Source organism: Rhizobium sp. FKY42 (genome assembly GCF_005222835.1).
Taxonomy (GTDB): domain Bacteria; phylum Pseudomonadota; class Alphaproteobacteria; order Rhizobiales; family Rhizobiaceae; genus Neorhizobium.
In genome coordinates this window covers 1-111,260 of sequence record NZ_STGA01000005.1, presented here as the reverse complement: position 1 = coordinate 111,260, position 111,260 = coordinate 1, and the positions used below count along the sequence as shown (strand labels likewise).

The 111,260-nt window shown below is 56.1% G+C and carries 102 protein-coding genes; 43 read left to right on the top strand and 59 right to left on the bottom strand.

Annotation, left to right across the window (positions count from 1 at the left end; genetic code table 11):
* Window positions 1–118: 118 nt before the first annotated feature.
* Window positions 119–928, bottom strand: a complete 810-nt coding sequence (locus E8M78_RS03220) for a lytic transglycosylase domain-containing protein (RefSeq protein ID WP_062557226.1) — start codon at window positions 926–928, stop codon at window positions 119–121.
* Between the two features lie 187 nt (window positions 929–1,115).
* Window positions 1,116–2,150: an aspartate-semialdehyde dehydrogenase gene (locus E8M78_RS03215; RefSeq protein WP_137133688.1), complete on the bottom strand. Its 1,035-nt coding sequence runs from the start codon at window positions 2,148–2,150 to the stop codon at window positions 1,116–1,118.
* Window positions 2,151–2,620: 470 nt separating this feature from the next.
* On the opposite strand from E8M78_RS03215, the gene E8M78_RS03205 reads away from it, so the two are divergent.
* From E8M78_RS03205 to E8M78_RS03195, 3 genes are all read left to right on the top strand, one after another.
* Window positions 2,621–3,694: a glycosyl transferase family 4 gene (locus E8M78_RS03205; RefSeq protein ID WP_137133687.1), complete on the top strand. Its 1,074-nt coding sequence runs from the start codon at window positions 2,621–2,623 to the stop codon at window positions 3,692–3,694.
* Window positions 3,691–4,623 carry an NAD-dependent epimerase/dehydratase family protein gene (locus tag E8M78_RS03200; RefSeq protein ID WP_137133686.1) on the top strand — a complete coding sequence of 311 codons (933 nt, stop codon included), beginning with the start codon at window positions 3,691–3,693 and terminating at the stop codon, window positions 4,621–4,623. The genes E8M78_RS03205 and E8M78_RS03200 overlap by 4 nt, the downstream gene beginning before the upstream one ends.
* Before the next feature lie 68 nt (window positions 4,624–4,691).
* Complete coding sequence (locus E8M78_RS03195) at window positions 4,692–6,587, top strand: nucleoside-diphosphate sugar epimerase/dehydratase (protein ID WP_137133685.1); 1,896 nt, start codon at window positions 4,692–4,694, stop codon at window positions 6,585–6,587.
* A gap of 14 nt (window positions 6,588–6,601) precedes the next feature.
* Here the strand turns inward: E8M78_RS03195 and E8M78_RS03190 are convergent, their stop codons facing one another.
* The 4 genes from E8M78_RS03190 to E8M78_RS03175 form a co-directional block, all read right to left on the bottom strand.
* Window positions 6,602–7,348, bottom strand: a complete 747-nt coding sequence (locus tag E8M78_RS03190; protein WP_137133684.1) for a phosphatase PAP2 family protein — start codon at window positions 7,346–7,348, stop codon at window positions 6,602–6,604.
* Window positions 7,349–7,581: 233 nt separating this feature from the next.
* On the bottom strand, window positions 7,582–8,694 hold the full coding sequence (gene leuB, locus E8M78_RS03185) for a 3-isopropylmalate dehydrogenase (RefSeq protein WP_170973305.1): 1,113 nt from the start codon (window positions 8,692–8,694) through the stop codon (window positions 7,582–7,584).
* A 140-nt stretch (window positions 8,695–8,834) separates the two neighbouring features.
* Window positions 8,835–9,440 carry a 3-isopropylmalate dehydratase small subunit gene (gene leuD, locus E8M78_RS03180; protein ID WP_062557233.1) on the bottom strand — a complete coding sequence of 202 codons (606 nt, stop codon included), beginning with the start codon at window positions 9,438–9,440 and terminating at the stop codon, window positions 8,835–8,837.
* 215 nt (window positions 9,441–9,655) lie between these two features.
* Entirely contained in the window at window positions 9,656–9,889 is a 234-nt protein-coding gene (locus tag E8M78_RS03175; protein ID WP_137133682.1) for a hypothetical protein, read from the bottom strand.
* Window positions 9,890–10,002: 113 nt separating this feature from the next.
* Here E8M78_RS03175 and E8M78_RS03170 point away from each other — a divergent pair, with 113 nt between their 5' ends.
* From E8M78_RS03170 to E8M78_RS03160, 3 genes are read left to right on the top strand one after another with little or no spacing between them, the layout of a single operon-like run.
* On the top strand, window positions 10,003–10,902 hold the full coding sequence (locus tag E8M78_RS03170) for a CoA ester lyase (protein ID WP_137133681.1): 900 nt from the start codon (window positions 10,003–10,005) through the stop codon (window positions 10,900–10,902).
* On the top strand, window positions 10,899–11,105 hold the full coding sequence (locus E8M78_RS03165; RefSeq protein ID WP_137133680.1) for a DUF1737 domain-containing protein: 207 nt from the start codon (window positions 10,899–10,901) through the stop codon (window positions 11,103–11,105). The genes E8M78_RS03170 and E8M78_RS03165 overlap by 4 nt, the downstream gene beginning before the upstream one ends.
* A 20-nt stretch (window positions 11,106–11,125) precedes the next feature.
* Complete coding sequence (locus tag E8M78_RS03160) at window positions 11,126–11,758, top strand: LysE family translocator (protein WP_137133679.1); 633 nt, start codon at window positions 11,126–11,128, stop codon at window positions 11,756–11,758.
* A gap of 18 nt (window positions 11,759–11,776) precedes the next feature.
* Here E8M78_RS03160 and E8M78_RS03155 read toward each other — a convergent pair whose 3' ends face one another.
* Window positions 11,777–12,220: a metallopeptidase family protein gene (locus tag E8M78_RS03155; RefSeq protein WP_062557238.1), complete on the bottom strand. Its 444-nt coding sequence runs from the start codon at window positions 12,218–12,220 to the stop codon at window positions 11,777–11,779.
* A 204-nt stretch (window positions 12,221–12,424) separates the two neighbouring features.
* Between E8M78_RS03155 and E8M78_RS23735 the strand changes: the two genes are divergently transcribed.
* The 5 genes from E8M78_RS23735 (at window position 12,425) to bfr (ending at window position 19,105) form a co-directional block, all read left to right on the top strand.
* A complete protein-coding gene (locus tag E8M78_RS23735) occupies window positions 12,425–13,342 on the top strand; it encodes a hypothetical protein (protein ID WP_246658208.1) in 918 nt (305 codons plus the stop codon).
* Complete coding sequence (locus E8M78_RS03145) at window positions 13,224–14,813, top strand: DNA polymerase Y family protein (protein ID WP_281405049.1); 1,590 nt, start codon at window positions 13,224–13,226, stop codon at window positions 14,811–14,813. Before E8M78_RS23735 ends, E8M78_RS03145 begins: the two co-directional genes overlap by 119 nt.
* Window positions 14,810–18,211 (top strand): error-prone DNA polymerase, encoded by a 3,402-nt coding sequence (locus E8M78_RS03140; RefSeq protein WP_137133677.1) that lies wholly within the window; start codon window positions 14,810–14,812, stop codon window positions 18,209–18,211. The genes E8M78_RS03145 and E8M78_RS03140 overlap by 4 nt, the downstream gene beginning before the upstream one ends.
* A 131-nt stretch (window positions 18,212–18,342) precedes the next feature.
* Window positions 18,343–18,654, top strand: coding sequence for a (2Fe-2S)-binding protein (locus E8M78_RS03135; protein WP_137133676.1), 312 nt, complete (start codon window positions 18,343–18,345; stop codon window positions 18,652–18,654).
* A complete protein-coding gene (gene bfr / locus E8M78_RS03130) occupies window positions 18,620–19,105 on the top strand; it encodes a bacterioferritin (protein WP_062557243.1) in 486 nt (161 codons plus the stop codon). Before E8M78_RS03135 ends, bfr begins: the two co-directional genes overlap by 35 nt.
* Before the next feature lie 475 nt (window positions 19,106–19,580).
* Here the strand turns inward: bfr and E8M78_RS03125 are convergent, their stop codons facing one another.
* The 15 genes from E8M78_RS03125 to E8M78_RS03055 all read right to left on the bottom strand — a co-directional run bounded on the left by E8M78_RS03125 (window position 19,581) and on the right by E8M78_RS03055 (window position 32,412).
* Window positions 19,581–20,108 carry an RNA pyrophosphohydrolase gene (locus tag E8M78_RS03125; RefSeq protein ID WP_170973304.1) on the bottom strand — a complete coding sequence of 176 codons (528 nt, stop codon included), beginning with the start codon at window positions 20,106–20,108 and terminating at the stop codon, window positions 19,581–19,583.
* 12 nt (window positions 20,109–20,120) lie between these two features.
* Window positions 20,121–21,296 carry a divergent polysaccharide deacetylase family protein gene (locus E8M78_RS03120; RefSeq protein ID WP_170973303.1) on the bottom strand — a complete coding sequence of 392 codons (1,176 nt, stop codon included), beginning with the start codon at window positions 21,294–21,296 and terminating at the stop codon, window positions 20,121–20,123.
* 75 nt (window positions 21,297–21,371) lie between these two features.
* Window positions 21,372–22,751 (bottom strand): S41 family peptidase, encoded by a 1,380-nt coding sequence (locus E8M78_RS03115; protein ID WP_137133675.1) that lies wholly within the window; start codon window positions 22,749–22,751, stop codon window positions 21,372–21,374.
* A complete protein-coding gene (locus E8M78_RS03110; RefSeq protein ID WP_246658209.1) occupies window positions 22,741–24,078 on the bottom strand; it encodes a murein hydrolase activator EnvC in 1,338 nt (445 codons plus the stop codon). The genes E8M78_RS03115 and E8M78_RS03110 overlap by 11 nt, the downstream gene beginning before the upstream one ends.
* A 138-nt stretch (window positions 24,079–24,216) precedes the next feature.
* On the bottom strand, window positions 24,217–24,699 hold the full coding sequence (gene rlmH, locus E8M78_RS03105) for a 23S rRNA (pseudouridine(1915)-N(3))-methyltransferase RlmH (RefSeq protein WP_137133673.1): 483 nt from the start codon (window positions 24,697–24,699) through the stop codon (window positions 24,217–24,219).
* Window positions 24,700–24,803: 104 nt separating this feature from the next.
* Window positions 24,804–25,247 carry a ribosome silencing factor gene (gene rsfS / locus E8M78_RS03100; protein ID WP_137133672.1) on the bottom strand — a complete coding sequence of 148 codons (444 nt, stop codon included), beginning with the start codon at window positions 25,245–25,247 and terminating at the stop codon, window positions 24,804–24,806.
* Between the two features lie 68 nt (window positions 25,248–25,315).
* The gene (locus E8M78_RS03095) at window positions 25,316–25,906 is read right to left on the bottom strand and encodes a nicotinate-nucleotide adenylyltransferase (protein ID WP_137133692.1); all 591 of its coding nucleotides are present in this window, start codon (window positions 25,904–25,906) and stop codon (window positions 25,316–25,318) included.
* Window positions 25,907–25,946: 40 nt separating this feature from the next.
* Window positions 25,947–27,227 (bottom strand): glutamate-5-semialdehyde dehydrogenase, encoded by a 1,281-nt coding sequence (locus E8M78_RS03090; protein ID WP_170973302.1) that lies wholly within the window; start codon window positions 27,225–27,227, stop codon window positions 25,947–25,949.
* Entirely contained in the window at window positions 27,220–28,392 is a 1,173-nt protein-coding gene (gene proB, locus E8M78_RS03085) for a glutamate 5-kinase (RefSeq protein WP_137133671.1), read from the bottom strand. The genes E8M78_RS03090 and proB overlap by 8 nt, the downstream gene beginning before the upstream one ends.
* Before the next feature lies 1 nt (window position 28,393).
* Entirely contained in the window at window positions 28,394–29,455 is a 1,062-nt protein-coding gene (obgE, locus tag E8M78_RS03080) for a GTPase ObgE (protein WP_137133670.1), read from the bottom strand.
* A gap of 160 nt (window positions 29,456–29,615) precedes the next feature.
* Window positions 29,616–30,188: a GNAT family N-acetyltransferase gene (locus E8M78_RS03075; RefSeq protein ID WP_137133669.1), complete on the bottom strand. Its 573-nt coding sequence runs from the start codon at window positions 30,186–30,188 to the stop codon at window positions 29,616–29,618.
* Window positions 30,185–30,820, bottom strand: coding sequence for a GNAT family protein (locus tag E8M78_RS03070; protein ID WP_137133668.1), 636 nt, complete (start codon window positions 30,818–30,820; stop codon window positions 30,185–30,187). The genes E8M78_RS03075 and E8M78_RS03070 overlap by 4 nt, the downstream gene beginning before the upstream one ends.
* Before the next feature lie 137 nt (window positions 30,821–30,957).
* Window positions 30,958–31,227, bottom strand: coding sequence for a 50S ribosomal protein L27 (rpmA, locus tag E8M78_RS03065; RefSeq protein WP_062557256.1), 270 nt, complete (start codon window positions 31,225–31,227; stop codon window positions 30,958–30,960).
* A 40-nt stretch (window positions 31,228–31,267) separates the two neighbouring features.
* Complete coding sequence (rplU, locus tag E8M78_RS03060) at window positions 31,268–31,579, bottom strand: 50S ribosomal protein L21 (RefSeq protein ID WP_062557257.1); 312 nt, start codon at window positions 31,577–31,579, stop codon at window positions 31,268–31,270.
* 401 nt (window positions 31,580–31,980) lie between these two features.
* Window positions 31,981–32,412, bottom strand: a complete 432-nt coding sequence (locus E8M78_RS03055; protein ID WP_137133667.1) for a hypothetical protein — start codon at window positions 32,410–32,412, stop codon at window positions 31,981–31,983.
* A 219-nt stretch (window positions 32,413–32,631) separates the two neighbouring features.
* Here E8M78_RS03055 and E8M78_RS03050 point away from each other — a divergent pair, with 219 nt between their 5' ends.
* Together E8M78_RS03050 and E8M78_RS03045 are read left to right on the top strand one after the other, a co-directional pair.
* Window positions 32,632–34,254, top strand: coding sequence for an ABC-F family ATP-binding cassette domain-containing protein (locus tag E8M78_RS03050; protein WP_137133666.1), 1,623 nt, complete (start codon window positions 32,632–32,634; stop codon window positions 34,252–34,254).
* A 135-nt stretch (window positions 34,255–34,389) separates the two neighbouring features.
* Window positions 34,390–34,776: a thermonuclease family protein gene (locus tag E8M78_RS03045; protein WP_246658206.1), complete on the top strand. Its 387-nt coding sequence runs from the start codon at window positions 34,390–34,392 to the stop codon at window positions 34,774–34,776.
* 51 nt (window positions 34,777–34,827) lie between these two features.
* On the opposite strand, the gene acs is transcribed toward E8M78_RS03045, so the two are convergent.
* Window positions 34,828–36,789 carry an acetate--CoA ligase gene (acs, locus tag E8M78_RS03040; protein WP_137133664.1) on the bottom strand — a complete coding sequence of 654 codons (1,962 nt, stop codon included), beginning with the start codon at window positions 36,787–36,789 and terminating at the stop codon, window positions 34,828–34,830.
* Window positions 36,790–37,013: 224 nt separating this feature from the next.
* Between acs and E8M78_RS03035 the strand changes: the two genes are divergently transcribed.
* The gene (locus E8M78_RS03035; RefSeq protein WP_137133663.1) at window positions 37,014–37,718 is read left to right on the top strand and encodes a DUF1013 domain-containing protein; all 705 of its coding nucleotides are present in this window, start codon (window positions 37,014–37,016) and stop codon (window positions 37,716–37,718) included.
* A gap of 79 nt (window positions 37,719–37,797) precedes the next feature.
* Here E8M78_RS03035 and E8M78_RS03030 read toward each other — a convergent pair whose 3' ends face one another.
* Both E8M78_RS03030 and E8M78_RS03025 read right to left on the bottom strand, forming a co-directional pair.
* Window positions 37,798–39,735, bottom strand: coding sequence for a propionyl-CoA synthetase (locus tag E8M78_RS03030; protein WP_137133662.1), 1,938 nt, complete (start codon window positions 39,733–39,735; stop codon window positions 37,798–37,800).
* A 101-nt stretch (window positions 39,736–39,836) separates the two neighbouring features.
* Window positions 39,837–40,496: a YggS family pyridoxal phosphate-dependent enzyme gene (locus tag E8M78_RS03025; RefSeq protein WP_137133661.1), complete on the bottom strand. Its 660-nt coding sequence runs from the start codon at window positions 40,494–40,496 to the stop codon at window positions 39,837–39,839.
* A 163-nt stretch (window positions 40,497–40,659) separates the two neighbouring features.
* Here E8M78_RS03025 and leuS point away from each other — a divergent pair, with 163 nt between their 5' ends.
* Genes leuS through holA form a run of 3 tightly spaced genes read left to right on the top strand, consistent with a single transcriptional unit; the run spans window position 40,660 to window position 44,896 of the window.
* The gene (gene leuS / locus E8M78_RS03020) at window positions 40,660–43,338 is read left to right on the top strand and encodes a leucine--tRNA ligase (protein WP_137133660.1); all 2,679 of its coding nucleotides are present in this window, start codon (window positions 40,660–40,662) and stop codon (window positions 43,336–43,338) included.
* Complete coding sequence (locus E8M78_RS03015; protein WP_246658205.1) at window positions 43,328–43,849, top strand: LPS assembly lipoprotein LptE; 522 nt, start codon at window positions 43,328–43,330, stop codon at window positions 43,847–43,849. The genes leuS and E8M78_RS03015 overlap by 11 nt, the downstream gene beginning before the upstream one ends.
* Window positions 43,850–43,852: 3 nt before the next feature.
* Window positions 43,853–44,896 carry a DNA polymerase III subunit delta gene (gene holA / locus E8M78_RS03010; protein ID WP_137133658.1) on the top strand — a complete coding sequence of 348 codons (1,044 nt, stop codon included), beginning with the start codon at window positions 43,853–43,855 and terminating at the stop codon, window positions 44,894–44,896.
* Between the two features lie 93 nt (window positions 44,897–44,989).
* On the opposite strand, the gene E8M78_RS03005 is transcribed toward holA, so the two are convergent.
* The 8 genes from E8M78_RS03005 to hemE form a co-directional block, all read right to left on the bottom strand.
* Window positions 44,990–45,871: a ParB/RepB/Spo0J family partition protein gene (locus tag E8M78_RS03005; protein WP_137133657.1), complete on the bottom strand. Its 882-nt coding sequence runs from the start codon at window positions 45,869–45,871 to the stop codon at window positions 44,990–44,992.
* A gap of 37 nt (window positions 45,872–45,908) precedes the next feature.
* Window positions 45,909–46,700, bottom strand: a complete 792-nt coding sequence (locus E8M78_RS03000) for a ParA family protein (RefSeq protein ID WP_137133656.1) — start codon at window positions 46,698–46,700, stop codon at window positions 45,909–45,911.
* An 18-nt stretch (window positions 46,701–46,718) separates the two neighbouring features.
* The gene (gene rsmG / locus E8M78_RS02995) at window positions 46,719–47,339 is read right to left on the bottom strand and encodes a 16S rRNA (guanine(527)-N(7))-methyltransferase RsmG (protein WP_137133655.1); all 621 of its coding nucleotides are present in this window, start codon (window positions 47,337–47,339) and stop codon (window positions 46,719–46,721) included.
* 1 nt (window position 47,340) lies between these two features.
* Window positions 47,341–49,218 (bottom strand): tRNA uridine-5-carboxymethylaminomethyl(34) synthesis enzyme MnmG, encoded by a 1,878-nt coding sequence (gene mnmG / locus E8M78_RS02990; RefSeq protein WP_137133654.1) that lies wholly within the window; start codon window positions 49,216–49,218, stop codon window positions 47,341–47,343.
* A 36-nt stretch (window positions 49,219–49,254) separates the two neighbouring features.
* Window positions 49,255–50,559 carry a tRNA uridine-5-carboxymethylaminomethyl(34) synthesis GTPase MnmE gene (gene mnmE, locus E8M78_RS02985; RefSeq protein WP_137133653.1) on the bottom strand — a complete coding sequence of 435 codons (1,305 nt, stop codon included), beginning with the start codon at window positions 50,557–50,559 and terminating at the stop codon, window positions 49,255–49,257.
* 46 nt (window positions 50,560–50,605) lie between these two features.
* Window positions 50,606–51,871 (bottom strand): transcription termination factor Rho, encoded by a 1,266-nt coding sequence (gene rho, locus E8M78_RS02980; RefSeq protein WP_137133652.1) that lies wholly within the window; start codon window positions 51,869–51,871, stop codon window positions 50,606–50,608.
* A gap of 160 nt (window positions 51,872–52,031) precedes the next feature.
* A complete protein-coding gene (gene hemJ / locus E8M78_RS02975) occupies window positions 52,032–52,577 on the bottom strand; it encodes a protoporphyrinogen oxidase HemJ (protein ID WP_137133651.1) in 546 nt (181 codons plus the stop codon).
* Window positions 52,570–53,607, bottom strand: coding sequence for a uroporphyrinogen decarboxylase (gene hemE, locus E8M78_RS02970; protein WP_137133650.1), 1,038 nt, complete (start codon window positions 53,605–53,607; stop codon window positions 52,570–52,572). Before hemE ends, hemJ begins: the two co-directional genes overlap by 8 nt.
* Before the next feature lie 401 nt (window positions 53,608–54,008).
* Here hemE and E8M78_RS02965 point away from each other — a divergent pair, with 401 nt between their 5' ends.
* Genes E8M78_RS02965 through dnaQ form a run of 5 tightly spaced genes read left to right on the top strand, consistent with a single transcriptional unit; the run spans window position 54,009 to window position 57,602 of the window.
* Window positions 54,009–54,830 carry a pyruvate, water dikinase regulatory protein gene (locus E8M78_RS02965; protein WP_137133649.1) on the top strand — a complete coding sequence of 274 codons (822 nt, stop codon included), beginning with the start codon at window positions 54,009–54,011 and terminating at the stop codon, window positions 54,828–54,830.
* A 29-nt stretch (window positions 54,831–54,859) separates the two neighbouring features.
* Window positions 54,860–55,459, top strand: a complete 600-nt coding sequence (locus E8M78_RS02960; protein ID WP_137133648.1) for a Maf-like protein — start codon at window positions 54,860–54,862, stop codon at window positions 55,457–55,459.
* Window positions 55,452–56,303 (top strand): shikimate dehydrogenase, encoded by an 852-nt coding sequence (locus E8M78_RS02955; RefSeq protein ID WP_137133647.1) that lies wholly within the window; start codon window positions 55,452–55,454, stop codon window positions 56,301–56,303. Before E8M78_RS02960 ends, E8M78_RS02955 begins: the two co-directional genes overlap by 8 nt.
* Entirely contained in the window at window positions 56,300–56,911 is a 612-nt protein-coding gene (gene coaE / locus E8M78_RS02950) for a dephospho-CoA kinase (RefSeq protein ID WP_137133646.1), read from the top strand. Before E8M78_RS02955 ends, coaE begins: the two co-directional genes overlap by 4 nt.
* Window positions 56,904–57,602 (top strand): DNA polymerase III subunit epsilon, encoded by a 699-nt coding sequence (gene dnaQ / locus E8M78_RS02945; RefSeq protein ID WP_137133645.1) that lies wholly within the window; start codon window positions 56,904–56,906, stop codon window positions 57,600–57,602. Before coaE ends, dnaQ begins: the two co-directional genes overlap by 8 nt.
* A 148-nt stretch (window positions 57,603–57,750) precedes the next feature.
* Here dnaQ and secB read toward each other — a convergent pair whose 3' ends face one another.
* Together secB and E8M78_RS02935 are read right to left on the bottom strand one after the other, a co-directional pair.
* Complete coding sequence (secB, locus tag E8M78_RS02940; RefSeq protein WP_062557277.1) at window positions 57,751–58,212, bottom strand: protein-export chaperone SecB; 462 nt, start codon at window positions 58,210–58,212, stop codon at window positions 57,751–57,753.
* Between the two features lie 83 nt (window positions 58,213–58,295).
* Window positions 58,296–58,808 carry an FxsA family protein gene (locus E8M78_RS02935; protein WP_137133644.1) on the bottom strand — a complete coding sequence of 171 codons (513 nt, stop codon included), beginning with the start codon at window positions 58,806–58,808 and terminating at the stop codon, window positions 58,296–58,298.
* Between the two features lie 117 nt (window positions 58,809–58,925).
* Between E8M78_RS02935 and E8M78_RS02930 the strand changes: the two genes are divergently transcribed.
* The 13 genes from E8M78_RS02930 to E8M78_RS02870 all read left to right on the top strand — a co-directional run bounded on the left by E8M78_RS02930 (window position 58,926) and on the right by E8M78_RS02870 (window position 72,327).
* Window positions 58,926–59,624, top strand: a complete 699-nt coding sequence (locus E8M78_RS02930) for a Tim44/TimA family putative adaptor protein (protein WP_137133643.1) — start codon at window positions 58,926–58,928, stop codon at window positions 59,622–59,624.
* A complete protein-coding gene (locus E8M78_RS02925; RefSeq protein WP_137133642.1) occupies window positions 59,621–60,739 on the top strand; it encodes a murein transglycosylase A in 1,119 nt (372 codons plus the stop codon). The genes E8M78_RS02930 and E8M78_RS02925 overlap by 4 nt, the downstream gene beginning before the upstream one ends.
* On the top strand, window positions 60,736–61,290 hold the full coding sequence (locus tag E8M78_RS02920) for a Smr/MutS family protein (protein WP_137133641.1): 555 nt from the start codon (window positions 60,736–60,738) through the stop codon (window positions 61,288–61,290). The genes E8M78_RS02925 and E8M78_RS02920 overlap by 4 nt, the downstream gene beginning before the upstream one ends.
* Window positions 61,287–61,652, top strand: a complete 366-nt coding sequence (locus E8M78_RS02915) for a helix-turn-helix transcriptional regulator (protein ID WP_137133640.1) — start codon at window positions 61,287–61,289, stop codon at window positions 61,650–61,652. Before E8M78_RS02920 ends, E8M78_RS02915 begins: the two co-directional genes overlap by 4 nt.
* 131 nt (window positions 61,653–61,783) lie before the next feature.
* Window positions 61,784–64,210 carry a DNA topoisomerase (ATP-hydrolyzing) subunit B gene (gene gyrB, locus E8M78_RS02910; protein ID WP_137133639.1) on the top strand — a complete coding sequence of 809 codons (2,427 nt, stop codon included), beginning with the start codon at window positions 61,784–61,786 and terminating at the stop codon, window positions 64,208–64,210.
* 295 nt (window positions 64,211–64,505) lie between these two features.
* Window positions 64,506–65,786 carry a polyhydroxyalkanoate depolymerase gene (locus E8M78_RS02905; RefSeq protein WP_137133638.1) on the top strand — a complete coding sequence of 427 codons (1,281 nt, stop codon included), beginning with the start codon at window positions 64,506–64,508 and terminating at the stop codon, window positions 65,784–65,786.
* 155 nt (window positions 65,787–65,941) lie between these two features.
* Window positions 65,942–66,361: a DUF2852 domain-containing protein gene (locus E8M78_RS02900; RefSeq protein WP_137133637.1), complete on the top strand. Its 420-nt coding sequence runs from the start codon at window positions 65,942–65,944 to the stop codon at window positions 66,359–66,361.
* 100 nt (window positions 66,362–66,461) lie between these two features.
* On the top strand, window positions 66,462–67,232 hold the full coding sequence (locus tag E8M78_RS02895) for a SprT family zinc-dependent metalloprotease (protein ID WP_137133636.1): 771 nt from the start codon (window positions 66,462–66,464) through the stop codon (window positions 67,230–67,232).
* Window positions 67,233–67,288: 56 nt separating this feature from the next.
* Complete coding sequence (locus E8M78_RS02890) at window positions 67,289–67,960, top strand: phosphoribosylanthranilate isomerase (protein WP_137133635.1); 672 nt, start codon at window positions 67,289–67,291, stop codon at window positions 67,958–67,960.
* Window positions 67,957–69,177, top strand: coding sequence for a tryptophan synthase subunit beta (gene trpB / locus E8M78_RS02885; RefSeq protein WP_137133634.1), 1,221 nt, complete (start codon window positions 67,957–67,959; stop codon window positions 69,175–69,177). Before E8M78_RS02890 ends, trpB begins: the two co-directional genes overlap by 4 nt.
* Window positions 69,178–69,179: 2 nt before the next feature.
* The gene (gene trpA / locus E8M78_RS02880) at window positions 69,180–70,019 is read left to right on the top strand and encodes a tryptophan synthase subunit alpha (protein ID WP_137133633.1); all 840 of its coding nucleotides are present in this window, start codon (window positions 69,180–69,182) and stop codon (window positions 70,017–70,019) included.
* Window positions 70,020–70,058: 39 nt separating this feature from the next.
* Window positions 70,059–70,943, top strand: coding sequence for an acetyl-CoA carboxylase, carboxyltransferase subunit beta (gene accD, locus E8M78_RS02875; protein ID WP_137133632.1), 885 nt, complete (start codon window positions 70,059–70,061; stop codon window positions 70,941–70,943).
* 40 nt (window positions 70,944–70,983) lie between these two features.
* Window positions 70,984–72,327, top strand: a complete 1,344-nt coding sequence (locus E8M78_RS02870; RefSeq protein ID WP_137133631.1) for a folylpolyglutamate synthase/dihydrofolate synthase family protein — start codon at window positions 70,984–70,986, stop codon at window positions 72,325–72,327.
* Window positions 72,328–72,405: 78 nt separating this feature from the next.
* Here E8M78_RS02870 and trxA read toward each other — a convergent pair whose 3' ends face one another.
* The 12 genes from trxA to E8M78_RS02810 form a co-directional block, all read right to left on the bottom strand.
* Window positions 72,406–72,726, bottom strand: coding sequence for a thioredoxin (trxA, locus tag E8M78_RS02865; RefSeq protein ID WP_137133630.1), 321 nt, complete (start codon window positions 72,724–72,726; stop codon window positions 72,406–72,408).
* Window positions 72,727–72,798: 72 nt separating this feature from the next.
* The gene (gene addA / locus E8M78_RS02860; RefSeq protein ID WP_137133629.1) at window positions 72,799–76,356 is read right to left on the bottom strand and encodes a double-strand break repair helicase AddA; all 3,558 of its coding nucleotides are present in this window, start codon (window positions 76,354–76,356) and stop codon (window positions 72,799–72,801) included.
* Window positions 76,349–79,549, bottom strand: coding sequence for a double-strand break repair protein AddB (gene addB, locus E8M78_RS02855; RefSeq protein ID WP_137133628.1), 3,201 nt, complete (start codon window positions 79,547–79,549; stop codon window positions 76,349–76,351). Before addB ends, addA begins: the two co-directional genes overlap by 8 nt.
* Window positions 79,550–79,552: 3 nt before the next feature.
* Complete coding sequence (locus E8M78_RS02850) at window positions 79,553–80,296, bottom strand: nucleotidyltransferase family protein (protein WP_137133627.1); 744 nt, start codon at window positions 80,294–80,296, stop codon at window positions 79,553–79,555.
* A gap of 5 nt (window positions 80,297–80,301) precedes the next feature.
* A complete protein-coding gene (gene tsaE, locus E8M78_RS02845) occupies window positions 80,302–81,822 on the bottom strand; it encodes a tRNA (adenosine(37)-N6)-threonylcarbamoyltransferase complex ATPase subunit type 1 TsaE (RefSeq protein WP_137133626.1) in 1,521 nt (506 codons plus the stop codon).
* Window positions 81,819–84,278 carry a PAS domain-containing sensor histidine kinase gene (locus E8M78_RS02840; protein WP_246658204.1) on the bottom strand — a complete coding sequence of 820 codons (2,460 nt, stop codon included), beginning with the start codon at window positions 84,276–84,278 and terminating at the stop codon, window positions 81,819–81,821. The genes tsaE and E8M78_RS02840 overlap by 4 nt, the downstream gene beginning before the upstream one ends.
* A gap of 311 nt (window positions 84,279–84,589) precedes the next feature.
* Entirely contained in the window at window positions 84,590–85,990 is a 1,401-nt protein-coding gene (gene ahcY / locus E8M78_RS02835) for an adenosylhomocysteinase (RefSeq protein ID WP_137133624.1), read from the bottom strand.
* A gap of 146 nt (window positions 85,991–86,136) precedes the next feature.
* A complete protein-coding gene (locus E8M78_RS02830; RefSeq protein WP_137133623.1) occupies window positions 86,137–86,412 on the bottom strand; it encodes an HPr family phosphocarrier protein in 276 nt (91 codons plus the stop codon).
* Between the two features lie 8 nt (window positions 86,413–86,420).
* Window positions 86,421–86,822, bottom strand: coding sequence for a PTS sugar transporter subunit IIA (locus E8M78_RS02825; protein WP_062557298.1), 402 nt, complete (start codon window positions 86,820–86,822; stop codon window positions 86,421–86,423).
* Window positions 86,823–86,930: 108 nt separating this feature from the next.
* Window positions 86,931–87,422 (bottom strand): HPr kinase/phosphorylase, encoded by a 492-nt coding sequence (locus E8M78_RS02820; protein ID WP_137133622.1) that lies wholly within the window; start codon window positions 87,420–87,422, stop codon window positions 86,931–86,933.
* Window positions 87,419–89,227 carry a sensor histidine kinase gene (locus tag E8M78_RS02815; protein ID WP_137133621.1) on the bottom strand — a complete coding sequence of 603 codons (1,809 nt, stop codon included), beginning with the start codon at window positions 89,225–89,227 and terminating at the stop codon, window positions 87,419–87,421. The genes E8M78_RS02820 and E8M78_RS02815 overlap by 4 nt, the downstream gene beginning before the upstream one ends.
* Window positions 89,228–89,324: 97 nt before the next feature.
* Complete coding sequence (locus tag E8M78_RS02810) at window positions 89,325–90,050, bottom strand: response regulator transcription factor (protein ID WP_137133620.1); 726 nt, start codon at window positions 90,048–90,050, stop codon at window positions 89,325–89,327.
* Between the two features lie 327 nt (window positions 90,051–90,377).
* Between E8M78_RS02810 and E8M78_RS02805 the strand changes: the two genes are divergently transcribed.
* Window positions 90,378–91,988 carry a phosphoenolpyruvate carboxykinase gene (locus E8M78_RS02805; protein WP_137133619.1) on the top strand — a complete coding sequence of 537 codons (1,611 nt, stop codon included), beginning with the start codon at window positions 90,378–90,380 and terminating at the stop codon, window positions 91,986–91,988.
* Window positions 91,989–92,119: 131 nt separating this feature from the next.
* On the top strand, window positions 92,120–92,554 hold the full coding sequence (gene arfB, locus E8M78_RS02800; protein WP_137133618.1) for an alternative ribosome rescue aminoacyl-tRNA hydrolase ArfB: 435 nt from the start codon (window positions 92,120–92,122) through the stop codon (window positions 92,552–92,554).
* 62 nt (window positions 92,555–92,616) lie between these two features.
* Here arfB and coaA read toward each other — a convergent pair whose 3' ends face one another.
* From coaA to hisB, 7 genes are read right to left on the bottom strand one after another with little or no spacing between them, the layout of a single operon-like run.
* The gene (gene coaA, locus E8M78_RS02795; protein ID WP_137133617.1) at window positions 92,617–93,609 is read right to left on the bottom strand and encodes a type I pantothenate kinase; all 993 of its coding nucleotides are present in this window, start codon (window positions 93,607–93,609) and stop codon (window positions 92,617–92,619) included.
* Entirely contained in the window at window positions 93,606–93,929 is a 324-nt protein-coding gene (locus E8M78_RS02790) for a phosphoribosyl-ATP diphosphatase (protein ID WP_137133616.1), read from the bottom strand. Before E8M78_RS02790 ends, coaA begins: the two co-directional genes overlap by 4 nt.
* 18 nt (window positions 93,930–93,947) lie before the next feature.
* On the bottom strand, window positions 93,948–94,724 hold the full coding sequence (gene hisF, locus E8M78_RS02785) for an imidazole glycerol phosphate synthase subunit HisF (RefSeq protein ID WP_137133615.1): 777 nt from the start codon (window positions 94,722–94,724) through the stop codon (window positions 93,948–93,950).
* A complete protein-coding gene (gene hisA / locus E8M78_RS02780) occupies window positions 94,721–95,464 on the bottom strand; it encodes a 1-(5-phosphoribosyl)-5-[(5-phosphoribosylamino)methylideneamino]imidazole-4-carboxamide isomerase (protein ID WP_137133614.1) in 744 nt (247 codons plus the stop codon). The genes hisF and hisA overlap by 4 nt, the downstream gene beginning before the upstream one ends.
* A 2-nt stretch (window positions 95,465–95,466) precedes the next feature.
* Complete coding sequence (hisH, locus tag E8M78_RS02775; RefSeq protein ID WP_137133613.1) at window positions 95,467–96,117, bottom strand: imidazole glycerol phosphate synthase subunit HisH; 651 nt, start codon at window positions 96,115–96,117, stop codon at window positions 95,467–95,469.
* Window positions 96,117–96,599, bottom strand: a complete 483-nt coding sequence (locus tag E8M78_RS02770) for a DUF2628 domain-containing protein (protein ID WP_137133612.1) — start codon at window positions 96,597–96,599, stop codon at window positions 96,117–96,119. Before E8M78_RS02770 ends, hisH begins: the two co-directional genes overlap by 1 nt.
* Window positions 96,600–96,616: 17 nt before the next feature.
* The gene (hisB, locus tag E8M78_RS02765; RefSeq protein WP_137133611.1) at window positions 96,617–97,213 is read right to left on the bottom strand and encodes an imidazoleglycerol-phosphate dehydratase HisB; all 597 of its coding nucleotides are present in this window, start codon (window positions 97,211–97,213) and stop codon (window positions 96,617–96,619) included.
* A 191-nt stretch (window positions 97,214–97,404) separates the two neighbouring features.
* On the opposite strand from hisB, the gene hslV reads away from it, so the two are divergent.
* The 5 genes from hslV (at window position 97,405) to E8M78_RS02740 (ending at window position 104,170) form a co-directional block, all read left to right on the top strand.
* Window positions 97,405–97,932 carry an ATP-dependent protease subunit HslV gene (gene hslV, locus E8M78_RS02760; RefSeq protein ID WP_137133610.1) on the top strand — a complete coding sequence of 176 codons (528 nt, stop codon included), beginning with the start codon at window positions 97,405–97,407 and terminating at the stop codon, window positions 97,930–97,932.
* Between the two features lie 67 nt (window positions 97,933–97,999).
* Window positions 98,000–99,307, top strand: coding sequence for an ATP-dependent protease ATPase subunit HslU (gene hslU, locus E8M78_RS02755; protein ID WP_137133609.1), 1,308 nt, complete (start codon window positions 98,000–98,002; stop codon window positions 99,305–99,307).
* A 237-nt stretch (window positions 99,308–99,544) separates the two neighbouring features.
* Window positions 99,545–100,465, top strand: a complete 921-nt coding sequence (locus E8M78_RS02750) for a DUF1402 family protein (RefSeq protein ID WP_137133690.1) — start codon at window positions 99,545–99,547, stop codon at window positions 100,463–100,465.
* 44 nt (window positions 100,466–100,509) lie between these two features.
* Complete coding sequence (locus tag E8M78_RS02745; RefSeq protein WP_137133608.1) at window positions 100,510–101,916, top strand: cytochrome P450; 1,407 nt, start codon at window positions 100,510–100,512, stop codon at window positions 101,914–101,916.
* Between the two features lie 88 nt (window positions 101,917–102,004).
* On the top strand, window positions 102,005–104,170 hold the full coding sequence (locus E8M78_RS02740; protein ID WP_137133607.1) for a malate synthase G: 2,166 nt from the start codon (window positions 102,005–102,007) through the stop codon (window positions 104,168–104,170).
* Between the two features lie 98 nt (window positions 104,171–104,268).
* Here the strand turns inward: E8M78_RS02740 and E8M78_RS02735 are convergent, their stop codons facing one another.
* Window positions 104,269–104,937 (bottom strand): L,D-transpeptidase, encoded by a 669-nt coding sequence (locus E8M78_RS02735; RefSeq protein ID WP_137133606.1) that lies wholly within the window; start codon window positions 104,935–104,937, stop codon window positions 104,269–104,271.
* 275 nt (window positions 104,938–105,212) lie between these two features.
* Here E8M78_RS02735 and E8M78_RS02730 point away from each other — a divergent pair, with 275 nt between their 5' ends.
* Window positions 105,213–105,716, top strand: a complete 504-nt coding sequence (locus E8M78_RS02730) for an MmcB family DNA repair protein (RefSeq protein ID WP_137133605.1) — start codon at window positions 105,213–105,215, stop codon at window positions 105,714–105,716.
* Here E8M78_RS02730 and E8M78_RS02725 read toward each other — a convergent pair whose 3' ends face one another.
* The 4 genes from E8M78_RS02725 to E8M78_RS02710 all read right to left on the bottom strand — a co-directional run bounded on the left by E8M78_RS02725 (window position 105,717) and on the right by E8M78_RS02710 (window position 111,098).
* Window positions 105,717–106,283: an ActR/PrrA/RegA family redox response regulator transcription factor gene (locus E8M78_RS02725; protein WP_137133689.1), complete on the bottom strand. Its 567-nt coding sequence runs from the start codon at window positions 106,281–106,283 to the stop codon at window positions 105,717–105,719.
* 73 nt (window positions 106,284–106,356) lie between these two features.
* Window positions 106,357–107,673 carry an ActS/PrrB/RegB family redox-sensitive histidine kinase gene (locus E8M78_RS02720; RefSeq protein ID WP_137133604.1) on the bottom strand — a complete coding sequence of 439 codons (1,317 nt, stop codon included), beginning with the start codon at window positions 107,671–107,673 and terminating at the stop codon, window positions 106,357–106,359.
* A 3-nt stretch (window positions 107,674–107,676) separates the two neighbouring features.
* A complete protein-coding gene (hrpB, locus tag E8M78_RS02715; protein ID WP_137133603.1) occupies window positions 107,677–110,145 on the bottom strand; it encodes an ATP-dependent helicase HrpB in 2,469 nt (822 codons plus the stop codon).
* Window positions 110,142–111,098, bottom strand: coding sequence for an ornithine cyclodeaminase family protein (locus E8M78_RS02710; RefSeq protein WP_137133602.1), 957 nt, complete (start codon window positions 111,096–111,098; stop codon window positions 110,142–110,144). Before E8M78_RS02710 ends, hrpB begins: the two co-directional genes overlap by 4 nt.
* Window positions 111,099–111,260: the final 162 nt, after the last annotated feature.

Sequence of the window (111,260 nt, the reverse complement as noted above, 5' to 3'; positions counted from 1 at the left end):
GTCTCTCCACTACGATGTAGAACTCGTCCAGTCCTCCACCGTAGGTGGAGGTTTACTTTGATTGCAAGAAAAAGCGCCCCTTTGGGAGGGACGCTTTCCGACCGTGATGAACGGCATATCAGCCGTCGATCTGCGCGCCGATATAGGCGATAGCCTGCTGGTACACTGTCGCTGCATTCCAGCCCTGGATAGCCTTGAAGTTCGGCTGTCCCTGCTGATAGCCAGCGCCGCGCTGCCAACCATGACCGACGAGGAAATTCGCTGTCGACGCCAAGGCGTCTGCGCGCGAACGCACCATGTCGACGTGACCGTCACCGTCGCCATCCGCACCATAACGAATGACGTTCAGCGGCAGGAACTGCGTTTGGCCGATCTCGCCATGGGCAGCACCCTTTGCCGTGGTGGAAAGATCCCCGCGGGCAACAAGCTGAAGAGCTGCATAGAGTTGTTCCGTGAAGTAGTCCGAGCGGCGGCAATCATAGGCCAGCGTGGCTACGGCAGAAAGCGTATGCTGATCGCCGAGGAAGGAACCAAAGCCGGTTTCCATGCCCCAGATTGCAAGCAAAGGACCAGCCGGAACACCGTAGCGGCGTTCGATATTGGCAAACAGCGCTGCATTGGCAGACTTCATGCTTTTGCCACGCGAGATTATCGCCTGTCCACCGCGCTTCTTCATGAACTCGTCAAACGAAAGCTTGAAGCTTTTCTGGCCGCGGTCAGCCCGGATGGTCGGCCGGTTATACTGCACATTTGCAAAAGCCGTCTCGAGCACGGATGGGGAAATTCCCTTGGATGGGGCAACCCGCTTGAAATTATCCACCCAGGCATTGAAACCCGAGGCATCATTTCCGCAGGATGCAGCCTGAGCCGCACTGACGCTGAGGAGCATTGCGAGGGCGGCAACACCGCCAGCGATTGATTTCAACATTCGTTGATCCCATCCGTTGCAGAACCGCGGCTCTTCGCACCACCAGGGTTCCAGTTTCTGTCGAGGTTATGGCGAGAGGCTTCGTCGCGCACAACTCAACCACTTATGAAATGATCGTGAACTGTCCAGAGAAAAGCCCCGCTCGTGAGAGCGAGGCTTACAGAAACATGGTTACGAAACGGTAAGTTTATGCCGCCTTGCTGCGCGGCTTGATAAGACCACGATTGACAAGAAGCTCTGCAATCTGAACGGCATTCAGTGCTGCACCCTTGCGCAGGTTGTCTGAAACGACCCACATGTTGAGGCCGTTTTCAACGGTAGCGTCTTCGCGGATACGGGAAATATAGGTTGCATCTTCACCCGCGCATTCGACAGGCGTGATGTAACCACCGTTTTCATGCTTGTCGATGACAAGGCAACCAGGAGCTTCGCGCAGAATATCACGCGCCTGATCGGCAGTGATTTCGTTCTCGAACTCGATATTGACGGATTCTGAGTGACCGATGAAGACCGGCACGCGAACCGCGGTGCAGGTAACCTTGATCTTCGGATCCAGCATCTTCTTGGTTTCGGCCAGAACCTTCCATTCTTCCTTGGTGTAGCCGTCTTCCATGAACACGTCGATATGGGGAATGACGTTGAAGGCGATGCGCTTGGTGAACTTCTTGGATTCAACCGGGTCTGCTACGAAGACGGCACGCGTCTGGGTAAAGAGTTCGTCCATGCCTTCCTTGCCCGCACCGGAGACAGACTGGTAGGTCGAAACGACGACACGCTTGATCTTCGCGACATCGTGCAAAGGCTTCAGGGCAACGACAAGCTGCGCCGTCGAGCAGTTGGGGTTTGCAATGATGTTCTTCTTTGTGAAGCCGGCAATCGCATCCGGGTTCACTTCCGGTACAATCAGCGGCACTTCCGAATCATAGCGCCAGGCGGATGAGTTATCGATGACGACGCAGCCCTGTGCGCCGATCTTCGGCGACCACTTCTGCGAAATCGTGCCGCCAGCGGACATCAGGCAGATGTCCGTGTCGGAGAAATCGTAATGGTCGAGATTGGAGACCTTCAGCGTCTTGTCGCCGAAGGAAACCTCCGTGCCCTGACTGCGGGCGGAAGCCAGCGCGACAACTTCTGATGCTGGAAAACCGCGTTCGGAGAGGATGTTCAACATCTCCCGACCGACATTGCCGGTCGCGCCGACGATTGCAATCTTGAAACCCATGTTACTGCTCTCTTTCTCTTCTCTCCTCGGATGTCGGAGGGGGGAACCACGGAAACGCGCCGTGTATCCCTTATCCCCGGCCAGACCGGGGAGAGAGCGGTGGGCCAGAGACGTCAGACGGTTTTCGTCGTCGTTTTGGCCGTGGTTTTTTCGGATGCGGGTGCAACGGGAAGCGATCCGGCTGGTCGAGCCGGTTGGCAGAAGGCAGCGATGTGATTGTCGCAGCGATACATTCTTGCTTCCTTTCGACTGAACTCATTAGAAGATTTCGTGATGAAGTCAAGACCTCGCTGGGCCGTTGCCGGACTTCGACTGGACAAGTCAAGCCACACCTTCTAGAGCAGGTCCAGTAAAAGTGCATCAGCGGTTTTACGTCCGGACTGCGTAAAAACAAAGAGATAGAGCATTGCAGGTGATCCCGTTTTCACCGGAAATGCTCTAGAGCAGGCGCCATCGGGGAGAGAACACGCATGCTGGCCAACATTGCCATTCTCATCGGCTGCTTCGCCGTCAGCGCAACCTGCGTCTATGTCATCATCCGCAACGCAGCGGCGCTTGGCCTCATCCAGATCCCGCTTGCAAGGTCGTCTCACGTGAAACCAACTCCGGCAGGGGGCGGGGTTGGCATCGTTATCGCTGCCTGCAGTGCGGCAGTTCTGTTACCAGGAGGAGGCCTCAACGATCTGGCGCTCCTGGCGCTTGCGCTGGTTGTCGCGATCGTTGGCTTCATTGACGACCGTCATCCGCTTCCGGCACGACTGAGGCTCATTGTCCAGGCAACGGCCGTCATCGGGGCCATGCTCCTCACTCAACCGCTTGGGATACTGAGCGGCGGTTCAAGCCTCCTTCTTATGGCTGCAATCGCTCTACTTCTCCTTATCAGCGGAGTCTGGTGGATCAATCTTTTCAATTTCATGGACGGAATCGATGGAATTGCAGGGCAGCAGGCCGTGACGATGATGGTGTCTGCGATGACACTTTCCTTCCTGCAGGATCCCGCAGCCTTCGATCAATGGCCCTGGTGGATGATGGCAATCGTCACGGTTGCCACACTCGGTTTCCTGGTATTCAATTGGCCTCCTGCAAAGATCTTCATGGGTGACGCAGGCAGCACTTTTCTAGGATTCATCATCGTGGCACTGGCGTTCCAGACCTTGGTGCAGGACTGGATGACACTGCCACAGTGGCTGTTGCTCGCCCTTCTGTTTGCAACTGATGCCACAACGACACTGATTGTCCGGTTTCTGGGCGCCGACAGGCTTTCACAGGCTCATCGTGCACATGCCTATCAGCGCCTTTCCCGGCGCTTCGGAGGCGCGCGGCCTGTCTCCACAGCAGCGTTTTTCATCAATCTTCTGATCCTTCTGCCGCTGGCGATGATCGTGCCGCAGGGTATCACGGGATGGTGCATCGCCCTCGTCGCCTACGGCCTCGCGATTTTGGTTGTGCTGGCGGCGGGGTGCGGGCTGGCTGACGACGTATCGTCATCACTACAGGCCTATCGCGCTCGATGTGTTCGGCTGAACGGCAGGAAGCCGACATGATGCTTGTTACCGGCGCCAATGGATTTGTGGGTCGTCATCTGTGCGATGAACTGCATTACCGGAATATTCCGTTCCGGCCAGTCACACGCAATGGCGCAAACGCGACGACAGCGATTGGCGATATCAGCCGGACTACGGACTGGTCGACGGCTCTGCAAGGGATCGAGACTGTCGTGCATCTTGCGGCCCGCGTGCATGTCATGTCCGAAACGGAAGCGGACCCACTGGCTGCCTTCCGCGCGTTGAACGTGGAGGCCACGGTCAATCTGGCACGGAAGGCACAGGCCGCAGGGGTGCGCCGCTTCGTTTTCGTCAGCTCCGTCAAGGTGAATGGCGAACGAACAAGTCCGGGAATGGCATTTAAGGCAAGCGATCATCCGGCACCGGAGGATGCCTATGGTCAATCGAAGGCTGAAGCAGAAGCACAATTGCGGAGACTTGCTGACGAGACAGGGCTTGAGGTCGTCATTATCAGGCCTCCACTGGTCTACGGGCCGGGCGTGGGCGCCAATTTCAGGCTGCTGATGCGATGGGCAGCAAGCGGCCTACCCTCCCCCTTCGGCCTCTGCCAGAACAAGCGCTCGCTGATCTATGTCGGAAATCTGGTTGATCTCCTCATCAGGGCGGCAAAAGCAGAGATGCCGAACGAGAGAGTGTTTATGGCAAGTGACAGAGAGGATTTGTCGACGGCAGACCTTTTCTCCAGGTTGGCACGCCTACAAGGCCGAAATGGATTGAATCTTCCAGTACCCCCAGCCCTTTTGCACGCGATGGCTGTCGCCCTCGGGAAACGCTCCTATAGCGACCGCTTGCTTAGCAATCTCCAGGTCGATATAGGCAAGACGGTCGAAAGCCTGGGATGGTCACCACCATTCAAGGTCGACGACGCCTTGAAGAAGACCGTTCTGGGATTACCCTCGCGAGAATGACATTTCGTTGATGCGGAGTTTGCGCCGCTTGATATGCCCACAATAACAGGGTTCCCGCCGGATAGACGATGCTTCACTTTTTGCGCCATATCATCGAAAGCATGCCGCGCTTCTGGAAGCGAGTGATCCTGATCGGTTACGACTGTGCTGCGCTGATCATGGCGATCTGGGCAAGCTATGCCCTGCGCTATGCTGTCTGGGATCCGGTGTGGACAGACGAGCGCATCTTCCTCGCACTGGCAGCACCCATCATTGCCATACCAATCTTCATACGGCTGGGCCTCTATCGCGCTGTGCTGCGCTATTTGCCCGATACGGCCATCTGGACAATCCTCCAGGCCATGGCGGCAGCCACCATGCTCTGGATCCTTGTCGTCTTCATGCTGGAGATGTCCGGGCGCGGCGTCGTTCCACGCTCGGTCCCGTTCTTCTATTTCGCGATCGGCACGACACTCGTCGGCGGCTTTCGGTTTGCCGTGAAGCTCATACTGAACCAGGGTACCGGCATGCGCCGGGACGAGCATCCAATTTTCATCTACGGCGCAAGCGCGTCCTCGGTACAGCTCGCAACCGCGTTGCGCGGCAATGGCAATCGATATGTCGTCGGGTTGCTGGATGAGGATCCGAACCATCATGGTCGCGATCTTGGTGGATATCGCGTCTACAATCCGGCCAATCTACCAAAGCTGATCGATCAATATGGCGTCGAGGAAATCATCCTCTCGCTGTCGTCGCTCTCGGCAGATCGGCGCAAGAGCGTGATCAGCAGCATCAGCGGTCTCGGCGTCAAGATCCGGACAGTGCCAGACATTACCGACCTCGTGGATGGACGCTATCTCGCCAATCAGATCCGTGAGATCGAGATTGACGAATTGCTTGGTCGCTCCTTCGTGCCGCCGGATCCGAAACTGCTCGGCAGGATCCTTGAAAATCGTACAGTGATGGTGACAGGGGCGGGCGGATCGATCGGATCGGAACTCTGCCGCCTCATCGTTCAATGGAAGCCCAAGGCCCTCATTCTTTTCGAAGCCAATGAGTATGCGCTCTATATGATCGACCAGGAACTGCAGGCAACAGGGCGCTGCCCCGTCATTCCGGTTCTGGGATCCATCACCCATGAAGCGCGCGTGCGCGATGCCATTTGCCAGCACAAGGTGGATATTCTTTACCACGCGGCAGCGCACAAGCATGTGCCGCTGGTCGAAGCCAATGCCATCGAGGGCATAGAGAACAACATTTTCGGGACGGCAACCGTTGCGAAGGTTGCCTTCGAGGAAAACATCGCAGACTTCGTTCTCATCTCGTCCGACAAGGCGGTTCGCCCAACCAATGTCATGGGTGCCACCAAGCGCTGGGCCGAACTTATTGTACGCCAAATGGCGCTGAAGGCGCGGGAACTGGGTCGCGAGCAGAATTTCTGTGCGGTTCGCTTCGGGAACGTTCTGGGCTCGAACGGCTCCGTGGTGCCGCTATTCAAGAAGCAGATCGCCAATGGCGGACCTGTGACGGTGACCAATCCGGACATGCGTCGTTACTTCATGTCGATTCAGGAAGCGGCCGAACTGATTGTTCAGGCCAGCGCATTGTCACAAGGGGGCGATATATTCCTGCTGGAAATGGGTGAACCGGTCCGCATCGGCGATCTGGCGGAGAACATGATCCGACTTGCAGGGTTTGCGGTCAGGGACGCCAAGAACCCGGTTGGCGGGATCGAGGTCAAGGTGACAGGCAGTCGCCCCGGCGAAAAGCTTTTCGAAGAATTGTTCTACGATATGGCAAACGCCATGAAGACCGAACATCCCAAGATCCTGCGTGCAGATTCCAGCGCCATTGCCAAACTGCCGCTCAAAGAAGCACTGGACGACCTTTGCAACGCGGCCCGGCGTCGGGACGAAGACAAGGCCCGCGACATCCTGTTTTCCTTTATCGGCATGGATCCGGAAAACGACCCGGCAAAAGCCTGATCCACATCCTCTGCTTATTTTAGTGCGATAGAGCCTGCTCCACCGGTCAGGCGCAAGCCGCTGCGCGGGCGAGGGAAATTCCGCTCCATCTTCCTGAACAGCAATCCGTATCGCGCAAAAACGCTGGCAAACAACAGAGCGAACCAGGCGCCAAGAGCCAAGCCGGCAATGACGTCGCTTGGATAATGCGCCCCGACCATGACGCGAGAAAAGCCAAGCCAAAGCGCCAGAATAAGAGCAGGCAGGCGCAAGACCGGAGCCAGAAGATAAAGGCTCATCATGATGGCGCCGATGGTTGTGGCATGACCGGACGGGAAACTTGCATAAAGATGGCCGCCCTCGAACGGCGCAAACGTAAACGTGCTTTCAAGCGCCGGTCGGGTTCGCCCGATCAGCCATTTCAAGAGATTGGCAGTCAGGCCCGAGATGGCGACCGTCAGAATGACGTAGCTCGCCACCTGCATGATGAGTGAGGCATTGTAGCGAATGCTACGGCAATCGGCGGCTCGTAGATGTTTAAGCGCCTGCAGAAGCAGGACGCCAGCCACGGCAAAGATCCATCCGGAATTACCGACTTCGGTAATGACTGTCCCGAAGGATTTGAGCTCCGAGTGCGTAGAGCGAAAAAAGCGGGCGACAGGTTCGTCGAAAACAAAAGCGGACAGAAGCGCGATATTTCCGCCGAGGATCAGCCACTCAGGATGATAATCGATCGGACTATGACGATGTCTGTTAGAACGCCGGACGATGGACTTGAGCATCGGGCCACCTCATCGCTGAAAATGGCCTTGGATACACGAGCTACGTAACAGCAGTTTGATGCCCGTGTCCCTACAGCGCGGCGTATTCGATCGAACGCGTGAACGACGCTGTAAGACTTTGACTTGATGCATGTCGCGCTCAATCGAATCCGATTGAGCGCGACATGCATTAGGTTCAAATGCAAACGCCCTGCAGATGCAGGGCGTTGCAATCGTCATGAATGAAAATTGGCTCAGGCAGCGAGAGATTTGAATTCTGCCAGAATGGCATCGCCCATTTCGGCGGTGCCAACACGTGTTGCACCTTCAGCCATAATATCGCCGGTACGGATGCCCTTGTCGAGAACGTTGGCGATCGCCTTTTCGAGGCGATCGGCTTCCGCAACCATGTTGAACGAATAGCGCAGGCACATGGCGAAGGAAGCAATCATGGCGATTGGGTTTGCAATGCCCTGACCTGCAATATCCGGTGCCGAGCCATGCACAGGCTCATAAAGCGCTTTCCGCTTGCCGGTCTTTGCATCCGGTGCGCCGAGCGAAGCAGACGGCAGCATGCCGAGAGAGCCGGTCAGCATGGCGGCCACGTCGGACAACATGTCGCCGAAGAGGTTGTCGGTTACGATCACGTCAAACTGCTTCGGCGCACGAACGAGCTGCATACCGCCGGCATCCGCCAGCATATGGTCCAGCTTCACATCGGAGAACTTCGCCTTGTGGGTCTCGGTCACAACCTGGTTCCACAGCACGCCAGACTTCATGACGTTACGCTTTTCCATGGAGCAGACGGCGTTCTTGCGCGTGCGTGCGAGCTCGAATGCCACCGACGAAATACGCTCGATTTCATAGGTATCGTAAACCTGCGTATCGATTGCGCGCTTCTGGCCATTGCCGAGATCGGTGATTGTCTTCGGCTCTCCGAAGTAAACGCCGCCCGTCAGCTCGCGAACGATCAGGATATCGAGGCCTTCAACCAGTTCAGGCTTCAGGGAGGAAGCATTGGCAAGTGCCGGATAGCAGATAGCCGGACGCAGGTTTGCAAACAGTTCCAGATCCTTGCGCAGACGAAGCAGACCGGCTTCCGGACGCACTTCGTAAGGCACGGCATCCCACTTGGGGCCACCCACCGCACCAAACAGAACAGCATCGGCCGCCATGGCCTTTGCCATGTCGTCTTCGGAAATGGCCGAGCCATGCGCATCATAGGCACAACCGCCAACCAGGCCTTCTTCAGTTTCGAAGCCTGTATTCATGGCTTCATTCATATAGGCGATGATCTTGCGAACTTCGGCCATGGCTTCCGGGCCGATACCGTCACCGGGAAGAAGGAAAAGCTTGTGAGACATCAATCATATCCTTGGCAAAAGCAGGCTCAACTCTGCGCTGCCGTCAGCCAGCGCTCCTCTCCTCACCTCGCTCGAGCCTGCCGCAGAACGAGAGCAAAAGAAAACCCGGTTCCGTGGAGAGCCGGGTTCATTTTCCATCCATTTCAGAGCCAGGGGCGTTCGGCCTGTACCTTGCTCTCAAAGCTTGCGATTGCGGAATCGCTCTTCAGCGTGGTGGCAATGTCGTCAAGGCCTTCCAGCATGATGTGCTTGCGCGCGGGGTCGATGTCAAAGGTGATCTTGCCGCCGTCCGGACCAGAGATTTCCTGCGCTTCCAGATCAACAGTCAAGACTGCGTTGGAGCCACGCGAGGCATCATCCATCAGCTTGTCGAGATCATCCTGCGAAACAACAATCGGCAGAATACCGTTCTTGAAGCAATTGTTGTAGAAAATGTCTGCGAAGGACGTGGAGATCACGCAGCGGATGCCAAAATCCAGAAGCGCCCACGGAGCATGCTCACGCGAAGAGCCACAGCCGAAGTTATCACCGGCCACCAGAATCTTGGCATTTTCGTACTGGGGCTTGTTAAGAACGAAGTCAGGGTTCAGCGAACCATCGTCCTTGTAGCGAGCTTCAGCAAAAAGACCCTTGCCGAGACCCGTGCGCTTGATCGTCTTCAGGTAATCCTTCGGGATGATCATGTCCGTGTCGATATTGACGACGGGAAGCGGCGCAGCAACGCCGGTAAGCTTGACAAATTTTTCCATGATCTGCCTCCGCGAGACTTATAATTCGGAAGCTGCCATAGACCAAATTGCAGGGGATTTGAAGACCGGATTAACGTCAAACAGTACTAAAGCGAGGCCAATCAGGCATATCGCATGAAAGTACAAGGCAGTTTCACCCATACTTCAGACCCATGGGAAGAAATGCTCTCGAGAGGCACTCCACTCAAGCGCCTCATCAAAAACCCGTCCAGGGATTAGAGATCGATGATTGTGCCTCGGCCATCGTTCCAGACGCGCATCTCGGACTGGGACGATTTCGCCTTGGCGCGCACGGGTGCAGGTTTAAGGCGGGGCGTCATGGCTTTCACAACGGTAAAGACGGCCAACATTCCGGCAAAGGCGAGCGTGAGAGACGCTGTCAGCACAACAAGTGTACCGATCGCAGCAATACCGACCAGACCATAGAGGAGTGCACGAATGTTCTGCATGATAATCAAAGCCTTTCTTCTGTGGGAAATGTGGGCCTTAATCTTGAGTCTTGCAAGGGCTTTTGCATTTCTGCGCTATTGCATCGCATCACAAAGGTTGTCACAAAGTTGCGATGACTGAACGTGCTTCTTCTCTTCCCGTTCTGCAACGATCTCTCCTCAGCGTTCCTGCATCGAATCAGCGGGCGCTGGAAAAGGTTCGTATGCTCGAATGTGATGGTGTGATCCTCGATCTGGAGGATTCCGTGGCAGTCGAGAAAAAAGCCGAAGCCCGCGACAATCTGCGTCAGTTCTTTTCGACAGGACGGATTGCTGATTGCCTCACCATCATTCGCGTCAATCCGCTAGCTTCGGAGTTTGGAGCCGAAGATATAGCCCTCGCGCGAGAATTGGTGCCGGATGCGGTTCTCATTCCCAAGCTGGAAACTCTCGCAGAGCTCGAGGCCTGTGAGACGCAACTTGCCGGCACTTCGCCCTCACTGGCAATATGGGGCATGATCGAGACGCCGAAGGGCATCCTGAATGCTGGGATGCTGGCTGCCGCCCGCCGTGAAATTGCGCCAAGACTTCAAGGCTTCGTGGTGGGGCTGAATGATCTGCGCAAGGAAACCCGCGTTCTGCCGAAGCCCGACCGGGCCTACCTTGTTCCGTGGCTCATGCAGGTCGTGCTGGCAGCCAGGGCTCACGATCTCACCGTCATCGACAGCGTATTCAACGATTTTCGTGATGGCGAAAACTTCGAGAACGAGTGCCAGCAAGGCCGTGAAATGGGGTTCGATGGCAAGATGCTGATTCATCCTGCCCAGATCGAACCGGCAAACCGGCATTTCGGCCCTTCCGAGCAGGAGGCTGCAGAAGCAAGGGCCATTCTCGAAGCCTTCTCAAAACCGGAAGCGTCTCAACTCAATGTCATCAATCTCGACGGACGAATGATCGAGCGGCTGCATCTTGAACAGGCAGAGCGATTGATCGAACAATTGCACATCATTGAACGAAGAAAGACGAGAATATGAAAGTCTACCGCTTCCTCACTGGACCAGATGATTCCAGCTTTTGTCATCGTGTAACGGACGCCCTTAACAAGGGCTGGGAACTTTATGGCTCGCCATCCCACACGTTCAACGCAGCAGAAAACAAGCTTTACTGCGGTCAGGCAGTTGTAAAAACGGTAGATGGCAAGGAATACGATCCAAGCATGAAGCTGGGTGAGCAGTAATTTTATAATAAGGAGTGCGAATGCCTGATATTCTGACGCTATCTACATTCGCCCTCCTTGCTCTGGGCATGGTTTTGACGCCAGGGCCGAATATGGTCTACCTGATTTCGCGTTCCATTTGTCAGGGGCCGAAAGCGGGCCTGATATCACTCGGCGGTGTCGCGCTCGGTTTTGTATTTTATATGATGTGCGCCGCCTTCGGCATCACGGCCATCGTCATGGCTGTGCCTTACACCTATGATGCGCTGCGGATTGGTGGAGCGGTCTACCTGCTTTATCTGGCATGGCAGGCGGTAAAACCCGGTGGAAGATCGCCTTTTCAGGTGAAGGATCTGCCGCAGGACACCACTCGCAAACTGTTTGCCGTGGGCTTTGTGACCAATCTTCTTAATCCGAAGATTGCCGTCATGTATCTTTCCCTGCTGCCGCAATTCGTCCAGCCTGATCACGGTAGTGTCCTGGCACAATCGCTGGCACTAGGCACGACGCAGATCATCATCAGCGTTACAGTGAATGCTATGATTGCACTGGCAGCAGGATCCATCGCGGGCTTTCTATCCAGCCGCCCAAGCTGGATCATGGTTCAGCGCTGGCTGATGGGAACTGTTCTTGCCGGTCTTGCCATCCGTATGGCAACGGAAGCGCGACGCTGAGACGAAAGAGGCGGTGGATCAGCCCGTGCGATCCGCCGCTTCGTCAGCGCTTTCCTCAATGCGTTCCATGTCATCGTCACTGAGGCCAAAGTGATGGCCGATTTCATGAATGAGAACATGGGTGATGATATCGCCCAGCGTCTCGTCATTTTCAGCCCAGTAGTCGAGTATAGGGCGTCGATATAGGCGGATGCGGTTGGGAAGCTCACCCGTTTCCATGGTGAAACGTTCGGAAATTCCACGCCCTTCGAAGAGACCCAGAAGATCGAAAGGCGTTTCCAGCGCCATGTCCTCAAACACTTCATCATCGGGAAAATCTTCGATCTCGATGATCAGGTTCGTCGTCAGCGCACGAAATTCTTCCGGAAGATTGCCATAGGCCTCGATTGCCAGCGACTCGAAAGTGCTGATGGTTGGGGCGTGGCGATCCCGCCAATCATCTGTCTGGTCAACACGGGCCATAACTGCTCCTTTTCTTGACCCCATATAAGGTTTTCTCAGAAAATTTTCGAGTGCGGATTCAATCACCGCCTCCATGAGTCGGTAAAACTGGTTACCAGCCCCGTTGACTCTTGTCGCAACCTCTGGAATCCATAAGAACATAACATGAACATATGATCTCTTCAGGCGTTATGCCGAGGAGACCCAAGCGATGGAGCTGACGTCATGGCGAAGAACGCCTTGGCGCAGGAGACTGTTTTTGCCCTGCGCGAAACGATTGCCCGGTTGGAAGGCAAATCCCTTCCGGCACTGGCCGCCGCCCAGGCAAGCCAAGCCGGACATCCGGCAGGTGGCGACGAGGCCCGGATCAGGACGGGAGTGGATTTCCTGGATGAAGCTTTGGACGGCGGCCTGCCTTGTGGCGGGATCACCGAACTACGCAGTGACGGTCTACGTCATGCAGGCGCTCTGTCCGGCTTTGCCATGGCGCTTGGATGCCTGTTCCAGAGGGCCGAAAATCGCCCGCTGCTGTGGATTTCAGATCGCATGACCGCCAGTGACGCCGGTCTGCCCTACCCGATCGGGTTGAAGCGCTTTGGCCTGTCCATCCACCGGTTCCTGCATGCGGCACCGAACCGGCTGGAAGACGCCCTGTGGCTTGCAGAAGCCGCGCTTTCAAGCGGCATCTTTGCCGCAACCTTTTTTGAAGTGCGCGGAAACCCTGCCCACTTCGGCTTGACCGAAAGCCGACGATTGAGCTTGCGGGCAAAGGCGGCAGGACGTCCGCTTCTGATCTTGCGACATGGGGGAGAGGAAGAGGCATCCAGCGCTCTTTTTCGTTTCCATGTCGAACCTTCCCTCGCCTCCCCTCGTCGCCTGCCAGATGGATCGATGCTTGGCGGCAGCATCGGTTCATCCGTCTTCCATCTAACTTTGGAAAAGAGCCGCAATGCGGCCCCGCTTTCCCTGCATCTGGAGTGGAACCATCATGACCGCCGTCTCATCGCCCTCGACCCGACAGAACGTGCTTTTTCGTTCGAACGGCCGACAGCGCTTTCTGGCGCTTCACTTCCCAAGGCTCTCGACAGACAGGATCCTGCGCCGCCGCTGGGGGCTGTCCTGGCGTTCGACCGGGCGTCCTGAAGACATCATTTTCGTCTGCGCCGGCCGACGGGAAAACGCTATGCGTCTGACCGCACTGGACTCGCATGCTGAAAACATGGGGCTGAAGCGAGGACAGGGACTGGCGGAAGCGCGTGCCATCCATCCTGCTCTTGTCATGGTGGAAGAAGATGAGGCAGCGGACAAGCGCTTTCTGGAAGCCCTCGCGGACTGGTGTGACCGCTACACACCTTTGGTCGCTCTGGAAGGCAGAGATGGCCTGTTCCTGAACATCACCGGCTGCGCCCATCTCTTCGGTGGCGAAGAGGCCATGCTGCGGGAAATCCTGCTGCGACTGGAGCAGATGGGACTGGAGGTCAAAGGCGCAATTTCGTCCGCCCCAGGTCTTTCGTCGGCTGTGGCCCGTTTCGATGCAAGCCAAATTATCGGGGAGGATGAGCATGAACGCGTACTGGCGCCCTTGCCGCTCGCAGCTCTTCGAATCGATGATGCAACGGTGCAAGGGCTCGCCAAGCTTGGCCTGAAGCAGGTTGGCGATCTCCTGGAAGCACCGCGCGCACCCCTGGCACGACGTTTCGGGACACAGCTTCTTCTGCGTCTCGATCAGGCCTTGGGTCTGGATGACGAATCCATATCCCCTCGCCGACCCGTTGCACATCTTTCCGCTGAGAGACGTCTCGCAGAGCCCGTTCAGGCGGAGGACGATATTCTGGAGCTCACCTCACAGGTCGCACAAAGCCTGAAACCCGGACTGGAAGCTCGGGGTGCTGGCGGGCGCGTCTTCGAACTTGTTCTGTTTCGCGTCGATGGCAAGGTCTTTCGGCTGAAGGCGGGTGCCTCTCGGCCCTTGAGGGATGCTGCTCGTATTGCCAAACTCTTTGCAGAGCGGCTCAAGGACGTTCACGATGATCTGGATGCGGGCTTCGGTTTTGAGATCCTGCGGCTGAACGTGCTGCGTCACGAGGCCTTCGACCATGCCCAGAAGGACTTCGAAGGCGAGGATGAAAGGCATTTATCGCTTGCAGATTTCGTGGATCAGGTATCAGCACGGTTTGGCCCCGAGTGTCTTACGACCTACCAATTGCGAGAAAGCCATATGCCGGAACGCGCCATTCTCAGCGTGCCGGCTCTTGGCCATATCTTCAAGCCGGTGCCAATGCCCGAAGCAGCACCGTTGGTAGAAAATGCTCTTTCCGGCAAAGAGCGTCCCTTACGCCTGTTCCGCCATCCAGAGCCACTGGAGGCCTATGCCGTGGATGTGCCGGATGGCCCGCCCATCCGTTTTCGCTGGCGCAGGCTGACCCACAAGGTTTGCCATGCGGAAGGGCCTGAACGCATTGCCGCAGAATGGTGGCTGGACGGTGAGGATGCACCCACTCGGGATTACTTCCGGCTGGAATGCGAGACAGGCCAGCGCTTCTGGGTCTATCGTCAGGGGCTCTACGACCAGATCGCTAATCCAAGCTGGTATATGCACGGCATCTTCGCATGAAACCGCCTGCCCCTGCTTTTTACGAAATCGGCGCTCGCACCAATTTTTCCTTTCTGGAGGGAGCATCCCATACAGAGGAAATGGTTCAGGCTGCGGCGGAGCTTGCAAAGCGAGGAGAGCTTGCAGGCATCGGCATTGCCGACCGCAATTCTGTGGCAGGCGTTGTGCGTGCCCATGCGCAACTACGGGATCTGCCAGAGGATACGGAATTGAAGGTACAGCCGGGTTCGCGGCTTGTCTTCAGCGATGAAACGCCCGATATGCTGGCTTTCCCCATGAACCGGAAAGGATGGGGCAATCTTTGCCGCCTGCTGAGTGCAGGAAATTTGCGTACGGAAAAAGGACGCTGCCTGATCTATCTCGACGATCTTCTGGAATGGGGCGACGAGATGATGCTGGCCATTGTGCCGGATCGCGCCCTATTGGAGGATGCACAAAAAGCCTCTACCTTCCCTGTCCTTCTGGATCGTCTTAAAACCCGCTTCGGCGGTCGGCTCTATATGGCGCTTGCTCCGGATTATGACGGACGGGATGCATTCGCCTTTGCCAGTTTCGCGCAATGGGCAGAGACTGCCCGCATTCCCCTGATCGCCACAAACCAGCCGCTTTACCATCATCCAAAGCGTAGACCGCTATCGGATGTCGTAACAGCCATCCGCGAACATGTCACGGTTCAGGAAGCGGGATTTCGCTTTGCAGCCAATGCAGAACGCTATCTGAAGACCGCGCGTCAACTGGCTGCTGTCTTCCGGCACTATCCGCAGGCAATTTCCAATAGCGTGCGATTTTTTTCACAGCTCACATTTTCACTGCGGGAGTTGAAGCACAACTACCCGGAGGAGAGGATCGATGGCGAGACACCTTGGGAGACATTGCAACGCCTGACCTATGAAGGTGCTCGCGAACGCTTTGGCGGCACCATCCCGCCCAAGGTTGAAAGACAGATACAGGAAGAACTGGCACTGATTCTGGAGAAGAAATATGCGCCCTATTTCCTGACGGTGCGCAATATCATGGAATTCGCCCGCTCTCAGAACATCCTCTGTCAGGGTCGCGGTTCCGCCGCCAATTCCACTGTCTGCTATTGTCTGCGCATTACCGATGTCGACCCAGACCGGAACAAGCTGCTGTTTGCTCGTTTTCTCTCCACCGAACGCGATGAACCGCCGGATATCGATGTGGACTTCGAACATACACGGCGTGAGGAAGTGATCCAGCACATATACAGAACCTATGGCAAGGAGCATGCGGGGCTTGCCGCAGCCGTTACCAGTTACAGGACCAGATCCTCGGGCCGCGAGGTTGCCAAGGCATTTGGCCTTTCGGAGGACGTGCAATCTGCCCTTTCCAGCACCGTCTGGGGCTGGTCGACAGAAGGCCTCTCGGAGCGGGATGCCAAAAACGCAGGGCTTGATGCACAGGATCCCGTGACCAGGCGCGTGCTGGATTACGCCCGGCAACTGATGGATTTCCCTCGTCACCTCACACAGCATGTCGGCGGCTTCGTAATCACCCGCGACCGTCTGGATGAAGTGGTGCCCATCATGCCGACAGCCATGCCGGATCGTTACATGATCGAGTGGAACAAGGACGATCTCGACACACTCGGCATTTTGAAGGTTGATGTTCTGGCGCTCGGCATGCTGACCTGTCTCGCCAAGGCATTTCGACTGCTCAAGAGCCATTACGGGGATCAGCAATCTCTGGCCGATATCCTGAAGATTGAACGCGACGAAGTCTACGACATGATCTGCCGGGCCGACACGCTCGGCGTCTTCCAGATAGAAAGTCGGGCACAGATGAGCATGCTGCCACGCCTGCAACCTCGCAAGTTCTATGATCTTGTGATCGAGGTTGCCATCGTTCGTCCGGGACCAATCCAGGGAGACATGGTTCACCCTTACCTCAAACGGCGGGAAGATGAACGCCACGGACGTGAGATTGAGTATCCGAGCGCTGAATTGAAGGATGTTCTGGAGCGCACTTTGGGTGTGCCACTGTTTCAGGAACAGGCGATGCAGATTGCCATCGTCGCAGCAGAGTTCTCCCCCAGCGAAGCAGACAAACTGCGCCGTGCCATGGCCACCTTCCGCCGCACGGGAACCATTCATCACTTCCGTGACAAGATGGTCAGCAAGATGATCGAGCGTGGCTATGATCCAGGCTTTGCGGAGCGCTGCTTCAGCCAGATCGAAGGCTTTGGCGAATATGGCTTTCCCGAAAGCCATGCCGCGTCCTTTGCGCTTCTGGTGTATACCTCCTGCTGGTTCAAGGCCTTTTATCCGGACGTATTCCTGACCGCCATTCTGAACTCACAGCCCATGGGTTTCTACGCGCCTGCCCAACTGGTGCGCGATGCCCGGGAGCATGGCATTACCGTTCTACCGGTCGATGTCAATTTTTCCGATTGGGACAGCCTTCTGGAAGACGGCAAAGGCTATGACAGGCGCATGCTGAGCCCCCATCACGCAGATATGCGACAGGTCATTCGTTCGAAATACAGCGTCAGGCTAGGTTTTCGGCTGATCAAGGGGCTCCCCGAAAAGGAAATCGTGGAGAAGCTGATGCCGAACCGAGGGTCTGGTTATCGCTCGATCCGGGATCTCTGGCTGCGATCCGGCATGAATCGCGCCAGTATCGAGCGCCTTGCCGAGGCGGATGCATTTCGGTCCATGGGGCTGGATCGCCGCCAGGCTCTCTGGGAAGTTCGCGCACTGGATGCTCGCAATGCCAGCGAAAGTCTGCCACTCTTCGAACATGCCATTCGTGGGGGAACCCTTGAGCGGGATGACCTTCAGCAGGAACCGGAGTTCGAATTGCCGGAAATGCCGCCGGGCGAACAGGTCATTGAGGATTACCGGAGCCTGACCCTCTCCCTGAAAGCGCACCCCCTCACCTTTCTACGAAACGAACTCGTCAAGCGACGCATCATCCACATGCGTGACCTGCTGACAGCACCGAAAAATAGGCGTGCAGAAATCGCAGGGCTGGTCCTCGTCCGGCAAAGACCCGGAACAGCCAAAGTCATATTCATGACTCTGGAAGACGAAACGGGTGTAGCAAATGCCATTATTCGCCCGAAGATTTTCTTACGCTTCCGTTCCGTTGTCATGGCAGCGCGTCTCGTGCGTATTCGAGGCATGCTGCAACGAGAGAGCGGGGTCATTCACGTGATCGCCGATGAGATCGAAGACATGACGCATATGTTAGGTCTGCTGCAGGCAGAGAAGCGACGTTTTGGTCTTTGCGAGCGTGTCGATGAGGTCTTACGCCCAACGGCGGACCATCGTGACCGGCCACGCAGACCCATGCCCGAGGCTCTTTCAACGGTCAAAGGAGAAGCTTCCCCTCAACATCCCAATGCCGAGGTCCTGCCCAAAGGACGCAATTTTCATTGAAGTCGAGCCGCAGACAGCAATCCAGTCTCCCAAGAAAGAGAGCAAATGCCTCTCCAGCTATTTTTTCTTGACATTGAACATCCGCTTTATAAAAGAGGATATCGAATGTCATGTTTGATGGCTGAAACATCATGCTCGTCTGCAGTTGCAATTACATCACCGATCGGGAAATAAGGGACGTGATCAACGCTCTCCTCGATGAGGACTGTTGGCAGCTTATCGTTCCTGCAAAGGTCTATCATGCCATGCAGAAGCGCGGCCGGTGCTGCGGATGTTTTCCTAACGTTGTTGATTTGATTATCCGCACAACCGAAGAATATCATGCTGCTCGCCACTCGACGGAAGCAGAGGTGATCGATTATATGTCTCGCTTGAAACAATTCCACGAGGAAAACAGGAGAGCGGACATTGAAAGGCGACAAAAGAGTCATCGAGCGGCTTAATGAGGCCCTCTTTCTAGAACTAGGCGCTGTAAATCAGTATTGGCTACATTATCGCCTCTTGGAAGACTGGGGCTATACAAAACTCGCCAAGAAAGAACGCGCTGAGTCGATTGAAGAAATGCAGCACGCTGACAAGCTGGTTGCTCGCATTATCTTCCTTGAGGGTCATCCGAATCTGCAAACACTTGCTCCGCTTCGTATTGGCCAGAACGTTCGCGAAGTTCTGGAGGCAGATCTTGCCGGTGAATACGATGCGCGTACCGCCTACAAGGCATCGCGCGATATCTGTCACGAAGCTGGCGACTATGTTTCCATGAAGCTTTTCGAGGAACTGCTGATTGATGAGGAAGGTCATATCGACTTCCTCGAAACGCAGCTTGAGCTTCTCGGCAAGATTGGCGAAGAAAAGTATGGTCTGCTGAACGCAGAGTCTGCGGACGCTGCCGAATAATATTGTGTAGCTTCACGATTTTCAGAAAGCCGGGCGTGAACAAACGTCCGGCTTTTAATATCCTAGTCCCAAAACTGCCGCGCCCGTAATCACTCCCGCTTCCAGATCACGATGCGCTGCTACTGCATCCATAAGGTCCTAAAGCGCGGCGCACCTTATTGGATTCAGTAGAGCCGCGCTTTCGATCTTTTCTTGCCGCATGTACGTTCGGGACAGCGTATTCAGCATTCCCGCTTCAATCTTTTCCAACACCGCCATGACGGCTCGTGGGTAAACCGCCTCATCAGCAGTAAAAGCCATGACACTCGGTCGTGAAAACGCGTTAGATCGAAGCGCACTGAGCGGAACAGCAGGCATCGCACCGGCGACTTGGCCAATACGTAAAGGCTTGGCTCGTTATGCATAACGGTCTTAAAAATTCAGGTCCCGTAGGGCTGTTGTTGACCATTTGCGGTAGTCTGTCGGTTGAAGATTATCAACCTTTTCTTCCTGCCAAATCACTAAACGCTGCGACGACTTGCACATAGGCCGCCCGCTTGAAGGGCACGATCAGATCGGGCAGCTCATTCATAGGCTTCCAGTCCCAGGCATCGAACTCCTGATGCTGCCCCTCAGGTGGATGCTCAATGTTGATTTCGGATTCATTGCCTTCGAAGCGGAATGCAAACCACTTCTGCTTCTGACCGCGAAATTTCCCCTTGAGCCCTATCCCGATCAGATGAGCGGGAAGGTCATAGTAGATCCAATCCTGCGCCTCTTTCAGCAGGGAGACCGAACGGATCCCGGTTTCTTCGAAAAGTTCACGATAGGCAGCTTTCAGATGGTCCTCGCCCTTATCAATACCCCCTTGCGGCATCTGCCAGAGCTGTGGCGAACCGTCGGACTCGCTATTGTCTTCAGACAACCTGCGGCCAACCCACACAAGCCCCTCACGATTCAGCACCATGACACCGACGCAGGGCCGGTACGGAAGCTCGTCCGGTGACACTTGCTTCTTGCTCATAAGAGCTCCTTCTTATTCGGACTTATTTGACACGAGGGAGGCAACGCCCACGATCTCGATACCACGCCCTTGTGCCTCTTTGGCCCATTCCGCCACCGCATCGATTGTCTCATCGAAAGCGGAGCCCATACCGATGGCTGTCCCCTTCCGTTGAGCGACGCGCTCCAGTTCATCCAGTTTCCGGAGAATGGCTTGCCGATCCAACTGCCCGTCAATGGTGATGTCGGCAAAGGCATACGGGGCGTCCAAGGGTTTGGCCACCTTTTCCGTAACGGTCCGGGCGGAAGACCCGTCATCCAGAAATAGAAGGCCTCTCTTTGCCGTGTCGCGCAAAACCGGCTCCACGGCAGAAGGGTTGGAGAGATAGCCTGCGCCCAGATAATTGACGATCCCAGTGTAATTCGTGATCTTGCCCATGGCTTCGTGGAGCCTGTTGAGATTGGCTTTGATGCCGTCCGCCGTGACGAGGGTCAGAGGACCGGGATCATTAGCCGGGTAATCAATGGGCTCCATGGGAATTTGTATCAGAAGCTCATGCCCTTTGCGGCGCGCCTCCTGCATCCAGCGCTGCAGACTATTGCCGGAAGCTGCGAATGCAAAGGTTATCTCACCAGGCAGATCTTCAATGGCTCGCTGTGTCCCTGTCTGACTGAGCCCGAGCCCACCGATCACGATCGCAATCCGCGTGCCCCGCGCACCGGACCATGGCCGGGCATATTGCTCCATCGGACGAAGACCATCGTGGCCCTTGACGGGCAGTTTTCCGAACGGACTATCCTCGAGCAAATCCTCATTCGGCAAGGTCGCCATCCGAGGATCCTGACCGAAGCGCTGGGCATTGATAATGAGAGGCCCCTCACCCGGCCTCGAACGAGGCGTGATCTTGGTGACGATCGAACCGTCATCCATAAGATTACGTTCAATGTTGGCGCCCGCTTGCCCGTTTGCCTGAAGCTGTTTTTGATCAGGCCGCTGCGCCGGGGGGGGCGGCTCGACAGGAGGAACCGCGACAGTCACCTCCGTGGCCGGAGCCTGCTCCAACTTTTGCGCTCGCATGGCATAAAAAGATAGACCAAGGAGGCCGCTTCCGAACACGACCGCAACAAACACTCCCGTCAGGCCGCCGGATCTGGAACGGCCAGGCTTCTTTTTGTTCTGCCCGAGAGGAGCGCGAAGTTCTGTCCCCACCGGATCGTTCCGCCTTGACACTATGCTTGGAAGAAAGAGCCACCCTCCAGCATGCCTGAGGGTGGCTTGATGTGATTAAGGCTTGGCCGGAGCCGGTGCCGGCTTGGTTTCTGCGGGTTTTGCATCCGCAGGCTTCGCCTGAGCAGCCTTCTGCTGCTGCGGTGGGAAGGATGGGTCCGACTTGTTCCCTCGCAAAAGATCGAGCGCATAGGTCAGTTGCACGTCATCCTTGGCTTCTGGCGGAACGTAAGCCGCCGAACCGGAGCCCTCGTCAGTCTCGTTCTGACCCTGGATATGGCCCGGCAGGCTCGATTCACCCTCTGTGCGCAACTTGCCCTGCAGTTCCGCAGGCAGAGGCTGATCGACCTTGATGTCCGGCTGAATGCCCGTACCCTGAATCGACTTGCCCGAGGGCGTGTAATAGAGCGCCGTCGTCAAACGAAGTGCACCGGCTTCACCCATCGGGATGATCGTCTGGACAGAGCCCTTGCCGAAGGACCGGGTACCGACCACCGTCGCCCGTTTCAGATCCTGAAGAGCACCGGCCACGATTTCGGACGCTGAGGCAGAACCGCCATTGACGAGCACGATAACCGGCTTGCCATCTGTCAGATCGCCCGGACCAGCATTGAAGCGGCGGGTTTCCTCGGGATTGCGCCCGCGCGTGGAAACCACTTCGCCACGCTCCAGGAAGGCATCGGAGACATTGATCGCCTGATCGAGGAGACCGCCAGGATTCAAGCGAAGGTCAAGCACGTAGCCCTTAAGCTGATCGGCAGGAACCTGCGCCTTGATCTTCTTGATGGCCTTCTCGAGATCGTCATAGGTCTTTTCGGTAAAGGAGATCACACGCAGATATCCGACATTACCACCTTCGATGCGCGACTTGACAGCCTGTACGGCGATGATGTCACGAACGACAGTCAGTTCAATCGGCTTGTCCGCGCCCTTGCGCAGGATCGTCAGCTTGATCGGCGTGTTAACCGGACCGCGCATCTTCTGCACGGCATCTTCCAGCTTCAGGCCGCGAACAGGCTTTCCGTCAATTTCGGAAATGAAGTCACCGGCGAGAACGCCGGCCTTTGCGGCAGGCGTGTCATCGATAGGCGTGATCACCTTGACCAGCTCATTTTCCATGGTGACTTCGATACCCAAGCCACCGAATTCGCCCTTGGTCTGGACGCGCATATCAGCCGCATCCTTGGCATTCATGTAGCTGGAATGCGGATCGAGCGACGACAACATCCCGTTGATCGCATTCTCCACCAGCTTCTGCTCGTCCGGCGGCGTCACATACTGAGCACGCACGCGCTCGAAAACATCGCCAAAAATAGATAGCTCACGATAGGTCGAAGACCCTGCGGCCTGGGCAGGCACGCCAGCAGAGTAGACGACGCTCATGGCCGTGGCGCCGAGCAGCGCCCCGACGATGACAAGTGAAGCCCTACGAATCATTTCGTGCCCTTCCAGTTTCTTTAACGGCCCACCACGGCTTCGAATCGATCGGGTTGCCGTCCTTTCGGAATTCAATGTAAAGCGTCGGTCGATCCGTTTCCAGCGCCAACGCAGTTGCGCTTGCCACTCTTTTCTCACCCATTGTGGCAATGGGCTCACCAGAGAATACGAACATTCCTGGTTGAACGTTCACTTTGTCCATTCCAGTCATGACGAGGTGGTAGCCCTCGCCCGCATTCAGGATAATCATCTGACCATAACTGCGGAAGGCTCCGGCGAAAACCACCGTTCCATCGGCTGGGGCTGTTACCACAGCACCGGCGCTGGAGGCGAGTGTCAATCCACGGGCTGGATGGCCCGTACCATCGGGGTCACCAAACGACCGGAGCAGATCACCCTCAACCGGATAAGCAAGTTTCGCCTTGAGGCTGGCGAAGGGATATGCCGGGGCAATGCGGTTTTTGTCGGGCACGCCGTTTTCAGCGAGCTGACGTGCCCTCTCGCGTTCTTCCGCCGTCAGTTGCTTCTGCCGCTCTTCCTCACGCCGCGCGCGTTCCATGGCAAGGCGAACCGATGAGATTTCGCTCTCGAGCGACTGGATAAGCCCCTCGAGATTGGTCGCTTTTCCCGCAAGTTCCTGGGCTTTACGTCTTTCCTCGGCAAGGCTGGCAGATTTGACAGCATTCTGCTTGGCATTCTCCTCTAGCAGCAACGATATCCGTCGATCCTCCTCAAGGCCAGCCTGAATGGCAGCACTGGCCTTGCCACGCTCATTCGCCACGTCACGTTGAACATCGGCCAGGCCTTGCAAATCGGCCATAAGCTTTTCCGCCTGAACCCGCATGCCAGGCACTACCGCGCCCAGAAGAATAGCGCTGCGCACCGAGCCGAGAGCATCTTCGGGAGAAACGAGCAGAGCAGGGGGCGGATTGCGTCCCATGCGCTCGAGCGCACCTAAAACTTCAGCGAGCACGCTACGTCGCTCTCTCAGCGATGAGCGAATGGTCTCCTGCTTTATCTTGAGGTCGGTAAGCCTCTTTTCGCTGGTCTGAACCTTTGCCTCATACTCTTTGCGACGCGCCGCAGCGTCGATAAGAGCCTGCCGGAGGGATGCACTCGTCTTGTCCAGATCGGCAATCGCAGCTTCGATCGATCGAGCCGTATCTGTCGACACTGACATGGTCTTCGACAGGGCCTCCAGCTCGGAACGAGTCTGATCGCGCTTCGACTGCAGGACATCGATTGGCGAGGGCGAAGCAGCAGGCACGACGGACGGAGAAGGAGAAGCCTGCTGGGCAACGGCAACGCCCGCATTGCCACAGGCCATCAGAATGGCCGTGCCCAGCGAGATTGTCACTCGAGATGTCGCTTGCCTCGCCAGCATCTGTACCCGTCAAAAGATCAATCCGCCAAAACTAGACTGATTTGGTAAATAGAACCAGAAACAAGATCGTGTTCTTGTTGGTCAGACGCGGTGATAGGGATGGCCGGAAAGAATGGTCACGGCACGATAAAGCTGTTCCGCCACCAGGATGCGCACCAATTGATGCGGCCACGTCATCGTACCGAGATTGATGATCGCATCTGCACGATCGTAGAGAGCAGGGTCCAGTCCATCCGCCCCACCGATCGCCAACAGCATTTCGCGTTTTCCCTGATCCCGAAACTTCCCGAGAAGGTTCGCGAAAGTGGGACTGTCGAGCGATTTCCCCCGCTCATCGAGAAGGACAAGCACCACGCCTTCGCTCAGGCTCTTTTCAAGAAGCCCAGCCTCTTCCCGTTTACGGGTTTCCGCGCCAGATGCGCGGCTCTCGTTGACCTCTATCACACGACCGAGTTCCAGGCTGACCCCGGGACCAGCCTTGGCAAAACGGTCGAGATATCGCGCCGCAAGTTCCTTTTCAGGGCCAGACTTCAGTCGCCCGACCGCAAAGAGGCCAATCTTCATGGATTCTATCCGTTCAACGCCGACCAATGTTCCACCTTTCACGCCTGGAGACGCGACAACGGGATCACTTCATCGGCAGCGACCGGATCTCAATCCATTGTCGCTTAGTGGAGTGTTTCTTCCTCGTCCGGAGCAGCCCACATCTTTTCGATGTTGTAGAACTCCCGGATTTCAGGCCGGAACACATGGACGATCACATCGCCGGTGTCAATCAACACCCAATCGCCTGCCTCAAGCCCTTCGACACGCGCGGGGCCAAAGCCCTCGTCCTTCAGGTCGCGGAGCAAGTGGTCGGCGATTGCCGAGACATGCCGGTTCGATCGCCCGGTGACGACGACCATGTAGTCGCCAAGCGCAGACTTTCCAGCAATGTTGATGGAGACGATATCTTCGGCTTTGGAGTCCTCAACGCTGGTGAGGACCAGTTCAAGAGCGCGGGCGGCAGCATCGGCGCCACGTTCCAGGCTCTTCGGAGGAACGCGAGACGTTCTTCCCTTAGCATGTACTGTTGTCAGGGTTTTTCCTTTCCTCAATGACAGAACAGGCACATCCGCGAATCCGTTTCGACGGGATCCGCACTATGAAGGTGGCACTGAATGGTTAATCTTTCAAGGCATCAGTTTCCTGGCGTACCTTGACGGATAGCTGTCGAACTGAGGCTTGATCGAGGCCCATGGATAAAGGTCCAGCGGGGCGGCGTTCTGCGTGCCAGAATCCCTGCGTCTGATTCATCGATACGCGAGTGGCTGAGTGCCCTGGCAGCGGGCGACGACAGAAAAGACAAGGTAGCGCCCGGCCGGTCTATGACAGCGATCGGCAGACTTGCAGCAATGTGCCGCCACCTCTGCCATCGATGGAACGTCTTGAGACTATCTGCCCCCATGATCCAGACGAAGTGAACCCCCGGATTGCGCGACAGAACGTACTCGATGGTTTGAGCCGTGAAACCGGTTTTAAGACGTTCCTCGAAGGCGGTCACGCGTATGCGGTGGTTTCGCGTCAGCTCCTCGCTGAGACGGATCCGCTCCCCGAGAGGTAGGAGGATCGAACGGCTCTTCAGGGGGTTGCCCGGCGTTACCATCCACCACAGCTGATCGAGCCGCAATTGCTTCAGGGCAATTTCCGCAACAAGCCTGTGACCCTCATGCGCAGGGTTGAAAGAACCTCCAAACAGCCCGACCACCATGCCGCGCTCCACGTGCGGCATGGCGAGATAGGGCGTGAGGTGGGGGGACTCGACCACCAGATCAGGGCCGTGTCTGACCGGTGCCGTGCACGCGATATTTGAAGGAAGTCAGTTGCTCCACGCCTACTGGGCCGCGGGCATGCATCTTGCCTGTGGCGATGCCGATCTCGCCGCCCATGCCGAATTCACCACCATCAGCGAACTGCGTCGAGGCATTGTGCAATAGGATGGCCGAATCAATCTCGTTGAAGAAGCGCGCAACAACCTGCGGATCTTCAGCAATCACAGCTTCCGTATGGTTGGACGAATAAGAGTTGATGTGCTCGATTGCGCCATCGATTCCGTCCACCAGCTTCACGGATATGATGGCTTCGAGATACTCAGTCCGCCAGTCTTCCTCCGTGGCAGCCTTCAGTCCCTCAACCCGAGCGCGCACTTCCTCCGAACCGCGTATCTCGCAGCCCTTTTCAGCAAGAGCCGCAAGGATCGGCTGGAGATGGGTCAATGCGACCGCACGGTCGATCAACAGGGTTTCAGCCGCACCACAAATGCCGGTGCGACGCATCTTGGCATTCACCACCACATTGACGGCCATGGAGAGGTCGGCGGAGGCATCCACATAGATATGGCAGAGACCTTCGAGATGCGCAAAAACTGGCACGCGCGCTTCCGACTGCACACGCGCCACCAGGCTTTTACCGCCGCGCGGTACGATCACATCCACGGCACCGTTCAAGCCAGAGAGCAATGCACCAACAGCAGAACGATCCGCAACCGCGACCAGTTGAATGGCGTCTTCAGGCAGACCCGCTTCCTGCAGACCTTTCAAAAGACAGCGATGGATCGCCAACGATGAATTCAGCGAATCGGACCCGCCTCGCAGGATCACGGCATTGCCTGCCTTGAGACATAACGCACCGGCATCGGCTGTCACATTCGGACGGCTTTCATAGATGACGCCGATCACACCAAGCGGTGTGCGCACACGCTCGATCTTCAGACCGTTCGGACGCTCCCATGCTGCAATAATGCTACCGACCGGATCAGGCAAAGCCGCGATGGCGCGTAAGGCTTCCGCCATATCTGCTATGCGCCTTTCGGTAAGTGTCAGGCGGTCGATGAACGAGGGCTGCAAGCCCTTGTCAGCAACCGAGGCCAGATCTTTGGCATTCGCGTCCAATATCACTTCAGTCGACGCGCTGATGGCATCAGCAGCAGCGTTCAGGGCTTTGTTCTTCTGGTCGGTGGAGGCGACGGCCAGTTTACGGGCAGCCTGTTTCGCCCGCTCGCCCATTGCCAGCATCAGCGCCTCGATCTCGCTCGATTGCACCTTATCAAGCATTGGCAACATCCTCCCGTACGGCTTCATTCTCATTGGCAATCATGCCGGTGATAACGAGATCATCCCGGTGCACCATGGCTGCACGACCGGCATAGCCCAGGATCTCTTCGATCTCTCCGGACTTGCGGCCGGCAATCTGGCGCGCCTCATCAGCATCATAACTCACCAGGCCACGCGCAATTTCGCGACCCGAAGCGCCGATCACCGCCACCGTATCGCCACGACTGAATTGACCACCGACGGACCGGACCCCGGCAGGCAGCAGGCTCTTGCCGGATGCGAGCGCCTTTTCAGCGCCGGCATCCACCGTCAATTCGCCAGCTGGCTGAAGCTGCCCCGCGATCCAGGTCTTGCGGGCCGTAACCGGCGTTCCAGACGGCGCAAAAAACGACGAGCGAGCGCCATCTTCAATGGCTTTCAAGGGATGCTCCGCCTTGCCGGACGCGATAATCATGCCGCACCCCGCACCTGTCGCAATCTTGCCCGCATCGATCTTCGTACGCATTCCACCGCGTGACAGTTCCGAAGCTGCACCACCGGCCATAGCCTCGATTTCTGCGGTGATAGCCGGAATGACGGGGAGGAACTGAGCATTAGGGTCGAGATGTGGCGGCGCCGTGTAGAGGCCATCGATATCAGAAAGAAGAATTAACAGGTCTGCGCCCGTCATGGTCGCCACGCGCGCCGCAAGGCGGTCATTATCGCCATAGCGGATCTCGGAAGTCGCAACCGTATCGTTCTCATTGATGATCGGCACCGAACCCAGCTTTAACAGCTGATTGATTGTCGCACGCGCATTGAGGTAGCGGCGGCGCTCTTCCGTGTCACCGAGCGTAAGCAGGATTTGGCCGGCGATGATCTCATCTCGCGACAGGCTTTCCGACCAGGCGCGCGCCAGCGCAATCTGGCCCACGGCGGCAGCCGCTTGGCTTTCCTCAAGCTTCAGCGCACCGGAGGGCAGCTTCAACACTGTACGCCCCAGCGCAATAGCGCCGGAAGAAACGACGAGAACATCGATATTCTGTGCCCGGAGGGCTGCGATATCGGCGCAAACCGAATCCAGCCATTCCTTCTTGAGCCCCGTTTTGCGGTCAACAAGCAAAGCAGAGCCGATCTTGATGACGATGCGGCGATGTTTTCCAATCGGTTTACGCTGCAGGCTCATCTCAAGCCTCATCTTCATCTGCATCGAAATCATCGGAAGCTTGCTGGCTACGATCTGGAAGAGCTGTCTCCCCTGCCGATTCAACGATCACATCCCGCAGCGCGCGCAGCGCTTCTGTAATGCCCATATGCGCGGCGGCAGAAAGAAGAAGCGGAGGCTTGCCACAAGCTTTCTGCAATTCCTTCGCCTTCTTCTTCACCTCGGCCTGATCCAGCACGTCGATCTGCGAGAGGGCTACGATTTCCGGCTTGTCCTCCAGGCCACCGCCATAGGCGTTCAACTCGTGCTTCACGGTTTTGTAGGCCTGACCGACATTTTCTTCCTGCGCCGACACCAGATGCAGAAGAACGCGCGTCCGCTCCACATGGCCGAGGAAGCGATCACCAAGACCGACGCCTTCATGGGCGCCATCGATCAAACCGGGAATGTCGGCAAGGATAAACTCGCGTCCATCAATGGTCGCGACGCCGAGGTTGGGGTGAAGCGTCGTGAAAGGATAGTTGGCAATCTTTGGCCGTGCACGAGTGACCGTCGCCAGAAACGTAGACTTGCCCGCATTGGGCAGCCCGACCAGACCGGCATCAGCAATCAGCTTGAGGCGGAGCCATACTGTCTTTTCTTGACCGGGCAGACCGGGATTTGCCCAATCCGGTGCCTGATTGGTTGAGGATTTGAAATAAGCGTTGCCGAAACCGCCATTCCCGCCTGCGGCAAGGCGGAAGCGCTGCCCCTCCGTGACCATATCGATGATCAGGGTTTCATTGTCTTCCTCGAAGATCTGCGTTCCGACCGGGACCTTCAAAGTAACACTGGCGCCATTGGCGCCGGTCCGGTTGCGGCCCATGCCGTGAATGCCGGTTCCTGCCTTGTAGTGCTGCTGGAAACGGTAATCGATCAGCGTGTTGAGGCCGTTGACCGCCTCGACCCATACGTCTCCACCGCGACCGCCATCACCGCCGTCCGGGCCACCAAACTCGACGAACTTCTCACGCCGGAAGGAAACTGCACCTGCGCCACCATCGCCGGAGCGGATAAAGACTTTTGCTTCGTCGAGGAACTTCATGATGTTTTGAGCCGTCTTCTCGGAGTTGAATGGGTATGCAGGAAAATGTGCTGTTTTCGTTATCGCCGCTTGGCGGTCAGGTCAAAGCCTATCGCGCCTTAAGCCGGAATTGCACCCGGCGAGATACCTATTTTGTCTCGCCGGGTCGATTTATCGCTGATCACGGTCGATGGAAGTCTTCCATCCGCAGCCGTGTTTCCAGATGCGGGGCCATGGCATTTCGCGCCATGCTAAAAAGATCGGAGCATCCGAGGATGGAAAAGCCCATCCGCTCCTGAATGCGAAGCGAACCGGCATTATCGGCAAAGGCCCCCGAATAGAGGTCAATGCCCGGCATACGCCGGAAAAAGCGTTCCAGCACCGCCGAAACCGCCTCCGTCATCAGACCCTGGCCCCAGTAGAACCGGTTGAGCCAGTAGCCCAGATGCCACCGCCCATGCCTGAGTTCTATGCTGACGCAACCAATATGGACACCATCACCTTCCGTGATCGCAAAATGCCAGTCAGTGGTACCGCGCACCATGTTCAGCCAGTCCAACGCATCACCACGGCTGTAGGGTGCGGGGACGCGGGACAACATGCGCGTGACTTGCCAGTCATCCAGCGACTGAGCAATCGCATCCACATCGCTTGCCTGATGCGGACGTAAGACCAGTCGTCTGGTCTCGATGATGGGGCAGGGACCAAGCTTTGGCGGAACCGTGCGAGGGCGTTCGAGGATAGCGGCGCTCATCGCATTTCCCCCCAGCTCTTCAGCGACATCCAGGTCTTGCGATCCAGCCGGAACCATTCGACCGGCACCATACCGCCCATTGCAAGAGAACCCACCATGCCGGAACCCTGAAACTGGAAACCGCACTTCTGGATCACTCTGCGAGATGCGATGTTGGTGACCCGGCACCGGGCATCGATATGGTCTATATCCCGCGTACGGAACGCCATGTCGATCAAGGCATGCGCCGCTTCGGTGGCATAGCCCTGGTTCCAGTAGGGTTCACCCAGCCAGTAGCCAAGTTCGACGGTCTGCGGATCGCCCGGATGGGGCTCAAGACCGCAGCAACCGAGAAACGCTCCATTGTCTCCTCGCGTGATGGCATAGACGCACTTGCCGATCTCGCCGAGTTTCGCGCGTCGCACGAAGTCTGCAGCGTCTTTTGCCGTATACGGGTGAGGCATACGGGCCACCATGGTGGCGATGTTAGCGTTGTTGGCGAGATGGGAAAGGGCGTCGATGTCTTCTTCGTGTGGGGCGCGGAGAACAAGTCTCTGCGACAATAAGACAGGGCAATCGCTTCTTAACCGTTGCGGTCTCAACCGCTCTTCGGGCGACCGGCTTTGGCCGCTCCGTAACAATTCCGCTTGCATGGTTCAGTCCTCCTTGTGGGAAAAGAAAAAGGGAAGATGGGGCTTGGCGTCCCATCTTCCCTTTTTTCTGGTCTGAACCTTTTGCGGGTATCAGCCGGGTCGATGTGACGCCGGCTGTTTTAACGCGCTACCGGCTATTATTCCGCTGCTTCCGCTTTCGGCATCACAGACACGTACACGCGGCCATTGGCCTTCGTACGGTAGTTCACATTGCCTGCCGTAAGCGCAAAAATGGTGTGGTCCTTGCCGAGGCCAACATTGGCGCCCGGATGCCACTGCGTACCGCGCTGACGCACGATGATGTTACCAGCGAGCACAGCTTCGCCGCCGAACTTCTTTACGCCAAGGCGCTTGGATTCTGAATCGCGACCGTTACGCGATGAACCGCCAGCTTTTTTATGTGCCATTGGAGTTCTCCTTTAAACCTTCGAAAATCCTACCGAACGATCAGGCGTTGATCGCGGTGATGCGAACAACCGTGTGATGCTGGCGATGACCGCGAATACGCTTGGAATTCTGACGGCGACGCTTCTTGAAGGACAGAACCTTCGCACCACGGTTATGCTCGACCACTTCAGCCTTGACCACAGCGCCAGCCACGAAAGGCGCGCCGATCTTGGCATCAGCGCCTTCGCCGATAACCAGGACTTCGTTGAATTCGACAACTTCGCCAGCGGCGACGTCCAGCTTTTCAATTGTAACGACATCGTTTGCCGCTACGCGGTACTGCTTACCGCCGGTCTTGATGACTGCGAACATTTTTTATCCTTTCATGTTCGATCCGGCTCTGCCCGCCAATGGCAAGCGGCCGTCTTTTTATCAGTCCACGTTTGAGCAGGATTCGAAGATAATTCTTTGAACCGGTCTGCCGGTGAATGGGTTTTGCAACCCTCCGAGCAAAGACCCTTTACGGGCCTATACCTAGATGCGTCGGGGGATACGTGAGCGCCTGTGAACTGTCAAGGAAAAAGAAGCCTTGCAGGCAGGTGATCTTCGTCATGTTCAGCTTGCAATCGAGACCTGCGTCATTTTTGCCGTTGCCAAAAGTGCATGATGAACAAACGGACGGGGTGAGCACCCCTTGCGCCCATGGCTTGACCCAAGAAGGAAGACAGCACAGGTAAACAGTTACAAAGCGTATTCCAATAAGAAAATCACCTCTACAGAATTTTACATCCCTGCTGGCGTAGCCTCAAAAAGTAATAGGCAAAAAATATTATAAAAAACAAATCGCCGACAATCACAAGCACAGCAAAGTTCGACGTCCAGCCGCTAAGATACATTCCGAGCAAATTCAGTGCAAAAAGTAATTTGCCTATCCCTCCCATCAAGACGATACCTGTGTGGCGATAGGGATTGTAAGCAACCATCAAAAACCCGAAGCCATAGATAAAGGCTGTGCCCCATGCTCCGCGGTAAACTGCTATCATCACAGGATCGATGAGTGCTCGACCGAATTCGCGTTGGAACATTCCCACGGTATCGGTCAAACCGGGAAAAGCACCCGCGAAGTTCCAAAGAGCGGATACGACAAAAAGCAATCGGAAGAGTTTAAGTTCGCGCCCGACGCTACCAGATACATTCTCGGTCATATATCCATTCACATTAAATGTTAAAAATTGGATGTGGAAGCTATATTCAACCCCCAATTATCGTCAACTGCTGATTGCAATACTTTTCTCGTGTGACGCGCCCTCTGTGCGCACTCCTGCAGACAAACAATAAAATCGACGGGACAGGTACCCCTGATTCTGCCATAAGGCGCAGCGCATCCGCGCCTTCTATCCCTATTCTCCAGGACTCCCGTAATCATGATCCGAATCGAGAACATCTCAAAGCAGAACAGTCATCGGCTGCTTTATATCGAAGCCTCGGCCGCCCTGAACCGCGGCGAGAAAATCGGCCTTGTGGGACCGAACGGCGCGGGCAAAACCACACTTTTCCGCATGATCACCGGTGAAGAACAGCCGGATGAAGGCCAAGTTTCCGTCGACCGCGGCGTCACCATCGGCTACTTCGATCAGGATGTGGGCGAGATGTCCGGTCGATCTGCGGTTGCCGAAGTGATGGCCGGAGCAGGGCCGGTCAGCGAAGTGGCGGCAGAACTGCATGAGTTGGAAGCAGCCATGTCCGATCCTGATCGCATGGATGAGATGGATACGATCATCGAGCGCTACGGCGAGGTGCAGGCACGCTATGAGGAGCTGGACGGCTACGGTCTGGACGGACGCGCTCGTGAGGTTCTGGCAGGTCTCTCCTTCAGTCAGGAGATGATGGATGGCGATGTCTCGAAACTCTCCGGCGGCTGGAAGATGCGCGTGGCGCTGGCTCGCATTCTCCTCATGCGTCCTGACGTGATGCTGCTCGACGAGCCGAGCAACCACCTCGATCTTGAAAGCCTGATCTGGCTGGAGAATTTCCTCAAGACCTATGATGGCGCGCTTCTCATGACCTCGCACGATCGCGAGTTCATGAACCGCATCGTCAACAAGATCATTGAGATCGACGCCGGATCGCTGAATACTTATTCCGGCGATTACACCTTCTATGAGCGTCAGCGCGAGCAGAACGAAAAACAGCAACAGGCCCAGTTCGAGCGCCAACAGGCAATGCTGGCGAAGGAAATCAAGTTCATTGAACGCTTCAAGGCGCGTGCCTCTCACGCAGCGCAGGTGCAGAGCCGCGTGAAGAAGCTGGACAAGATAGACCGTGTCGAACCACCGCGCCGCCGCCAAACGGTTGCCTTCGATTTTCTGCCGGCACCCCGCTCCGGCGAAGATGTTATCAACATGAAGGGCATCCACAAGGCCTATGGCAGCCGGGTCATCTATGGCGGGCTGGATTTCATGATCCGCCGTCGCGAGCGCTGGTGCATCATGGGGGTCAACGGGGCCGGGAAATCAACGCTGCTCAAGCTCGTGACAGGAACAACCGAGCCGGACGCCGGAACCGTTACCATCGGTGCCAGCGTCAAACTCGGCTATTTTGCCCAGCATGCAATGGATGTTCTGGATGGAGAAAACACCGTACTTGGATGGCTGGAGGAGCGTTTCCCCAAGGCCGGGCAGGCACCTTTGCGTGCTCTTTCCGGCTGCTTCGGATTTTCGGGGGATGATGTGGAAAAGCGTTGCCGCGTCCTTTCCGGTGGTGAGAAGGCCCGTCTGGTCATGGCTGCCATGCTTTTCGACCCGCCAAATCTGCTGGTGCTGGACGAGCCGACGAACCACCTGGACATCGATACGAAGGAAATGCTGATCAAGGCACTGGCATCCTTCGAAGGAACCATGCTCTTTGTTAGCCACGATCGTCACTTCCTCGGCGCTCTCTCCAACCGTGTTCTGGAAGTCACCCCGGACGGTGTGGAGCGTTATGAGGGTGGTTATCTAGAGTATGTCGAGCGAACCGGCCGCGAGGCTCCTGGTATCCATATTTGACGGAACAAATAGGCGATAATTCCTATTGACGCGCAACCACTTTGAGGAATACTTTCCTTTATGCGCTCAATATTATCTCTTACTTTGATCATATTCCTAGTATGTTCCGAAGCGGTCACCGTACAAGCAGGTGCCGTGATCGAAGGTCCGGTATCCGCGGAAGTTATCCGCGTGATTGATGGCGATACCATTCTGGTAGCAGCTCGACCTTGGCCTCAGCAAAGCGTGGAGGTCTATGTTCGGCTGCGGGGTATCGACACGCCGGAACTGAAATCGAAATGCACCCGTGGTCAGGAAGCGGCTGAAGCGGCGAAACACTTCCTGGAAGAAATGACCAGTGCCTCATCAACCGTTAAACTGACCCGCATTTCTGCCGATAAATATTTCGGTCGCATCGTGGCCGATGTGTCGCTGCAAGATGGACGTGATCCAGCCCGTGAAATGATGGCTGCCGGTCTCGCCGCCAGTTATTCCGGCCATGGTCGCAAGAATGATTTCTGCCAACTTGCAAGCAATGAATAGGCAAGGGGCCAGCTTGCGCCGGCCCCTCGGTTAAACACCATCGACAGTAATTCAAGCCGCAGCAGGTGCCTTGTTCTGGCGGTTCTCGATGAGATCATCCACCACGCCGGGGTCGGCCAGCGTCGAGGTATCGCCCAGCGCGCCGAAATCGTCTTCAGCAATCTTGCGCAGGATGCGGCGCATGATCTTGCCGGAGCGGGTCTTGGGCAGACCGGGCGCAAACTGAATCTTGTCAGGTGAGGCGATCGGACCGATTTCCTGACGCACATGCTTCACGAGTTCCTGGCGCAGCGCGTCTGTGCCCTCGTTTCCTTCCATCAAGGTGACATAGCAATAGATGCCCTGGCCCTTGACGTTGTGCGGATAACCGACGACGGCCGCTTCCGATACGAGGTGATGGGAAACGAGCGCGGACTCGACTTCCGCCGTTCCCAAGCGGTGGCCGGAAACGTTCAGAACATCATCCACACGACCCGTGATCCAATAGTAACCGTCCGCATCACGGCGGCAGCCATCACCCGTAAAGTACTTGCCCTTGTAGGTGGAGAAATAGGTCTGGATGAAACGCTCGTGATCGCCGTAAACCGTACGCATCTGTCCCGGCCAGCTGTCGGTAATGCAGAGATTGCCGTCGGCAGCCCCCTCCAGCACATTGCCCTCATTATCGACAAGTTGCGGCTTGATGCCAAAGAAGGGCAGGGTGGCCGAACCAGGTTTTAGATCGGTCGCTCCGGGTAGCGGCGTAATCATGTGGCCGCCCGTTTCCGTCTGCCACCAGGTATCCACCACGGCGCAACGTTTCTCGCCCACCACATTGTAGTACCATTCCCAGGCTTCAGGATTGATGGGCTCGCCAACAGTCCCGAGCAGACGAAGGCTTGTACGGTTGGACCGGGTGACGAACTCATCACCAGCCCCCATCAACGAGCGTATGGCTGTCGGCGCGGTATAGAAAATATTGACCTTGTGCTTGTCGACTACTTCCCAGAAGCGGCCCTGATCCGGAAAGTTCGGCACGCCTTCGAACATCAATGTCGTCGCGCAATTCGCCAATGGACCATAGACGATATAGGAGTGTCCGGTGACCCAGCCCACATCCGCCGTGCACCAGTAGATATCACCGTCGTGGTAGTCGAAGACGTATTCATGGGTCATCGCGGCATAAACGAGATAACCGCCAGTCGTGTGCAGCACACCCTTCGGCTTACCCGTGGAGCCAGAGGTGTAGAGAATGAAAAGCGGATCTTCCGCCTTCATCTTGACCGGCTCACAATGGCCTTTGACGCTGGCGATTTCCTGATGATACCAAAGGTCGCGGCCTGGTGCCCAATTGATCTTTCCGCCAGTACGGCGCACGACCAGCACGTTGGAAACCGTCACATACTGGCGCGCCGCAATATGGATGGCCTTGTCGGTATTTTCCTTGAGCGGCACCGGCTTGCCGCCGCGGACACCTTCGTCGCAGGTGATGACGAAGGTTGACTGGCAATCGACGATGCGCCCCGCCAGAGCTTCCGGCGAGAAACCGCCGAATACGACAGAGTGAACCGCCCCGATGCGGGCGCAAGCCAGCATGGCATAGGCCGCTTCCGGGATCATCGGCATATAAATGGTGACACGGTCGCCTTTCTTGACGCCATGTTTTTTCATGACATTGGCCAGGCGGCAAACCTGGTCGTAGAGCTGGTTATAGGTGATCTTCTTGTCGATGTACGGATTGTCGCCTTCCCAGATGATGGCGGTCCGCTCACCATGCGTTTTCAGATGACGGTCAATGCAATTGTAGGAAACATTGGTCAGGCCGTCTTCGAACCACTTGATGGAAACCTTCCCTTTGAAGGAAGTGTTCTTGACCTTCGTGTAAGGTTTGAACCAATCGATGCGCTTGCCGTGCTTACCCCAGAACTTGTCGGGATTTTCAACGCTTTCCTCATACCATTTCAGATACTTGTCCTTGTCGATCAGCGCGCGCGCCTTCACTGCCTTCTGCACAGGATAGACTTTTTCCGTCATGCTTTCCTCCTCATGCTCCCGACATCGCACGTCCGACGCGCAGATGTTCCTCTTGTCCGCATTCTTATCATTTGCAGCAATGGCGGCAATTAGACAAAGGGTCATGCCCGCGTGACAATTGCAATTTGATCGCAATCGAGTTATAGACGCGACGAATTCCCGGAAATTGTGGTTAACAGCCCACGGCCCGCGACACCGGCGCGGACGATAGAAGGATCATATCCATGGCTCAACAATTGCTTATGCCGAAGGCGACCGCAGTCTGGCTCGTCGACAACACGGCACTCTCCTTCGATCAGATCGCGCAATTTTGCAAGCTGCATCCGCTGGAAGTAAAAGCAATTGCGGATGGTGAAGCAGCGCAGGGCATCAAGGGCCTGGACCCGATAGCGACCGGCCAGCTTTCCCGCGACGAGATTGCACGCGCTGAAAAAGACATCAACTACAAGCTGAAGCTCTCCGAGCCGAAGGTTCGCGTTCCGGAATCGAAGCGCCGCGGGCCGCGTTACACCCCGGTTTCCAAGCGTCAGGATCGTCCGAATGCCATTCTCTGGCTGGTTCGCAATCATCCGGAACTGAAGGACACGCAAATCTCGCGTCTCGTTGGCACGACAAAATCCACCATCGAGCAGATCCGCGAGCGTACCCATTGGAACGCTGCCAACCTGACGCCCATGGATCCGGTTACGCTGGGCCTCTGCAGTCAGATCGATCTGGATCTGGAGGTGGAACGCGCATCGAAGAACCGTCCGCTGCCGACAGCTGCGGAACTCGGCGCGACACTGCAGGCTGCCAACGAGACCGAAAACCTCGGTTACCGTTACGAGCGTGAGGAAGAGAAAGAACTCGACGCGGACGCCGTCTTCGCTAAGCTTTCGTCTCTCAAGTCCACGCGCCGTGAGGATGAAGAGGAAGAAGATCGCTTCTAATCTGTTGTGAGCCGAATTGAAGAAGCCGGCCTTTAGAGCCGGCTTTTTTTGTTGCGCAGAATCTGGCTTTCCGTTTTGCTTAGCCAGCTAGAGATTTCTGAGGCTCGCAGTATCCATGCTTCTGCAGGATTTCGCTTATCTCATCAAGAATAACGGGATCATCAATCGTCGCGGGCATTTTCCAAGGTAGTCCATCTGCAATCTTTTGCATCGTGCCGCGCAAGATTTTGCCGGACCGTGTCTTGGGCAGACGCGTCACGACCATGACATTCTTGAAAGCCGCGACGGGACCGATTTCGTTGCGGACGAGTTCCACGATCTCCTGGGCGATCAGTTTCTCATCACGATCAACCTTGGATTTGAGCACAAGAAAGCCGCACGGAATCTGACCTTTCAGCGCATCAGCAACGCCAATGACGGCACACTCCGCCACATCAGGATGCATGGCGCAGACTTCTTCCATGGCACCTGTCGATAGGCGGTGACCGGCGCAGTTGATGATATCGTCGGTCCGCGCCATGACGAATACGTAACCGTCCTCATCCACCAGACCTGCGTCCGCAGTTTTGTAGTAGCCTGGAAATTCCTCCAGGCAGGACGAACGGAATCGCTCGTCCGCATTCCAGAAGCTGACGAGGCATCCCGGAGGCAGCGGCAGTTTCAGAACGATGTTTCCAAGCGTATTGGCGGGGACTGGATGTCCGGCATCATCCACCACCTGGAGGTCATAGCCGGGCATCGGAAGGGTAGGGGAACCATATTTGACCGGCATGAGACCGAGCCCAACAGGATTTCCTGCGACAGGCCATCCGGTTTCGGTCTGCCACCAGTGATCGATCACCGGCACCTTCAGCATGCGTTCGGCCCACTTGATCGTTTCAGTATCTGCCCGTTCGCCCGCAAGAAATAGAGCCCGCAGACCAGAGGTATCGTAGCGCGCAATATGCTCACCGTCGCCATCTTCGCGGCGAATTGCGCGGAAAGCAGTTGGAGCGGTGAACATGACTTTGACGTTGTGATCCTGCACAATGCGCCAATAGGTGCCGGCATCCGGGGTGCCGATCGGTTTGCCTTCAAAGATAACGCTGGCATTTCCGGCAATCAGCGGTCCGTAGACGATATAGGAGTGGCCGACAACCCAACCGATATCCGAAGCCGCCCAGAATGTTTCACCCGGTTGCACGCCGAAGAAGTTACGCATGCTCCAGAGCAGGGCGACCATGTGGCCACCATTATCACGTACAACGCCTTTTGGCTGGCCGGTCGTTCCTGACGTATAGAGAACATAGAGCGGATCGGTTGCCAAAACCGGAACGCAGGGAACTTGCGTGCCCTTTACCTTTTCCGCTTCGACGGCCTGAGCAAAATCCATATCGCCATGCTCATACCGAAGCACCGCATGGTGCTGGTCGCGTTGCAGGATGATGCAGGCCTGCGGCTTGACCTTTGCCATATCAACGGCCTGATCAAGTAATGGCTTGTAGGGAACGACACGCCCAGGCTCCAATCCGCAGCTTGCACTGATCACGATCTTTGCCTGCGAGTCATCCAGCCGCGTTGCAAGCTCATGGGCCGCAAAGCCCCCAAACACCACCGAGTGGATAGCACCGAGACGCGCGCAAGCCAGCATGGAGAACGTCGCTTCTGCCACCATCGGCATGTAGATGACGACCCGATCACCTTTTGCGACCCCGAGGTTTTGCAGAACAGCCGCAATAGCCTGAACTTCCGTCAGCACTTCGTCATAGGTATAGACGCGTTTCTCGCCTGTCATGGCGCTATCATAAATGAGCGCTGGCTGGGCACCCTTTCCATCTTCTACGTGCCTGTCGAGACAGTTATAGCAGGTATTGGTTTCACCTCCGACGAACCAGCGCCCGTATACGCCCTGCGATTCGTCGAATATCTTGTCCGGCTGCTTGAACCAGTGAAGATTGTCCGCTTGCTTCGCCCAGAACGCCTCCGGGTTCTGTTGCCAGTCCTGATAGACCTCGCGATATCGGCTGTTTGCGTGCATCTGATCCTCCCATCGTCTGCCGCACATATTCGAGCACACAGATTAGAAGGCCAGAAGGCGCGTGGAAAGCCCGACGAAAGAGGGACACCTCTTGCGCTTTATCAGCGATGACCAAAAATCGCAGAACCGACCCGGACGCTGGTGGCACCAAAACCGATTGCCGTTTCGAAATCACCCGACATTCCCATGGAAAGCTTCGAGACGCCCGCCTCACCAGCCAACTTCCGAAGGAGAGCGAAGTAGGGACCGGGATGATCTTCAGCCGGCGGAATGCACATCAAACCTTCGATGGTCAGACCTAATTCGCCACGGCAGAAGTTGACGAAGGCAACCGTCTCTTTCGGCTCGATACCTGCTTTTTGCGGCTCCATGCCGATATTTACTTGAACATAGAGGCTTAGTGTCTTGCCTTGTTTCCGCATTTCGCTGGCAATCGCACGCGCTATTTTTTCGCGATCCACGGTCTCTATAACGTCAAAAAGCGCCACGGCATCGGCAGCCTTGTTGGATTGCAGCGGACCGATCAGATGAAGCTCTATGCCGTCTGTCTCTGCCTTTAGCTGAGGCCACTTGCCTTCGCTTTCCTGCACGCGATTTTCGCCGAAAACACGTTGACCGGCTGCGATGACAGGGCGAATCGCATCGACATCAAAGGTCTTTGAGACCGCAACCAGCACCACATCTCCCACTGAACGATTGGCCTCCCGCTCGGCTGCGGAAATCTTCTGCTTCACATCCTGAAGTCGCTCTTCGACAGTCATCGCCTTGCCTCTGTGGTTCCGTTCCACCGCAGTTAGCGAGGATACCGGAGAATGCCAAGGGATTGATCGCGTTCTACCCCATTGGAGCCTCAAAAACTTGACGCTCAACGGCTTTCGTGGTGAAGGTCACCACAACTCCATTCATACCCGGAAATTCTCTGAAATGGCGACCGAACGTTACAATCCGCGGGATGCCGAACCCCGTTGGCAGGCAAAGTGGTCCGAAGCGAAAACCTTCGAGACAGACAACAGCGATACGCGCGATAAGTATTACGTGCTCGAGATGTTCCCCTATCCGTCGGGCCGCATCCATATGGGCCACGTACGCAACTATGCCATGGGGGATGTCGTCGCTCGCTACAAGCGTGCGCGTGGTTTCAACGTTCTGCACCCCATGGGCTGGGATGCCTTCGGCATGCCGGCTGAAAATGCGGCTATGCAGAACAAGGTTCATCCGAAGGACTGGACCTACCAGAACATCGCTACGATGCGCGGCCAGTTGAAATCCATGGGCCTTTCATTGGATTGGGCGCGTGAGTTCGCCACCTGCGACGTGGCCTATTATCAGCGTCAGCAGCACCTGTTCCTCGACATGATGGAAAAGGGCCTGGTCTACCGCAAGCAGTCCAAGGTCAACTGGGATCCGGTCGATCAGACTGTTCTCGCCAATGAGCAGGTCATCGAAGGACGCGGCTGGCGTTCCGGCGCGCTTGTCGAACAGCGCGAATTGACCCAGTGGTTCTTCAAGATTACGGAATTCGCACAAGACCTGCTTGATTCGCTGGACGGCCTCGACCAGTGGCCGGAAAAAGTGCGTCTGATGCAGAAGAACTGGATCGGTCGATCTGAAGGCCTGACCATTCGTTGGGAAATCGTAAAACCTAAATCTGAAAAGCTTCTCGCAGATTTGACCGCGGGGTCTATGCTGCTGGCAAATCAAAATATAACTCGCGAAATTGAAGTCTATACCACCCGTCCCGACACTCTGTTTGGTGCATCATTCCTCGCGATCTCGGCAGATCATCCGGTTGCCAAGGCACTAGCTGCCCACAATAGCGAGATTCAGGATTTCTGTGAGGAATGCCGTCGCCAGGGCACATCGCTGGCTGCGTTGGAAACCGCCGAGAAGCGAGGCTTCAACACCGGCCTGACCGTGAAACACCCACTCGACCCATCTTGGGAAGTTCCTGTATTCATCGCCAACTTCGTACTGATGGACTACGGCACAGGGGCCATTTTCGGCTGCCCGTCTGGCGACCAGCGTGACCTGGATTTTGCCCGCAAGTATGGTCTGCCGGTGGTGCCAGTCGTGATGCCAGCCGATGGTGATCCGGCGACTTTCGAAGTCGGCATGGAAGCCTATGACGGCGACGGCGTGATGATCAATTCGCGCTTTCTGAACGGCCTGACAACGGATGTGGCTTTCCAGCAAGTGGCCGATCTTCTGACTGCCCAGCTGTTGGACGAAGCGCCGCAGGCTGCCCGCAAGGTGAATTTCCGTTTGCGTGATTGGGGCGTTTCCCGCCAACGCTATTGGGGTTGCCCGATCCCTGTCATCCATTGCGAAGACTGCGGCGTCGTTCCGGTACCGAAGAAGGAGCTGCCTGTCCAGCTTCCGGACGACGTGACCTTCGACGTGCCCGGAAACCCGCTGGACCGCCACCCGACTTGGCGCAATGTCGACTGCCCGTGCTGCGGCAAGCCTGCCCGCCGCGAAACGGACACCATGGATACCTTTGTGGATTCCAGCTGGTACTTTGCCCGCTTCACCGCGCCTTGGGAAGACAATCCGACAGATCCGGCAGTCGCCAACCGCTGGCTCCCTGTGGACCAGTACATCGGCGGCATTGAGCATGCGATCCTGCATCTCCTGTATTCGCGCTTCTTTACGCGCGCCATGCGTGAGACGGGTCATCTCGATCTCAAGGAACCCTTCAAGGGCCTCTTCACGCAGGGCATGGTGGTTCATGAAACCTACCGCCTCGGCGAAGGCCAGAGCGGCCAGTGGGTCGCACCCGCGGATATCCGCATTGAAGAGGTTGATGGTGCCCGCAAAGCCTTCCTCTTGAGTTCCGGGGCAGAAGTGGCCATCGGCTCGATTGAAAAAATGTCGAAGTCGAAGAAGAACGTCGTCGATCCCGACGATATCATCGCCTCCTATGGTGCCGACACCGCCCGCTTCTTCGTGCTGTCCGACTCGCCTCCGGATCGCGATGTCATCTGGTCTGAGGCGGGCGTTGAGGGCTCGCACCGGTTCGTCCAGCGCGTCTGGCGCCTGATCTCGGAAGCGGCACCTATTTTGGGCAAGGTAGCGGCCCACCCGGCCAAGGAAGGCATTGCGCTGCCTGTTTCACAGGCCGCGCACAAGACTTTGCAGGCCGTTCAACAGGACTATGACAAGCTGGCGTTCAACAAGGCCGTTGCACGCATCTACGAACTGGTGAACACTCTTGCATCTCCGCTAACTCAGGTGGCGGCAGGCACGCAGGATGATGCCTACATTGCTGCAGTCCGTGATGCTGCACATATCCTGATTCAGATCGTCGCACCGATGACCCCCCATCTTGCGGAAGAGTGCTGGTCTGTGCTCGGCAATCAAGGTCTTGTCGCAGAAGCCACCTGGCCAGCCTTCGACCCGGCTCTGGTTGCTGATAACGAGGTCACTCTTCCGGTCCAAATTAATGGAAAGAAACGTGCCGAATTGACAATCGCACGTGACGCAGACCAGAATGCGGTTCAAGCTGCGGTCCTGCAGCTGGAGGCGGTTCAGGCTGCTCTTTCCGGTAGCGCACCGAAGAAGATCATTATCGTCCCACAGAGGATCATCAACATTGTTGTTTGAGCGTTCTTCCGCCCTGCGGCAACTCGGTCGCGCCGTGGCATCGATTGCAATTGTGGCAGCCCTTGCGGGCTGCCAGGCTCGCCCGCTCTATTCTTCGGCCGGAGGAGTTCCGGTGAAGATGGCCGCCATCAAGATCAACCCTATCGGTGACCGCGTTGGCCAGGAGGTTCGGAATCGCCTGGTCTTCTTGACGGGTGGCGGGGCTGGGGAACCTACTCTTGCTGAATATCAGCTTCAACTCTCCGTCACGTCCACCCGTGCCAATATTCTCGACGACGAGATCGCAGCGGCGGTCCTTCCGGGGCGCGTCACCGTCTCAGCCACCTATGCACTGACACGTATAAAGGACGGTCAAGTGCTGAAATCGGCTACCCGCTCTTCCACCGCACTGCTCGATCTCAGTAATCAGGAATTTGCAAAGCTGCGCGCCTATCGGGATGCCGAGAACCGGGCGGCAAACGAAGTCGCAGAATTCGTCCGCGCGGATTTGGCGATGGCGCTTTCCAAGTAGACTATGGCCGAAATCAAAGCGCACGAATTTGATCGGTTGCTCTCACGAGCAACCGACCTTTATCGTATTTTCCTAGTCTACGGCCCCGATAAAGGTCTGGTGTCGGAACGGGCGAAGACGCTTGCGGAAAAGGCAGGCGTTAATGTCGATGATCCCTTTTCCTATGCGCGTATCGATCTATCAGAACTGCAGGGGGATCCTGGCCGATTGATTGATGAAGTCAATTCACTTGGTTTGTTTGGCGGCCGAAAAGTCATTCACCTCCGCGGTTCAGGCGCTGAAAAGATTGTTGCAGACGCGGTTGCGGCAATCGACTCAGGTCGAATTCCCGACAATATACTGATCATTGAGGGTGGCGATCTGAAGAAAGGGAGCGCTCTGCGTAAAAATGCAGAGCAGGCGAAGATTGCCGTCGCTATTCCATGCTACTCGGACGATGTGAAGTCACTCAATGCTTTGATCGATCACGAATTGGCCCAAGCTGACCTTCGGATTACTCCGGAAGCGCGCTCTACCTTGCTGGAAGCACTCGGCGGAGATCGAGTCGCATCCCGAAATGAAATACGAAAACTAATCCTCTACTGTATGCAGCAGAAGCAAATCGAGCAGGAACACGTGACCGATATCATCGGAGACGCAAGCGCCATCTCCGCCGATGATGCAGTGGATTGTGTCTTGGCGGGTGACCTTGACGGGCTTCATCGCGCGATCCAAAAAATTGTCCAGTCCAAGCAGCCAATCTTTCTGGTTTTGCAGTCCTGCCTACGAACATTCCAAATGCTCGATGCGATGAGAGCAGAAATGGAAGACAAGCGTTTGCAGAGCGCTCAGGTGATGCAAACGTCAGGTCGCCATATTCATTTCAAGCGCAAGCCTTTGATGGAGAAAGCATTGAGAAGTTGGTCGTCAACTTCATTGGCACGTGAGACGCAGAGGCTGCACACCGCCATATATCAGTCACGCCAACAGGCACAACTGGATGACTCGATTGCGTTCCAGACGCTCCTTGCATCGGCGCTTCAATCTCAGCGCGTAAACAGATCCTAGCTTCGTCGCTGTGGCATCGATTCTCGGTGCGAGCTAAAGTCGTACATCGAAAACTAGGAAAACAAGATCATATAAGCTGGCTAAGTGAGACGTTTAACGCCGCTCTAGCAATCGGCAAACTTCTTCAAGCTGCTCCAAAGTCTTATAGTTAATCTTGATATGCCCACTACCGCCCTTGTGACTAATCTTGATTTCAAGACCGAGTGAATCGCTCAATGATCGTTCAAGAGCAAGCGTGTCCGAGTCCTTGTTCTGTATCGGAGTGAGCTTTGGCGCTTCAGATTGTGCCTTGATATCATTCTGAGCAAGGCGCTCAGCATCTCGAACAGACATCCCTTTGTTGACAATGACCTTGGCCAATCCGGTTGGATCAGACGTGGAGACCAGAGCACGAGCATGACCGGCTGAGAGCTTGCCACCAGCCAACATATCGCGAACAGGTTCCGGAAGCTTCAACAGACGCAGACTGTTTGCCACGTGGCTTCTACTCTTGCCGATAATTTCGCCAAGATCATTCTGTGTATAGCCGTGCTCGGCGATTAGTTGCTCGTAGCCGAGAGCCTCCTCCAGGGGATTGAGATCCGACCGCTGAACATTCTCAACAATTGCAATTTCCAGCGCTGTGCGATCATCCACATCACGAACAATAACCGGAATTTCAATAAGCCCGGCCAGTTGCGCTGCGCGCCAGCGGCGTTCACCCGCTATGATCTCAAAACCCACAGAAACGGGGCGCACCACCACTGGCTGTACGATTCCATGCTGCCGCAATGATGCAGCGAGATCATGCAACTCAGCCTCATCAAACATCCGACGAGGATTTCGAGGATTTCGGCTGATCAACTCTATTGGAACGAGTCGATCTGGATTCACGGGTTTTGGTTGTTGTTCGCCTAAGGGGGCAACCTGATCCATTTCCCCAATGAGAGCAGCGAGGCCACGCCCCAGGCGGCGCCGTGAAGGATCATCAACCACTGTATTGGTCCCTATTCTTTCCGTTCAAACGTCCTGATCAAGCCGCCTTACGCCGCCGCTCTCTTTGGATTACTTCAGATGCCAACTGGAGATAGGCTTGGCTACCGGCGCATTTAAGGTCGTACAAGATGGCTGGCTTGCCATAAGATGGTGCTTCCGACACGCGAACATTGCGAGGTATCAATGTGTGATAGACCTTATCACCCAGGTAGGTCCGAACATCATTGACAACCTGCTGCGCGAGATTATTTCTCGCATCAAACATTGTAAGAACAATTCCTTGAATATCCAGATGCGGATTCACGCTCTGACGAACCTGGTCCACGGTTTCAAGCAATTGACTCAATCCCTCAAGCGCAAAGAACTCGCATTGGAGCGGTACAAGAACCGAATGCGCGGCTGTCATCGCATTGACAGTGAGAAGATTGAAGGATGGCGGGCAATCAAGAAGAACGTAGCTGTAACCTTGCGCATCGGGTTGGGACAGGGCACGCCGCAGACGGAATGCGCGATCACTTTCGCGGCCGATCTCCATTTCTAAGCCCAGGAGATCCATTGTGGAGGGGACGATTGAAAGATTCGGAACTGCGGTCGCAACGACTGCCTCGCTCACAGACGCATTTCCCATCATTACGTCGAATGAAGACAGATGACGGTTGCGCCGATCAATGCCGAGGCCTGTGCTGGCATTTCCTTGCGGATCCAGATCAACGATCAAGACATGCTCACCAATTGCGGCCAGTGCTGTCGCAAGGTTGATGGCAGTCGTTGTCTTCCCCACGCCACCTTTCTGGTTCGCTATTGCAATAATGCGATTAGGTTCCTGCATTTTGACACCCGCGACCTGTTACGATGTGCGCTTGAGACCTGAGATCTGTAGCACGACTGAATCTTCTTCCACATGGCTCGCATGTTTTAACAGATCGAAGGTCCAACTTCTATTGGCTTTCAAAACCTCAGTTTGATAATCCCGCCCTTTGTGAAGATAAGCGGTCACGCCCGGTTTATTCAACATCCATGGACTGCAGTAATCTAGCAGAAGCGGAAGTTCAGCTAAGGCCCTGGCCGAAATCGCATTGATCTCTTTCGAAATCACGGCTGGTGCGTCTTCGATTCTCACGGTATGAACGGAGCCACGAGCACCAGTTTCACTGAGCACAGTTCGCAAGAACGAAGCCTTTTTGTGGTTGCTCTCCACAAGATCGACCCACCCGGCGCCTGTTTCTGCCAAGAGAATGGCTGTTATGACCCCTGGAAAACCGCCGCCAGATCCGAGGTCAAGCCATTGGCAGGGTTCCGGATTGATCTGATAGATTTGAGCGCTGTCTGCGAAATGGCGGCTCCACAAATCGCCTTTTGTCGAGGGCGCCACCAAATTTATGGCTTTCGCCCATTTGTTGAACAGCTCAGCGTAGGTGTTCAATCGCTCTTCTGTTTCACGTGAAACAGCAATACCGTTCAACTTCATCTTATGCACTCGCTTCCAGCCCGTTTGCTGGATGGTTAAATCGGCGGACCAACGTCAGCAGTAATGCAAGTGCTGCCGGCGTCATACCGTCGACCTTAGATGCCTGTGCAATGTTCCTCGGTTTCACCTTGGAGAGCTTGATTCGCAGCTCATTCGACAAACCTGAAATTGCACCGTAATCAAAATCATCTGGAATGACTCGCTCTTCGTCCGCGCGAACCGCCTCCACACTTTGACGCTGACGATCAAGATAGACCGCATAGCCGGCTTCAATTTCCAAGGCTTCTTTTACCTTAGGGGAGCATGCACCAAGCTCTGACCAAATGCGGGCAACGGTATCGAAGGTGATGTCTGGATAGGCAAGCAGATCATAACCGCTTCGTCGTTGTCCGTCCTGATTCAGGTGAACGTCGAATGCAGCGGCCTGTTTCGGTGTTATCTGACTGTTCTGTAAGACAGCTCTGAAGTGATTGAGTTCATTCTGAAACAACGCAAACCGCCTTTGACGGTCGTGACCAACCAACCCTAACGCGTTTCCGATCGGCGTCAGACGTGCATCCGCGTTGTCAGCTCGAAGCGTCAAGCGATACTCTGCTCGGGATGTGAACATCCGATAGGGTTCCGTGACGCCTTTGCTTGTCAGGTCATCAACCATCACGCCGATATATGAGTCGGTGCGACTGAAGATGAAGGAGTCTCGCCCATCAGCCCGTCGGGCGGCGTTCAGCCCAGCAACCAAGCCCTGTGCTGCAGCTTCTTCGTAACCTGTCGTGCCGTTGATTTGACCAGCCAGGAACAATCCGTTCACGGTCCTAACCTGAAGATCAGCACCTAGCTCTCGAGGATCGATATGGTCGTACTCGATGGCATAGCCTGGTTGGAGTATTTTAACCTGCTCTAAACCGGGTATCGTTCGAATGAATTTATCTTGGACATCGGCAGGCAAGGATGTCGATATACCGTTCGGATAGACCGTATCATCATCAAGTCCTTCCGGCTCAAGGAAAATCTGATGACCGTCCCGCTCACCGAATCTGACGATCTTGTCCTCGATTGACGGACAGTAGCGTGGGCCTACGCCACTAATCTGACCCGAATACATGGCAGACTGATGAATGTTGTCTGAAATGATCTTGTGCGTCCGGTCCGTAGTCCGGGTCACACCACATTCGATCTGCCGATTGCCGATGTGGTCGGTCATAAAGGAGAAAGGCACCGGCTGATCATCGGCGGCTTGCTTTCCGATCGACTGCCAATCAATCGTTCGACCATCCAAGCGAGCGGGAGTTCCAGTTTTGAGCCGACCGAGCTTGAGGCCGAGATGCTCAAAAGTCCTTGAAAGACCAAGGGAGGGATCCTCTCCTACACGTCCAGCAGGTCTTGTTTCGTTTCCGATATGGATCAGTCCGCGCAAGAATGTGCCAGTTGTAACGACGACCGCCCGACATGAGAGTTGCCTTCCGTCAGCGAGAACCAGACCGGATATAACTCGATCATTCACGATGAGATCGAACGCATCACCCTCGATGACAACCAGGTTGGGCGTCTCAGAAATCGCATTCTGCATTGCCTCGCGATACAGACGCCTATCGGCTTGTGTACGGGGACCGCGTACAGCCGGCCCCTTTTTGCGGTTCAGCAGTCTAAACTGAATACCGGCGCTGTCAGCGACCCGCCCCATGAGACCATCAAGCGCATCGACCTCTCTGACGAGATGCCCTTTTCCCAACCCGCCAATGGCGGGGTTACAAGACATCACGCCAATAGTCTCTCTCTTATGTGTTACGAGCGCTGTCTTGGCACCAAGTCGGGCAGCAGCAGATGCAGCCTCACAGCCGGCGTGTCCGCCGCCGATTACAATCACGTCAAATTTGGTCATAGTGTCCACTCTGCGTCTAGCAGTGTTTCACGTGAGTCACTTGCCGATACAAAACTCGGAGAAGATAACCCCAAGCAGATCTTCAACATCCACCCGACCAGTGATCCGGCCGAGTTCATCGGAGGCCAGGCGCAAGCTCTCAGCCTTTAGCACGATATCGCTCTGCTTTAACGCGTCTTCAATGAAATTGGAAGCCTGTTGGAGATGCGAGATATGACGCAATCGTCCCACACCTAGCGAAGATATGGCTTCCCAGTTTTGCCTTAGCTCTTGCAGAATCAATGAACGAAGTTTGTCGATTGTGTGTGGCAAGCTGACGCTAATGCAAACATCATACCGCGTATCTTCTGCAGAATGTAAATCGGCTTTGGTTCCAACACGCAACCGCCTTGCATCCGTCGTGAAAGTTGCTTGTTCCGTATGCGAATCGATCTCATTGAGATCGAGAACAAGATCTGCGAACTCTACAGCGCGCCTTGCACGCCTTACGCCCTCGCGCTCAACCACATCATCAGTCTCCCGGATCCCCGCGGTATCAACCAGCCTCACAAGGAATCCATCCATATCAAGCTCGACCTCAATAAGGTCTCGTGTCGTGCCAGCGACCGAGGTCACAATAGCAACATCTCGCCCGGCAAGAGCGTTGATGAGACTGGACTTCCCGGCATTGGGGGGGCCGGCGATAACAACATTGAATCCGTCTCGAACCAACCGACCGCTTTGGGTCGCGGTAACCTGTCTCAGGATCTCACGATGGAGAAGAGTGATATCCGGCCATATCCGATCAGAAACACTACCGGGCACATCCTCTTCGTCGGCAAAATCGAGTTCTGCCTCGATCATAGCGCGGGCGTGGGTCAAGCGGTTTGCCCAACCTTGGTACAGCAAGGACAAACCACCACTTGCCTGTTCAATAGCGAGCCGTCGCTGCATCTCTGTGTCTGCGGCGATGAGATCACCGAGACCCTCGACCTCGACCAGATCCATCTTACCATTGCTGAAGGCACGCCGGGTGAATTCTCCTGCTTCAGCTGCGACACAGCCTAGTTCCAAGAGTTCCCGGCTCACTGCTGCTACAATGGCGCGGCCTCCGTGAACCTGAAGTTCAACGCAATCTTCGCCAGTGAACGAAGCCGGTCCCGGGAAAGTCAGTATAAGACCCTGATCGATTTTGGAATTGTTTCGATCTCGAATCGTTCTGAGGCTCATTCCTCTGATTTTGTTCAACCGACCAACCATCCGGCCAACGATATCAAAGGCTGAAGGTCCAGAGATGCGTATAACCGCAACTCCGGACGGGGTAGAGCCGGATGACAGGGCGAATATTGTAGGAACGACCATACAGCCTCACAGGCTGAATCCGGCTAATTGCTGAATTCTGCTGGAATCAGGTGTTCATCGAATCGAAGAAGTCACCGTTGTTCTTGGTCTGCTTAAGTTTGTCGATGAGGAACTCGATGGCATCGGTAGTACCCATCGGCGCAAGAATACGCCGCAGCACGAAAATCTTCTGGAGATCCTGGCGCGGAACAAGGAGGTCTTCCTTACGGGTACCTGACTTGAGAATATCCATCGCCGGGAAGATGCGCTTGTCAGCGACCTTGCGGTCCAGAACAATTTCTGAGTTGCCCGTACCCTTGAACTCTTCAAAGATCACTTCGTCCATTCGGCTGCCAGTATCGATGAGAGCGGTCGCGATAATCGTCAGCGAGCCGCCTTCTTCGATGTTACGGGCCGCACCGAAGAAACGTTTCGGGCGTTGGAGGGCGTTGGCATCAACACCACCGGTCAGGACCTTACCGGATGATGGCACAACTGTATTATAAGCGCGACCAAGGCGAGTGATGGAGTCGAGCAGAATGACAACATCTCGACCGTGCTCGACAAGGCGCTTTGCCTTTTCGATGACCATTTCAGCAACCTGAACGTGGCGTACTGCGGGTTCATCGAAAGTAGAAGAAATTACTTCGCCACGAACGGAACGCTGCATGTCCGTCACTTCTTCCGGACGTTCGTCAATGAGGAGAACGATGAGATAGCATTCCGGATGATTCGCAGTAATGGAATGAGCAATATTTTGTAGCAGAACCGTTTTACCCGTCCGTGGAGGTGCCACGATCAGACCACGTTGCCCTTTGCCCAAAGGCGCGACCAAATCGATCACACGAGACGAAAGATCCTTCGATGTCGGAATGTCCTGCTCCATCTTGAAGCGTTCATTCGGATAAAGCGGCGTAAGGTTGTCGAAGTGAACCTTATGACGAATCTTTTCCGGGTCGTCGAAGTTGATCGTGTTAACCTTCAGGAGTGCGAAATATCGTTCGCCTTCCTTGGGTCCACGGATCGGTCCTTCCACAGTATCGCCGGTTTTCAGCGAAAAACGGCGAATCTGTGAAGGGGAGATGTAGATATCGTCCGGACCAGGCAGATAGTTCGCATTGGCCGATCGCAAGAAGCCGAAGCCATCCTGCAGAACTTCCACAACGCCTTCACCGATGATTTCGACGTCCTGGCTTGCAAGAACTTTCAATATTGCGAACATAAGCTCTTGCTTTCGCATAGTGCTCGCGTTCTCGACCTCCAGTGATTCGGCAAAGGTCAGCAAATCAGTCGGTGATTTGCTCTTGAGTTCTTGAAGCTTCATTTCAGCCATGAAGAAGGGACCGCTTTGAATTTGAATGGGAATTTGGCGTGATGCTGAGGTGCGTCACCGCGAGCGCCGCGGAAGTCAGACTGTACAGACAAGCCATGGGGATGAGTGACGTAGGAATAGCCGCTTCACCGACGACCTGCAAGGGGTACGCGCTCAAATCTTAAGCGAAGGGCTTCACGATCACGAGGACTACGATCAAAATCATCAATACGGTCGGGATTTCGTTCATCATTCGCCAGTAGCGCGCAGGCTTTCTAGGCGCATCCCTCGCAAATCGTCTTACCCAATGCGACTGATGGACATGAGCCAGAGTCAGCAGAACGACAGCCAGAATTTTGGCATGCAGCCAGCCTCCCTGAAACCGAAAGCCTTCCCAGGCAAGATACAGCCCGAAGAGCCAAGAAATCATCATGGCCGGATTCATGATGACCTTGAGCAACCGTTGCTCCATCACCTTGAACGTTTCAGACTGGACAGAGCCTTCCGGCGCATCGGTGTGATAAATGAAGAGCCTAGGCATATAGAAGAGACCGGCCATCCACGAAATCACCGCGATGACGTGAAAGGCCTTTGCCCAAAGATAGAACTGATCCGGCACCAGGATGTAGGGCAAAGCGAGAAGCGCCAGAAACACCACGAGCGCGATGGCAGCCTTGAAACGGGCCCGACGTCCAGCTGCTGGATGCGTTTGCAGCTCGTCACCCATAGTGCGATCCGCGAACTTGCGCAACGAGTTGTGTCACATGTTCCGGGTTAGCCTCAGGCGTGATACCATGGCCAAGATTGAAGACGAGCGGTCCGCTACCCAATACCTGGAGGATGGCATCGACACCCTCCTCCAGCGCCCGACCGCCCGCTACAACGCGCATGGGATCCAGATTGCCCTGAACAGGCCCATCCTTCTGCAGCTCCGCCGCAAAACTCAGAGGCACAGACCAGTCTAGTCCGATCATGTCAGCACCTGTCTGTTGCCGATAGTGTTTCAGGTTCATCCCAGCGCCTTTGGCAAAGGCAATGATCTTCGCTCCTGGACGACGGTGTTTTACAGACGAAATCATGCGAGCGACCGGCTTGACCGCAAACTCCTGGAACTCTTCTTCTCCCAGAACACCCGCCCAAGAATCAAAAATTTGCACCGCATCGGCGCCCGCATCAATCTGGGCAACCAGATAGTCGGCAGAGATATCGGCCAGAAATTCCAGAAGATACTGGAACCGTTCACGGTGACGATAGCCGAACAGCCGTGCCGGTGCCTGATCTGGTGTCCCGCGGCCGGCGATCATGTAGGTAGCGACGGTCCATGGTGCACCACAGAATCCCAAAAGCGTGGTTTCAGTCGGAAGTTCACGCCGAATGCTGGAAACAGCCTGCATTACGGGTGTGAGATGCGACAGAACGTGTGTGCCATCCAATGCGCCAATGCCTGCTTCGTCGATAGGATCCATTCGAGGGCCTTCACCCTCAACGAAACGCACGTTGCGCTTCAGCGCATCCGGTATCACGAGAATATCGGAAAACAGGATCGCAGCGTCGAACCCATAGCGACGAATGGGTTGAAGTGTCACTTCTGTAGCCAGTTCGGGAGAATAGCAAAGCTGCAGGAAGCTTCCCGCTTGCTTCCGGGTCTCCCGATATTCCGGCAGATAACGCCCCGCCTGTCTCATTAGCCAGATCGGTGGAGGCGAGACTGTCGCTCCTTCCAGAACTTCGAGAAGCTTGCGTCTCACAGCGCTCACGACCGTCTCCCTTAAAACAAAGAAATCTAGAATCTTTAGATTTTCTGATTCTTAGAGTCGGTGACTATCAGGGATAAAGTCTGTTGCACAGATCGTCCCGTTTCCTCGCTTCAGCAAAGGACAATCATGTTGGAAAGGAGCAAAAGACCACAACAATGTGGATAACGGATTTTACGATTAAAAATCAGTAACATATAGCATCAATCAGAAATCTAGCTTTGTGGATAACTTTGGAAAAGCCATATTCTGCGCCATATTGTCCACATTTCCCACAGCGGCTGGATAAGCTATCGGTTGCCGGATCCAAATGTGGATAAGTTGGCTGTTATCCCGGTGCCGGTTGGCCCGACCTAAATAATCGTCTGTCTATCCCAGGTTATGAACAGCGAAGCGAGATTAGCGTGGAGAACCGCAGAAACTTCTTCCATCTCCATCTGATATCTGACTCAACAGGGGAGACGCTGATCTCTGCGGGCAGGGCAGCATCTGCACAGTTTCGTGGCGCCAATCCGATCGAGCATGTCTACCCGCTTATCCGGAACAAACAGCAGTTACTGCCAGTTCTGGAGCATATCGATGAGAAGCCGGGTATCGTGCTCTACACTATCGTTGATCAGTTACTTGCAGACTATGTTGATCAACGCTGCAAGGAACTGGGAGTTCCTTCAGTCAATTTGCTCGAACCGGTGCTTGCGGTGTTTCAAGCCTACCTGGGATCACGTTCGCGTCGTCGCGTTGGCGCGCAGCACGTCCTGAATGCGGATTATTTTCGACGCATTGAAGCTCTGGATTTCGCCATGGATCATGACGATGGCCAGATGCCCGATGAGTATGATGAGGCTGACGTGGTTATCGTCGGGATCAGCCGCACCTCCAAGACGCCAACCAGCATTTATCTCGCCAATCGTGGAATCAAGGTCGCGAACGTGCCGCTCGTCCCAGGTACACCTTTACCGGAAAGTCTGTTGAAAGCCACCAAACCCCTTATCGTCGGTTTGGTTGCGACGACCGATCGTATTTCACAGGTCAGGGAGAACAGGGAACTTGGCCATACCAAGGGTTTTGATCCAAGTCCCTATACAGACCGCGCAAACATCATCGAGGAGCTTAAATACGCACGAGCCGTTTGCGCGCGCCACCAATGGCCCGTTATCGATGTCTCTCGTCGTTCTATTGAAGAAACGGCTGCGGCTATTGTTGCTCTACGTCCGAAGCTGCGCTAACCGAAAGCGGAAGCAACCGAGGTGCCACCTTGCAACCGAAACTCATTCTGGCTTCGTCCAGTCCTTTTCGCCGCAGCTTGATGGAAAATGCCGGACTGACATTCGATTGGTCTGCTGCCAATATAGACGAGCGAAAAATCGAAGCTGACCTGCAGCAATGTGCAGCAGGTCCCAGGGAGGTAGCGCAGCATCTCTCACGGGCAAAAGCCATGGATGTCAGTCAACGATATCCGGATGCTTTCGTCATCGGTTCAGATCAGACCATGTCTCTGGGCGAGCGCGTCTTTCACAAGCCAAAGGACCGCCAAGACGCGAAAGCAACTTTGATTGCTCTCTCCGGCCACGTTCATCATTTGAATAGCGGTATCTCCATTGTCCGTAGCGGTCATGTTGAATGGGAAGGGGTATTCTCTGCCTCCCTCCATGTCCGCGAACTGTCAGATCAGTTTATCGAGCACTATCTTGATCGTGTTGGAGACCGGGTCATGGGAAGCGTCGGTGCGTATCAGCTTGAAGGAGAAGGAATCCATCTCTTCTCAAACATTAATGGCGACTACTTCACCATCCTTGGCCTCCCCATGCTTCCGCTTTTGGAAGCCCTCCGAAATTTAGGAGTTATAGATGTCTGATTCACGTGAAACGTTAACCGCTTTCGTGGTCGGTCATCCCATCCATCATTCACGCTCGCCGATGATCCATACGCACTGGCTACGTGGTTTTGGAATAGCCGGCGAATATCGAGCGATTGACGTGGCTCCGGAACAGTTTGAGACTTTCTTCGCTGACCTTCGGACCTCGAAAAAGTTTCGTGGTGGAAACGTCACCATTCCTCATAAGGAAGTCGCATGCAGACTTGCTGACCGACCGGATGAACTTGCCGAGGAACTTGGGGCGGCCAATACCCTATGGGTCACCGATGGTTTGGTCCACGCGACGAATACGGACGGATATGGCTTTGTTGCCAATCTCGATCAGCGTGCACCAGGCTGGTCGAGGGCTGACAAGGCCGTCATCCTTGGAGCAGGTGGCGCCAGTCGTGCGGTGATCCAGGCCGTGCGTGATCGAAAGATTGGCGAAATCCATGTCGTCAACCGCACCGTGGAAAGGGCGAGGGAACTGGCCGACCGGTTTGGTTCCCGCGTCCATGCGCATGAGATGGGTGCCTTGCGTGAAGTCTTGAGCGGGGCAGGCCTCTTCATCAATACCACCTCTCTTGGCATGGACGGTCAGGAGTCGATTGCAATTGATTTTGCGGCCATGCAGGACAATGCGATCGTCACCGATATTGTCTACGTACCGCTGAAGACCCCGATGCTTAAAGAGGCGGAACGGCAGGGAAAGACAACAGTGGATGGATTGGGCATGTTGCTCAATCAGGCAGTTCCTGGTTTCGAGACATGGTTTGGCAAGCGACCATCGGTTGATGAGCAACTGCGTCAGCTCGTCATCTCTGATATGGACAAGCACCAATGATCCGCATCGGCCTTACTGGCTCGATTGGCATGGGAAAATCCACGACTGCAAAGCTGTTTGCCGAACAGGGCGTGCCCGTAAATGATGCCGATCAGGTCGTCCACGAACTCTATGCCGGGAGTGCTGTGGCGGCTATCGAAGACAGTTTTCCCGGTACTGCTCAAAACGGCGTGGTGAACAGAACCGAATTATCCCGCCAACTGGCACTCCATCCCCAACGCTTCGAGGAATTGGAGGCCATCATTCATCCACTTGTCCGGGAGCGCGAACGCGTCTTCCTGGAGCAGCAGGAGTCCGTTGGCCGGGATATCGTGCTTCTGGATATCCCGTTACTGTTCGAAACAGGCGCGGAGGACCGGGTTGACGTCATCGTTGTTGTGAGTTGTGAGGCGGAGCTACAGAGGCAGCGTGTGTTGGCTAGGCCGGGCATGACGACAGAGAAATTCGACCTGATTCTTTCTCGTCAGATGCCGGATTGTGAAAAGCGCAAACGTGCAGACTTTGTTATCGATACAGGGCAAGGCATTGAGGAGGCGCGTCGTCAGGTCATACACGTCTTGAAGTCAATTCGCTCTGGGGCGGGCGAGGAAACGGAAAATCATGCGTGAGATAATATTTGATACGGAAACCACAGGTCTTGAGACAAGAGCTGATCGCGTGATCGAAATCGGAGGCATCGAGCTCCTCAACCATTTTCCGACTGGTCGGACCTTTCACGTCTATATCAACCCGGGCGACCGTAAGGTCCATCCGGATGCTTTGGCAGTTCATGGTATCACAGACGAATTCCTAAAGGATAAGCCGGTTTTTGCCGAGATTGTTGATGATCTGAGAACCTTCTTCGACGGTGCGAAATGGATCGCTCATAACGCAACATTCGATATGGGTTTCATCAATGCTGAGTTTGACAGGCTTGGAATCCCGCCCGTTTCTCCGGAACACGTCATCGATACCTTGGCACTGGCCCGCCGAAAGCACCCCATGGGGCCAAATTCTCTGGATGCTCTCTGCCGACGTTACGGGATAGACAACTCCCACCGTACGAAGCACGGGGCACTTCTTGACTCCGAGCTTCTTGCCGAAGTGTACATTGAAATGATCGGCGGAAGGCAAGCCGCCCTGGTGCTTGATGGATCTGAAGCTGCGCGAACGATCAATGAGGCTGAGGACATCGAGGTCACAATCTCCGCGCGCCCGAGACCGCTCGCGTCACGACTCACAGAGGTCGAAATCGAGGCACATCAGACCATGATCGGCAGTATTGGAGCGAAGGCCCTCTGGGCTCGCTATTCGTCCTGATAGCCGCTCTTCGCGACAGGCCCCGAGCGTAGCACTCGGAATATCGGGATCATTGTTGAAGCTTTGTCCACTGTCCAGCCAAGGGGTGTGGCATCAGCATAAAAAAGCCCGGTCGGTGCCGGGCTTTTGAAATTCGTGAACGGGAATGTCAGCTGTTCAGCGAGGAACGCGACTCTTCCTGGGCAAGACGCTGCGCAAACATCTGGCCGAAATCAATCGGGTCGATCATCAGTGGTGGGAAGCCGCCATTGCGCGTGACATCGGAGATGATCTGACGCGCGAACGGGAAGAGCAGCCGGGGGCATTCGATGAAAAGCACCGGAAGCATATGCTCTTGCGGAAAACCTGTAATGCGGAAAACACCGCCGTAAACCAGTTCCGTTGCAAAGACGACCTTATCGCCATCCTTGGCTTCAGCGCTGAGAGACAGCACGACATCAAATTCCGTATCGGACAACGGATTTGCATTGACGTTCACATTGATATTAATGCCGGGAGCCTTGTCGCGTGCCTGCAGCGAACGCGGAGCGCCTGGATTTTCGAAGGAAAGGTCCTTCGTGTACTGCGCAAGAATTGTGAGAGATGGGTTCTGATCGTCTTCATTGGCCATTGGCTGTTCCTCGGCTTTATCTTTAGCGCCGTCTATCACTTCGGTGTGACCCTTACAACCCGTTCGCAGGGCTAGGGACAAGCCTAGGAGCCGAGTTTCGGACCGTCTGGACCCGATCCCGAAGACCAGGGCGATGATGGATTCGGTTTACGTTCATACTCGTTGTCTTTGAGGTCGATAACCTGTTCGCGCATTGTCGGTGAGGGGTTCGCTCCAGACGTTTGTGTAAACGAAGACCTGACGACGATCCTCTGCGCCATGCGCTTCCAGATCCAGCTACGAATGAAGGGGATAAACAAGATCAGTCCCATGATATCCGTAATAAATCCCGGAATTATCAGGAGGATAGCGCCAACAACCATCATGGCCCCGTGGCCAATTGTTTCTGCGGGCACCCTCCCGAGTCGACTGTCGGCCTGAACTTGCCGCAAAACTCCGAGACCCTGGACGCGCAGGAGCAGCGTACCCACCAGCCCGGACAGGATGATCAGGCCCAGCGTTCCGAACACTCCCACCCATTTTCCAACAATGACGAAGCCTGCGATCTCTGCCAACGGCAAAGCAAGGAGGACCAACGGAAAAAGAGTGTTGCGCATGGCACTGTGTCGACTCGCGTTTCAAAGAGGTTTGAAGTCCTCAGCACTATTTGAATGCCGGACAGTTCAGACTATATGAGGTGTATAAAGAGATATTCCAACCAACTGCGGGTGAAAATGGGCGCGAACGACTTTATAACTTTGTTCTTTCTGGTCGCCGCTGTGCTGATCTTTCTGCAGCTGAGAAGCGTCCTCGGACGCAGGACTGGCCACGAAAAACCCCCTGCCGATCCCTTCAGCGCGCGTCAATCGATAAAACCTACCGGCAGTGAGGAAGAAAAGGTCGTCACTCTGCCTCGACGGGAGACGGTTGACGAAGAGCAGCGCTGGGTGGAAGTAGATGCGATTGCGAAACCCGGTACCGAATTGAATGAGGGTCTGCGTCATCTTATCAAGGCAGATCCTTCCTTCCGTCCGAAGGATTTTCTCAATGGTGCCAGAATGGCCTATGAGATGATCGTCATGGCTTTTGCCGATGGAGACAGGAAGACCCTGAAGGGGCTTCTTTCGAAGGAAGTCTATGATGGCTTCAATGCAGCCATCACCGAGCGCGAAGCTCGTGGGGAGGTCATCAAATCTACCTTTGTCGGAATAGACAAGACAGACTTTCTGCAGGCCACCGTCAAGGATCAGGAAGAGCTGATTACGCTGAAAATCGTCAGCCAGCTTATCTCAGCGACCTACGATCGCGACAACAAGATTGTAGATGGTGATGCGGAAAATGTCGGCGAGGTTATCGATATCTGGACCTTCGCGCGCGACCTTCGCTCGCGTGATCCGAACTGGAAACTGGTCGCGACTGAATCCGAACAATGACACATAATCTGCCGCAACTTCGCGCGATCGACTTTGCCAATGTCGAAGGCTGGGACACGGATGATCCGCGTCCGGTCTTCGAGGGTATGCGCCATTGCTTGAACTACTTGCGGCAGGGCAAGCCTTACAAGACAGGTGCGCTCGGATTTTCACCGCAGGATTTGATCCCCTTGCTGGAAAAGGCGGAAACTCTGGGCCAGCCGCAAAGCGCTGCCGCGGCGCGCTTGTTTTTTGAGGAAACCTGCGTCCCTTTTGCAATCTGTCCCGATGGTATCCAGACCGGTTTCGTAACGGCGTTTTACGAACCGGAAGTCGAAGTGAACAGCCGGCAGGAATCCGGCTATCAATATCCGTTTTACAGACGACCGACTGATCTCGTGGATATCGATGAAGCCAATCGTCCGGCAGGAATGGACCCTAATTACGCCTTTGGACGAGTGACGGCTGATGGGATTGAGCCCTATCCTGATCGAAAAGCCATCGATCAGGGCTATCTGGAGGGTAAGGGTCTCGAGATCGCCTGGGCAAAATCGAAGGTCGATGTTTTCTTTACGCATGTGCAGGGTGCGGCGAGGCTTCGTTATCCAGATGGCTGTGTGAAGCGGATCACTTATGCGGCAAAGGCTGGACATCCTTTTTCACCCGTCGGACGTTTGCTGATCGATCGCGGCGAGATCAACGTTGCAACAGTCTCCATGCAGACGATCCGCGCATGGTTGAACGATAATCCGACTAAGCGAGACGAAGTTCTCTGGCACAACAGGTCGTATATCTTCTTTCGCGAAACAGAGGTCGGTGACCTGGATCTTGGCCCAATTGCGGCTGCAAAAGTTCCTTTGATTGCAGGACGCTCGCTGGCGGTTGATCGGTTGATCCATACATTTGGTTTTCCATTTTTCATTCGCTCGGAAACCCTCACTCATCTTGACGGTGGAGTACCCTTCGCGCGGCTCATGTTGGCCCTCGATACGGGATCGGCGATCGTCGGCCCCACCCGCGGTGACATCTTCACAGGTTCCGGTTTTGAAGCAGGGGAGAAAGCGGGAACAGTGCGCAACAATGCACTGTTCTTTATCCTTGTGCCGAAGAAGGCAGCGGTCAGGTTCATGCCATGAGCGGTCGCAAGCTGGACGGGGACGAGCGAATTCTGTGGGGTAAGGTCGCTCGTACGACGCGGCCTATGCCCGGACGTCTGGAACAGTTGCTTGAGTTCGAAGACGCCCTCGATGTAGAGATGCAAGAGCCTAAACAGGCTTCCACTTCGAATCCGGCTAAAAGACAATCGGAACTTGTTGAAAGTCAGGATGGTGCCCAGAAGCCGAAAGGGCTGCATCATCCGCTGGAGCGCCCCGTCAAGCGCAAGATAGCCAGAGGTCGACTGGCACTTGAAGCGCGCATAGACCTCCATGGTCTGATCCAGAGTGAGGCGCACGGCATACTTCTGGATTTTCTGTTGCGAGCACATGAGCGCGGACTTCGCCATGTGCTTGTCATCACCGGTAAAGGCAGCTCGCTCGGCAGCGAGGGTGCGCTAAAGCGTGCCGTGCCGCTGTGGTTCGCCAAAACTGAGTTCCGCTTTCTTATTTCGTCTTATGAGACGGCCGCGCGCCAGCACGGCGGTGAAGGTGCCCTGTATGTCCGCCTTAGCCGGAGAGGACAGACGTGACGCCGTTCGGCCAGGCATTGCGCGAACTTCGCAGGCGCAAGGGTGTGACCCAGCAGCAGATGGCGGCTGCGCTCGGTGTTTCCTCTGCTTATCTTTCTGCCTTGGAGCATGGGAGGCGCGGCCGTCCCAGCTTCGATTTTCTCCAGCGGGTGGCGGGATATTTTCACATCATATGGGATGAAGCGGAGGCACTTTTTCGCCTTGCGGAACAATCTGACCCGCGTGTGGTGATCGACACAGCGGGTCTCCCGCCCGTCTATACTGCTTTTGCGAATCTTCTAGCGCGCCGGATTGGCTCTCTCGAACCAGCCATGATAGAAGAAATGACAAAGCTGCTGGAAAATGCCGCAAATAAGGGCTAATCCGGGCTGGTCATCCCCGGTTTTCGAGGCTTGCCGCTTTGGAAACCTGGCAGGAAATTTCTATAGTCCGCTTCAGGACAACGGTGATTCGCCGCCCACCGTGCACAGCCAAAGAACAAGAAAGTTGATTGATGAGCGATACACCCGTCAGCGCGAGTGCAGAATACGGAGCCGATTCCATCAAGGTCCTCAAAGGGCTTGATGCTGTTCGGAAACGTCCGGGGATGTACATCGGCGACACGGACGATGGCTCCGGTCTGCATCATATGGTCTACGAAGTCGTGGATAATGCGATTGATGAGGCGCTCGCTGGGCACGCTGATCTGGTGACAGTGACACTGAACGCCGACGGGTCAGTCACCGTCACGGACAATGGTCGTGGCATTCCAACGGATATCCACACCGGGGAGGGCGTGTCTGCGGCCGAAGTCATTATGACCCAGCTTCATGCGGGCGGAAAATTCGACCAGAATTCCTACAAGGTCTCCGGTGGTCTGCATGGCGTCGGTGTATCGGTTGTCAACGCGCTGTCGGTAAAGCTCAGCCTGAAGATCCGTCGTAGCGGCAAAATCCATGAGATGAGCTTTACCCATGGGGTGGCGGATTCCCCTCTGATCATCACGGGCGACTATGAAGGCCGTTCTGGTACTGAGGTCACGTTCCTGCCAAGTGCGGAAACCTTTACCAAGACGGAGTTCGATTATGGAACGCTGGAGCACCGCCTGCGGGAATTGGCATTCCTGAATTCCGGGGTTCGTATTCTTCTGACCGACAAGCGCAAGTCCGACATCCGCCAGGAAGAAATGCTTTACGACGGTGGTCTGGAAGCTTTCGTTCGCTATCTGGATCGTGCCAAGAAGCCTTTGGTCGACAAGCCGGTTGCGATCCGTGGAGAAAAGGACGGCATCACCGTCGAGGTCGCGCTGTGGTGGAACGACAGCTATCATGAAAACGTGCTGTGCTTCACCAACAACATTCCGCAGCGTGATGGCGGAACGCATATGGCGGGCTTCCGAGGCGCCCTGACCCGCCAGGTCACGTCTTACGCGGATTCTTCTGGTATCCTGAAAAAGGAGAAAGTTTCGCTTCAAGGGGAGGATTGCCGCGAAGGGCTGACAGCCGTTCTGTCTGTGAAGGTGCCTGATCCAAAGTTCTCTTCCCAGACCAAGGACAAGCTTGTCTCGTCCGAGGTTCGTCCGGTCGTCGAGAATCTGGTGAACGAGGCTCTAAGTATCTGGTTTGAAGAGCATCCATCAGAAGCGAAGATTCTGGTTGGTAAGGTCGTCGAGGCAGCTGTTGCCCGCGAAGCCGCCCGCAAGGCGCGCGAATTGACCCGCCGCAAGGGTGCGCTGGATATCGCATCACTGCCCGGCAAACTGGCAGATTGCTCCGAACGTGATCCGGCTAAATCGGAACTCTTTCTTGTCGAGGGTGACTCGGCTGGTGGATCCGCCAAGCAGGGACGATCGCGTGAAAACCAGGCCATTCTCCCCTTGCGCGGCAAAATCCTGAATGTTGAGCGCGCACGTTTCGATAAAATGCTTTCAAGTCAGGAGATCGGCACGCTGATCACTGCGCTTGGCACATCCATTGGCAAGGATGAATTCAACGCCGACAAGTTGCGTTATCACAAGATCATCATCATGACGGATGCTGACGTTGATGGTGCGCATATTCGTACCCTGCTTTTGACTTTCTTCTTCCGCCAGATGCCGGAACTGATCGAGCGTGGTCATCTCTACATTGCCCAGCCACCGCTCTATAAGGTCACGCGTGGGAAATCCGTTCAATACCTGAAGGATGAAAAGGCTCTTGAAGAGTATCTGATCGGGCAGGGCCTTGAGGACACGACCCTTGCACTCGGTTCTGGCGAGGTACGCGCTGGGGCTGATCTGAGAGATCTGATTCAGGATGCGCTTCGTCTGCGCTCACTCTTGGATGGTCTCCATTCTCGCTACAGTCGGTCCATCGTCGAACAGGCAGCAATTGCTGGCGCCTTGAATCCGGAACTCACCGATAATCCTGCCAAGGCTCAGGAAACAGCCGATGAAGTTGCGCGCCGTCTGGATGTCATTGCGGAAGAAACCGAACGGGGTTGGTCTGGCCATGTCACAGGCGAGGGCGGTCTTCGTTTCGAACGCATGGTGCGCGGCGTCAAGGAAGTCGCTGTCATTGATGTCGCGCTCATTGGTTCGGCTGATGCTCGCCACATCGATCAGATGACCGCCCGGTTGAAGGAAATCTATGCAACGCCGCCGATCCTGACATTGAAGGATAAGACGTTAGAAATCTCCGGCCCCCGCGCCCTTCTGGACAGTATCTTCGCCGCCGGTCGCAAAGGCCTTTCCATGCAGCGATACAAGGGCCTTGGCGAAATGAATGCCGAGCAGCTCTGGGAAACGACGTTGGATCCCAATGTGCGTTCCCTTCTGCAAGTCAAGGTGAATGACGCGACGGATGCGGATGGCCTGTTCGCGCGCCTGATGGGAGATGAGGTAGAGCCTCGGCGCGAGTTCATTCAGGACAACGCGTTGAACGTCGCGAACCTGGATATCTGATCAATTTTTGTTTCACGTGAATCTTTTCTGTGGATTGATTCACGTGAAACACGGTCGCCCATTACAAAAAAGTCTCACTTTACTCACGGAAAACGCTGCATTTTTTCTGCAGGGAGCAATCGCTCTTCTGCCGATTTGATGCATTGCAACAGGCGAAAGTCAGCGCACCACCAAGGGCCATCGCGTCAATATGTTGCGCTGCAGGCACTTCCTGTTAGTTTACTTTTCACGTGCTACTCATGTCTGACGGAATTTTCTGCTTCAGACGAAGGAAAAGAAGAAAGGTGGCGATCGCATGTTCTACCAACTTTATGAGTTGAACCACGCCGCGATGGCGCCCCTGCGCGCCTCGACAGAAGCCATGCGCTTCTTCTACAGCAATCCTCTTAATCCACTTTCGCAAACTCCGCTGGGCAGAAGTGTCTCAGCGTCGTTGGAAGTGTTCGAGCGCGCCACACGTCGCTATGGAAAGCCGGAGTTTGGTCTGCCGACCACTACTGTGGATGGGCATACCGTCAAGGTCACAGAAAAGGTGGTCTGGTCAAAGCCATTCTGCAACCTTCTCCATTTCGAGCGCGCACTTCCGGCGTCCCGCGTGCCCGACCCTAGAATTCTCATTGTTGCGCCGATGTCCGGCCATTATGCGACACTGCTGCGCGGCACGGTCGAAGCTCTGATGCAAGGCGCGGATGTCTACATCACAGATTGGCAGGATGCCCGCAACGTTCCGATCACGGAAGGTAGTTTCGATCTCGATGATTACATCGATTATGTGATCGAGATGCTCCATCACCTTGGTCCGGATACGCATGTGGTCGCGGTTTGTCAGCCGTCCGTTCCGGTTCTTGCTGCTGTTGCAGTCATGGACGCCGCCAATGATCCATTCGTGCCTTCCTCCATGACGTTGATGGGCGGACCGATCGACACGCGCATTAATCCTACGGCGGTCAACCAGCTGGCGCAGGATCGGCCGCTCAAGTGGTTCAAGGACAACGTCATCATGACGGTGCCGTGGCCGCTCGCCGGTTTCATGCGGCCTGTCTATCCAGGTTTCCTGCAATTGTCCGGCTTCATGTCGATGAACCTCGACCGTCACCTGATCGCCCACAAGGAATTCTACGAACATCTGGTGAAGAACGACGGTGAGTCAGCGGAAAAGCATCGCGACTTCTACGACGAATATCTGGCAGTCATGGATTTGACAGCGGAGTTCTACCTGCAAACGGTGGACACCGTTTTCATCAAGCACGCTTTGCCAAAGGGCGACATGATGCATCGGACAAACCCCGTCGATACGAAGGCGATCAAAAACGTCGCTCTTCTGACGATCGAGGGCGAGAATGATGATATCTCCGGCGTGGGTCAGACCCATGCTGCACAAACGATTTGCTCCAATATTCCCGCAGAGATGCGGATGCATTATGTGCAACCTGATGTCGGCCACTACGGCGTGTTCAACGGTTCTCGCTTCCGTCGTGAAATCGCTCCACGCATTCTTTCCTTCACGCGCGAACATTCAAAGGCACTACGCAAGAACGCTCCTCCACGGGTTATCAAGGGCGGAAAGAGCGGCTGACCGGATCTTTTGCTCACGACGAATTCAGAAAATGCGACCAATGGCTTCACCGATTGTGAATAGCATGTTCTTGAAGCGGGTCGGCGCACTAACCACATCGAATCTCGAAAGGCCCGCATACCGCGGGCTTTTTGAGAAAAGAGGTAGTGCAACCCATGAATCAGTCAGCATTGATCCGTCCGGATTGGACTCCGGCAACCATCGCACTGATGGTTCTCGGCTTCGTCATTTTCTGGCCGTTGGGTCTAGCAATGCTCGCATACATCCTGTTCGGCGAACGTTTGCGCGATTTCAAGCGGACCGCAAATGAACGTGCTAATGGGATGTTCTGGTCTTTCCGCAGATCTGGCCGTCGCTATGGCCCGTCCTACTCAACGGGCAATGTTGCGTTCGACGACTGGCGCAAGGCAGAAATGGACCGGATTGAAGAGCAACGTCGCAAGCTTGATGAAATGCGTGATGAGTTCGACAGCTATTTGCGGGAACTGCGTCGTGCAAAGGATCAGGAAGAGTTCGACCGCTTTATGCGTGAACGTTCCAACAGAGGTCCGGAAACGCATTATCCGACCGCATAAGGAAAGGCGTTTTGCATAGCATTTTGAACACTGTCACCGGCACCACAAGGTGCCGGTGTTTTGCTGTCAAATGCTCGCGCGAATCAGCTAGAACAAGTCCATGTTTTCACTTCTCCGAAAACCCGTCCGAAAAAAACCGAAGCCGCTTCGCGTTGAGGAACGTTCGCTCCAGGTCGGCGAACGCATTATGCCGCTCGTCATCAAGGAACACGCGACCGCCAGCCGGATGACATTGCGTATCGATGCGGGCGGGCGCGGTTTGAAGCTGACGATCCCGCGTGGCCTGAAAAGCAGGGAAGTTGAAGACTTTCTCGTCCGGCACGATGGCTGGTTACGAACCAAGCTGGCCAAGTTCAGCGGTGATCAGACAATTCGCCCGGGCATGCGGCTTCCCTTGCGTGGAAATCTGCATCGGATTGTCCACACAGGAACACTACGCGGTCTGACGGAAGTTGGCATGGAAGGTGGAGAGTCGGTCATTCGGGTTAGCGGCCTGGAAGATCATGTGGCTCGGAGACTATCCGCCTTTTTGAAAAAAGAGGCGCGTTATGATCTGGAACGCCTGGCCGCCTATCATGCTGCGAGCATCGGCAGATCGATACGCTCCATCACCATGAAAGACACCCGTAGTCGCTGGGGCTCCTGCACCTGGGACGGCAATCTATCCTTTTCATGGCGTATAGTCATGGCGCCGGATTTCGTCATAGATTACCTCGCAGCCCACGAAGTGGCGCATTTGCGCGAGATGAACCACGGTCCGGCCTTCTGGGCGCTCTGCAAGTCACTTTGTCCTCGCACTGAGGAGGCACGTCGCTGGTTGAAAACTAATGGGTCGCAGCTGCACGCGCTTGACTTCGGTGAGAAGGGATAACGCTTGCCCATCCTATTTTTCTCGACTTGAACCTCGATTCGTGTCACTTCGCCATCATGAAACCAGACATTAAAATTTGTGGTCTCAAGACGCCTGACGCGGTTAATCTGGCCGTCGCCCGGGGCGCTACGCATATCGGCTTCATTTTCTTTGAAAAAAGCCCGCGCCATATCGATCCGCTTTTTGCCGGAACGCTTGCCGATCTTGTGCGCGGCAAGGCGAAGATCGTTGCCGTAACCGTCGATGCGGATAATGAGGAACTGGAAGAAATCATTGCCTTCCTAAAGCCGGACATCCTCCAGCTTCATGGTAGCGAAACCGCTGAACGCGTCCTGAACATCAAGGCCGTGTTTGGGCTGCCGGTGATGAAGGCTTTTTCCGTGCGCACGGTCGATGATCTGCGCAAGATCGAAACCTACGAAGGGCTCGCCGATCGTTTTCTGTTCGACGCGAAGCCGCCAACCGGTTCAGAGCTTCCGGGCGGTAATGGTGTCTCGTTTGACTGGGATATCATGGCTGCGCTTGACGAAGGCGTGGATTACATGCTTTCCGGTGGCCTTAACAAGGAGAATGTGGGAGTGGCGCTGTCCAAGACCCACGCTCCCGGCATCGATATTTCCTCCGGCGTGGAAAGCGCGCCTGGTGTGAAGGATCTGGACAAGATGAACGCCTTTTTTGATGCAATCGAAAAATGGCGGCTAAATGCATCAGAGGGAGTTGCACAGTGAACCAGCCGCTCAAGCCGAATTCGTTTCGCGCCGGTCCCGATGAGGACGGTCGTTTTGGCATCTATGGCGGCCGTTTCGTCGCTGAAACCCTGATGCCTCTCATCCTTGATTTGCAGGACGAGTGGAACAAGGCAAAGACTGATGTGGAATTCCAGAAGGAACTGGCGCATCTGGGCACGCATTACATAGGTCGTCCAAGCCCGCTTTATTTCGCAGAGCGTCTGACAGCCGAACTTGGTGGCGCGAAGATTTACTTCAAGCGCGATGAGCTGAACCACACCGGCAGCCACAAGATCAACAACTGTATCGGCCAGATCCTGCTTGCAAAGCGTATGGGCAAGAAGCGCATCATTGCAGAGACGGGTGCCGGTCAGCATGGCGTGGCCTCTGCAACGGTTGCCGCCCGTTTCGGTCTGCCTTGCGTCGTCTACATGGGTGCAACGGACGTCGAGCGGCAGGCCCCGAACGTTTTCCGTATGAAGCTTTTGGGCGCTGAAGTGAAGCCTGTGACCTCTGGTCATGGCACGCTGAAAGATGCCATGAACGAAGCGTTGCGTGATTGGGTCACCAATGTTGATGACACCTATTACATCATCGGTACGGCGGCAGGTCCGCACCCCTATCCGGAAATGGTTCGAGAATTCCAGTCGGTCATCGGCAAGGAAGCACGCGAACAGATGCTGGCAGCCGAAGGGCGCCTGCCCGATATGCTGGTTGCAGCAGTCGGCGGGGGCTCAAACGCGATCGGTCTGTTCCATCCCTTCCTGGATGATGATGCGGTCAGCATCGTCGGCGTTGAAGCAGGCGGTAAGGGTCTTGAAGGCGAGGAGCACTGTGCTTCACTCACCGCAGGCCGTCCCGGCGTTCTTCACGGCAACCGTACTTATCTGCTGCAGGATAATGACGGCCAGATCAAGGAAGGCCATTCCATCTCTGCTGGTCTCGATTATCCGGGTATCGGACCGGAGCATTCCTGGCTGAAGGATACAGGCCGGGTCGAATATGTACCGATCAAGGATGACGAAGCGCTGGCAGCATTCCAGCTCCTCACCCGCACTGAGGGCATTATCCCGGCGCTGGAACCGAGCCATGCCCTGGCGGAAGTCATCAAGCGTGCGCCGAAGATGGACAAGGACCAGATCATTCTGATGAACCTCTGTGGCCGTGGCGACAAGGACATCTTCACTGTCGGCAAAATTCTTGGAATGGGTCTCTGATCATGACTGCACGTATGGACAAGCGTTTCGCCGATCTGAAGGCTGAAGGACGCCCGGCGCTCATCACATATTTCATGGGAGGCGATCCCGATTTTGACACCTCGCTGGGTATCATGAAGGCTCTTCCGGAAGCCGGCGCGGATGTGATCGAGCTTGGCATGCCTTTCTCGGATCCGATGGCCGATGGCCCCGCAATCCAGATGGCCGGCCACCGTGCCTTGGCAAAGGGCCAGACACTGGCGCGTACGCTGGACATGGCGCGTGAGTTCCGCATGACAGATCAGAACACGCCGATTGTCCTGATGGGTTATTACAATCCCATCTACAACATGGGCGTCGAAACCTTCCTGGATGAAGCGGTCGCGGCCGGCATCGACGGCCTGATCGTTGTCGACCTGCCACCGGAAATGGACGACGAACTTTGCATCCCGGCGCTTGCGCGAGACATCAACTTCATTCGTCTCGCAACGCCGACGACCGATGATCGCCGCCTCCCCAAGGTGCTCGAAAACACATCCGGCTTTGTCTATTACGTTTCGATGAACGGTATCACCGGCTCGGCGCTCCCGGATCTCTCCAAGATCGCGGGTGCCGTCCACCGCATCAAATCTCATACGGATTTACCGGTCTGCGTTGGCTTTGGCGTCAAGACAGCCGATCATGCCAAGGCAATCGGTGCCGCCGCGGATGGAGTCGTCGTCGGCTCCGCCATTGTTGCGCAGGTTGCAGGTAGCCTGACTGCGGATGGCGCGGCCACCGAGCATACGATTTCAGCCGTCGCGACGCTTGTTCGCGGGCTTGCGAGTGGCGTGCGGTCCGCACGTCTTGTCGCAGCCGAGTAAGATAACCACATTGACGATGGTCAATCAGGAGTTCTGCCAGTGAACTGGATCACCAACTATGTGCGCCCAAAGATCAACTCGATGCTGGGCCGCCGGGAAGTGCCGGAAAATCTATGGATCAAGTGCCCGGAAACGGGTGAAATGGTGTTCCATAAGGATCTGGAAGAAAACAAGTGGGTCATCCCCGCATCTGGCTTCCACATGAAAATGCCGGCCAAGGCACGGCTGACCGATCTTTTCGATGGTGGCGTTTATGAAAACCTGCCGCAGCCGAAGGTCGCTCAAGATCCGCTGAAGTTTCGTGACTCCAAGAAGTACAGCGACCGCCTCAAGGACAGCCGTGTCAAGACCGAGCAGGATGACACGATCCTTGCTGGTCTTGGAAAAGTGCGCGGCGTCAAGCTCGTGGCGGTGGTGCATGAATTCAACTTCATCGGTGGTTCGCTGGGCATGGCGGCGGGCGAAGCAATCGTGAAGGCAGCCGAACGGGCATTGGCGGAAAAATGCCCGCTGGTTATTTTCCCAGCCTCTGGTGGCGCCCGTATGCAGGAAGGCATTCTATCGCTGATGCAGCTCCCACGCACAACGGTCGCCGTCAACATGGTGAAGGAAGCGGGTCTCCCCTATATCGTGGTCTTGACAAACCCGACGACCGGTGGCGTTACAGCCTCTTACGCAATGCTGGGCGACGTGCATATTGCCGAGCCAGGTGCTGAAATTGGCTTCGCCGGTAAGCGTGTGATCGAACAAACCCTGCGCGAAAAGCTGCCGGAAGGCTTCCAGACCTCTGAATACCTGCTCGAACACGGCATGGTGGATATGGTTGTCAAGCGTCATGATCTTGCGCCGACACTTGCAAGCCTTCTCAAGATCATGCTGAAGCAGCCAGCCAACAACGATCAGTCTGTAGCTCTGTCCGCCTGAGCGCGGACGGACGACAGAAGCATAAGCCTCGGGGACTTGCATGAACGACATTACCCTTAGCGAGGCGGAACAGGTCATCAACGAGCTGATGACGCTGCATCCCAAGGGTTACGATATGACCCTTGGACGGATGCGGCGTCTGCTCCATGTGCTAGGCAATCCGCAGCAGCGCTTGCCTCCCGTCATTCATGTCGCCGGCACGAACGGTAAGGGCTCTGTCAGCGCCTTTTGCCGTGCGCTTCTGGAAGCTGCCGGGCATGCGGTGCATGTCCATACATCACCGCATCTCGTCAACTGGCATGAGCGCTATCGCATCGGCTCGCGTCAGGGGCCGGGGCAACTGGTGGACGATGCACTATTGGCGGATGCGTTGCGTCGGGTCGCCGTAGCCAATGCCGGTGAGCCGATCACGGTTTTCGAGATCTTGACGGCTGCAGGTTTTCTGCTGTTTTCCGAACTACCCGCCGATGCGGTCATCCTGGAGGTGGGGATGGGCGGCAGGCTCGATTGTACCAACGTCATCGACCATCCTGCAGTGTCTGTCATCATGCCGATCTCTTTTGATCATCAGGCCTATCTCGGCGACAGGGTTGAGCTGATTGCTGCGGAAAAAGCCGGTATCATCAAAAAAGGCTGTCCGGTCGTTATCGGACGACAGGAATTTGATGCGGCCGAAGCGGTTCTGGTGGCGACGGCCGAGCGCATGGGCTGTCCGACATCAGTCTATGGCCAGGACTATTCCGCCCACGAGGAGTTCAACAGGCTCGTTTATCAGGATGAGTTCGGTCTTGCGGATCTGCCACTGCCGAGACTTCCTGGTCGACACCAGTTGTCCAATGCGGCTGCAGCCATCCGTGCGGTTAAGGCCGCTGGCTTTGATGTATCCGAAGCCATGATGGAAAAAGCGATGACCTCGGTCGAGTGGCCCGGACGCCTTCAGAAGCTGACAGACGGCGAACTCGTTGCCCTTGCGCCGACAGAGGCCGAAATATGGGTCGACGGTGGTCATAATCCGGGCGCAGGTGAGGTGATTGCGGAAGCCATGGCCTCCTTTGAGGAACTTCGTCCCCGGCCGCTTTATCTGATCATCGGGATGCTGAACACGAAGGACCCTCTCAACTATTTTCGAGCCTTCACAGACATCGCCGAGCAGGTCTTTACGGTTCCGATCCGTGGTAGCGATGCAGGATTGGATCCCGTGGCGCTGGCAGCATCGGCCTATGATGCAGGCTTGGTTGCCGAACCCATGTCCAGCGTTGCGGATGCTCTGAAAGAAATTGCCGAGCGACAACTTGATGACGCAGCCCCGCCGAGGATTCTCATTGGCGGTTCTCTCTACCTGGCCGGAAATGTGCTGGCAGATAACGGCACACCGCCCCGGTGAGGCTCAAGAACAGATGAGAGCGGCATAAAAAACCCGGCGCAAGGCCGGGTTTTTCATCTATTCTGGAGTTTTACGGTTTCAAGCGGCGCCGGAAATCCAGCTGGAGAGCGCAGTCTTCGGGGCGGCGCCAACCTTGATATCGGCCACTTCACCGCCCTTGAACATGGCAAGCGTTGGAATTGAACGAACGCCGAACTTGGCGGCCAGATCCGGGTTTTCGTCAATGTTCAATTTGGCAATCTTGACCTTGCCGGCCAGTTCGGTGGAGATTTCCTCAAGGCTTGGGGCGATCATCTTGCACGGGCCGCACCATTCTGCCCAGAAATCGACCACGACTGGTTCGGACGATTCAAGCACTTCAGCCTGGAAATTGGCGGCATCAACTTTCACGGTAGCCATGGGGCTCTCCTTTGAAGCATTTCTATTGTGCACAATGTGATGTGTGCGGTCCTGAAATTCAATCCTGATCTCTCACTTTGTTCGCAGTTCGGCAAGGGATCGTTCAATCGCATCAGTGGAAAGCGTGATGACTTTTGCTGTCTCCGTATAGACCAGCACGCAGGAAATTCTATGACCTGGATACAGCGGTTTGAGAATTTCACGGTAGATAGCGAGTTGGGCGCGATGGGCAAAAGCGACCTCTTCCTCACTTCGCGGCACGAATCGGTTCGTCTTGTAATCCAGAACGATCACCTCTCCGTCCGGCCCTATTGCCAAGCGGTCGATACGTCCCGAGACCGCATAGTCGCGCCCGTTCATGGAAAGAGTTCCCATGATGGAGACTTCTGCTTGAGCCTTTTCAGAAAACAAGGGTGCCAATGCTGGTTCGCGGAGAACAGCCAGCACCGAATGATGGAGAGATTGCCGCTCTTCTTTCGGCCAAAAGTAAGCGGCCCGTTCGAGATAGCGTAATGCCGCTTTATCCCAATCTTCGCGCGGAAGGTTGGGCAGCATCTGGAGCATGCGATGGGTCAGCAAACCTTTTTGCAATGCCAGATTGCTGGCCTCTTTCTCTCCAAATAGCGGCGAAACGAATGGAGCCTCGCCATCCTCATCCTCAATCATGATGCCCGCCCCGGATGGGCTCAATGGCCGGGGTAGCGGGCGATGTGGTGGTAGTGGCTTGAAAAGCTCGGAAGGCAGGGAGCTCGGACGTGCATCCTGTTCAGATTCCGATTTCATTTGTCCGGGCACGTCGAGAACAATTCCAGACTCGCGCCAGAGGTAACCGTTCCAATCTCCATCTGGACCTGAAAACGCTGTCTGTGTGCACCGTGTTTCGTCTTTGCTGAGCGCCTGCCTGACCATGGCCTGCCAGCTCTCATCGTTCTCATGCTTGCCTCGGTAGCCGCAGATCACCAGACGGTCAGCAGCTCGTGTCATGCCGACATAGAGCAGCCGTCGATACTCCTCTTCCGCAGCGTCCTTCAGGCGAGCATCATCCTGAACCGTCAGGGCGTTTGCCAGCGACTTGAGCGGAACCCAGGCGGGAATGTCCTTGCTGTTGAGTTTAAGGAAGCGGAAGCGAGGAACGTGCGAGGAGATAAAGGCTTTTGAACCGCTGTCCACCAGAAAGACGATTGGCGCTTCCAGTCCCTTGGAGGCATGCACCGTCATGATGCGCACTTCGTTGCGACCGCTATCCTGCTCGCGCTTGATTTCTGGAGCGTCCGCTTCGAGCGTTGAGATGAAGCTTTGCAGTCCGGGCAAGGACTTGTCCTCATGACTGAGCGCAAGGGACAGGAATTCGTCGAGAACATCGCCGGCTTCGCTGCCGAGCCGGGATAGGAACTGTTTGCGACCTCCATCAGCCCCGAGAATCCGAGCAAAGAAATCATGCGCCGTATGCTCGGTCGATAGAGCCCGATAGCGGGACAGCCGATCTCGCACGCCTGAAAGAGAGAGATCTGCGCTGTCCGCGAGGTCGTTCAGATGCTTCCACACGCTCTCTGTCTCGCTACGCAGGGCAGCAAGCTCGAAGATCTGGTCTTCCGTCAGGTTGAAGATCGGGCTTTTGAGTGCGGCAGTCAAAGAGAGATCGTCATGCGGCTGCAAGACAAAGCGGGCAAGCGCGATCAGATCCTGTACGGCGATATGACTGGTGAGGCGCAGACGATCGGCACCAGCCACTGGGATGCTCCCCCGCCGCTTGAGCGCACGCGTCAGCGCATTGACGAAAGCGTCTCTCTTTCGAACCAGCACCAGGATGTCACCCGGTTCGATCAGCCGTGTCTTGCCCTCCTCAATGATCGTTTGTCGGCCAACCATCTCACCGATGTGATGCGCGATGCGTGCTGCAAGAATAGCAGCGGGTGCCTGATCGGGTGTCGAATCGAACGGTGCCGTCCAGTCTTCCTCAAGGTCGCTCTGTTCGGGAATGACCGTTTCCCATAGGTCGACAGATCCGGCATGCCCGATGCGGTTCGACCTATGGATGACCGGTTCGCCCTCGGCGCTCAGGCCTTTGGCATGAACGGGAATTGAAAACACCTGATCGACAGCGCTCAGGACATCGGCCGTGGAGCGGAAGGAGAGGGGCAAGCGGACGGAGTTGAATATTTGCCCACTGCGGATCACCCGCTTTTGCGTCTGCATTCGCTCCTCGGCGAAACGTTCCGGTCGCGCCCCTTGGAAGGAATAGATCGACTGCTTTTCATCGCCCACCGCGAAAATGGTACGCGTACCCGGTCTTGCGCTTTCGCCAGTAAAGAAATCCTCTGCCAGAGACTGGATAATGCTCCACTGAACAGGGCTCGTGTCCTGTGCCTCATCAACGAGAATGTGGTCAATTCCCTGGTCCAGCTTGTAATGAACCCAAGCGCCCACACCTTCGCGCGCCAGAAGCTGGGCCGCACGGGTAATCAGGTCTTCGAAATCCAGAAGGCTGCGCCGACGCTTCAATTCTTCGTAATCTTCATCGAGCCGCATCGCCAGCGTAAGTGCCGCAAGTGTTGCCCTTAGCATCCGGACTAGGCTCAGACGATCGCGCAGCGTCACCACATGATCACGCGCCTCGGCCATCCAGAGTTCCAGGCCAGGCGCCGCTGCTGTCATTTTCTTTGTGAAAAGCGATGTATCAGCCTTGGGTTTGCCCGCTTGCGTCAGGAATACTTGATCCAGAAGGCGGGCACGTTCCGCAGAATCCCTCACCTCAGCCACTTGCTGAAGGAGATAGGCCGCTTCGGACGATTTCGCCCCGCCCTTATCGGATTGCGCCAGTTCCAGATAGGTCGTCAGCCGTCCATCCGCCAAGCTGGGAATGGGCCAATAATCAGCGAGAATGCTGTCTTCCGTCTCAGAGGCGTCGAGACCGAAACCGGCTCTCAAGGCTCGTTCAATACCTCCAGCCTTTTCGGCCTCAGCCAGAAACTGGCGCAATGCGCCACGGTTCGCGACAATATCGGAGAGAAGAGTTTCCAGCCCGCTTTCATCGCCAAGATCAAGCACATGCGTAAAGGCATTGGCCAGGTTGCTTCCTGCTTCCAAGGACGTCGCCGTCAAAAGGGATCGTTTGGCTTCTGCCAGCAAAGCCTGAGCGGACGCGTCGTCCAGCACTGAGAAGTGGCCTGCGACATTGGCCTCCAAAGGAAACTGGTGAAGAAGCGCCTCGCAAAAGGCGTGAATAGTCTGGATTTTCAGGCCGCCTGGCGTTTCCAGCGCCTTGGCGAATAGCCGTCGCGCTTCAGCCAACTTGATCGCATCGGGGTATTCACCTTCGATCGCCTCGATACGCTGCGCCAGATCATTGTCCGTCAGCACCGCCCACTCGCCCAGACGCTGGAAGACGCGGTTGGACATTTCGGATGCAGCCGCCTTGGTATAGGTCAGGCACAGAATGGCGGACGGGCGGCAACCGGACAAAAGCAGACGAATGACCCGCTGCGTCAGCACATGCGTCTTGCCGGAACCGGCATTGGCGGACACCCAGGCAGAACTCGTGGGCGATGAGGCAAGCGCCTGCTGACGGGCAGTCCAGCTCAGCCATGTCTGCGGATCTGTATCGAGGCTGAGAAGATCGGTCTCACTCATCCCCATCAGCCTCCTCTGCATCGGCGGTAGACCACTCGGCAACGCGCGCCAGATGATCGTACTCTCCTCCAAAATCGCCCTGCTGGAAGGGAATGAGCCGTGATGCGAACCCGACATCGCCATCGCGCAAACGAGTTACAAAGGCAGCCAATTGAGTAATCGAGTCGCTGGCAAGTTCGAAGGCTGATTTCGGCTTGGTCCGGGCCGTTTCCTTCGCGCCCTCATTATTGACTTTGTCGCACGTGAAACGTTCGCCGGGTCGAAGACGCACATAGAGAAGATCGTCAGGCAAGACTTGTCCCAAGCCCCTGAAAGCACCGGCCTGTAAAGCCGCGGCCTCCAAAGGTAATTGCGGGTCAAGCAGCGCCCGTGCCTGCGAAACAGTTGGGCTCAGACCCGTCTTGTAATCGATGATGTCGGCGTGACCATTGCCCTTGATATCGATACGGTCGGCTATCCCCGTCAGGCGAATTCCAGCCTCTGGTATCTCGTAGCCCGCTGCAAGCTCCGTATAGGTCCGCCTGACATCGGGTGCTCGCCGGTCGTGCCAGCGAATGAAGGCGCGGGCAACCTCGCGGAATCGAGGCCGCCAGACCTGATCGATATACAGTGGTAACCGGGCAGTGGCGAACTCTTCGCTGATCAGATTGTCCATCACGAGTGCTGCTTCGTGACTTGCCGGTGCTGCCTTGACAAACCGTTCAATGATCCGGTGATACAGTGTTCCGCGCTCGGCGGCACCGGGCTCCTGGTTAAAGCCATCGAGTGGATCCAACCGCAGTATGCGCCTGGCATAGATTGAATACGGATCTCTGCGCAGCCGCCCCACTTCGCTGAAGGAATACTTCGTCGGCTGTAGTTCAGCCGGTGGCTTGGGAGCAGGACGCCGCCCTAACGACTGACCTTCCCCGGCTGGTGTGTCGTCTATCATCTGCGCCCAACAGCGATAGTCTTCCCCTCGGGAGAGCATTTGTGCCTTGAGCGACTTGCCTCCAAGAGCCAGCAAACGTTGCAACCAGCGAGAGGCCACGGTTGGCGCCCCGCCCTGCCTCAGCGATCGGGTATAGATCAGATCCCGCGTGCCGTTGGCCATAATGAAGTCATGCGCCAATTGCCCCGTTCTGCGCTCGGGTGGCTCCAGACCGATATCAGACTTCATACTGCGGGACAAAAACGGATTATTGGTGGATTGGCTAGGCCACGATCCCTCATTCATGCCGCCGATCACGACTGTATCGGCTCGCTGCAGGCGTGATTCCATGGTGCCGTAGATGAACACCCGCGGATGGGCGAGCGAGCGAGGCTTGACTGCCTGACTTGCCATCAGCGCTGCCAGGATATCGATCCACTGTTGTCCGTCAGCTTCAATCTGACCATCGGTCGTCATGATGTCGGACAGCAATGAGGCGAGCCGCTCCCCGGCTTCACCCAGCCAGAGCATGCTCAGGTCGCCGGTTTCGGACATCGCCGCTGCTTCAAGCGCCCTGCCGGTGCGTTCTGCCCAATCGGACAGCGTCAACCGATCCGTAAATCGCCTGCCGTCCATTCGGGGTGGTTGTACTGCGCTGGCAAGCGGATCGACGGCTTTCTGGATTTTGTCCGAGAGACTTCTGGCGAGGTCTGTGGCGTCTTCGCTGAGCGAGAGCCGCCACTGCTTTGGATGTCGTCCCGCTTCATGTGAACTGATCCCGGCGTCGACAAGCGTGGCAAGAGCAGTGATGTCCGGTTTTTCCAGTCCTCCGCGCAGGGCAAAGAGTTCAACCGCATCTCCAGCCGTGTTTCTAGCCGCATCCGGCATGCCGAACCGGGCCAGCGGATGCTTTAGAAGCGACGTGATCGCAACGGGATCTCCCGGCAAAAGAACGGCCTGCAAAAGCACCGTTAGAAACGTACCCTGAGATGTGGCGGAAAGAGGCGTACCGGCTGTGTCGTCGGCGGTAATGCCGAAGCGCTGCAGTTCCGCCGTGACTCGACGTGCCAACGCTCTGTCAGGTGTAATCAGGGCCACCTGCGACTGGCCATCCAGTCCCGGCTTCTCAAGTGCAAGGCGCAATGCGATTGCAATGGCGGCAGCCTCTTCCCGCTCGTTTGCCGCTTCGATGAGCGCTACGCGAGAGAAGGCCTCTTCCACCATTTCTGGCGCTGCCTCCTTGCGCCAGCGGTTCCAGCTGTCTGTTGCATCGGCTGGGGCAAGAGCTTGCGAGAGTAACAGGTTGCGACATTCAAGATCGCCGGGTGCCTTGCCCAGTTCGATGACATCGGAGCGGTCCAGCTCCAGCTTGCGCAAGAGCCGGTGAAATCCGTATTGAGGATGGCTCCTGCTTGCCGGGTCCGGCCTTCCCGCAAGGTCGCCCAGCCCCAGCATCGCCCATTGATCATCCGGCATGGATCGGTCCAGGCCTGGTAGAACGACGGCACCGTTTCGAAGTCCGGCAATCGCCGCTATGAGATTGGCGGCGGCCGGAACGGAGCCCGTCGACCCCGCGACGATGACCGGTCCATCATGCTGGCGTATGGCGATGCGTCTTGCTTCCGCGTTGATGACCGCAGCCTGATGGCGGGCAGGGGAGGAGCGCTTCAACTCCTCCAATCTCGCGGGCCAGAACTGGCTGGCGATCTTCAGAAATTCGGCGGAAAGTTGCCACCACAGCGAATGCTCGGTTGTCCGCAATCTGTCGAGATCGCTCCAATCTCTGTCTTCTGTCTCCATCGCATCGATGAGTTCGACCAGCGAGCGTGCCAGCCAAATAGCATCCGCAGGACTTGCCGGTGCCACAAGCGGAGAGGTTTGGTGAACATCCATCACCGCCTGTGGAAGTGCATTGCGCCATGCCAGAATCAACCGGCCCAGTTCCAGCAGTCTTTGTGTGCCACTGATCGGCATGGCGAGATCCATCTCTTCCGGTGCCGTTAGATCGAATAGACCGCTATCGTCATCGGTTTCACCTAAGGGGCGAATGACTGGCAAAATAGCCGATTGACCGCCGAGGTAATCCACGAACTCGGAACGAAGAACACGCGCCGCGCGTCGGGTTGGCACGTAAAGGGTGACCTTGGCGAGCGCAAGCGGATCGCTTGTCTCGTAGCGGAAGCTGTCTAGCACGCGCCCCTCACAGAGCGCTGATGCTACCGTTCTCAGGAATGGCGCCGCCGGAGGAACGGTTAGGACCCGTTTTCTATGCCGCGCTTCCATGGGTCAACCTACTTCGGACGCGATCGGCTGCCTTGTCCCGAGAAACCGTTCCGCAGCCTCCAGCCCGTCGGGAGAGCCAACCGTGATCCAGCTTCCTTTAAGCATCGTGCCGAAAAGCCGACCGTTGCGAATGGCTTTGTCGAAATAGATGTTCAGGTTGAATGGTTCATCTGGCGCGTCGGCAAAGAAGGCCGTATCAACGACGAAAGCGCCGGCATAGACGACCGGCGTTGGATCGCCTTCGGAATACCGCGTGAGCCGTGCCTCGGCATCCAGATTGAAGTCCTTCTTTCCATCGTGGCCGATAGCTTGCTCCAGGGTCACGCACAGCATGGCCATATCCATGCGTTCGGGATCGAAGAACCGGATCAGCTCGCGCAGATTGGAGAGTTTGTTTTCTGGCTCACCAACCCAGAAGAGGTCGGCATTCATAACGACCACAGGACCGTCCGGTAACAGCTTCAGCCCTTTGACGAGGCCGCCGCCATTGTTCATCAACCGGTCCCGCTCGTCCGAGATCAGAATTTCCATGTCCATGCGCTTCGCCAGATGCGCCAGCATCTGATCCGCATGATGATGCACGTTGATCGAAACCTTGGTCACACCCGCTTCCGCCAGACTGTCCAGCACATAGTCGATCATGGGGCGACCGCCCACGGGCACAAGCGGTTTGGGCATTCTGTCGGTAATCGGGCGAAGGCGAGTGCCAAGCCCGGCGGCCAGTACCATCGCGTTCTGGATAGTCATAAGGATCAGGTCCGTGATTCGCTGACGTCGATCCCTGCTTGTGCCATCCATTGCCTGAGCGGCGCAAGAACGGGATGTTTGAGAACCGCAGCGAGATAGCGAAGCGTTCTAGGCATATGCTTCAGATATCCCGGTTTCCCGTCACGCTCCTTCAAGCGAACCCATATGCCTGCCAGCTTGCAATTCCGCTGCGCGGACATGATGGCGAAGGCCTTGAGGAAACTGGTCTCGTTGAAATTTCCCTGCGTATGGCGAAGTCGGAGATAGTGTGCCAGAAGGGCATCGCCCAACGTTGAAGGAATATCCACGCGCGCGTCCTGTACGAGAGACGCCACATCATAGGCGGTTGGTCCGATCATCGCGTCCTGAAAATCGATGAGGCCGACCCGGCGCAATTCTTCCTCGTGCGCCTGCCAGATAAAATTGGGCGAGTGATAGTCTCTCAGCAGAAGATGCCGCTCGCAATCACCAAGCTCTGCGATCAATCCGTCCCAGACACGAGAATAGCTTTCCCGTTGGATATCGGTGGCCTGTACGCCACCATTCTTCCAGGGCAGATACCAATCGATCAACAAACGCGTCTCGATCTTCATTGCAACAGGATCGAATGGCGGAACCTGATGTTGGTGCTGCGGGTCGACGGCAATAATCGTTGGCACCGCCTGATGATGCAGATGGGCCAGACAGTCGACGGACGCCATATAGCGTTCAGTGATTGGCTTTCCGCCATCGTCCAGAACGCCGCTTTGGCCAAGATCTTCCAGAAGAAGCAGACCGCTATCGAAATCGCTGGCCACGATATCCGGCGCGCGCAATCCTATGTTGCGCAGATACTGCGCAATCGCGACAAAGGGTAGAACCTCTTCCGCCAGATGCGCGACTTTCGGATAGGGCTTGCCATCCAGCACGGGAGGGCCATCCGGTCTGCGTGGCCAGTCCATGAGGATGTATCGCCTGCCATCCTGGCAAAGGAGCGTTTCATAAGCGCGTAAAGAGGCATCACCTGTCAGATACCGCCGTTGTCCGTCGGCATAGCCGTGCGTTGTCAGAAACTGCCGGATAAACAGGGCGCGGCTGATCCGCGCTATGGCAGGGTCGGAGCCGGTGATCTGGACACGTCGTCCTGCGTCTTCATGCATCAGAATGAGGCGAATGCGATCCTTCGGCAGCTCCGCATCGGCCATTTCCGGCCATTCGACGAGACAGATGCCATCAGAGAGCGCCTCGTCGAACCCCAGTTCGTCGAGTTCGGATCCGTCTGCAAGACGATAGAGATCGAAATGAGCGATGGGGATGCGCAGGTCATAGCTCTGGACCAGAGTAAATGTCGGGCTGGGGACCTCAAGCTCGGAATCTTCCGCCATGGCACGGATAAAGGCTCTAGCCAGCGTCGATTTACCGGCTCCGAGGTCGCCTGACAGGCACAGGCAGTCACCGGGCTTGAGCGCCAGCGCCAAATCTTCTCCGAGCCGGATCGTTTCCGCCTCGCTTTGCAAAAGCAGAGAGATCACGGATGCGCTGCTCATTCGGCCGCGACGGAACGAGCATAGACGGCGCTCGGAATACGGCAGGTGACGGTGGTGCCGACGCCCGGCTTGCTGTCGATCTTCACATCGCCTTTGTGCAGATGCACAAAGCTCTCGACGATGGAGAGGCCAAGGCCTGCGCCGCTGCGCTTGCCGCCCTTGCCGCTGGAGAAGCGATTAAACACCGTCGGCAGAACCTCTTCCGGGATACCTGGCCCGTTATCGGCCACAGAGAAATAGACGTTCAGGCCTTCGCGCCAGCTGCTCAACGTGATGGTTGACCCTTCCGGTGCAAAATTTGCAGCATTGGTAATCAGCTTGATCAGGATCTGCTTAAGGCGCTGTTGATCTGCCACGATGCTGCCCATGCCGCGAGGCGCGACAATCTCGAGCATCACACTGTTCTCGTTAAGCCGGTCGGCGATCTGCATGGCGACATCGTCCAGCAGGTCATCAAGCACAACGTCGCTGTAGCTCAGCTCCATGATTCCGGCATCGACGGTGGCAAGATCGAGAATATCGTTGACGATGGTGAGAAGCACTGACGAAGAGGTGGAAATGTGATCCACATATTCCGACTGGCGTTCGTTCAAAGGCCCGATTCCTGGCGTTTTCAAGAGATCGGTGAAGCCGATGATGTTCGTCAGTGGCGAGCGTAGCTCATAGGAAACGTGCTGAACGAAATCGTTCTTCAGTTCATCCGCCTTGCGGAGTGCCTCGTTCTTTTCTTTCAGTGCCCGCTCGGCCCGCGCACTGTCCGTCATGTTGACGAAGGTCAGCATGGTTTGTGCATTGGGAAGCGGGATGACGGCATAGTCGAGAACGATGCCGGAAGTCAGTTCGAATGTACCTTGTAGCGACGGACGCTCATCGTCAAAATTCGTCAGCATCTGGCCGAAGAGCCGCCAGCCGTCAGGCTTTTCGTATTCCACAGCGCAGGCAGCTTCTATTGCCTTGATATGCGTGCCGGGCTTTGTCTGTTCTTCCGTGATACCCCAGAGTGCGCGGAATGCCGGGTTTGACAGGCGAATGCGACCATCCGGACCGAACACAGCGACGCCCTCGGCGAGATGATCGATTGTCTCGCCCTGCACTTTGACCAGCGTATTGTAGCGGGTCTCAAGATCCACCTGCTCGGTCAAATTCTCGAAGACCCAGGTCACGCCGCCCTGCGGATGTGCGGTCGCAATGACCTGGAGCGTCTGGCCGTTTGGCAGATGCCATCTGTTCGTCTGCGTATCGAGCGCACGATAGACAGAGAGAACCTGCTCCTTCCAGTTCCGCCAGTTCAACTGCTCCGGAAGTTTGTTGCGGCTGCGCAGCTTGTCGAGCAGTTCGTTATGGTCTGGATGGCTTTCAAGGAAGCCAAGTTCGAGATCCCACAGGCGGACGAAAGCCTGATTATAGAATTGCAGGCGCTGCTCCCGATCGAAAATGGCGACGGGCGTGGCCAGATGATCGAGCGTTTCCGCGTGGCTTGTCAGGGTGCGGGCCAGTTCCGCACGGATGGCTTCGGCTTCCGTCACATCGATTGCCATGCCGGCAGAACCGGCAGACGCAACGACGTCCACGACTTCGAACAGTGTCCGGTTACCGCGAACGACGGTCGAAATGCGATCATGATACGGCGAGGTTGGTGTTGCGACTGCCCGAATCTGTTCGCGCGCGATCGTACCGAGAAACTCGCGGCTTTCACGCACGGCCTGCGCCGGACTGGAAGCCTCTACAGCATCGCCATAGGCATGGTTTACCCATGCAAGTTTGCCTTCGGCATCGCGGTGCCAGACCGGCTGCTCCAGAGCATCCAGAAGCGACTGGAAGAGGTTCATGGAAGACACGAGCCGTTCCCGCTCGATCTTGAGTTCCGCAAGCTCCGCCCTGAGATTGTTCAGAGCGATGAAGCGCACGAATGCCTTGCCCCCGGAAACACGCCCCTGAACTTCCAGAATCTCGTCACGTTGCGTTTCGACCACCAGATCGAATGTGCGGCCATCGGAACGCAAGGTCTCGATGCCCCGTTCGAGCTCGACTGCGGAGTGGGCGCGGATCCACTTGCCAAATGCCAGAAATTCACGGTCATCTGCCGGCGCGCCCGTTTCCGTTGGAAGTTGGCCAAGAATTTCCGGCCGCGAAGGACCCGCCTCCCAGATGACGATGCGGCGGTTCTTGTCGGCGATCAGGGCTTCATATTTCGAAATACGCTGTTGTGCGTCGGAAAGCGCACCGCGTATCTCCTGGCTTTCCGCTTCCAGATTGCCTTTCTGACGCATCAGCCAGATGGTTGAAAGCAGTGCCGCCGCGATGGCGCCAATGGCAAGTGACGAGAAGATAACCTCCGAGGACGAGAACAGACGACCTGTGGGAAGAATGCGTTCCTGCGCGAGCGCTGCCCCAGCGAAGCCGGAAAGCGCTGTGCTCGCCAGGCCAAGCCGGAATCCGTTGTAGAAGCGGCGCATGCCAGATGCTCCTGATTTCTGCCACTGTCCAGCCATGCGCTTCCATTCACCTCGAGACGTTCGCGTAACGTCATCGTTTGCGCCAACAGCCTTGCGTGAGGCTAAATTCCTCGTCTTCATTCAGGTCTGTCTCCGTCCATGTGCCGCATCGTCGACAAGACATCCCGGCCCGCGTGAGACTTGTGGTCCCCACGAATCAAGTCTTGAAACAATATCTGCTTCGGAAATTGGGGCAAAGGGCGACAGGCAAAAAAGAAGCCGCGGAATGTCAATTCCGCGGCTTCAGGATCCTGTGGATATATGATGCGAGATCAGTACCTGTAGTGCTCAGCCTTGAAGGGGCCTTGCTTCGACACGCCAATATAGGCGGCCTGCTCTTCGGAAAGCTCGGTCAGTTTCACGCCAAGCTTAGCCAGGTGTAACCGGGCAACCTTTTCGTCCAGATGCTTCGGCAGGATATAGACGCCTGGCCTGTACTCATCGGTCTTCGTGAACAGTTCGATTTGACCCAGAACCTGGTTGGTGAACGAGGCAGACATGACGAAAGACGGATGGCCGGTCGCATTGCCAAGGTTCAGTAGACGCCCTTCCGAAAGCAGGATCATGCGGTTGCCCTTCGGGAACTCGATCATGTCAACCTGTGGCTTGATGTTGGTCCACTTGAGGTTCCGAAGCGATGCGACCTGAATCTCGTTATCGAAGTGTCCAATATTACCGACGATGGCCATATCCTTCATTTCGCGCATATGCTCGATGCGGATGACGTCCTTGTTGCCGGTCGTGGTGATGAAGATGTCGGCGGAGGAGACGACATCTTCCAGCTGAACCACTTCAAAGCCATCCATAGCAGCCTGCAGCGCGCAGATTGGATCCACTTCCGTGACCTTGACGCGAGCACCAGCGCCGACCAGCGAAGCCGCAGAGCCCTTGCCCACGTCGCCGTAGCCGCAGACAACGGCGACCTTGCCAGCCATCATCACGTCGGTCGCACGGCGGATGCCATCCACCAGAGATTCCTTGCAGCCGTACTTGTTGTCGAATTTCGATTTGGTGACCGAATCGTTGACGTTGATGGCCGGGAAGGGCAGGAGGCCCTTTTTGGCAAGTTCATACAGACGATGAACGCCTGTCGTCGTTTCTTCCGTCACGCCCCTGATTGCTTCGCGCTGCTTCGTGAACCAGCCGGGAGATGCCTTGAGACGCTTCTTGATTTGAGCGAACAGGATCTCTTCTTCTTCCGAACCCGGATTGGAAAGAACATTCTCGCCAGCTTCGGCACGAGCACCCAACAGGATGTACATGGTGGCATCGCCGCCATCGTCCAGGATCATGTTGGAGACACCGCCATCGGTCCACTGGAAGATCTTGTCGGTATATTCCCAGTATTCGGTCAGGGTTTCGCCCTTGACGGCGAAGACCGGGATGCCGGCAGCTGCGATCGCAGCTGCAGCGTGATCCTGGGTCGAAAAGATGTTGCAGGAGGCCCAGCGGACATCTGCTCCGAGAACTTTCAGTGTTTCGATCAGGACAGCTGTCTGGATCGTCATGTGCAGCGATCCAGAAATCCGCGCGCCCTTGAGGGGCTTCGTTTCACCAAACTCAGCGCGGCAGGCCATCAGGCCCGGCATTTCGGTCTCGGCAATGTTCAGTTCCTTGCGGCCGAAATCGGCAAGCGCAATGTCAGCGACGATATAGTCTTTTTCAGTGCTCATTGTGGGTCTCCAGCTCTGCTTTCGGTCTGCCCCAAATCGGCGACCAGCAAGGGGTTGGGCCGACCTTCGCAAGTCGACAGTGCTGCCTGCCATGTAGCAGGGTTCCACAAAACTAGCAATAAGGATATAAAGAAGTCTTTATATGATTACATCTCTTCGCCGAAACGATCCTCGACCAGACGGGCAAGAGCCTCGATGGCAGCCTCGGCCTGAACGCCGCTGGCGCTGACTGCGATCGTACAGCCGGGGCTTGCAGCCAGCATCATCAATCCCATGATCGAGGTGCCACCGACTGTCATGCCATCTTTCGAAACTTCGATGTTGGCATCGAAACCTTCAACCATCTGAACAAACTTGGCGGAAGCGCGCGCATGCAGACCACGCTTGTTGATGATGAGCAATTCTCGCGTAATGGACGACATGGAGCCTTTCACTTGCCGCTCAGGACACGGCTTGCCACGTTGATGTATTTGCGGCCGGCATCGGAAGCCTCGACTAGAGCCTTCTGCATGTCGTTGTCGCCACGAACGCCTGCGAGCTTGATCAGCATCGGCAAGTTCATGCCCGCAATGACTTCGGTCTTGCCACTGCTCATAACGGAGATGGACAGATTGGAAGGAGTGCCGCCGAACATATCCGTAAGGATGATGACGCCGGAACCTGAATCGACCTTCTCAACGGCGTCCATGATATCCTGACGCCTTCTGTCCATATCGTCTTCCGGACCGATACAAACGGTCTCAATGTTTTTCTGAGGACCGACGACATGCTCCAGAGCATGTCGGAATTCCTCGGCCAGCTTGCCATGGGTGACAAGCACAAGTCCGATCATGTTGAGTTCTTCCCCCACTACACAATATCGTCCATGGTTCAATTTTTGCACTGCAACAAACCCAGGGCGGTGGGAAGCCATCTTGTCCATGTCACAACGAAGTGCAAGCTAAAAATCAAGCAAGGAGAGCTCGCGGAACGGACTTTCCTGACAAAATTCCGGTCGAACTGCTGCCAAAACGATCAGCGGAGCCGGATGATCATGCCGCAGGCGCATCACCGGCAAGGATCCACAGACACCAAGATCAAGCACTTCGTCTTCCGGCGGCAGACGCTCCTCGACGTGGTCTGCTAGAACTTGAATGGCAAGGTGCAACGGCGCGCGCTCTATGCTTCGCAGGCGACCGATACCGGTGCCGCGAACCTCGATCAGCCCCGTGATCGAGGGTGGACAAATGGCATGGATCTCATCGGCATGCCGCTCGATAAAGACCTGATCATCGCTGATGAAAGCCGCGTAAGCTTTCAAGCTCGCCGCATGCTGCAGAAGCGAAAGGGCAAGACTTGTCTTTCCGCTTCCGGAGGGGCCGGTCAGAAGCAGACCGCGCGTTCCGATCACGATTGCCGTTGCATGCAGGTTGAACGAATCCCCTGCTGTCACGAGGTCTCTCCCATTGGCAGCGACAGCGTGAAGCGGGCTCCGGTGACGGTCGTGCCTTCCATCAGATTCTCAGCCTTCAACGTACCGCCATGGGCCTCAGCGATCTGGCGACTGATGGACAGACCGAGACCCGAGTTCTGGCCAAAACTTTCGCCTTCGGGTCGGTCCGTATAGAACCGTTCGAAGATTCGATCGATATCTTCTGCCCGGATGCCTGGACCATTGTCATCCACCTGAACGATGCATCGGCTACGGCTCTTGAAGAGTTTAACGGTAATCCGTCCATCCTTGTCCGGCACAAAGGAACGCGCATTTTCGATCAGGTTGGTAATGATCTGTCCGAGGCGAAGATCGTGACCGTGGACGCGATAGACACTCTTGGCGCCCGGCTTGTGGTCGACGATGAGTTCAATGTCGACCGGCTTGCGTCCGCTACGGATCTGGCGAGAGATCTCGACGAGGTTACCAGCGAGCGCCTCCATATCCACCGGTGCCGCATCCGAGCGAGCCAGTTCCGCATCAAGACGCGAAGCATCGGAGATATCGGTAATCAACCGGTCCAGGCGGCGTACGTCATGAAAGATGATATTGGTCAGGCGTTGTTTGGATTCTTCCGTCTTCGCCAGGGGCAGCGTTTCGACGGCACTTCGGAGCGAGGTGAGAGGGTTCTTCAGCTCGTGGCTGACATCGGCAGCGAAGCTTTCGATAGCGTCAATGCGGTCGTAAAGCGCATTTGTCATGTCGCGAAGCGCTATCGAGAGATTGCCGATTTCGTCCTGACGCGCGGAAAAATCCGGAATTTCCTCACGCTGCTTCACCCCACGGCGAACGCGAATGGCCGCTGCCGCCAGGCGACGAAGCGGATTTGCGATCGTGGACGAGAGAAGGAGGGACAAGAGGATGTTGACGAGCGTTGCGACCCCGAAGACGCGCATGATAGCGAGACGTTCCGCATGCACGATATTGTCGATATCACCCGCCTGTGTCGAAAGCAGCAGGACGCCGAGAACAGCCCTGAAGCGCTGGACGGGAACGGCGACAGAGACGATGAGTTCGCCCTTGTCAGTGACGCGTACCACGGCCCCCCGCACGCCCGTCAACGCATTCATCACTTCCGGATAGATTGAACCATCACCGCCTGGAGCTTCCCGATAGGCTGGCAGATTACCCGGTTGAAGTAACCGATTGAACTGGCTGGTCAGCCATTCCGGCCAGGTCTGGGATTCCCCTTCGACGGGCGGAAGTTCATACCGAAGCACTTGGCCGCGCGAGTAGAGGTGACGTGAATCGAGCAGCAGGTTCGCATCAGCGTCAAAAAGACGGGCGCGGGTTCTGGTGGGTGAGATGAGGCGGCGCAGCACCGGTGCGACCCGCTCTGGGTCGATCGGAAATTCTAGATCCTCATCGTTCGGGACCGGTGTAATGCTTTGCCCAGCCTGCAACTCCAGAAGCTTTTCCGGATCGATGGTGATCGAATTCGTATCGACGGAAGCCGAGGCTGAAATGGCACCGGCAATGATTTCGCCCTGGGTCAGAAGGCTCTCGACGCGCGCATCGATCAGCCCCTCGCGGAACTGGTTCAGGTAAAGGATGCCGGCAACCAGCACCACGGTCGCCGCGATGTTAAAGAACAGGATACGACGTGTAAGGCTTGAAAAGACGGCGTTGCCGAAAATGCGCCGGATCAGCGTAAATGGATGCGTCCATACCCGCCGCGCCGGGCGCGGCGTATCGCGCTCGGCCTCATCGGGCTCGCGGGTGTGAAATGTCTGTTCGGCCAAGGCCAGGTCCTTTCCAGAGGCCATCGGACGCAACTGTACCCGCGGGCAGTCATCACGTCGATTCGTGCCTTATAACCGCTCCGCATCCGTTATGGCAGGGGCATCGGCCTGGATGCGCCGGTCAGGCAGCTTCACGGAAGCGGTAGCCGACGCCGTAGAGCGTTTCGATCATGTCGAAATCCGTATCGACCATTTTGAACTTCTTGCGAAGCCGCTTGATGTGACTGTCGATCGTGCGGTCATCCACATAGACTTGCTCATCATAGGCCGCATCCATCAAAGCGTCGCGGCTCTTGACCACACCTGGTCTCTGGGCCAGCGAATGCAGGATCAGGAATTCGGTGACGGTCAATGTCACGGGTTCACCCTTCCATGTGCAGGTATGGCGCTCCTGGTCCATTGCCAGCTGTCCACGTTCCAGCGTACGGGCTGCTTGATCTGCGGCCGATTTGGGTGTCGCTCCCGCGACAGAGGCTCCTTCGCGAGCACTGGCGCGGCGCAGGATTGCTTTGACACGCTCGACAAGAAGCCTCTGCGAAAATGGTTTGGTGATGAAGTCATCCGCTCCCATTTTCAGGCCGAACAATTCGTCTATCTCTTCGTCTTTCGATGTCAGAAAGATCACCGGAAGGTCGGATTTCTGCCTTAAGCGACGCAGAAGTTCCATTCCATCCATGCGGGGCATCTTGATATCGAATATGGCCAGCTGGGGCGGCCTTGCCAAAAGACCGTCGAGCGCAGACGCACCATCGGTGTAGGTTTCAACCCGGTATCCCTCGGCTTCCAGCGCGATTGACACTGAGGTCAGGATATTTCGGTCGTCATCTACCAGGGCAATCGTCTGCATTTTCTCTGTCTCCGCCATACTACACGCTTCTCCTGGATTGTGGCCCAGCCGAGCTTTTGCTCCGGTCAGCATGTGTTTGAGGATAAAGGTGGAACAAATTGTGGCAAAGATAAAGGGTCTCGTTCGGCTGCAATTTTAGCTAAGTTTGAAACCTGCTCCGATTATCCAAAAGTCATACGTATTCAAACCGATTTAAAAAACAAAAAAATTCTTTAAATCGATTAATTGTATGATTTTATTGATTTTTTCAAGATTCTACCCTTGCTCTTTTTAAAAAATCGTGGCTAGCGTCACTCAAACGTCAACATGGCTGAAGGAAAACGCGTCATGGAGCAGCACGGAACCTTTAATCCGTCGAATGGCATTGAAGCCCTCGGGCTGGTTGGTGCTTCACGCGTCAACTATAACCTTAATGAAAGCGAACTGTATGAGGCAGCTCTTCGCAATGGCGAAGCGGAGCTGACAGTCGATGGCGCGCTGCGTGCCGTGACTGGTCAACACACCGGCCGCTCCCCGAAGGACAAGTTTGTTGTTCGTGACGCCAATACCGAAGCAACGATCTGGTGGGACAACAACAAGCCTTTGTCTCCGGAGCATTTTGAATTGTTGCGTCAGGACATGCTCGCTCACGCAAAGGGCAAGACGCTCTATGTCCAGGATCTCATCGGCGGCGCCGATCGCGATAACGCCCTGCCGACCCGCGTTGTCACGGAACTTGCCTGGCATGGCCTCTTCATCCGTAACTTGCTGATCCGTCCGGATCGTTCGACCCTGCCGACCTTTCAGCAGAAGCTGACGATCATCAACCTGCCGAGCTTCCGCGCCGATCCAGCCCGCCATGGTTGCCGTTCGGAAACGGTAATTGCCTGTGACCTGACCAATGGCCTCGTCCTCATCGGCGGTACGTCCTACGCAGGTGAGAACAAGAAGTCAGTCTTCACTGTTTTGAACTACCTTCTGCCGCAGAAGAATGTCATGCCTATGCACTGCTCCGCCAATGTCGGCGCAGAGGGTGACTCGGCTGTCTTCTTCGGCCTGTCGGGTACTGGCAAGACAACACTTTCTGCCGATCCGAACCGCACGCTCATCGGCGACGACGAGCACGGCTGGGGTGAGAACGGCATCTTCAACTTCGAAGGTGGCTGCTACGCCAAGGCTATCCGTCTTTCGGCGGAGGCCGAGCCGGAAATCTACGCAGCAACCCGCCGCTTCGGCACGGTTCTGGAGAACGTTGTCCTAGATGAAAATCGCGTTCCGAACTTCGACGATGCATCGCTGACGGAAAACACCCGTAGCGCCTATCCGCTGCACTTCATCCCGAATGCATCGGCAACGGGCATTGCTCCGCATCCGAAGACAATCATCATGCTGACAGCGGATGCCTTCGGTGTCATGCCGCCGATTGCCAAGCTCACACCCGAGCAGGCCATGTACCACTTCCTTTCCGGCTACACCGCCAAGGTTGCCGGTACGGAAAAGGGCGTAACGGAACCGGAAGCAACCTTCTCCACCTGCTTCGGTGCACCTTTCATGCCGCGTCACCCAACCGAATACGGCAACCTGCTGCGCGATCTGATCGCCAAGCACGAAGTCGATTGCTGGCTGGTCAACACCGGCTGGACCGGTGGTGCCTACGGCATTGGTCGCCGTATGCCGATCAAGGCAACCCGCGCTCTGTTGACCGCTGCTCTAAATGGTGAGCTGAAGAAGGCCGAATTCCGCACTGACGCGAACTTCGGTTTCCAGGTTCCTGTTGAAGTTCCAGGTGTAGAAACCGCGATCCTTGATCCGCGCTCGACCTGGGCTGATGGTGCAGCCTATGACGCGCAGGCCAAGAAGCTGGTGGCCATGTTCATCAATAACTTCGCCAAGTTCGAAAACCATGTCGATAGCAAAGTCCGGGATGCCGCTCCGGGTGTTCTTGCCGCCGCCGAGTAAGAACAGACCTGTGGGACGGCTGGTGAAGCCTGACGTTCAATGAACTGATGAGCTTACCCAGAACCGCCGGTGCCTCGCGCCGGCGGTTTCTTTTTGTCAGGCTTTATGGAATAGAGGGGTCGGAGACAGTCATGGCCAGCGATCCCCTTATCATCAATAGTCGTATCACGATTGCCGGATGGGAACTGACGGAGCAATTCGTGCTGGCGGGTGGGCCCGGCGGTCAGAACGTCAACAAGGTTTCAACGGCTGTTCAGCTCTTCTTCAATCTGTTGGGTTCGCCTTCGCTCCCAGATCGGATCAAGGAAAATGCCACCAAGCTTGCGGGACGCCGCCTCAGCAAGGAAGGTGTCCTGATTATCGAGGCAAACCGCTTCCGCAGTCAGGATCGGAACCGGGAAGATGCCCGCGAACGGTTGAAAGAGCTTCTGCTGGAAGCTGCGAAACCGCCGCCGCCGCCACGCCGGAAAACCAAGCCAAGTAAGGGAGCCATCGAGCGTCGACTGAAAGAGAAATCAGGACGTTCCGAGGTCAAGAAAATGCGTGGTCGCCCCAGCGGCGAATAATGCAGGATTTAAAGCCGCGATTGATACCCTACGATTGATTTTGATCGCAACCGATGGATCATCTACAGTTTGCGTAGTGATACAGTTTCAACGAGATGATTGCTTCCCTTGCGCAGGATGAGATCGGCCCGTGGTCGGGTCGGCAAAATATTCTGTCGCAAGTTCTTCAAGTTAATGTTCTGCCAAAGGCCTTCGGCAATCTCGAGCGCAGCATCCGTATCAATCGAGGCGTAGCGCTTGAAGTAGGAACTTGGATCGCGAAACGCAGTCTCACGCAAGCGCATGAAGCGCTGGACATACCAGTTGTGTATCAGCGACTCCTCCGCATCGATATAGATCGAGAAATCGAAAAAGTCGGAAACCATCGGCACGATGGTGCCATCCGCTGGCAGGGTGCGCGATTGCAGAACGTTGATACCCTCGAAGATCAGAATGTCGGGGCGATCAACGATGGTGAATTCATCCGGCAAGACGTCATAGGTCAGGTGAGAGTAGCGCGGTGCCGGTACATTGGGTTCACCGGCCTTGATCGCTGAAAGAAACCGTAGCAGCGCGCCAATGTCATAACTTTCCGGAAAACCCTTACGCTCCATAAGGTTATCACGCTTCAGAACGGCGTTCGGGAACAGGAAACCATCAGTCGTGATCAGATCCACCTTCGGGCTGGATGGCCAGCGCTTCAGAAGCTCCTGTAGAATGCGCGCCGTAGTGGATTTGCCGACAGCCACAGATCCAGCGATGCCGATCACGAAGGGAGTCTTCACCTGATCCGAGAGGCTCAGAAAGCGGTTTCGCTGCTGAAACAGGAGCTGCGAGGCTTCTACATGCGCTGAAAGCAGGCGCGACAGCGAGAGGTAGATCCGCCGAACTTCGTTGAGATCGATCGGATCATGCAAAGAACGTAGTCGTTGAACTTCATCCGCGGTCAGGGTCAGCGGCGTATCGGCACGGAAGCGGGCCCATTCGTCCGATGTAAACAGAAAGAAGGGCGAGTAATTGGTCTCGCGATTGCTTTCCGGCGTATCTGAACCGAGGGGCTGGGTGGCGATCGTCATGTTGGCTTCCGGCTCGCCTTTTCTTGCAGGCCCGATTGAGCCGTGCGACGTTGCAGTTGTTCCAGTACATCCTGTAGCGGAATACCTGCAATCTTCAATACGACCAATAGATGATAAAGAAGATCAGCCGCCTCTGATGTAAGTTCGTGCCGATTGTTCTGTATGGCGGCGATCACTGTTTCAACAGCTTCCTCGCCCAGTTTCTTGGCGGCTCGTTCCTGACCGGCGGCCACAAGCTTGGCTGTCCAGGATTCCGAAGGCTCTGCCTTCGCGCGCTCTGCAATGATTTTTTCCAGGTCGGACAGAGAAAATCCGCTCATCGTGACGGCCCCTAAGCTTTAGTCCAGTCGCATGGCGATACCATGATCGGCCATGTATCGCTTGGCTTCACCAATTGAATAGGTGCCGAAGTGGAAGATGGAGGCGGCAAGAACCGCCGTGGCATGTCCCTCTGCGATACCTGCCACCAGGTCATCGAGATTGCCGACGCCGCCGGAAGCAATCACCGGCACACGAACCGCATCGGCAATGGTGCGCGTCAGTGCCAGATCATAACCGCTTTTGGTTCCGTCGCGATCCATGGAAGTCACCAGCAATTCACCGGCACCCTTTTCGACCATGCGGATAGCGAAATCCACCGCATCGATTCCCGTTGCCTGCCGTCCACCATGCGTGAAGATTTCCCAGCGGGGAGTCTCTCCTTCGCCGGACACGCGCTTCGCATCGATGGAGACAACGATGCACTGATTGCCAAACTTGTCAGCAGCCTCGGCCACGAAATCCGGGTTCTTCACGGCAGCGGAATTGATCGATACCTTATCGGCACCTGCTAGCAGAAGCTTGCGGATGTCTGCAACCGCCCGCACGCCGCCACCCACCGTCAGCGGCATGAAGCAATGTTCTGCCGTCTGTGCAACAACGTCGAAAATGGTATCGCGGTTATCGGAAGACGCCGTGATGTCGAGAAAGCAAAGCTCATCGGCACCGGCGGCATCATAGGCCTTCGCCGCTTCTACCGGATCGCCCGCGTCGATCAGATCAACGAAGTTCACGCCTTTGACGACGCGGCCGTCTTTGACATCCAGGCAAGGAATGACACGAGCCTTCAGGGTCATGCGCGGCCTCCCTTGGCTGCACGGACAAGGGCGAGTGCTTCGGTAGGATCGATGCGGCCATCATAGAGTGCGCGACCAGAAATCGCGCCCTCCAGCCGTGCCGCATCCGGCTTCAACATCCGGTGAATGTCATCCAGCGAGGCAAGGCCGCCAGAGGCAATGACCGGAATGGACACCGCTTCGGCCAGTTGCAGGGTCGACTCCCAGTTGATACCGGTCAGGATGCCGTCGCGGTCGATGTCGGTATAAATAATAGCTGCGACACCGGCGCCTTCGAACTTTTTAGCTAGCTCAATAACGCCGAGCTCAGAAGCTTCCGCCCAGCCTTCCACTGCAACTTTCCCGCCTTTGGCGTCGATGCCGACAGCGATCTGGCCGGGGAACTTCTCGCAGGCTTCGATTACAAGGGCGGGATTGCGAACGGCGACCGTGCCTAGAATGACACGAGTAAGGCCACGCGAAAGCCATGCCTCGATATGATCGAGCGTGCGGATACCGCCGCCTAGTTGAACCGGGTTCTTTGTCGCCTTCAGAATGGCGTCGATGGCGAAACCATTTCGGCTTTCGCCCGCAAAGGCGCCATCCAGATCCACCACATGCAACCATTCGAAGCCCTGATCTTCGAAAGCCTTGGCTTGGGCCGCAGGGTCAGGATTGTAAATCGTCGCTTGGTCCATATCACCAAGCTTCAAGCGAACGCATTGGCCATCTTTCAGGTCGATGGCAGGAAACAGGATCATCGTCAGGGCATCCAGCGAAGGAAGTTGGAAATCAGGGCCAGACCCAGCGTCTGGCTCTTTTCTGGGTGGAATTGCGCGCCAGCGGTGTTTTCATGCGCAACAAAAGCCGTCATAGGACCACCGTAATCTGTGGTCGCCACCACGTCTTCCGGCTTCACTGCCGCCAGATGGTAGGAGTGGACGAAGTAGGCATGCAAGCCGTCTCGACCGGTGGGAATTCCTTCAAACAGCGCATGTGGCCGGTTGAGCGTTAGTGTGTTCCAGCCGATCTGTGGGATCTTCAGCGTAGGATCAGACGGCGTCATTTCCTTCACGTCGCCTGAAATCCAGTTCAAGCCCTGCGTCGTTTCCTTCTCCAGGCCACGCGTCGACATCAATTGCATACCGACGCAAATGCCGAGGAAAGGATGGCCCCTATTCTCGACAACGTCGCGAAGGGCCTCTTCCATTCCAGAAACAGCGGCAAGGCCGCGCCGGCAGTCGGCATAGGCTCCGACGCCCGGCAGGACGATCCGGTCAGCACTTGCCACGGCATCCGGTTTGTCCGTGAGGCAGATTTCGGCATCAAGGCCCGCCTCGCGTGCGGCGCGTTCAAACGCTTTCGTCGCAGAGCGCAGATTGCCTGAGCCGTAGTCAATGATTGCAACGCGCATTAGCGTCTTCCTGTATCAAATAGTCCAAAGGACGGTCCGTACTGGGCTGCGGGAGAAGCTTCCGCGGAAAGTTTCGTCCAGTCGGTCTTGGGTGTTGTTGTTGTCCGTTGATTGCCAGCCGGACCGCCGAAGTAGATATGTTCCGCCGTGGCGAGATCTTGCGCCGTAACGACCGTATCGAGAACCCAGCCACGGCGCATCAGTGTACGGATCAGAATTTGCCGCCCTTCCAGGCCAATCAAGAGAGCGATGGCCAGTTGCGCAGCCATTCCCGCATATAACAGGCCGGGACGATCAGCCAGCCAGCCAGCGGCAAACTGCGCAAACAGAGCGGCAATGCCCCAAAGCCAGCATCGGTTGAACAGCAGCCAAAACCCAGGAAAAACGAACGCTGTCCACACCATCCGGTCAGCAACGAACTGTGTCGAGCGATGGTCAGGCTCTGGTCCACCCGGTGGCGTCAGAACGATATAGCTGGTCACGAAGTCTCCTGACTGCGCTAGACAAGTGTACCCTTTGTGGAAGGAACACGGCCTGCCTGGCGCGGATCGATTTCCGTTGCCGTTCTCAAAACGCGGGCCACCGCCTTGAAGCAGGTTTCCGCAATATGATGGCTGTTGGCACCATAATGGTTCAGCACATGCAGCGTGATACCTGCATTCTGCGAGAGCGCCTGGAAAAACTCGCGCACGAGTTCCGTATCGAAGGTTCCAATCTTTGGCGACGTGAAGGTGACGTTCCAGACAAGGAAAGGTCGACCAGACAGATCGACCGCTGCCTTGGTCATGGTTTCATCCATGGCAAGATCGAGCGAGGCATAACGGGTAATCCCGCGCCGGTCGCCGAGTGCCTTGGAAAGCGCCTGGCCGATGGCAATGCCTGTGTCTTCTACCGAATGGTGATCGTCGATATGCAGGTCGCCCTTGCAGTCGATCTCCATGTCGATCAGCGAATGTCGCGACAGCTGCTCCAGCATGTGGTCGAAAAAACCAATGCCCGTCGAGATTTTAGAGGTTCCGGTTCCGTCGAGATTGACGCTGACGGAAATGGACGTCTCGTTGGTCTTGCGCGAAATCGAAGCGCGGCGTTCGCTCATTATACTCACCGGTTCCTGCACACGGAAAACTTTGCTGCTGCTTATCAGCCACCTGCCTTCGGTGCAAACGATTCCGAATCTTCGGTTGATGCCGAGAGATTTGCATTCCGCATCTTCACACTTACATGTGCCTCAACAGCCGGAATCAACCGGCCACACAGCCTCCGCCAAAGCGGAGCAAAAGGTGAGATATGACGACAATCATTACCGTTCGCAAAGGCGGAAAGGTGATCATGGCAGGCGACGGGCAGGTGAGCCTCGGTCAGACGGTCATGAAAGGCAATGCACGCAAAGTACGTCGCATCGGCAAGGGTGGCGAAGTGATCGCGGGTTTTGCCGGTGCAACGGCGGATGCTTTCACTCTTCTCGATAGGCTTGAGCGCAAGTTGGAGCAATATCCCGGGCAATTGATGCGCGCTGCCGTGGAGCTGGCAAAGGACTGGCGCACGGATAAATATCTGCGCAATCTGGAGGCCATGATGCTGGTCGCCGATAAGCAGATCACGCTGGCAATTACCGGCAACGGGGATGTACTGGAGCCTGAACACGGCACCATCGCCATCGGCTCCGGTGGCAACTATGCCTATGCAGCTGCACGCGCGCTGATGGATACGGACAAATCGGCGGAAGACATTGCGCGGCAGGCGCTCGATATCGCAGCCGATATCTGTGTCTACACGAACCACAATCTGGTCGTTGAAGCGCTGGACGCCGAATAACTGGAACATCAATGGGCCTGGAAGCCCGGGCTGATAAGCCGGCTTCAGAGGATGCCGAGAGGAACACATGACGACCTTTTCTCCCCGCGAGATTGTATCGGAACTCGACCGCCACATCATTGGCCAGCACGATGCCAAACGGGCCGTGGCCATCGCTTTGCGCAATCGCTGGCGGCGTCAGCAGCTGGATGAGAGCCTGCGTGACGAAGTCATGCCGAAAAACATTCTGATGATTGGCCCGACAGGCGTCGGCAAGACCGAGATTTCTCGCCGTCTCGCCAAGCTGGCAGGTGCTCCGTTCATCAAGGTGGAGGCGACGAAGTTCACAGAAGTTGGTTACGTTGGGCGCGATGTCGAGCAGATCATCCGCGACCTCGTTGAAATCGGCATCGGATTGGTGCGCGACAAGAAGCGCGCCGAGGTTCAGGCAAAGGCACATGCAAGTGCCGAAGAGCGTGTGCTCGATGCACTGGTGGGGTCTACCGCTTCGCCTGCGACGCGTGATTCGTTCCGCAAGAAATTGCGATCCGGCGAGCTTGATGACAAGGAAATCGAGATTGAGGTCGCCGATACCGGAAGCGGTGCGTCGGGCTTCGAAATCCCTGGTATGCCGGGCGCCAACATTGGTGTGCTCAATCTGTCCGACATCTTCGGCAAGGCCATGGGTGGACGCACCAAGAAAGTTCGCACCACGGTTTCAAAATCCTATGGAGAATTGATACGCGACGAATCCGACAAACTGATCGATAGCGAGGTTATTCAGCGCGAGGCCGTTCGTTCGGTCGAAAATGATGGTATCGTTTTCCTCGATGAGATCGATAAGATCGCAGCGCGCGATGGCGGTATGGGGGCAGGGGTGTCCCGCGAAGGTGTGCAGCGTGATCTCTTGCCGCTGGTGGAAGGCACAACGGTCTCCACCAAATATGGCCCGGTCAAGACAGACCATATTCTGTTTATCGCATCTGGCGCATTCCACGTTGCAAAGCCGTCAGATCTTCTCCCTGAACTGCAGGGTCGTCTGCCGATCCGGGTCGAACTGAAGCCACTTTCCAAGGAGGACTTCCGGCGTATCCTGACGGAGACTGAGGCAAGTCTCATCCGCCAGTACAAGGCGCTGATGGAGACCGAGCAACTCACGCTCGACTTCACAGAGGATGCGATCGATGCGCTTGCCGACGTGGCGGTTCATCTCAATTCCTCGGTAGAAAACATCGGTGCGCGTCGTCTGCAGACGGTTATGGAGCGGGTTCTTGATGAGATCTCCTTCCATGCTCCTGATCGCCCGAATACGGAGGTGATTGTCGATTCTGCCTATGTGCGTGAGCATGTTGGAGATATTGCCGCCGATACGGACCTCTCCCGCTATATTCTCTGAGAGGAAGCAACAATTCCGTGGCAAGGGCGCAACGTGCCCTTGCCTTCGATGATGCTTTTGACAGGAAATTGAAGCGGTAAGGCTCGCCTTGACGCCCTACATTCAGTATGGGTTCATACCCATAAATGCCTTTTATTTCGGATTTCTGATTCGTCCGAAAGCAACGTGCCGAAGAGCGTGCATGCTCTGCTGCTCCCTGGGATATTTGTCTTGAAACGTTCTTTGCTCGCCGTCTTGATGGTTTTCGCGCTTTCCGTGCCGCAGGTTCATGCCGGGAGCCTGACGACTGTGCCGCCAGGCAACCGAAATGTCGAGCAGCCCAAGATTCCAGGGGCCTCGGTTCGGCGGACGCGCGAGGGCAGAACTACATTCGATGACAAGTTTGACAAGATTCGCGATCTTCTCGCTGGCGATCGGTCACTGATATCGAAGATCAAGCAGACGGCTCGCCAATACGACATCGATCCAATCCACATTGTCGGCGCCATTGTCGGTGAGCACACCTATAACGTCGATGCTTACGACCGGCTCCAGTCCTATTATGTCAAGGCTGCAGCCTATGCCGGTGACAACTTCCGCTTCAGCTACAAGGGTGAGTCGATCACCCAATTCGTTACGCGTCCGCAATTCGAAAAGTGCGAGCGGTTCAACGATTCCTACAAACTCTGGTCCTGCCGTGAAAATGTTTGGGAGCAGACATTCCGCGGTGAAAAGGTCGATGGAATTTCTTATCCCAATGACCGCTTCAGCGCCGTATTCTTCCAGCCCTTCTATGCAGGTCAGACATTTGGTTTGGGCCAGCTTAATCCCTTGACTGCGTTGATGCAGTCCGACCTTGTCGCCAACCGCTCCGGCTATGCGAAACTTGATCCGTCCGATGCCCAGGCCGTCTACAAGGCTATCATGGATCCGGACAAGTCTCTCGCCTATATGGCGGCGACGATCCGCCGTGCCATCGATGACTATGCAGACATTGCCGGAATGGATATCTCCCGCAATCCTGGGATAACCGCCACGCTCTATAATGTCGGAAATACTGCGAGCCGTGCAGCTGCACTTGCCGCCCGCAACCGTGGCGGCGCAAGCTCCCTGCCGGAAGAGAACTATTATGGCTGGCTGGTGAATGATAAGCTGGATGAATTGAAATCCCTGCTCTGAGTACTGATATAAAGGCCTGCTGATCCTTCAAGGAGAACAGGCCCATGGATATGCGACCGGAACCGTTCGAGCCACCGGCTCCCCATCCGCGGACAACGATACCATCCCGGCTCGAAATCATCCGGACCGTTTTCAGAAATCCGCTGGAACTGTGGGGGGAGCCCTCCTACACACTGCCCTGGATCAATTCCAAGTTCTTTTCGGAGCGGACACTGATCGTCAATGATCCGCGCCTCATTCGCTACGTTCTCGTTGATAACGCCGCCAACTATGAAATGTCGGAGATCCGACAGCTAATTCTACGGCCGATCCTTCGCGATGGGCTGTTGACGGCGGAAGGACCGGTATGGAAACGGTCCCGCAAGGCCATGGCGCCTGTGTTTACGCCGCGTCACGCCAAGGGATTTGCCGGAAAGATGCTGGCCAAGTCCGAAGAGTATCTGACCAAATATGCAGACATTGGCTCTGATGGGAGGGTGGAGGATATTTCCGTCGATATGACGGAACTCGCCTTCGCAATTCTGTCGGAGACGCTGTTCTCGGGAGAAATCGTTACGCAAAGCGATAACTTTGCCGATGACGTGGATTCGCTCCTGCACCGTATGGGACGAGTCGATCCCATGGACCTCTTGCGCGCACCGCCCTGGGTGCCGCGTGTAACGCGAATCGGCGGCGCCAAGGTGTTGGGCAAATTCCGCGAGATTGTTCGTCTCACCATGGAGAAGCGCAATGCTCGAATGCGTGATGATCGGGCCGCAACGCCGGATGACTTTCTGACCCTTTTGCTCGAACTGGAAGGGTCGGATGGCCTGACGCTGGATGAAATCGAGGATAATATTCTCACTTTTATTGGTGCTGGTCATGAAACAACGGCGCGTGCGCTCGCGTGGACGCTTTACTGTTTGTCCCATGTGCCGCAGTTCCGCGCGCTGATGGAGGAGGAGATAGACCGGGTCATGGCGAGCAGGGCCGATCCGGTAGAGTGGTTGGACCTGATGCCTCATGTCCGTGCTGCCTTCGAAGAGGGCATGCGGCTTTATCCGCCCGCCCCTTCGATCAACCGTGCCGCCATCCAGAATGATCGTTGGACCGCGCCCAATGGAGAGGTTCTGGAGATTGCAGCTGGAACGACCGTCCTCGTGATGCCGTGGACGCTGCATCGCCACCAGCTTTACTGGGAAAAGCCACGTGCCTTCATCCCGGAACGGTTCCTCCCGGAAAACCGTGGCAAGATCGACCGCTTCCAGTATCTGCCGTTCGGTGCGGGTCCCAGGACCTGCATTGGCGCCACTTTTGCCATGCAGGAGGCCGTCATTGCGCTGGCAGTCCTGATGTCCCGGTTCCGCTTCGAATCACTACCGGACTTCACGCCATGGCCAGTTCAAAGGCTTACTACCCAACCGCAGAAAGGGCTGCCCATGCGCGTCATCCCTCGCAAGCCGCAAGGGTGAGCATTGTCATTCAACCAATGCCTGATTGACTAAGGCGTCGCCCCGCGCAAGAAAACCTTTGCATAAGAGATTGATGGAGAATTTCCGGATGAGCCGCATCGACGTACATGGACTGGCAATCGATACCGCACTTCACCGCTTTCTGGTGGAAGAGGCTCTTCCGGGCAGCGGCATAGATGCCGATCATTTCTTTGCGGAACTGTCAGCCATTATACATGAACTGGCTCCAAAGAACCGTGAGCTTCTTGCAAAGCGGGATTCGTTCCAGAACAAGCTTGACGAATGGTATCGCAAGAATGGATCGCCTACCGACCTTGCAGCCTACGAATCCTTCCTGCGTGAAATTGGCTATTTGCTGCCCGAGGGGCTGGATTTCACGGTATCAACGGAAAATGTCGATGCGGAAATTGCCCGTATCGCAGGTCCCCAACTCGTCGTTCCGGTCATGAATGCTCGCTATGCCTTGAACGCCGCCAATGCCCGCTGGGGATCTCTCTACGATGCGCTCTATGGCACGGACGCAATCCCTGAAGAGGATGGCGCTACCAAGGGCGCCGGATATAACCCCGTGCGGGGTGCCAAGGTCATCGCCTGGGTGCGCGATTTTCTGAACCAATCGGTGCCGCTATTCGAGACGAGCTGGACGGATGTCACGGGCTTTGAAGTCTCCGGCGGAACGATTCACGTGAAACTCGGCGATAAGGTTGCGGGTCTCGTCGAACCTGCACAGTTCGCAGGCTTCAAGGGAGAGGCCGCATCGCCTGCCGCCATCCTGCTGACACGAAACGGCCTGCACATCGAAATCCGAATCGACTCATCGACACCGATTGGCAAGGACGATCCAGCGCACATTTCGGACGTCTGGTTGGAATCGGCAATCACCACGATCATGGATTGCGAGGATTCGGTCGCGGCAGTGGATGCCGAGGATAAGGTCGTCATCTATCGCAACTGGCTCGGTCTCATGAAGGGTGACCTGAAGGAGGAAGTGTCGAAAGGTGGGAAGACCTTCACTCGTGCACTTAATCCCGATCTGGCCTTTGAAGGTCCGGATGGGTCCGCAGTGACTGTGCCCGGTCGTTCTCTCATGCTGGTGCGCAATGTCGGTCACCTGATGACAAATCCGGCCATTCTGGATCGTGATGGACGTGAGGTTCCCGAAGGCATCATGGATGCCATGGTCACAGCCTTGATTGCTCTCTACGATATCGGGCCAAATGGCTGCCGTCAGAACAGCCGTGCTGGCTCCATGTATGTTGTAAAGCCGAAGATGCACGGTCCTGAAGAGGTCGCCTTTGCCTGCGAAATCTTCTCTCGCGTCGAAAAGGCGCTCGGCATGGCGCCCAATACCATCAAGATGGGCATCATGGACGAGGAGCGGCGTACCACCGTCAACCTTAAAGAGTGCATTCGCCAAGCAAAGGATCGCGTCGTCTTCATCAATACCGGTTTCCTGGATCGGACGGGCGACGAAATCCATACCTCGATGGAAGCTGGCCCGATGATCCGCAAGGGCGACATGAAGCAAGCGGCATGGATCGCCGCCTATGAGAACTGGAATGTCGATATTGGCCTGTCCTGCGGTCTTTCCGGTCACGCCCAGATCGGCAAGGGCATGTGGGCCATGCCTGACCTGATGGCAGCCATGCTGGAGCAAAAGATCGCGCATCCAAAGGCCGGTGCGAACACGGCTTGGGTTCCATCGCCTACCGCCGCAACCCTGCACGCGACACACTACCACAAGATCAACGTCGCTGACGTGCAGGAGGATTTGAAGTCACGCGCTCGTGCCAAGCTTTCCGATATTCTCTCTGTGCCGGTATCCTCGCGTCCAAACTGGACGGCTGAAGAAGTGCAGCGCGAACTCGACAACAATGCCCAAGGTATTCTCGGCTACGTTGTGCGCTGGGTCGATCAGGGTGTGGGCTGCTCGAAGGTGCCGGACATTAACAATGTGGGTCTGATGGAAGATCGCGCCACACTGCGTATTTCTGCCCAGCACATGGCGAACTGGCTGCATCATGGCCTTGTGACGCAAGACCAGATTACTGAAACCATGAAGCGCATGGCCGCTGTCGTCGACAGCCAGAATGCCGGTGATCCAGCTTACCAGCCAATGGCCGGACGATTCGACGATTCGGTCGCGTTCCAGGCCGCCCTTGAACTTGTATTGCAGGGCCGCGTACAGCCGAACGGCTATACAGAGCCCGTTCTGCATCGCCGTCGCCTGGAGGCCAAGGCTGCAGCGGTTTGACTTGAGTTGAGAGGTGAAATGAGCGCCTCACCTCTTACTCTGCAACGCAAAACGGCACGTCGAGACGTGCCGTTCGCATTCTGGGAAGAGCGAAGCGATTACTGAATGACGACAACCTTGGTTGCACGACCCGGACGGACGCGGCTGTAGAGGTCAATCACGTCCTGATTCATCAATCGGATGCAGCCGGAAGACGCTGCTGTGCCGATCGAAGCCCACTCTGGCGTACCGTGCAAGCGGAACAAGGTATCCTGGCCCTTTTCATTGAACAGGTACATCGCGCGGGCACCCAGCGGATTATTGATTCCCGGACCCATGCCGTCCTCAACATAGCGAGCGACATCAGGACGGCGTGCTGCCATTTCCTTCGGTGGGTGCCACGTAGGCCATTCCTGCTTCCAGGCGACATAGGCCTCGCCAGACCATGCAAAGCCCTGCTTGCCGACGCCGATACCGTAGCGAACAGCCTTACCATTTGGCAGGATGTAATAGAGGAAGCGTTCGCGCGTGTTGACGATGATCGTACCAGGGCGTTCCTTGGTTTCGAAATCAACAATCTGACGATGAAACTTCTTGTCTACGCGGTTGATCGGGATCGCCGGAAGCGAATAGCCTGCATCGGTCACCGGACCATAGGCGTCTGAGAAAATCTGGTTTGTCTCGGTCCGAATGGTCGCGACCTTCGTTTCAGATGAGGTCGTGGAGCAGCCGGCCAGGGCAAGCAATGAAAGAAGGCCGGATGCGATCATGCTGTGGCGGAAGCGCATGGAATTCTCATGAAAAGGAGTGAAATCAAAGACGTGTTCGAGCGCCTTTGAGTTCAGGCTTATTTGCGAACCAGTGGGGCTTGGCAAGGCCGCAGAAAGGCACAGGCTTTCGCGACTGCACAATTGGAGTAGGCATTGCCTTTTTGCAACAATTCTCGAAGCTGAATCTAAATTCGTAAATTGGCTGCTTGGTCCTCAATGCCCGCAACATTGCCGGATATGCGGAAAAGAATCAGTGATTCGTCTGATTGAACAGGAATACGGAGACCCTCGACTTGACAATTATCAGACTAGGCGCCGTGAGCCCATTGATCGATGGCCGTCAGTCACAACGGGCCATGATGGTGCGCCGCGGCGTACAGATCCTGCTCAGCGACATGCGCCATTCCGTTTTACCCGAACTGACGCTCGCCAGTGGCAGGCGTGTCGACCTGATCAGTTTGTCACCGAAAGGCGAAATCTGGATCGTTGAAATCAAGACTTCAGTCGAGGACTTTCGGGTAGACCGGAAGTGGCAGGAGTATCGGGAATTCAGCGACCGCCTTTTCTTCGCGACCCATAGAGATGTGCCCCTCGAAATTTTTCCGGAGGACTGCGGCCTGATTCTCTCGGACGGTTATGGAGCGCATCTGCTGCGAGACGCGCCGGAGCACCGACTCGCCGCCAGTAGCCGCAAGGCACTCACGCTGAGCTTTGCGCGCACAGCGGCGCAACGCCTGCTCGTTGCCGAATGGGCGACCGGCCAAAGCTTTGAGGATGCAGAAACGACTGAAAACTGATCAGCGCGGCGCTCGTTTTGCCAGAATGCGCTGCAAGGTTCTGCGATGCATGTTCAGCCGGCGCGCCGTCTCCGAAACATTGCGTTCGCACATTTCGTAAACGCGCTGAATATGTTCCCAGCGTACACGATCGGCAGACATGGGGTTTTCCGGAACATCTGCCTTCTCGCCTGGCCGCTGTGTCAGAGCAGCATACACATCATCGGCATCCGCGGGCTTGGAGAGATAATCGACTGCACCGAGTTTTACGGCCGTGACGGCGGTTGCGATGTTTCCATAGCCCGTGAGAACGATGACGCGCGTGTCTTCCCGCCCCTTGCGGATCGCTTCGATGACATCCAGACCATTGCCGTCGCCCAGCCGCAAATCCACAACAGCGAACTTAGGTGGATGTGCCTTGGCCTTTGCGATGCCCTCTGCGACTGATTCGGCAATCTCCACCTTGAAGCCTCGACTTTCCATGGCACGCGCCAGCCGACGCAGGAAGGGCGCATCGTCATCGACAAGCAAGAGTGACGGATCCGGTCCAAGATGCACCTGGGATTCGGTAGCCGTCGAAGACTCCATCTGCTCCAATTCCATCTTTTTCTCCTTCGTCTGCTTCCTCGCATGGATTCTACGTCAAGGAAAGCAATCTAGCTCATATGGCTGGGTCACTATTGATATCCATCAAGGATCTAGGCCATACGACACGAATTTGTGCCCCGCTCGCACCGGTTGCCCGGTTGGTAAACGTTAGTTTTGCGCCAGAACGTTCCAGCAGCGTCTTGGCGATGAACAGACCCAGCCCTAGGCCGCCCGCCTGCTCGTACTGCCTTGAGCGCGACGACATGTAAGGCTCTCCGATATGTGTCAAAACATCGGGGGCAAAGCCGGTTCCATCGTCTTCGATCGTAATGGCGACGACTTCGATATTGTGCTCCACGGTGATCGTGACGCGGGAGCGCGCGAAGTCGACGGCATTTTCAATCAGGTTGCCGAGGCCATACATGATCGCTGCATTGCGGGCTCCGACCGGTTCACTCTCACGCTCTCCTTTTTCTACTAGCGCAATCTCGACCTCGAATTGTCGATGGGGGGCAATGACTTCTTCTACGAGTGAAGAAAGGGGAAGCCTACGAAGATGGTCTTCGCTTTCCGCGGAAAGCGATGTCAGGCGACGAAGAATGTCGCGACAGCGCTCGCTCTGACTTCTCAGCAGTGCAACATCTTCACCAAACTTTTCATCATTCTTTAGTTCTCGTTCCATTTCCTTGGCCACCACACTGATCGTCGCAAGCGGCGTGCCCAGTTCATGCGCGGCGGCGGCTGCGAGTCCATCCAGTTGAGATAGGTGCTTTTCTCTTTCCAGCACCAGTTCGGTTGCGGCCAGCGCATCGGCAAGGAGGGTAGCTTCCATGGAGACGCGATAGGCATAGAACGCCGCAAAGGCCATCATCGAAACAATTGCCGCCCAGAAGGCCAGAAGAAGCAGAGGATGAACAATCAGGATCTCGTTCCCTTGCCACGGTACAGGATAGGGCGTCAGGGCCAGAAGTGTCGCGCAACTCATTGCAAACGCCAGAAGACAAAGCGAGTGGCGCAGCGGCAGCGAGGCGAAGGAGATGATGACAGGGACGCAGAGGAGGGATGCAAAGGGGTTGGCAAGCCCGCCCGTAATGAAGAGAAGTCCACCCATTTGCAAAAGGTCGAAACCCAGAAGAACAAGGGCTGCTCCCGGTTGAAGCCGGTGTGTTGGAGGATATCTTAAAGCCAGGGTCAGGTTGACCAGACCAAGTGCTCCAATCAACAGAATCGCTTCCAGAAGCGGCAGATCGAAGTGAAGGACCACGGCAACGACGAATACGGTGAGCGCCTGCCCGGCGACCGCCAGCCAGCGAAGCCAGATCAGCGTTTGCAGGCGAAGGCTACGACTGCTGCGCCCGAACTGCAAATGGCGGATCGACTGATTTTCCATCTGTCAGGTTCCTCTAGGCTTTGCCCTGTGGGTGGCCTCTGCGTGTGCAGGATCTTCCGGCCACGGATGTTTGGGATATCGCCCCCGCATATCAGCGCGCACATCTTTCCACGATCCGGACCAGAACCCCGGCAGATCCCTTGTGGTTTGAATCGGACGATGGGCTGGAGAAGTCAACTCAAGCAGCAGCGGCAGTTTGCCGCCTGCAACGGCCGGATGTGTCTTGAGACCAAACAGTTCCTGCACCCGAATGGCAAGAACCGGTTCTTCTCCATCATAGCGGATCGGATGGCGTTGACCTGTGGGCGCTTCAAAATGCGTCGGCGCAAGGCGAGCAAGATCTTGGCCCAGCTCGAAGGGAACAAGGGATCTCAGCCCCTCCATCAAACTTCCGGCATCCACGGCGTCCAGTCGGGTCCGGCCACTTTGGAAGGGTATGAACCATTCATCGAGTCGCTCGAGCAGACGTTCCTCTGCCATATCGGGCCAAGGGCTGCCGATCGTACGGTGAAGAAAGCCCATCCTGTCCCACAACTGCTCGGCTTCTTTAGAGAACGGCAGGCACTGCAGGCCAAGTTGCCGCACTCCATCGGCAAGACCACGCGCAGCGGCCTCCCCGGTTGGGCGGGGTAGAGGAGATTCCTCAATCAGGAGCGCTCCCAAGCGAACGACGCGGCGAGCGCGGACTTGTTTTGATGCAGCGTCGAAAAATGCTTCTTCCCCCGAGACAATGGAATGCTGGAGTTCGTCCTCAATATCGCTGCGTTGAACCTTTGCGGCTGCCAGAATTCGTGCTTGAGCGGCCCGTCCTGTCAGGTCGGCAATCACGAGGTGCTTGCAACCGGAAAGCCTTTCGGTCTCGGGAAGTTCTGCGCCACGACCATTGGCCATGACAAATCGACCGCGTGCACCGCGTTGGATAGCCACACGATCCGGAAAGGCGTGCAGAAGCAGTTGGCCTGCCGAGAGATTTTCCGCCGGTTCCGCCGCCCTCGGTAGCGATTTGGCAATCCTGTCAGCCAGTCCACGTGCCGCCTCAGTCCGCTCGCCTCGTTCACTACCAAATTTGCGCAGTCGAGAATCCAGGTCAACGTCTTGTCCGCCTAGACCCTGTTCCGTTAACAGTACGGCTAGTCGAGCCGCCTTGCGAGCCTCACCGCGTTCGGCGCCTGCAATCACCATCGCTGCCAGCCGAGGAGGAAGAGAAAGCTCGCGCATCAGTTTTCCACGAACGGTCAGCGCGTCGTTCTTGTCCAGAGCTTCCATCATCCGCAAAAGATTGCGTGCTTCTGTCAGTGCAGCGATTGGAGGCTGATCGAGAAAAGAGAGGGTTGCTGGATCCTTCACGCCCCAATGGGCGAGATCCAATGCCAGAGCGCTCAGATCGCTCGCCAGGATCTGCGGCGGTGTGAAAGCGGGCAGGGCAGCGGTCTGTCCAGCATGCCAAAGGCGAATAGCGATGCCCGGCTCCGTTCTTCCAGCTCGGCCGGCCCTCTGGTCTGCTGACGCTCGGGAAACGCGCACCGTTTCCAGCCGGGTAATTCCCGTTGATGGTTCATACACTGGTAGTCGTTGCAGTCCGCTGTCTATGATGATCCGTACCCCATCGATCGTAATGGAGGTTTCCGCGATTGATGTCGAAAGAACCACCTTCCGTTGCCCGGCAGGGCTGGGCTTGATGGCCAGATCCTGATCCCTTTGCGACATGGCACCGTAGAGAGGCGCGAGAACGGTCGCCTCCGGCAGTTTGCCAAAGAGCCGCTCCTGCACGCGTTTAATTTCGGCTTGCCCGGGCAGAAAAGCGAGGAGTGAGCCACTTTCCCGGTCGTGTGCCGAAAGGATAGCGCGAGCCACGCTGTCTTCAATCCGTTCACCGGCTTCGCGGTCAACATGCCGGATCTCGATTGGGAAGGTTCGTCCCTCGCTTTTCACCAAGGGGGGATTATCGAGAAGTGCGCAGACCCGATCGACATCCAGTGTCGCCGACATGATAATGACACGGAGGTCTTCGCGCAAAGCTCCCTGCGAATCCAAGACAAGCGCCAATCCGAAATCGGCGTCCAGTGACCTTTCGTGAAACTCATCGAACAGGACGGCAGATACGCCCGTGAGCTCCGGATCTTCCAGGATCATCCGGGTGAACACGCCTTCGGTCACCACCTCGATGCGTGTTGCCTTTGAAATGCGATTGTCGAGGCGCATCCGGTAACCGACGGTCTGCCCGACCTGTTCGCTAAGGATCGTCGCCATGCGTGAGGCTGCTGCACGCGCTGCCAGACGGCGAGGTTCCAGGAGAATGATTCGCCCGGTGCACCATTCTTGATCCAGAAGATAAAGAGGCACAGTCGTGGTCTTGCCAGCGCCGGGTGGCGCTGACAGCACAAGTCGGTTCCCAGTCGTGAGGGACTGACCGATTTCGGGGAGTACGGATGTGATCGGAAGTTCGGGTAGGGGAACTCGGGATGATATCATCGGTTCTCAGTTGCCCGAAGCTTGGTTTCATAGGCGAGAATAGCGCCTGCCAGATCCTCAAGCGCCGCACCTACCGATTTGAACAGAGTGATCTCGGCTTGCGATGTCCTGCCTTTGCGGTTGCCGGTTACGAGTTCGCGCAGATCTCCGCGGATATCCTCCAGCTTTAGAACGCCTGTTTTCAGCGGGATGGCAATGTCGCCGCCCTCGTGCATAGCACCCTCATATGTATCAACGAATACGCCTGACCGTTGAATGACAGTGTCATCGCTTTCGCGCATGGTGGGTTTGAATGCGCCGACCAGATCGATGTGACTTCCGGGCTTCAGCCATTCACCGCGGATAAGCGGCTCATTCGAAAGCGTGGCGCAGGAAATGATGTCCGCATGGCGCACCGCCTCCTCCAGGCTGGGAGCAGCCTCCGCCAATATGCCCAACTTCATGGCCTCTTCAGCAAGGAGAGACGACTTACGCAATTCACGTCCCCAGATCCGTACACGCTCGATAGGGCGAACCCTGCAATGCGCCTCTATAAGATTAAGCGAGAGACGGCCGGTCCCAACCATCACCAAATCCCTCGAATCTTCACGAGAAAGATAGCGAGAGGCAAGCGCGGATGTCGCAGCGGTGCGCCGTGCGGTCAATTCGCCGCCCTCAATCAATGCCAGCATTTCACCTGTACGCCCTGATGAGAGCAGATAACGCCCCACAATCGTTGGAAGCGACCGTACGTGATTGTCCGGGAAAAGGTTCAATAGCTTCACGCCACTATACTGACCCGGCACCCAGGCAGGCATAAGCAGAAGCGTGGCATCCGCTTCACCGGGCACCGACACAGTATGATGATGTCGAAGCGGCGTAACGCAATCGCCCGCAAACATTTTCGCTATCGCATCAATCAAACCATCGAATGGCAAGGCCGCGCGGGTTTCACTCTCATCAAGAACTTGCATCCAAATCTCCCGGAAATCCGGGCGAACCATAGCCTTGGTGAAAGGACGGGGGGAGGCCCTGTGAAAAAAATGACAGATTTCTGACATTGGTAGTTGACGGATAAAACTGGTGTCCGTATAAGCCGTGTCACTGACGAGGGCGGCGGCGCTGCTGGCGACGAA

Coding starts and splice junctions, on each gene's coding strand:
- E8M78_RS03220 (WP_062557226.1), bottom strand. CDS start 928: ATGTTGAAATCAATCGCTGGCGGTGTTGCCGCCCTCGCAATGCTCCTC.
- E8M78_RS03215 (WP_137133688.1), bottom strand. CDS start 2,150: ATGGGTTTCAAGATTGCAATCGTCGGCGCGACCGGCAATGTCGGTCGG.
- E8M78_RS03205 (WP_137133687.1), top strand. CDS start 2,621: ATGCTGGCCAACATTGCCATTCTCATCGGCTGCTTCGCCGTCAGCGCA.
- E8M78_RS03200 (WP_137133686.1), top strand. CDS start 3,691: ATGATGCTTGTTACCGGCGCCAATGGATTTGTGGGTCGTCATCTGTGC.
- E8M78_RS03195 (WP_137133685.1), top strand. CDS start 4,692: ATGCTTCACTTTTTGCGCCATATCATCGAAAGCATGCCGCGCTTCTGG.
- E8M78_RS03190 (WP_137133684.1), bottom strand. CDS start 7,348: ATGCTCAAGTCCATCGTCCGGCGTTCTAACAGACATCGTCATAGTCCG.
- leuD (WP_062557233.1), bottom strand. CDS start 9,440: ATGGAAAAATTTGTCAAGCTTACCGGCGTTGCTGCGCCGCTTCCCGTC.
- E8M78_RS03175 (WP_137133682.1), bottom strand. CDS start 9,889: ATGCAGAACATTCGTGCACTCCTCTATGGTCTGGTCGGTATTGCTGCG.
- E8M78_RS03170 (WP_137133681.1), top strand. CDS start 10,003: ATGACTGAACGTGCTTCTTCTCTTCCCGTTCTGCAACGATCTCTCCTC.
- E8M78_RS03165 (WP_137133680.1), top strand. CDS start 10,899: ATGAAAGTCTACCGCTTCCTCACTGGACCAGATGATTCCAGCTTTTGT.
- E8M78_RS03160 (WP_137133679.1), top strand. CDS start 11,126: ATGCCTGATATTCTGACGCTATCTACATTCGCCCTCCTTGCTCTGGGC.
- E8M78_RS03155 (WP_062557238.1), bottom strand. CDS start 12,220: ATGGCCCGTGTTGACCAGACAGATGATTGGCGGGATCGCCACGCCCCA.
- E8M78_RS23735 (WP_246658208.1), top strand. CDS start 12,425: ATGGCGAAGAACGCCTTGGCGCAGGAGACTGTTTTTGCCCTGCGCGAA.
- E8M78_RS03140 (WP_137133677.1), top strand. CDS start 14,810: ATGAAACCGCCTGCCCCTGCTTTTTACGAAATCGGCGCTCGCACCAAT.
- E8M78_RS03135 (WP_137133676.1), top strand. CDS start 18,343: ATGCTCGTCTGCAGTTGCAATTACATCACCGATCGGGAAATAAGGGAC.
- E8M78_RS03125 (WP_170973304.1), bottom strand. CDS start 20,108: ATGAGCAAGAAGCAAGTGTCACCGGACGAGCTTCCGTACCGGCCCTGC.
- E8M78_RS03115 (WP_137133675.1), bottom strand. CDS start 22,751: ATGATTCGTAGGGCTTCACTTGTCATCGTCGGGGCGCTGCTCGGCGCC.
- E8M78_RS03110 (WP_246658209.1), bottom strand. CDS start 24,078: ATGGCCTGTGGCAATGCGGGCGTTGCCGTTGCCCAGCAGGCTTCTCCT.
- rlmH (WP_137133673.1), bottom strand. CDS start 24,699: ATGAAGATTGGCCTCTTTGCGGTCGGGCGACTGAAGTCTGGCCCTGAA.
- E8M78_RS03095 (WP_137133692.1), bottom strand. CDS start 25,906: ATGCCGCACGTGGAGCGCGGCATGGTGGTCGGGCTGTTTGGAGGTTCT.
- E8M78_RS03090 (WP_170973302.1), bottom strand. CDS start 27,227: ATGCTTGATAAGGTGCAATCGAGCGAGATCGAGGCGCTGATGCTGGCA.
- proB (WP_137133671.1), bottom strand. CDS start 28,392: ATGAGCCTGCAGCGTAAACCGATTGGAAAACATCGCCGCATCGTCATC.
- obgE (WP_137133670.1), bottom strand. CDS start 29,455: ATGAAGTTCCTCGACGAAGCAAAAGTCTTTATCCGCTCCGGCGATGGT.
- E8M78_RS03075 (WP_137133669.1), bottom strand. CDS start 30,188: ATGAGCGCCGCTATCCTCGAACGCCCTCGCACGGTTCCGCCAAAGCTT.
- E8M78_RS03070 (WP_137133668.1), bottom strand. CDS start 30,820: ATGCAAGCGGAATTGTTACGGAGCGGCCAAAGCCGGTCGCCCGAAGAG.
- rpmA (WP_062557256.1), bottom strand. CDS start 31,227: ATGGCACATAAAAAAGCTGGCGGTTCATCGCGTAACGGTCGCGATTCA.
- rplU (WP_062557257.1), bottom strand. CDS start 31,579: ATGTTCGCAGTCATCAAGACCGGCGGTAAGCAGTACCGCGTAGCGGCA.
- E8M78_RS03055 (WP_137133667.1), bottom strand. CDS start 32,412: ATGACCGAGAATGTATCTGGTAGCGTCGGGCGCGAACTTAAACTCTTC.
- E8M78_RS03050 (WP_137133666.1), top strand. CDS start 32,632: ATGATCCGAATCGAGAACATCTCAAAGCAGAACAGTCATCGGCTGCTT.
- acs (WP_137133664.1), bottom strand. CDS start 36,789: ATGACGGAAAAAGTCTATCCTGTGCAGAAGGCAGTGAAGGCGCGCGCG.
- E8M78_RS03035 (WP_137133663.1), top strand. CDS start 37,014: ATGGCTCAACAATTGCTTATGCCGAAGGCGACCGCAGTCTGGCTCGTC.
- E8M78_RS03030 (WP_137133662.1), bottom strand. CDS start 39,735: ATGCACGCAAACAGCCGATATCGCGAGGTCTATCAGGACTGGCAACAG.
- E8M78_RS03025 (WP_137133661.1), bottom strand. CDS start 40,496: ATGACTGTCGAAGAGCGACTTCAGGATGTGAAGCAGAAGATTTCCGCA.
- leuS (WP_137133660.1), top strand. CDS start 40,660: ATGGCGACCGAACGTTACAATCCGCGGGATGCCGAACCCCGTTGGCAG.
- holA (WP_137133658.1), top strand. CDS start 43,853: ATGGCCGAAATCAAAGCGCACGAATTTGATCGGTTGCTCTCACGAGCA.
- E8M78_RS03000 (WP_137133656.1), bottom strand. CDS start 46,700: ATGCAGGAACCTAATCGCATTATTGCAATAGCGAACCAGAAAGGTGGC.
- rsmG (WP_137133655.1), bottom strand. CDS start 47,339: ATGAAGTTGAACGGTATTGCTGTTTCACGTGAAACAGAAGAGCGATTG.
- mnmG (WP_137133654.1), bottom strand. CDS start 49,218: ATGACCAAATTTGACGTGATTGTAATCGGCGGCGGACACGCCGGCTGT.
- mnmE (WP_137133653.1), bottom strand. CDS start 50,559: ATGGTCGTTCCTACAATATTCGCCCTGTCATCCGGCTCTACCCCGTCC.
- rho (WP_137133652.1), bottom strand. CDS start 51,871: ATGGCTGAAATGAAGCTTCAAGAACTCAAGAGCAAATCACCGACTGAT.
- hemJ (WP_137133651.1), bottom strand. CDS start 52,577: ATGGGTGACGAGCTGCAAACGCATCCAGCAGCTGGACGTCGGGCCCGT.
- E8M78_RS02955 (WP_137133647.1), top strand. CDS start 55,452: ATGTCTGATTCACGTGAAACGTTAACCGCTTTCGTGGTCGGTCATCCC.
- coaE (WP_137133646.1), top strand. CDS start 56,300: ATGATCCGCATCGGCCTTACTGGCTCGATTGGCATGGGAAAATCCACG.
- dnaQ (WP_137133645.1), top strand. CDS start 56,904: ATGCGTGAGATAATATTTGATACGGAAACCACAGGTCTTGAGACAAGA.
- secB (WP_062557277.1), bottom strand. CDS start 58,212: ATGGCCAATGAAGACGATCAGAACCCATCTCTCACAATTCTTGCGCAG.
- E8M78_RS02935 (WP_137133644.1), bottom strand. CDS start 58,808: ATGCGCAACACTCTTTTTCCGTTGGTCCTCCTTGCTTTGCCGTTGGCA.
- E8M78_RS02930 (WP_137133643.1), top strand. CDS start 58,926: ATGGGCGCGAACGACTTTATAACTTTGTTCTTTCTGGTCGCCGCTGTG.
- E8M78_RS02925 (WP_137133642.1), top strand. CDS start 59,621: ATGACACATAATCTGCCGCAACTTCGCGCGATCGACTTTGCCAATGTC.
- E8M78_RS02920 (WP_137133641.1), top strand. CDS start 60,736: ATGAGCGGTCGCAAGCTGGACGGGGACGAGCGAATTCTGTGGGGTAAG.
- gyrB (WP_137133639.1), top strand. CDS start 61,784: ATGAGCGATACACCCGTCAGCGCGAGTGCAGAATACGGAGCCGATTCC.
- E8M78_RS02905 (WP_137133638.1), top strand. CDS start 64,506: ATGTTCTACCAACTTTATGAGTTGAACCACGCCGCGATGGCGCCCCTG.
- E8M78_RS02900 (WP_137133637.1), top strand. CDS start 65,942: ATGAATCAGTCAGCATTGATCCGTCCGGATTGGACTCCGGCAACCATC.
- E8M78_RS02895 (WP_137133636.1), top strand. CDS start 66,462: ATGTTTTCACTTCTCCGAAAACCCGTCCGAAAAAAACCGAAGCCGCTT.
- E8M78_RS02890 (WP_137133635.1), top strand. CDS start 67,289: ATGAAACCAGACATTAAAATTTGTGGTCTCAAGACGCCTGACGCGGTT.
- trpA (WP_137133633.1), top strand. CDS start 69,180: ATGACTGCACGTATGGACAAGCGTTTCGCCGATCTGAAGGCTGAAGGA.
- E8M78_RS02870 (WP_137133631.1), top strand. CDS start 70,984: ATGAACGACATTACCCTTAGCGAGGCGGAACAGGTCATCAACGAGCTG.
- trxA (WP_137133630.1), bottom strand. CDS start 72,726: ATGGCTACCGTGAAAGTTGATGCCGCCAATTTCCAGGCTGAAGTGCTT.
- addA (WP_137133629.1), bottom strand. CDS start 76,356: ATGAGTGAGACCGATCTTCTCAGCCTCGATACAGATCCGCAGACATGG.
- addB (WP_137133628.1), bottom strand. CDS start 79,549: ATGGAAGCGCGGCATAGAAAACGGGTCCTAACCGTTCCTCCGGCGGCG.
- E8M78_RS02850 (WP_137133627.1), bottom strand. CDS start 80,296: ATGACTATCCAGAACGCGATGGTACTGGCCGCCGGGCTTGGCACTCGC.
- tsaE (WP_137133626.1), bottom strand. CDS start 81,822: ATGAGCAGCGCATCCGTGATCTCTCTGCTTTTGCAAAGCGAGGCGGAA.
- E8M78_RS02840 (WP_246658204.1), bottom strand. CDS start 84,278: ATGCGCCGCTTCTACAACGGATTCCGGCTTGGCCTGGCGAGCACAGCG.
- ahcY (WP_137133624.1), bottom strand. CDS start 85,990: ATGAGCACTGAAAAAGACTATATCGTCGCTGACATTGCGCTTGCCGAT.
- E8M78_RS02830 (WP_137133623.1), bottom strand. CDS start 86,412: ATGTCGTCCATTACGCGAGAATTGCTCATCATCAACAAGCGTGGTCTG.
- E8M78_RS02825 (WP_062557298.1), bottom strand. CDS start 86,822: ATGATCGGACTTGTGCTTGTCACCCATGGCAAGCTGGCCGAGGAATTC.
- E8M78_RS02815 (WP_137133621.1), bottom strand. CDS start 89,227: ATGGCCTCTGGAAAGGACCTGGCCTTGGCCGAACAGACATTTCACACC.
- E8M78_RS02810 (WP_137133620.1), bottom strand. CDS start 90,050: ATGCAGACGATTGCCCTGGTAGATGACGACCGAAATATCCTGACCTCA.
- E8M78_RS02805 (WP_137133619.1), top strand. CDS start 90,378: ATGGAGCAGCACGGAACCTTTAATCCGTCGAATGGCATTGAAGCCCTC.
- arfB (WP_137133618.1), top strand. CDS start 92,120: ATGGCCAGCGATCCCCTTATCATCAATAGTCGTATCACGATTGCCGGA.
- coaA (WP_137133617.1), bottom strand. CDS start 93,609: ATGACGATCGCCACCCAGCCCCTCGGTTCAGATACGCCGGAAAGCAAT.
- E8M78_RS02790 (WP_137133616.1), bottom strand. CDS start 93,929: ATGAGCGGATTTTCTCTGTCCGACCTGGAAAAAATCATTGCAGAGCGC.
- hisF (WP_137133615.1), bottom strand. CDS start 94,724: ATGACCCTGAAGGCTCGTGTCATTCCTTGCCTGGATGTCAAAGACGGC.
- hisA (WP_137133614.1), bottom strand. CDS start 95,464: ATGATCCTGTTTCCTGCCATCGACCTGAAAGATGGCCAATGCGTTCGC.
- hisH (WP_137133613.1), bottom strand. CDS start 96,117: ATGCGCGTTGCAATCATTGACTACGGCTCAGGCAATCTGCGCTCTGCG.
- hisB (WP_137133611.1), bottom strand. CDS start 97,213: ATGAGCGAACGCCGCGCTTCGATTTCGCGCAAGACCAACGAGACGTCC.
- hslV (WP_137133610.1), top strand. CDS start 97,405: ATGACGACAATCATTACCGTTCGCAAAGGCGGAAAGGTGATCATGGCA.
- hslU (WP_137133609.1), top strand. CDS start 98,000: ATGACGACCTTTTCTCCCCGCGAGATTGTATCGGAACTCGACCGCCAC.
- E8M78_RS02750 (WP_137133690.1), top strand. CDS start 99,545: ATGGTTTTCGCGCTTTCCGTGCCGCAGGTTCATGCCGGGAGCCTGACG.
- E8M78_RS02745 (WP_137133608.1), top strand. CDS start 100,510: ATGGATATGCGACCGGAACCGTTCGAGCCACCGGCTCCCCATCCGCGG.
- E8M78_RS02740 (WP_137133607.1), top strand. CDS start 102,005: ATGAGCCGCATCGACGTACATGGACTGGCAATCGATACCGCACTTCAC.
- E8M78_RS02735 (WP_137133606.1), bottom strand. CDS start 104,937: ATGCGCTTCCGCCACAGCATGATCGCATCCGGCCTTCTTTCATTGCTT.
- E8M78_RS02725 (WP_137133689.1), bottom strand. CDS start 106,283: ATGGAGTCTTCGACGGCTACCGAATCCCAGGTGCATCTTGGACCGGAT.
- E8M78_RS02720 (WP_137133604.1), bottom strand. CDS start 107,673: ATGGAAAATCAGTCGATCCGCCATTTGCAGTTCGGGCGCAGCAGTCGT.
- hrpB (WP_137133603.1), bottom strand. CDS start 110,145: ATGATATCATCCCGAGTTCCCCTACCCGAACTTCCGATCACATCCGTA.
- E8M78_RS02710 (WP_137133602.1), bottom strand. CDS start 111,098: ATGCAAGTTCTTGATGAGAGTGAAACCCGCGCGGCCTTGCCATTCGAT.